Below are 113076 nucleotides of genomic sequence, written 5' to 3'. Positions count from 1 at the left end.
CACCTCCTCCGGCCCCGAGTCGACCGGCCAGGACGTCGAGATGGCCTTCCGCACGGCCGTGGCGCCGCACCGGGGGCCCGTCTTCCTCGACTTCTACATGGACCACCTGTTCTCGCCGTCGCCGGTGCACGAGCCGCAGACGCAGACGCCCTCGCCGCTGGAGCCTGACCCCGACGACCTGCGCGCCATCGCCCGGCTGCTGGCCGAGGCCGAGCGCCCGGTCCTGGTGTACGGGTCCGACGTGTGGATGGACCGGGCCGAGGAGGCCGCCCGCGACTTCGCCGAGGCGTGGCGGCTGCCGGTCATCCCCAACGGCCAGGGCCGCGGCATCCTGCCGGCCGGCCACGAGCTGCTCGTCACCCGCGCCCGCGGCCAGGCGTTCGCCAAGGCCGATCTGGTCGTCGTGATCGGCACCCCGCTCGACTTCCGGCTCGGCTACGGCTGGTTCGGCGGCAAGGACGGCGCGCCGCTGGCCAAGGTGGTGCACATCACCGACGCCCCGTCCCACCTGGTCACCCACATGTCCCCGGCCGCCTCCACCGCCGGCGACCTGTCCGTGGTGCTGTGGAGCCTCGGCGACGCCTGCGGCGAGGCGGGCGTCAAGCCCTCCCGCTACGCCGCCTGGCTGTCCACGCTCGCCGACACCGCCTCCGCGGCCATCGCCGGCGACGCCGAACTGCTGGCCGCCGACACCGACCCGATCCATCCCATGCGCATCTACGGCGAGCTGGGCAAGGTCCTCGCCGACGACGCGGTGGTCATCGGCGACGGCGGCGATTTCGTCTCCTACGCCGGCAAGTACGTCGAGCCCCGGCAGCCGGGCAACTGGCTCGACCCCGGCCCGTACGGCTGCCTCGGCACCGGGCTCGGCTACGCCATCGCCGCCCGCCTGGCCCGCCCGTCCTCCCAGGTGGTGTTGCTGCTCGGCGACGGCGCCGCGGGCTTCTCGCTGATGGACGTCGACACGCTCGTACGGCACCGCCTGCCGGTCGTCATGATCTGCGGCAACAACGGCATCTGGGGCCTGGAGAAGCACCCGATGCAGCTGCTCTACGGCTACGACGTGGCGGCCGAGCTGCAGCCGCAGTGTCGCTACGACCAGGTGGTGACGGCGCTGGGCGGCGGCGGCGAGCTGGTCACCCACCCGTCGGAGATCGGGCCCGCGCTGCGCCGCGCGTTCGACTCCGGCATCCCGTACATGGTGAACATCGCCACCGACCCGGAGATCGCCTACCCGCGCAACACCACGGGGGTGTGAGGGCCTATCAGTTCTTGGGGACCGGCGTGACCGTGGGGCTCGGAGTGGACGAGGCGCAGGGGTCGATCGGGATGAGGACGACCTTGACCACCTTCCCCACGATGAGCTCCTCCCCGCCGTCCGGCCAGCTCTGCGCGACCTTCAGGCACTCCTCCTTGACCTTGCCGCCGGTCTGGTCGTCGGCGAAGATCTTGAACCCGGAGGCGCTGAGCATGGACTTCGCCTGCGGATACGGCAGGTCGACCACGTAGGGCACGGGCTTCTTGGGCTTGGGAGCCGTCGGGGTGGTAGAGGGCGTCTTGGACGGCGTCGCCGTAGGGGTCGCCGTGGGAGTGGGGGACTGCGACGGCTTCGTCTCCTCGGGCGTCGGCGTCGTCTCCGGGCGGACCGGCGTCTCCGTCGTCGGAGTGGGCCTGGGCTTGGGCGGCTTCGTGGTGGTCTTGGCGGGGGTCGGCTCGTCGGTGACCTCGGCCGGCTGGCTCATCGCCACCTTGTCCGGGTCGGGCGGCGGCACCGTCTCGCCGCTCATGTTGGTCAGCGCGACCGCGCCCGCGCCCACCCCGACCACCACGGCCGCGGCCAGTGCGGCCACCAGACCGCCCCGTCGGGGCGCCTTGGCCGCGGCGCGGCGGCTCTGCCGCGGCCCCGCCACCGTGGTCGCCTCGGGGGCCTGCATGGCGCCCGTCTGATAGGACGCCACCGGCGGGGGCATGGTGGCGCCCGTCGACGGCATGGACGGCTGGGCGGGCGGCAGCTGGCCGGCGGCGATCATGCGCGCCGCCTCGCTCATCGCCCGGGCGCTCGGGAAGCGCCGCGCGGGGTCCTTGGACAGCGCCTGCTCCACCAGCGCGCGCACCGGCGGCGGGATGTCGGGAGGCAGCGGCGGAGGCGCCTCCCTGATGTGCTTGAGCGCGATCGTGACAGGGCTGTCGCCGTCGAACGGCCGCTGCCCTGCCAGGCACTCGTAGGCGACCACGCCGAGCGCGTAGATGTCGACCGCGGGTGTGACCGGGGCGCCCTCGGCCTGCTCGGGCGCGCAGTAGGCGGCGGTGCCGAGCACCATGCCGGCGTCGGTGAGCCGGTTGCCCAGGTCGGAGCGGGCGATCCCGAAGTCGGTGAGCACGAGCGTGCCGTCGCGCTGCACGAGCAGGTTGCCCGGCTTCACGTCGCGGTGCACGATGCCCTGGTCGTGGACGGCCTGCAGGGCGGACGCGGCCTGCGCGATCAGCTCCATGGCCGGCTGGGGGGCGATCCGGCCCAGGCGGGTGAGCAGCCGGTCGAGCGGCTCGCCGTCGACGAACTTCATCACCAGGTAGACGGTGTCGCCGCTCACGCCGTAGTCGTAGACGTCGACGACCCCGGAGTGGTTGATCGTGGCCATCGCCCTGGCCTCGGCCTGGAAACGGGCCAGGAACCCGGGGTCTTGCATGCGGCCCGGAAGCAGCACCTTTACGGCGACGGTCCGGGCCAGGACGGTGTCCTCGCCGCGCCAGACCTCGCCCATGCCGCCCGCGCCGATGCGGGTATCCAGACGATACCGCCCGGCCAGCGTCGTCCCTTGGGCCACCATGACTTCCCCCGCTACCCCTCTACCTCTCGAACCTCGCCCACCCCAGGGTTCTCCAACAAAGCGGACTTGTGTCGCGGTGAGGTAACACAGAGGTCACGGAACTTCGAGAGAGTACGACTCACCCTTCTCACACGCCACACAAATGCCATAAGCCGTACAAACCCTATCCTGCGGCCTCGGGGTCATGCTTGTCCCCGTTTTGCACCAGATCTCGATGCCCGTAGTCGACTACTAGGCTTGGACACATGACGCTCGCTCCAGGTCTGCGCGCCCAGCTGATGATCATGGTCGAGGTGGAGGACACCGCGACGAAGATCGGCAGCGGCGACGTGCCCGTGCTCGCCACACCGCGCCTGCTGGCCCTCGCCGAGCAGGCCACCGTGCGGGCCGTCTTCGACCACCTGGAGCCGGGCCAGACCTCCGTGGGCACCCGCGCCGAGCTGGAGCACCTGGCGGCCAGCCCGGTCGGCACCCACGTCGAGATCGAGACCGAGCTGACCGCGGTCGACGGCAGGCGGCTGACCTTCGGCTTCCTCGCCCGCGACAGGCACGCGGTCGTCGCCCGCGGCACGATCGAGCGGGTCGTGGTCGACCGCGACAGGTTCATGAGCCGCGTCACTCGATGACGGCGATCAGGTCGCCTTCCTGGATCACGTCGCCCTCGGCCACCTTCAGCCGGACCACCACGCCGTCGTCCTCGGCGAGCACCGGGATCTCCATCTTCATCGACTCGAGAATGACCAGCGTGTCGCCGTCGGAGACCGCATCGCCCTCCTTGACGACCACCTTCCAGACGTTCGCCACCATCTCCGCACGGACCTCAGCCACCGCGACTCCCTTCGAGGAAATGATCCAACAATGTCACGCGGGCCTGCCGCCGCGCATCCGCGCCACCAGACCCGTGTCGTAGTCACCCTTGACGAACTCGCGGTGCTCCAGCAGCTCCGCGCAGAACGCCAGGTTGTTCTTGGGACCCTCGACGGTGAAGCTCGCCACCGCCTTGCGGGCCCGCTCCAGCGCCTCGGTACGGGTCGGCGCGTGCACGCACAGCTTGGCCATGAGCGGGTCGTAGAACGGGGTCACCGTGTCACCGGCCGCGTAGCCGGAGTCGACCCGCACCCCGTCGCCGGTCGGCTCGTCCCACACGGTGATCGTGCCGGGCCCGGGGAAGAAGCGCTTCGGGTCCTCGGCGTAGACGCGGAACTCGATCGCGTGCCCGGCCGTCGCCGTCGTCACCTCGGGACACTCCCCCGCCGCGACCCGCAGCTGCAGCTCCACCAGGTCGAGCCCGGTGACCAGCTCGGTGACCGGATGCTCCACCTGGAGCCGGGTGTTCATCTCCAGGAAGACGAAGTCCTGCGCGTCGGCGTCGACCAGGCACTCGACGGTGCCTGCGCCGAGGTAGCCGACCGCCTCCCCGGCCCGCACGGCCGCCGCGAGCATGCGCTCGCGCAGCTCGGGGGTGAGCCCGGGTGACGGCGACTCCTCCACCACCTTCTGGTGGCGGCGCTGCACCGAGCAGTCGCGCTCGCCCAGCGCCACGACCTTGCCGCCGGGCAGGCCCAGGATCTGCACCTCGACGTGGCGGGCCCGCTCGATGTAGCGCTCCAGCAGAATGGCCGGCCCGTCCGGCGCGTCGCCCGCCGCGAACCGCGCGGCCGCCCTGGACGCCTGCTCGAACGCCTTGGCCAGCTCGCTCTCGTCGCGCGCCACGCTCATGCCGATCCCGCCGCCGCCCCCGGCGGTCTTGACCATCACCGGGTAGCCGATGCTCCGGGCGGCCTCCAGCGCCAGGTCGAGGTCGGTGGCGGGCTCGCGGGTGCCGGCCGCGACCGGCACGCCGGCCGCCTCCATCAGGTTGCGCGCGTTGATCTTGTCGCCCATCCGGTCGATCGCCTCGGGCGACGGCCCGACCCAGACCAGCCCGGCGTCGATCACGGCCTGCGCGAACCGGGCGTTCTCCGCCAGGAACCCGTAACCGGGGTGGACGGCGCGGGCTCCGGTCGCCCTGGCCGCCTCCAGCACCTTGGCCGTGTCGAGATAGCTCTGCGCGGGCGCGGCCGGGCCGATCAGCACCGCCTCGTCGGCCTCACGCACGAACGGCAACCCCACGTCCGCCTCCGAGTGGACCGCCACCGCCCGCAGCCCCAGCCGCTTGACGGTACGGATGATCCGGCGGGCGATCTCTCCCCGGTTGGCGACCAGAACAGGCCCCAGCGACTCAGTCAGCACGGAGCAACCCTACGGCTCCCGCACCCCTGATCCCTTTCCCTCGACACCACCGATCCGGACAACCGGTTCTGTAGGATTCCTACAATGGTGAGCTCACGGAAACCCGCTAGCGGCCCGGCTCACTGCGCGACCCCTACAGCCGCAGCAGCAGGCGGCCCGCCACGCGGGCCAGCGCCTCGACCGCGTCGGCATCGTACGCGACCCCCGCGCCCAGCCTCAGCCGTTCCAGCGCGGCGCTCGCCCGGTCGCGGTCGGTCGACCCGCCCAGCAGGTCGTCGTAGGCGTTGACGACCTTGATGATGCGGCTGGCCAGCGGAGGGTCCTCGCTCACCGGGTCGCACTGGCGGCTCACCAGGTCGGCCACCCGGTCCAGCACCCCTGTCTGCCTGATCACCTCGGCGCCCAGCTCGGCGATGCGCCGGGCCTGGTCGGGCTCGGCGAGCACAGTGGCGCCGCCGGGGATGGGGTCGCGCAGCGAGAGCTGGCCGATGTCGTGCATCAGCGCGGCGTACTCGAGCTCCAGCAGCTCCGGCTCGGCCATGCCCAGCTCCCTGCCGACGGCCACGGCCAGGCGGCTCACCCTGCGCGAGTGGCCCGGCTCGACGTAGCCGCCGACCTCGGTGACCCTGGACAGGGCGCGCACGGTCTGCAGGTAGGTGGCGCGGATCCCGGCGTACTTGCGGAAGGCCACCTGGGTGACCAGCAGCGGGGCCGCGAACACGAGCAGCGCCACGAGGTCCATGCTGTGCGTGGCGAGCGCCAGCAGCACCCCGGAGGAGGCCACCGCGGCGCCGAGCGGGAAGGCGACGTTGAGCTCGTCGCGCAGCGCCACCCGGAACGCCGTGCGCACCTGCTCCGCCCTGAGCATGGCCGCGATCAGCATGTCGATCAGCAGCATCAGGCCGATCAGCACCACCATCACGCCGAGCGCCGGCCACCAGGTGCCGCCCTCGCCCTGGGTCAGCCAGTAGAGCGGATCGGCGAGCGGTCTGAAGGCGGCGGCCAGCAGCGCGCCGGTGAGCAGGCGGCGGGCCATCGCGTCGAGCCGGGGAGGACGGCCGACCGCCAGGTGGGGCAGCGCGCCCGCGATCATGCCGACCGCGATCACCGCCACGACCTGGAGCGCGGAGTGGTGCAGCTGGACCTGGCTGAGGTCGAGCAGCAGCGTGTAGCCGAGCGCGGCGGCGGCCCCGATCGGGGCGACCTCCCGGTTGCCCGGCATGGTGAGCCTGGCCAGCTCGCCGGCCGCGATCAGCGCGCCGAACCCGACGGCGATCTCCGGCCGGTCGAGCCCTTCGGCCGAGACATGGGCGATGCCCGCCAGAGCCACGGCGCCCGCGGTGCAGATGAGCAGCAGCTGGCCCGTGCGGAGCCGCCGGAGGGCGCGGGTCACTGCCCGGTCACCACTTGGATGGGCATGGTGGGGTCGTCGTGGTCCTTCGTGGGGGTCTCGGCGGCGTCGGGCGGCGGCAGGTCGACGCGGCGCGGCGGCTGCCACGGCTCGCGCTCCAGCGCCCGCACGAACGCCGCCACCATCACCGGGTCGAACTGGGTGCCCGCCCCCTTGCGCAGCTCCTCCACGGCCACGCTGACGGGCCGCGCGCCGCGGTAGGAGCGGACGGAGGTCATCGAGTCGAACGCGTCGGCCACCGCGATGATCCGGGCGAACTCCGGGATCTCGTCGCCGGCCAGCCCCATCGGGTAGCCCTTGCCGTCGTGGCGCTCGTGGTGGTGCATGATCCCGGCGAACGCCTCGTCGAGGAAGTCGATGCCCTGCACGATCTCCAGGCCGCGCATCGGGTGGAGCTGGATCGCGGCGAACTCCTCCTCGGTGAGCGGCCCGTCCTTCTGCAGCACCTTGGTCGGCACGCCGAGCTTGCCCACGTCGTGCAGCATGCCCGCGTAGCGGATGGCGCGCATCCGCTCCACGCCCATGCCGACCTCCTCGGCGATCATGCCGGACGCCAGCGACACCCGGGTGCAGTGGCCTCGGGTGTAGTAGTCCTTGGTCTCCACCGCCTGGCACAGCGCCGCGATCGTCGCGTCGTACGAGCGCTGCTGCGCGTGATACTGGCCGAACGCCCAGCGCGCCACGAACAGCGGCACCAGCACCAGCACCGCCGAGATCGACTGGATGGTCGCCCACAGGCCCGCCACCAGCAACCCGAACGTGCCGTAGCCGAAGTAGGACAGCAGGAACTGGGCCAGCCCGCGCAACGGCATCTCGACCGGCCTGACGCGGGTCGCCAGCCGGACCATGGTGAGCGTGAGCAGGATGTTGAGCGGCACGAACACCGCGGTGGCGCCGACGTACGGGCCGATGAGGTCGTCGAACTCGTGGACCTCCGGCACGCCGATCGCGCCGCCGAGCCAGACGTAGACGAAGCCGGCCGCGTAGCCGCAGATGGCGAACTGCGCCCCGTTGAAGACGCGCTTGATGAGCGGCAGCCCGGGCCGCACGCTCAGCATGGCGGTCAGCCCCACCAGGGCCGCACCCTCGGGCCCGATCAGCACCACGGCGGCCAGCGCCGCCGAGAAGCTGACCGACACCGCGAAATGCTCCACGGTCAGCAACGTCGGCATCGACTCGCACACCAGGAACAGGAGCATGAGCACGAGCAGGACGTCGAGCTTGCCCGCGACGGCCGAGCCCTCGGGCGCGACGGCGCTCCACCCGACGAGCCCGGCCACCGCGCCGATCAGGGCGACCAGGTAGACCCTCGCGGGCCACGGCAGATCACGCATTGCGGCCCCCAACGCACGTTCAGGTCCAGGAAACCCCGGGGGGCGTGGCCATGCCCACCAGGAACGCGGCCACGGGGGTGATGAGCACGACGGCCGTGAACAGCCGGGCGATCAGTGGCTTCAACATGCGCTGGCCTCCACGTCGATTTCTGGGGCTCACGCTACATAAGACGGCGCCCGCAAACCGGCCGAGTCACGAATCGCAAGCAAAGTGTAATCGAACAACTACCTGCGGCGACTTCTGGCCCATTCGACCGTGTTCTTCACGCCTGTGGACAAATCAACGCGCGGCTCCCAGCCGAGGCCCTCATAGGCGGGCACCGGGTCGACGGCCATGGCCGGCAGGTCGCCGGGCCGCGGCGGGGCGAAGCCCGGCTTGTCGGGCGCGCCGGCCGCGTCGGCGATCAGCGAGTGAAGCCTGCGGTCGGTGGTCTGGATGCCGGTGCCGAGGTTGAACCGGCGGCCGTCGCCGGCGGAGCCGCACGCCCGGACGAAGCCCTCCACGACGTCGTCGACGTAGACGTAGTCGCGGGTCTGCGTGCCGTCGCCGTAGACGACCGTGGGAGTGCCGCCGAGCAGCGCGTCGGTGAAGATCGACACCACTCCCGCCTCGCCTTCGGGCGACTGGCGCGGCCCGTAGACGTTGGCCAGCACGAGCGTGGTGTATTCCATGCCGTACAGGCCGCGGAAGGCGGCGAGATAGGTCTCGCCGCTGAGCTTGGATGCGGCGTAAGGAGAGCGCGGGTCGGTGGGGGCGCCGGCCGGCACGGGGATCGTCTGCGGCCTGCCGTAGACCGCGACGGACGAGGCGAACACCACCTTGCGCGCGCCGCCCTCACGCGCGGCGGTGAGCACGGCGGCGGTGCCGGTGACGTTGAGACTGGCGTCGAGCACCGGGTCGGCGACGCTCTTGCGCACGCTGATCTGCGCGGCGAGATGGCAGACGACCTCCGGCCTCAGCTCGGCGGCCAGGGCGACCAGAGCGGGGTCGCGGATGTCGAGCTCATGCAGCCGGAGCCGGCCGGTCCCGGTCGCCTGGGCGAGGTTGTCGCGGCCGCCCGAGGACAGGTCGTCGACGACGGCGACCTCATGCCCTTCGGCGAGCAGACGGTCGACGAGATTGGATCCGATGAACCCGGCACCCCCGGTGACAAGCACGCGCATGGGGAGATCCTAGTCGGACAGCTCGGCCCTCACCCGTGCGATACGCGCCAGCACTTTGTCGCGCAGGTCGTCGGGGACCGGATCGCAGCCGCACTTCTTGGCGACGAGCTGCTTGATCGCCTTGTCGAGGTCGTACTCCTCCAGGCAGGGGCCGCACTCGTCGAGATGCACGCGGATGTCGGCGACATCTCCGGCGGTCAGCTCGCCGTCGAGGTACTCGTAGACCCTGTCGAGCACCTCGCGACAGTCGGTCTCATGCGGCTTGCCACAGCTCATTTCGATCCCTCCGTCGGGACCAGGCCCCGCTCACGAGCGTAATCCTCCAGAAGACCGCGCAACTGTCTGCGCCCGCGATGGAGCCTTGACATCACGGTGCCGATCGGAGTGCCCATGATGTCGGCGATCTCCTTGTAAGGAAAGCCCTCGACGTCGGCGAGGTAGACAGCGATCCGGAAGTCTTCGGGCAGCGCGGCCAAGGCCTCCTTGACGTCGCCGTCGGGGAGGTGCTCGAGCGCCTCGACCTCAGCCGACTTCAGCCCGCTGGAGGTGTGGGAGCCGGCCCGCATGAGCTGCCAGTCTTCGATCTCCTCGGTGCCGGCCTGCTTGGGCTCGCGCTGCTTCTTGCGGTAATTGTTGATGAAAGTATTGGTGAGGATACGGTAGAGCCACGCCTTGAGGTTGGTGCCTTCCTGGAACTGGTGGAAGGACGCGAACGCCTTGGCGAAGGTCTCCTGCAGCAGGTCCTCGGCGTCGGCGGGGTTCCGGGTCATCCGGAGCGCGGCCGAATAGAGCTGCTCGAGGTAAGGCATGACATCACGCTCGAACCGCTCGCCCCGCTGTTCCAGAGTCTCCGCGCCTGTCGCGGGCACCGGACCCACCCCCCTAAGATCACCGGTGACCAGCTGTGGCGGGACACCGTACTCAGGGGAGGATACCCGTTCGCCGGTGACCGGGCGGTCACCGGGGAGGGCGTCGAGCAAAGTGAGCATGCTCCTCGCAACACGCCCGTGTCTTCGTCTGTTCCCGCAAGATAGAAGGTGACGAACAACCCGGTGCGGGGAAAACCATACGTACCGGCTGGTAGCCATTTTCCGGAACCCAGGAGTCGCGCGTGCTGCCCATTCCGGCCGAGGAACTCAACGGCTCAGGAACGCTGGGGCCGTACTGGACCTTTTACCACGCCGTCGTCGCCGAACAGCTCAGCAGATGGCTCCCCGCCCAGCCCTCGGTCGTCCTCGACCTGTCCGGCGGCCGCGGCCGGTGGTCCAGCCAGGCCGCCCGGGCGGGTCACCGGGTGATCGAGGTGCTCGACTTCCGCCGGACCTCCGAGGGCGTCCGGCTGCGGGAGGCGGGGCTGGTCCGCCACGTGCGCGCCGACGACCTGTCCTTCCTGCCCGACGAGAGCGTCGACGCGGTGGTCGCCGAGGAACGCGCGATGTCGATCGAGCTGATGGCCGAGTCGGCGATGAGCGACGTGGCCCGCGTGCTCAAGCCCGGCGGGCGCGCCCTGGTGTGCGTCGACTCGCTGGTGCTGGGCATGGCGATCCTGGCCGAGCAGGGCCAGTGGCAACACCTGCGGCAGACCGGCGAGGTCATGCTGGTGCCGTGGCCCGACGGCAGCATCACGCGCTGCTTCAGCAGCACGCAGCTGCGCGAGCTGCTCATGGGCGCCGGCCTCGACGTCGAGTGGGTGCGTCCGCGCACGGTGCTGTCGCCCTCGACGGTCGACCACGTGCTCGGCTCCGACACGCGCACCCTGTCCTACCTGGTGCGCACCGAGCTCGACGCGCGTCCGGACGAGGACGACACGGTCGGCATCCACCTGGTGGCCAGCGCCCGCAAGATCTGAGCGGTCAGCGCCTGCGCTCGCGCTTGCCCTGGCACTGCACGCACCGCGACGCCTCCGGGCGGGCCTCCAGCCTGCCCTCGGGCACCAGCGCGCCGCAGTCGACGCACCGTCCGTAGGTGCCTTCGTCCAGCCTCTTGATGGCGTCGACCACCGCCCTGCGCTGCGTCGTCGCGACGGTCAGCATCGCCCTGGCGCGATCGGCGTCGGTCAGGTCGGAGCCCGCGTCGGCGGCTGAGTACTCCCGGATCGCCACCGGGTCGCCCTGCAGCACCCCGATCGAACGGTCGAGTTCGGCGAGCATGTCTTCCAGTCGCTCACGAGCGGTCGCGGCGTCCACGGATCCGCACCTCCGGGAAAGTGAGGGCAACCCGCGACGGGAGCTCCCCGGTAATCCCGCGCGGTGCGATTGAGGGGGCATTTGATAAGCAGTGACACCGCGTACACGCATGCCATTGCTTTCCTCACCGGATGCCCGCTTCACACGCTCCTTACACCTTCAGAAAAGCGCGCTTTCCCCCTCCTCCGGAAGCGGCTCGACGAGGCCGGGGCCGTTGTTCCTGACGTTGTTGACGTCGGTGCCGACGGGGTGGGCGGTGAGCCTGCCCGGCTGGGCCGGCACCAGCAGCCGCTGCGCCTGCTCCGTGTCGGTGACCTTCGGGTCGAGCCACTCGCCCCAGCGCTCACGCTCGATCATCATCGGCATGCGGTCGTGGATGCGGCCCAGCTCGTCCTCCGCGTCCGTGGTGATCACCGTGCAGGTGACGAGCCACTTCAGCGGGTCGTCGTCGGCGCGGTTCGGGTCCTTCCAGAACTCGTACAGCCCTGCCATCGCCAGGACCCCGCCGTCGGACGGATGGATGAAGTACGGCTGTTTCTTCTTCTTGTCGCCCTCGACCGGCATCCACTCGTAGTAGCCGTCGGCGGGCAGCAGACAGCGCCGCTTGGCGAACGCCTGCCGGTAGGACGGCTTCTCCGCCAGCGTCTCCGCCCTGGCGTTGATCATCCGCGACCCGACGGACGGGTCCTTGGCCCACGCCGGCACCAGCCCCCACTTGACCACCCGCAGCTGCCGCACCGCCCGCTCGGCGTCCTTCGGCACGCGGCTCAGGACGGCGTAGACGTTCTTGGTCGGCGCCACGTTGTAGTCGGCGCCGAGCTCCTTCTCAGGGTCGGCGTCCTGCTCCACCTGGAACTCCTCGAGGAGCTGGTGCTTGTCGCGCGCCGACGCGTATCTCCCGCACATTCCTCCACACTGCCACGTCCGTCATTCGCTCGCGTGTACGAGTCGCATGCGCAATACTCTGAGTATCGAAGAGAACACGAAGGGATACGGACGATGGTGACGACTTCTCGCAAGACTCACGGATGCCCCGCTCCGTCTCCCGAGCCGGAGGTGTCCGCCACGACCGGCGAAGTCCCGCCCGCCCCCGCGGGCGAAAACGAGCTCACGACCCTTCGCGACGTCTACGACGCCCTGGTCGGCCGCACGAAGATGCGCGCCGAGATCATCGACGGAAGGTTGATAGTGAGCCCCCTAGGCACCTTTGAACATCAGGACATGGCGACCACCCTCGCCGTCGTTCTGCGCCCCCACGCCGTCGCACGCGGCTGGAAAGCCGTCGCCGGCCTCGGGATCTGCACGGACGGGACACGTGACCCGTACGAGCCGGACGTCGCGGTGTACCCACCCGACGCGCCCCGCTGGGGAGCCCGCGAGGTGTACGCGAGCGGGCTCGTCATGGCGGGCGAGGTCGTCTCGGCCAGCAGCGTCGGCGACGACCGCGACCACAAGCCCGGCATTTACGCGACCGCCCGCGTCCCGATCTACCTGCTCATCGACCCCGTCTCGGAGCCCGCCCGGGTCACCGTGTTCAGCGAGCCGAAGGACGGGCGCTACACGATCTCCACCAGCGTCGACCTGGGCAAGGAGATCCACCTCCCCGACCCCGTCGACTTCCTGCTCGACACCGCCGTCTTCCTGTGACGGCGCGGCGGGCCAGTAGGCTTTGAGCATGCCTGACGCCCACTGGTCCGCCCCGCACGCCGACGCTCCCGTCTCGGCGTCCGTCTCGCTGCCCGGCTCGAAGTCGGTGACCAACCGGGCGCTGGTGCTCGCCGCACTCGCCGACGGTCCCTGTGTCGTACGCCGCGCGCTGCGCAGCCGCGACGCCGACCTGATGGCCGGGGCGCTGCGGGCCCTCGGCGCCACGCTCACCGCGTCGGCCGAGACCGCCTCCAGCGTCGACTACACGGTCACGCCGGGGCCGATCCGCGGCGGCGCGCGCATCGACGCCGGGCTGGCCGGCACCGTCATGCGGTTCGTGCCGCCGGTGGCCGCCCTCGCCGACGGCCCGGTGGTGTTCGACGGCGACCCCCACGCGCGCAAGCGCCCGATGGGCCCGATCCTCGACGCGCTGCGGGCGCTCGGCGCGCGGGTCGACGGCGACGCGCTGCCGTTCACCGTCCACGGGCCGCTCACCGGCGGCGAGGTGACGGTCGACGCCTCGGCCTCGTCCCAGTTCGTCTCGGGCCTGCTGCTGGCGGCCGCCCGGTTCGAGAAGGGGGTGGCGGTCCGCCATGTCGGCCCGCCGGTCCCCTCGCAGCCGCACATCCAGATGACCGTCCACATGCTCCGCACCGCAGGCGTCCGGGTCGACGACCACGAGCCCGACGTGTGGCGCGTCGAGCCGGGGCCGATCGCGGCCCGCGAGTGGGTGGTGGAGCCCGACCTGTCCAACGCGGCGCCGTTCCTGGCCGCCGCCCTCGTCACGGGCGGCACGGTGACGGTCCCCGGCTGGCCGCTGGAGACCACCCAGCCGGGCGACACGCTGCGCGACCTGCTCGCCCGGATGGGCGGCGACGTCCGTCTGGAGTCCTCCTCAGGCGACGTCGCCGACCTCGTCGTGAGCGGCACGGGAGAGATCGCCGGGATCGACGCCGACCTGCGCGAGGTGGGCGAGCTGACCCCGACCGTCGCCGCGCTGGCCGCGCTCGCCGGCACGCCGAGCCGCCTGCGCGGGATCGCCCATCTGCGCGGTCACGAGACCAACCGGCTCGCCGCGCTCGTCACCGAGATCAACCGGCTCGGCGGCGACGCCGAGGAGACCGCCGACGGGCTCGTCGTCCGTCCCCGCCCGCTGCGCGGCGGCCTCTTCCACAGCTACGACGACCACCGCATGGCCACGGCCGGCGCGGTGATCGGCCTGGCCGTTCCCGGCGTCGAGGTGGAGAACATCGCGACGACGGGTAAGACCCTTCCGGAGTTCGCCGACATGTGGGCCGCCATGCTGGGCGACCGGTGACCGCCATGCGCGGATACCTCCCCCTTCCCGGGGTATGCGGCCCCTCTGGACGAGCCAGCGAGGTCATAGGAGTGGACCGCTGAGAAGGCGGGAGTACGACGAGGACGACGTACGGGTCAGGCCGGGCAAGGGCTCCAGGCCGCGGACCCGCATCCGCCCTGCCCACGACGACGCGGAGCAGGGCTTCGTGGTGGCGGTCGACCGGGGCCGCTACACGACACTGGTGGAGGCCAGGCGCAAGCAGCAGCGCCGCCTGGTGGTGGCCATGAAGGCGCGCGAGCTGGGCCGCAAGGGCATCGTGGTCGGCGACCGGGTGGCGCTCGTGGGCGACGTCTCCGGCCGGCCCGACACGCTGGCCAGGGTCGTCCGGGTGGAGCCGCGCACGTCCATGCTGCGGCGCTCGGCCGACGACACCGAAGACACCGACGGCATCGAGCGGCCGGTGGTGGCCAACGCCGACCAGCTCGTCATCGTGACGGCGCTGGCCGATCCGCCGCCCCGGCCGCGCATGATCGACCGCATCCTGGTGGCGGCGTTCGACGCGGAGATCGACCCGCTGCTCTGCCTGACCAAGTCCGACCTGGCGCCGCCGGACGACCTGGTGGCCCAGTACGCCCCGCTGGGGGTGCCGCACGTCGTCGTCCACCGGGGCGGCTCGCTGGACGAGCTGCGCGACCACCTCAAGGGGCGCATCAGCGTGCTGGTCGGGCATTCAGGGGTGGGCAAGTCGACGCTGGTCAACGTGCTCGTCCCCGACGCGAACCGAGCCGTGTCGCAGGTGAACGCCGTGACCGGGCGCGGCCGCCACACCTCCACCTCGGCCGTCGCCCTCGAACTGCCCGAAGGCGGGTGGATCATCGACACGCCCGGTGTCCGCAGCTTCGGCCTGGCCCACGTGTCGGTGGAGACGGTCCTGGCCGCCTTCCCCGACCTGGTGGAGGGCACGGTCAAGTGTCCCAAGGGCTGCACCCACCTGACGGAGGGCTGCGCCCTGGACGCCTGGGTGGCCGCCGGTCACGCCGACACGGCCCGCCTGCGCTCCCTCCGCCGCCTCCTGGCCAGCCGGGAAGGCGCGCTCGACGACAGCCCCTGACCCGACCTCAGCGGGAAGGGCGCAGGGTCCAGGAGACGGTGAGGGTGGCCACCACCGTGCCTTCCTCGTTCCGTACCTCGACCTCGACGTCGAACTCCGGCCGCTCACCGGCGTCCAGCCGCCCCACCACCTCCTCGCGCGCGGCCAGCAGCCGCGCCGACGCCACGATCTCGCCCTTGGCCAGCTTGAGGTAGCGGACGGTCGACGCGGTAGCCAGGGGGACCGCCCGATTGAGCTGGTCGCCGAAGGCCGTGAGCATGGCGGCGCCGGACGCCGACTCGGCCAGGGTGAACAAGGCGCCCGCGTGCGGACCGCCGACATGGTTGTGCAGGTCGGACCGGTCCGGCAGGCGGCAGACGGCGCGCCCGTCGGCGGCGGAGTCGAAGGTGATGCCGAGAGTGCGGGCGAAGGGCACGGTCTGGAGCAGCAGATCGCCGACGTCAAGTGACATGCCCGCATGCTACTAGCCGGTAACCGAAAACCGGGCTTATCAGAAAAGCCGCCGCGGGTGACTGCTGTTCGGCACAGGCGGCACGGTAGCGTGACACTTCGTGCAGGGATACCACGATGACCTCCGTCTCGCCCACGTCATGGCCGACGCCGCCGACGACCTGACGATGCGGCGCTTCAAGGCGGTCGACCTCAAGGTCGAGACCAAGCCGGACCTCACCCCGGTCAGCGACGCCGACCGCGCCGTCGAGGAGTCGATCCGCGGCACGCTGCGCCGCGCCAGGCCGCGCGACGCGGTGGTGGGTGAGGAGTTCGGCAAGACCGGCTGGGGGGCCAGGTCGTGGATCGTCGATCCCATCGACGGCACCAAGAACTACGTGCGCGGGGTCCCCGTCTGGGCGACGCTGATCGCGCTCATGGAGTACGGCAAGGTCGTGGTCGGCCTGGTGTCGGCCCCGGCGCTGGGCCGGCGCTGGTGGGCGGCGACCGACGGCGGCGCGTGGACCGGCAGGAGCCTGACGAAGGCGACCCGGATGCGCGTGTCGTCCGTCTCCAGCCTCGGCGACGCGTCCTTCTCCTACTCCAGCTTCAGCGGCTGGGAGAAGACCGGCCGCCTCGACGGCTTCCTCGACCTGGGCCGCTCCTGCTGGCGCACTCGCGCGTACGGTGACTTCTGGTCGCACATGATGGTGGCCGAAGGCTCGGTGGACCTGTCGGCCGAGCCGGAGCTGTCGCCGTGGGACATGGCGGCGCTCACGGTCATCGTCGAGGAGGCGGGCGGTCGCTGGACCGACACGGCGGGCGTGCGCGGCCTGGAGGGCGGCAGCCTGGTGTGCACCAACGGCCTCCTGCACGACGAGGTCATCAGCCGGCTCAACTCCTAGAGCGCCAGCACCTTCGCCACGGCGTCCATCAGGCTGCCGTGGTACGCGCCGCCGAACAGCACCACGTGCACGAGCAGCGGATGCAGCTGGTGCAGCGGGACCCGTTCGCGCCAGCCGTCCCCAAGCGGGGCCTCCTCCTGGTACGCGCCCAGGATCCGGTCCAGGTACGGCGCCCCGAACAGCGCGAGCATGGCCAGGTCGGTCTCCCGGTGGCCGCCGTGGGCCGCGGGGTCGACCAGCACGACCCGGCCGCCCGACCACAGCAGGTTGCCGCTCCACAGGTCGCCGTGGATGCGGGCGGGCGGCTCCGGCTCCCCGGCGACCTCGGCGAACCGCGCCACCGCCCGCTCGACGAGCGCCAGGTCACGGGACGGCAGCCGGGCCGTCATGGCGAACGGCAGCACCCGCCGCTCCGCGTAGAAGGTCGGCCAGTCGCCGGCGGGCGTGTTGTCCATCGGCAGTTCCGCGATGAACCCCGGCCAGGGCGCGCCGAAGGCGTCCGCCCCGGCCCGGTGCATGAGCGCCAGGTCGCGGCCGAAGCGCTCGGCCGCGGCGGCGCTCGGCGGCTCCTCGTCCACCCACGACAGGACCAGCCGATCCGCACCGGCCTCGATCACCTCGGGTACGGCGATGACCTCGCCCAGCCAGCGCAGCCCGGCCGCCTCGGAGGCGAAGACCGGCGAACGGGCTCCCGTCTTGGCGAACACCACGCGGCCGTCGTCGAGCACGCCCCGCTGCAGCCGCCAGCCGTGGGACGTGCCCAGGTCCTCAGTCGATCTCATCGGCGATGTGCTTGGCGATGCCCACGGACGCGGCCTCCACCAGGGTAAGCACCTCGACGAACCCTTCATCGCCGCCGTAGTACGGGTCGGGCACCTCGGCGCCGGCAGGCGCGTCAGGGTCGAAGGAACGGAACAGCCGCACCTCCACGCCGGAGGACGCCATCCGGCTGAGGAACGCCCGGTTGTCGCGATCCATGGCCAGCACCAGGTCGTAGCGGTCGAACCAGTCGGCGGTGAACTGCTGGGCGACGTGCTCGGATCCGTCGTACCCGTGAGCGGCGAGCACCCGCAGCGCCCGCTCGTCCATCGGCCCACCGGCGTGCCAGCCGCCGGTGCCAGCGCTCTCCACGATCACCTGTTCGCCCAGCCCGTGACCGTCCAGCACCTTGCGGAGCACGGTCGCGGCCATCGGGGAGCGGCAGATGTTGCCCATGCAGACCACGCACACGCGGTAAGTCACTGAAGTCATACCTCCATCATGGGGCCGGTCCGGAGTGCCGGTCGTCCGTTCGCCCTCGCGGAGCCGGAACGTACCGGTGTGATCGCGGTGGCCCCGAAAACAAGAAAAGCCCCGAAGCCGTAGCCTCGGGGCCTTTCCCATATGAAAATTGTCCGGCGGTGACCTACTCTCCCACACCCTCCCGAGTGCAGTACCATCGGCGCAGAGAAGCTTAACTTCCGGGTTCGGAATGTAACCGGGTGTTTCCTTCCCGCCATAACCGCCGTAACCCTCCGAAACACACAAACCACAGGGTTTGCTGTCTCAGAATTGCCTAGTGGACGCGAGCAAAACTCAAAAAGAACGCTTTGTGGTCAAGTCCTCGGCCTATTAGTACCGGTCAGCTCCACACGTTACCGCGCTTCCACCTCCGGCCTATCAACCCGGTCGTCTACCGGGAGCCTTACCCCTTCACAGGGTGGGAGACCTCATCTCAAGGCAAGCTTCCCGCTTAGATGCTTTCAGCGGTTATCCCTCCCGAACGTAGCCAACCAGCCATGCACCTGGCGATACAACTGGCACACCAGAGGTTCGTCCGTCCCGGTCCTCTCGTACTAGGGACAGCCCCTTTCAAGTCTCCTGCGCGCGCAGCGGATAGGGACCGAACTGTCTCGCGACGTTCTAAACCCAGCTCGCGTACCGCTTTAATGGGCGAACAGCCCAACCCTTGGGACCTACTCCAGCCCCAGGATGCGACGAGCCGACATCGAGGTGCCAAACCATCCCGTCGATATGGACTCTTGGGGAAGATCAGCCTGTTATCCCCGGGGTACCTTTTAGCCGTTGAGCGACACCGCTTCCACACGCCGATGCCGGATCACTAGTCCCAGCTTTCGCTCCTGCTCGACCCGTCAGTCTCACAGTCAAGCTCCCTTGTGCACTTACACTCAACACCTGATTGCCAACCAGGCTGAGGGAACCTTTGGGCGCCTCCGTTACCCTTTAGGAGGCAACCGCCCCAGTTAAACTACCCACCAGACACTGTCCCCGATCCGGATCACGGACCAGAGTTAGACATTCAAAACGACCAGAGTGGTATTTCACCAATGACTCCACCCGAACTAGCGTCCGAGCTTCCCAGTCTCCCACCTATCCTACACAAGACGCTCCAAACACCAATGTCAAGCTGTAGTGAAGGTCCCGGGGTCTTTCCGTCCTGCTGCGCGAAACGAGCATCTTTACTCGTAGTGCAATTTCGCCGGGTCTGCGGTTGAGACAGCGGGGAAGTCGTTACGCCATTCGTGCAGGTCGGAACTTACCCGACAAGGAATTTCGCTACCTTAGGATGGTTATAGTTACCACCGCCGTTTACCGGCGCTTAAGTTCTCACCTTCGCCAACCCGAAAGTCAGCTAAGCGGTCCCCTTAACGTTCCGGCACCGGGCAGGCGTCAGTCCGTATACATCGTCTTACGACTTCGCACGGACCTGTGTTTTTAGTAAACAGTCGCTTCCCCCTGGCCACTGCGACCCCCACCAGCTCCCACCGCAAGGGCGTTCACCAGCAGAGGTCCCCCTTCTCCCGAAGTTACGGGGGCAATTTGCCGAGTTCCTTAACCACAGTTCACCCGATCGCCTTGGTATTCTCTACCTGACCACCTGAGTCGGTTTAGGGTACGGGCCGCCACAACACTCACTAGAGGCTTTTCTCGGCAGCATAGGATCATCCACTTCGCCACAATCGGCTCGGCATCACATCTCAGACACATGGAACGCGGATTTGCCTACGTCCCGTCCTACATGCTTACCCCAGGACAACCATCGCCTGGGCTGGACTACCTTCCTGCGTCACCCCATCGCTTACCTACTACCACATCAGGTCGAGCGTTCGGCCTAACACCCGCCCCGAAGGGCCGGCTGACTTAAGGACTCTTAGTATCAATGGGTTCAGTATGGGCGCATTGAAGCGGGTACGGGAATATCAACCCGTTGTCCATCGACTACGCCTGTCGGCCTCGCCTTAGGTCCCGACTTACCCTGGGCGGATTAACCTGCCCCAGGAACCCTTGGTCATCCGGCGCGAGGGTTTCTCACCCTCGATTCGCTACTCATGCCTGCATTCTCACTCGCACAGCCTCCACCACTCGATCACTCGGCGGCTTCACCGGCTGCACGACGCTCCCCTACCCACCAACAAGACTCACGTCCCATCAGTGCCACGACTTCGGCGGTGTACTTGAGCCCCGCTACATTGTCGGCGCAGAATCACTTGACCAGTGAGCTATTACGCACTCTTTCAAGGATGGCTGCTTCTAAGCCAACCTCCTGGTTGTCTCTGCGACTCCACATCCTTTCCCACTTAGCACACGCTTAGGGGCCTTAGTCGGTGATCTGGGCTGTTTCCCTCTCGACTACGAACCTTATCGCCCGCAGTCTCACTGCCACGCTCTCACTTACCGGCATTCGGAGTTTGGCTGACGTCAGTAACCTTGTCGGGCCCATCGGCCATCCAGTGCTCTACCTCCGGCAAGAAACACGTGACGCTGCACCTAAATGCATTTCGGGGAGAACCAGCTATCACGAAGTTTGATTGGCCTTTCACCCCTACACACAGATCATCCCCCAGGTTTTCAACCCTGGTGGGTTCGGTCCTCCACCCAGTCTTACCTGAGCTTCAACCTGCCCATGCGTAGATCACTTCGCTTCGGGTCTACAGCATGCGACTCAAACGCCCTCTTCAGACTCGCTTTCGCTACGGCTCCCCCACACGGGTTAACCTCGCCACACACCATAACTCGCAGGCTCATTCTTCAAAAGGCACGCAGTCACATCACACACGTCCGAAGACGTGTAAGCTCCTACGGCTTGTAGGCACACGGTTTCAGGTACTCTTTCACGACCCCTCACCGGGGCACTTTTCACCTTTCCCTCACGGTACTCGTGCACTATCGGTCACCAGGGAGTATTTAGGCTTACCAGGTGGTCCTGGCAGATTCACACAGGATTTCTCGGGCCCCGTGCTACTTGGGATCCCCTCCAGCAGTCGACAAGGTTTCGCCTACCCGGCTCTCACGGTCTACGGCAGCCCTTCCCAGAGCTTTCGACTACCCCATCGATTTCTCACTGCTCGAAATCCCGGCAGAGACTTCAAGAAGGTCCCACAACCCCGGACATGCAACGCCTGCCGGCTATCACACACGCCCGGTTTAGCCTCCTCCGCTTTCGCTCACCACTACTCACGGAATCACTCTTGTTTTCTCTTCCTACGGGTACTGAGATGTTTCACTTCCCCGCGTTACCACCAACCGCCCTATACATTCAGGCGGAGGCAACACCACATGACTGGTGCTAGGTTTCCCCATTCGGACATCCCCGGATCAACGTCTGGTTGGCGACTCCCCGAGGCTTAACGCAGCCTCCCACGTCCTTCATCGGCTCCTGATGCCAAGGCATCCACCGTGTGCCCTTAAAAACTTGGCCACAAAGATGCTCGCGTCCACTATGCAAATCTCAAACAACAAACAGCAACCACGCCCACACCCCGAATACCAGGATGCTTCGATGGTCCTGTGCTGAGGTCCCACAGACAGGCGGGCCCACCCGACGGGCAGGCCCAGCTGGTCCGTTTCCTCAGGACCCAACAGTGTGTCCAACCAGTCTCGATCCTCCGCCACACGCTCCCACTCCCCCGTCGCCGGGGGCGGTACTAGCGCGGTGACAACCGAGACCGGTTGAGTAGCCAGTGCTCCACTAGTGAGCTGCCGTGTGCAAGACGTTCGCTTGCAGGCACAGCGTGGACCAGGGCGGTCAGGCCCCGGCCGGTGCTCCTTAGAAAGGAGGTGATCCAGCCGCACCTTCCGGTACGGCTACCTTGTTACGACTTCGTCCCAATCGCCAGCCCCACCTTCGACCGCTCCCCCCACACAAGGTGGTTGGGCCACGGGCTTCGGGTGTTGCCGACTTTCGTGACGTGACGGGCGGTGTGTACAAGGCCCGGGAACGTATTCACCGCAGCGTTGCTGATCTGCGATTACTAGCGACTCCGACTTCATGGGGTCGAGTTGCAGACCCCAATCCGAACTGAGACCGGCTTTTAGGGATTCGCTCCACCTCGCGGTTTAGCAGCCCTCTGTACCGGCCATTGTAGCATGTTTGCAGCCCAAGACATAAGGGGCATGATGACTTGACGTCATCCCCACCTTCCTCCGAGTTGACCCCGGCAGTCTCCCATGAGTCCCCACCACCCCCGAAGGAGCGTGCTGGCAACATGGAACAAGGGTTGCGCTCGTTGCGGGACTTAACCCAACATCTCACGACACGAGCTGACGACAGCCATGCACCACCTGTCACCCAGTCCGAAGAGGCGCACATCTCTGCACGTTTCCGGGTGATGTCAAACCTTGGTAAGGTTCTTCGCGTTGCGTCGAATTAAGCAACATGCTCCGCCGCTTGTGCGGGCCCCCGTCAATTCCTTTGAGTTTTAGCCTTGCGGCCGTACTCCCCAGGCGGGGCGCTTAATGCGTTAGCTCCGGCACGGAACCCGTGGAAGGGTCCCACACCTAGCGCCCAACGTTTACGGCGTGGACTACCAGGGTATCTAATCCTGTTCGCTCCCCACGCTTTCGCTCCTCAGCGTCAGGTAAGGCCCAGCAAGCCGCCTTCGCCACCGGTGTTCCTCCTGATATCTGCGCATTTCACCGCTACACCAGGAATTCCACTTGCCCCTGCCTACCTCTAGCCGGCCCGTATCCACCGCAGACCCGCAGTTAAGCTGCGGGCTTTCACGGCAGACGCGACCAGCCACCTACGAGCTCTTTACGCCCAATAATTCCGGACAACGCTTGCGCCCTACGTATTACCGCGGCTGCTGGCACGTAGTTAGCCGGCGCTTCTTCTGCAGGTACACGTCAACTTCGTCCCTGCTGAAAGAGGTTTACAACCCGAAGGCCGTCATCCCCCACGCGGCGTCGCTGCGTCAGGCTTCCGCCCATTGCGCAATATTCCCCACTGCTGCCTCCCGTAGGAGTCTGGGCCGTGTCTCAGTCCCAGTGTGGCCGGTCGCCCTCTCAGGCCGGCTACCCGTCGTCGCCTTGGTAGGCCACTACCCCACCAACAAGCTGATAGGCCGCGAGTCCATCCCCAACCAAGAAATCTTTCCACCACCATCAGATGCCTGAAGTGGTCGTATCCGGTATTAGACCCAGTTTCCCGGGCTTATCCCAGAGTCAGGGGCAGGTTACTCACGTGTTACTCACCCGTTCGCCGCTCGAGTACCCCGAAGGGCCTTTCCGCTCGACTTGCATGTGTTAAGCACGCCGCCAGCGTTCGTCCTGAGCCAGGATCAAACTCTCCATAAAATGAATTTGAATCCCAACCAAAAAGGAATCCGTCACAGAAATACATGACGGGGTTGTGCATCATGCACTGGCTTTTAACACACTGTTGAGTTCTCAAGAAACGGACGCGTACACCCCGGCAAGACCCGACCAGCGGCCCCCGCCGAAGAGGCGTTCATTTCGTCTTTGTGTTACCAATCTTCGCAGCCCCCCAAGTTCGTGTCAAATTGACGCGAACCCCATCGAGCTTCAAAAATCGGCAACCGCCCCGTTTCCGAGGCAACCCCTCTACCTTACCGGCCGATCCGGACAGATGCGAACCATCCGGACGATCAGTGTGGAGTGGGACTCGCCGGGCTTCTCCGGGACTCTGGTGAGTCCGTGGCTGCCCGTGCCTGAGCAACTGTAGCAGCCTCCAAGACCATCTCGGGCCCACAGAGGTAGTCATCAGGTCCTTCCCTCCCCAGGGGACACCCAAACCTCACTGGTCCGGGAGGGCCCAGGGCAAGCGAACAGCAAGTGGTCCGCAATGCCCCGGCGGTACGAATTGCCACGAGCAGTCCCGCGCTCTCGGAGGTGTCCGGCATGACCCGCTCGGAATACGACGACATCCGTGCTTTCCTCGCCGACCCGGCGACCCAGGCGGGTGACCTGCTGGACGTGGCGAGGACCCTGGTGGAGGACCTGGAGCAGGCCCGCATGCGCGAGGCGATGCTGCGGACGCACTACCTGCGGCTGCTGACCGCCGCTCGCGCGACCGTGGCCGCCGAGTACGCCGGCGCGCCGGACCCGTTGACGTTCGTCAGGCACGAGCTCGACGAGCGGGGGCAGCTTCCGCAGCCCGGAGAGGCCGTGCAGCGCATCCTGTCGGACGCCCAGGCGGCGGCCGCCCTGCTCGCCTGCCTGGCGGAGCAGCAGACCAAGCCGCGCCCCCGTGACAGCATGCCGCTGCGCCGCTGCGTCGGCCCGGTCCGCAGCCTGCGTCGCTGACTTCCGCCGTGATCCGCACGGCGCGCTCTCAACAGACGAGCTGCTTCCGCCCGTGCCCCCGCGCGGCTTGCTCTCGACAGGCGGGCTGGAACGGCAAACAACGCGGCGGTGACCCAACGCATACCCGGGCTTGGGGTGGTGACTGTAAGACTGCGCATATGTGGCAGAGAGGGATGAATTGGGCGGCCATCGCGCTGGTAGCCATATTCAACCTGATGTGGCTGGGCGTGGTCGTCTACGCGGACGTGACCTCCACTTTCTGGTCGCGCGCCACCCAGGTGGTGGTCGCCCTGTCCCTGCTCGGCTGGGCCGCCAGGAAGACGGTCGAGATGATCGGCAAGGCGTGAGTTCGATGAGTGAGCAACCGTACGAGATCGGCAAGGATCTGGGGGACGACCCGCAGCAGTCGTGGGCCGCGATGTACGAGGACGTGTTCCCCCAGCAGCACCAGATCGTGGAGATCGACGACGAGATCCCGCGTGGCATCTCCAGATGGGTGGACGAGGAGGACCCCCGCGAGTCCGACACCTTCATCGACCCCATGGAGGTCGAGGACCCGCCGCAGCTGGAGTTCTAAGGCTGGTACGGAGGAGCGACGCCCCAGCCCCACCGTGGCACCGGCGCCTGTCGCGGCGGCGTGGCACCGGGCTGCGAGTTGGTGCGGGCGATCCTGGTGCCCCATTCGATGTAGCCGGCGAACGCGGCCCTGAACTCGGGGTCGTCCGGCAGCCCCACCTCGTCGGCGGCGTCCATGAGCAGGCTCACCCACCGGCGCCGCTGCTCCTCGGTGATGCCCCGGTTGAGGTGGTGGGCCAGCATGTGCGAGTATCCCCCGCGTTCGCCGGTGTAGCGGGCGGGCCCGCCGAACACCTCGCCCAGCCACATGGCCACGTACCGGGGATGGCCGGGATCCATGTGCGCGAACAGCGGCCCTAGCAGGTCGTCCTTCACGACCTGGCGGTAGAAGACCTCGGTCAGCCGCTCCAGCGCATCCGTGCCGCCGGCCCATTCGTAAAGCGTCGGTATGCCATTTTCGGTCATGTAATCATGTAATCATCGTGATGGCGGCCCGGCAACACCCTCAATACTCGGATCCATGACCTTCGATCACAACGACCACTACCACCCTTTGCTGCTCCGCCATCTCCCGGCGGGCGCGGCCACCGCACTCGACGTGGGCTGCGGCACTGGGCTGTTCGCGCGCCGGCTGGCCGCCCGTGGTGTGGTCGTGGACGCGATCGATCCGTCGCCGGAGGTCATCGAGGCGGCGCCGCGCGCGGCGGGTGTCCGATACGCGCGCGCCGACGTCACCGCCATGGACCTGCCCGAGGCCCACTACGACTTCATCTCGTGCCTGGCCAGCCTGCATCACGTGCCGTTCGAGACGGTGGTCAGGTTGCGTGCGGCGCTCGTGCCCGGTGGGGTGCTCGCGGTGCTCGGCTGTTACCGGGAGAGCACCGCGGCCGACCACCTGACCAGCCTGGCGGCCGTCCCGGTGAACGCCGTCGCGCGCCTGGCGCTGAGCCGCCGGAGCTCCGCACCGGTGAAGGCGCCGGTCAGGCCGCCGGTGATGACCCTCGGCGAGGTCAGGGAGCACACCGCCCGCCTCCTGCCCGGCGCCCGGGTCAGGCGCCTCCTCTTCTGGCGCTATCTGCTGGTCAGCCGCAGGCCCTAGAAGTCCTCGCACGTCGCGTACCAACTGTCGGAGAGCCGGTCGACGGACGAGAACCGGTAGGTTCTCAGCCGCTCCCCGTGCACGTACGTGAGACCGCAGAACTCCAGCCAGCCTCCCGACCCGATGACGCCCAGGTCGGCCCGGTCGACGTGGCGCACGGCCCGCCCGACCGGGAAGAGCCCGACCCATTCGACGCCGAGCCCGCTCTCGGCGTCGCCCACCGTGACGCTGTCGGGATGCAGCGGCAGGGACCGTACGTAGGCGGTCAGCGCGGGCTCCGACACCGCGAACGCCGCGCGCATCGGCAGGTCGGCCGCGACGGTCGCGCAGGTGAGCGCGGCGACGAGCGGCGCGACCGCGATGCCGGGGCTGCGGCGATAGCGCGGCACGCAGAGCAGGACGATCCACAGGGCCGTCGTCAGGATCCAGAACAGGACCGCGTAAGACAGGACATAAAGGCTGCCGCCGGGAAAGACCATCGCGATGAGGGTGAGAAGGGCCGCGAGTGTGGCCGGCGCCACGAGCCAGAGCCACCGCACCCTGCCGGTGGAACCCGTCACGGGGACACGCACACACGGGACCCTAGCAAGAGCAGGCCGGTTGACCGGCGCGATCGCCGTCAGTCGTAATCCCGCTTGAAAGTTTCAGCCGCTCATCGGCCTCCCGCCTGTGCCTTTGCCTTCCGGCGGCCGATCGCGCTTCTGGCAGGAGGCGAGGGCTCCCTACCATGCGTGGGAGCGCTCCCATATCAGGACGGAGTTTCCATGTCTCGTAGAAGGCCCGTGCTGGCCGCCCTCTTCACCGCGGTCGCGACCGCCGTGGCGGGGGCGGCCGTCTTCACCTCTTCCGCCGTCCAGGCCGCCGACTCGGCGTTCTACGTGGACCCGGAGACGAACGCCGCCAAGTGGGTGGCCGCCAACCCCGGCGACAGCCGCGCCCCGGTGATCAGGGACCGGATCGCCGCGGTCCCGCAGGGCCGCTGGTTCGCCACGTACAACCCGTCCACCGTCCGGGCGCAGGTCGACGCGTACGTGGGCGCGGCGTCGAGGGCGGGCAAGATCCCGATCATGTCCGTGTACGCGATGCCGAACCGCGACTGCGGCGGCCCGAGCGCGGGCGGGGCGCCGGACCACACGGCGTACCGGGCCTGGATCGACCAGATCGCGGCCGGTCTCGGCGGCCGCCCGGCCACGATCGTGCTGGAGCCGGACGCCCTGGCCATCATGTCGAACTGCATGAACTCCACCGAGCAGGCCCAGGTGCAGGCGTCGATGTCGTACGCGGGCCAGCGGTTCAAGGCGACGTCGTCTCAGGTGAAGGTGTACTACGACATCGGGCACGACGCCTGGCTGTCTGCCGGGGAGGCGGCGAACCGGCTGCGCGGCGCCAACGTGTCCAGCAGCGCCGACGGCATCGCGGTCAACACCTCCAACTACCGCTCGTCGCCCGGTCTGGTGTCGTACGCGAAGAGCGTCATAGCGGCGACCGGCGACTCCAGACTGCGCGCGGTGATCGACACCAGCCGCAACGGCAACGGCCCGGCCGGGAGCGAGTGGTGCGACCCCGCGGGCCGCGCCACGGGCACGTGGAGCACCACGGCGACGGGCGACTCGATGATCGACGCGTTCCTGTGGGTGAAGCCGCCGGGCGAGGCCGACGGCTGCATCGCGGCGGCGGGCCAGTTCGTGCCGCAGCGCGCCTACGACCTGGCCATCGCGGCGGGCGAGCCGACCCAGACGCCCACCGTCACCCCGACGGTCACCCCGACCGTGACGCCGACCGGCCAGGGCTGCGCCGCGGCGTTCACGATCGTCAACAGCTGGCAGGGCGGCTTCCAGGCCGAGGTCACCGTGCGCAACACCGGCGCGTCGGCCATCTCCGGCTGGCAGGTCGGCTGGTCCTTCGCCGGCGGCCAGTCGATCTCCCAGCTCTGGAACGGCGACCTGAGCTCCTCCGGTTCGTCCGTGACGGTCGGCAACCTCGGCTGGAACGGCGCGGTCGCCGCGGGCGGCACCACCACGTTCGGCTTCCTGGCCAACGGCTCGGCCGCCACCCCGGCGCCGATCGCCTGCACAGCCCGCTAGCGGACCTCCATCGCATGGGTGACGAGCATGGTCAGGACCTCTTTGACCGAGGACCGGTTACGCGCGTCGCACATGATGACCGGAGTCGTCTCGTCCAGTCCGACGGCCCGCCGCACCTTCCCAGGATCGTGCCGGCGGGCCCCGTCGAAGCAGTTCACCGCGACCACGAAGGGGAGCTTGAGCTGTTCGAAGTAGTCGACGGCCGGGAAACAGTCGGCCAGCCTGCGGGTGTCGGCGAGCACGACGGCGCCCAGCGCGCCGAGCGCGAGTTCGTCCCACATGAACCAGAAACGGTCCTGCCCTGGGGTGCCGAACAGGTACAGCCACAGATCCTGGCGGATGGTGATGCGGCCGAAGTCGAGCGCCACCGTGGTGGCGACCTTCCGCTCGACGCCGGACACGTCGTCCACGCCCACGCCGCGGTCGCTGAGGAGTTCCTCGGTGTGCAGAGGGCGGATCTCACTGATCGTGCCGACCATGGTGGTCTTGCCCACGCCGAAGCCGCCGGCCACCAGGATCTTCAGGGCGGTCGCGGTGAGCGTCCCTCCGGAGGGCCGGGGGCGATCAAAGCCTGCGAATTCCATGCAGTACATCCCTGTAGGTACGTTCATCGATCGACTGGTTGGCGGGCTTCGGCGGGGTGATGCTCACGAGCCCCTCGCGCCGCAGGTCACCGAGCAGCACGCGGGTGACGTTGAGCGGCAGGCCGAGCCCGGCCGCGACATCGGCCACGGGGGTCGGCCTGCGGCAGATGCGCAGGATGGTGTGATGCTCCGGGTTCAGCACGGACGGCTCCTGCGGCAGGTGGACCGTGGCGACGATGGCCACCAGGTCGAACGCCTCGCCCTGGGGCCGCGCCCGGCCGCCCGTGAGACCGTATAACCGGATCAGAGGCCCCGGATCGTCGTCTGTCACGGTGTCATCCCGTTCCACACCGGCGCGGGCGCCGCGCCTCTCGGCAGCGCGGTCAGGTGCTCGCCCACCCGCCGGACGAGCAGGGCCATCTCGTACGTGATCAGGCCCAGCTCGGAGTCGCCCGCGGCCAGGACCGCCAGCCGGGCGCCCTGACCGGCCGCGGTGACGAACAGGAAGCCGCCTTCCAGCTCGATGATCGTCTGGCGGACGCCGCCCATCCCGAAGTGCCGGCCCGCGCCCATCGCCAGGCTGTGGCTGCCTGCCGCGATCGCCGCGAGGTGCTCGGTGTCCTCCCTGGTCAGCCCCTGGGACCCGCCCATGGTGAGGCCGTCGGCGGACAGCAGGATCGCGTGCCGCACTCCCGCGACCCGGTTGGCCAGGTCGTCGAGCAGCCAGCTCAGCTCAGATCTCGCGTCAGCCATGGGAGTCCCTTTCGTCGCGCACGTCGCGGTCGCCGTTCGTCTCCCTGCGCGCCTGCCGCCAGCCCTCCTGCATGGAGGTCATGAGGCTGAACAGTTCCTCGGGGGCGCGGGCGGAGACCTCGGGCTCCTGCTCCGGACGTGTTTTCCTTAGTTGTGGTGCCAGATGTGCCTGGCGTACCCGCACCGGCAGGCCGTCCAGGTCGTCGTCCGGCTCCGTCTGCCGCGGGATCGGCCCGGTGGGCGGGTCGAGCGTCCGCACGGGGCCGGACGCGCGCACCTCCCTGGGCGGCGGGGGCGGGACCTGCCGGACGGGTTCGAACAGCGACTGGCTGAGCTGCGACGGGACCGGCGCGCGCTCCGCGAGCATGCACGTCGGCAGCATCACGATCGCGGTCGTGCCGTCGTACGGGGACGGGCGGAGCGTGACCTTGATGCCGTGCCGCGCGGCCAGCCGGGAGACCACGAAGACGCCCATCCGGTCGCTGCGCGCCAGGTCGAACTCCGGCGGGGTGATGAGCTGGGCGTTCAGCTCCTCCAGGGTGCCGGGGTTCACGCCCAGGCCGCGGTCCTCGATCTCCAGGGCGAAGCCGTTGGCCGCCGTGAGACCGCGTACCTGCACGCTGGTGTTGGGCGGCGAGAAGGCGGTGGCGTTCTCCAGCAGCTCGGCGACCAGGTGGATGACGTCGGTCACCGCTCCGCCGGTGAGCAGCGGGCTGTCCGGCATCGGCTGGATGGTGACGCGCGTGTAGTCCTCCACCTCCAGCGCGGCGCTGCGTACCACGTCGAAGATCGGCACCGGGTCCCGCCAGCGGCGGCCGGGGGCGGCGTCGGACAGGATGATGAGGTTCTCCGCGTGGCGGCGCATGCGGGTGGTGAAGTGGTCGAGCTTGAACAGGCCCTCAAGGGTGTCCGGGTCCTCGGCCTTGCGCTCCATCGCGTCCAGCAGTGAGAGCTGGCGGTGCAGCAGCGCCTGGTTGCGGCGGGCCAGGTTCAGGAAGACCTGGCCGACGCCCTTGCGCAGGGTGGCCTGGCCGACGGCGGCCTCGACGGCGGTGCGCTGCACGGCCGAGAACGCCTGCACCACCCGCTCCACCTCGGCCGTGCGGGCGCTCTCCAGCTCCGGCGCCTCGGCCGGGTCCACGTCCTCGCCCTTGCGCAGCCGCTCCACCAGCCGGGGCAGCCGCACCTCGGCCAGCTCGACGGCCGAGGCCTGCAACTTCTTCAGCTCGTTCACCAGCGACCGGCCGAACCGGTACGACAGCGCGATCGACAGCACCACGGCCAGCAGGCCCAGGCCGACGACCAGCACGATGCGCATGAGGCCGGCGAAGACCAGGTCCTCGCCCTTGGCGGAGGCGCGGGCCAGCTCCTTGGCGTAGTTGTCGCTCAGGATGGTGTGGACGGCGCCGGCGTCCCGCCGCCACGATTCGGCCAGGATCGGCGGCCTGCCGCTCTTGTTCCAGTGGAAGACGGCGTCCTCGGCGGTGGTGAACCGTTGGTAGGCGGGCGCGGCCAGCAGTTGCTCGTGCCAGACCCGCAGCTCGGGGCCCATGTCCCGCTCGGCGTTCACGAGCTGGACGCGGCGGCCGGCCATCGCCGCGACGAACGCCCCGTGCTCGGCCCTGGTCATCTCTCCGCGCTGCAGCGCCGGCGTGAGGATGGCGTTCTCCCTGGCCACGTACTCGTCGACGGCGCCGTAGTAGCCGAGGCCGCGCAGCACCCGGTACGAGGAGACCGCGGTGATCATCTCGGTGCCGGCGAACTGGCGGTTGGCGACGCTGATGACGTTGTTGAACTTCTCGGTGGTGGCGAGCACCGGCACCTGGTCCAGGTCGGCGCCGGCCCGGATGCTGGGCAGCCCGTCGAGCTCGTCGAGCAGGTCGCGCACCGCGTCGGGCGGGGTGCTGACGTCGCTCGTCACCGTGGCGGCCACGTCCCTGATGCGGGCCACGGCCTGGTCGGTGTGCTGGCGCTGGGTGCCGAGCTGGGCGTTGCCTGAGGTGTTCCCGGCGGCCTCGGCGGTCAGCTGCCGTTCGCGTTGCAGCTGGGTGATCAGGTCGCGGGCGGGGACGCCGATGGCGTCCCACTCGCTGCGGCTGCCCGCGAATCCGGAGGTCTCGTCCACCATGGTGTACGCGATGTAGACCCATAAGCCGATCAGCGACACCAGCGGGACGATGAGGATGCGGACCAGCTTGGAGCGGATCGGTGGGGCGGCTCTCATACGCTTCATCCAATCCGCGCGTGCCTGCGCATAGTCGATGCCGTAGAGGCGGCGAGTGCCTGCAGAGCACTCCCGCGACGGATGCGCGCTGTGATTTGCCCCACTATGCCGCTGAGGGTCACGGGCTACAACCCGGCGTCACAAAAGTTGAGAGTTTGATATCCAACTCGCCACATACTCGCGTTTACAACCGTTTGTCATGATGTATCGCGTCGTGGTGCGCGCTCCTGGCCGGGGCTACCGTTCGCGGCCCCGCCGATGTTTGATCGAGGCAACCGACATCTGGAGGCGTCATGGCGTACCAGCTCCTCGCGCTCTACCACCACCCGGAGAGCACGGCCGCGTTCGACAAGCACTATGACGAGGTGCACGCGCCCCTCGCCGCCCGGCTGCCCGGCCTGCGCTCCTACACGGCCACCCGGCCCGGGGGCGCGGAGCCGGCCTACTACCTGGTGGCGGTGCTGACGTTCGACGACGAGGCCGCGTTCAACACCGCCATGGGCAGCGACGTCGGCCAGCAGGCGGTGACGGACCTGGCGAACTTCGCGGGCGCCGGCGTCACGATGCTCACGGGCCCGGCGGACACTGTGGTCTGACGGCGCGCACAGCAAGGATCAACGGCACGGGATGCTCGCGCGGCTCTGCCAGCCGCTCGATCACCAGCCCGGCGTCGATGAACGCGTTGATGAGGTCGGGCAGCGGGACGTGGCTCATGCCGAGCCTGTCCCTGATGCCGCCCTCCCGCCACCACGGCCCCTTGGGATGCCATCCCGTCCTGCGGTAGGTGGGGTGGATGGTCACGGCGCCGTCCTCGCGCTTCTCGATGTGCGGGCCGTTGAAGCAGGGATGCACCCCGTAGAACAGCAGGAGGCCGCCCGGGCGCAGCACCCGGGCGGCCTCCTTCGTCAGCGCGGCGAAGTCGGGGATGTCGGTGGACACCCAGAGGGCGGCGACGGTCCCGAACGCGCCGTCACGGAACGGCAGCGCGTGGCCGTCACCCTGGAACAGCGGCGCCGGATCCCTGCGGCGCGCGAGCCGCAACTGGTCGGCTGACCGATCGAGCCCGACGACGGTCCTGCCGGTCGCGCGGATCGCGTCGAGATACTGGCCGGTGCCGCAACCCAGGTCCAGGCATGGGCCGTCGCCCGGGCCGAGCAGCTCGGCCAGCTCGGGCGCGTTCCCTGCGGCGCCTTCGGCGTTGAACTCGTCGTACCACTCGGCCAGGCCGTCGTAGCGAGCGCTCATGATCCAGTCATACGTCGACGCGCTCGTGGCCGCGCGGGGCGACATCATTTCGGACACCTCCACCTCCGTCAACCGTAGTTGACCGCTTTCCGAGGGGTCAACTATGGTTGACGCGACACCTTGGAGGATTCCCATGACGAAGAACGACAGCGTGCGCACGGCCCTCGCCCTGGCGGTGCGGGCGGATCTGCCCGTCCTGCTGTGGGGAGCGCCGGGCACCGGCAAGACGTCCGCCGTCGTCGCGCTCGGGCGGCAGCTGGACCTGCCGGTGGAGGTGGTCGTCGGATCGGTCCGCGAGCCCGGCGACTTCGCCGGCCTCCCGGTCGTCCGCCAGGAGGGGACGTGGTTCGCGCCGCCGCGCTGGGCGGAACGGCTGGCGTCCGCCGGGTCGGGGCTGCTCTTCCTGGACGAGCTGACCACGGCGCCGCCGGCGGTGCAGGCCGCGATGCTGCGGGTGGTGCTGGAACGTGCCGTGGGCGACCTCGTACTCCCCGAAGGGGTGCGGATCGTGGCCGCCGCGAACCCGCCGGACCTGGCCGCGGACGGCTGGGAGCTGTCGCCGCCGCTCGCGAACCGGCTCGTCCACCTGGACTGGGACGTCTCGCCCGTGGACGTGGCCGACGGCCTGGCCCACGGGTTCCCCGAGCCGGACGCCGTCCGGGTCGTGCCTCCGTCGCGGGCGGGGGTGGCCGCCGCGAAGGCGCGGGTCGGCGCCTTCCTGCGGGTCAGGCCCGAGCTGGTGCTCGCCGTGCCGGGTACGCCGGAGCGCGCGGGCAGGAGCTGGCCGAGCCCGCGCAGCTGGGAGATGGCCGCGATCGCGCTGGCCGCCGGAGAGGCCGACGCGGCCACCGAAGCGGCGGTGGCGGCGCTGGTGATCGGGGCGGTGGGCGAGGCGGCCGGGTTCGAGCTGCTGTCCTGGCTGCGCACGCTGGACCTGCCGGACCCGGAGACCCTGCTGGACGACCCCGATGCGCCGCTGCCGGACCGGGCGGACCGGTTGCACGCGCTGCTGGGCGGGCTGGTCGCGCACGTGGTGGCCGACGGCGGCGCGACGACCTGGGAACGCGCCTGGACGGTGATCGGCCGGGTCTCCCAGACGACGCCCGACGTGGCCGCGGCCTCGGCTCGTACGCTGGCCGCGAACCGGCCGGCCGGGGCGGGCCTGCCGTCCGCGCTCCTCGACCTCGCGCCGATCCTGCGATCCGCGGGCCTCATGCCATGAACCCCGTGGACCGTACCCCCGACGTGCTGCGGCGTTTCGCCGAGGCGCGGGTGTGGGCCGCCGCCCGCGCGCCCTACCTGGCGAGCGCGCTGTTCGCGCTGAGGCCGGTCGTCCTCGAACCGTATCTGGACGACGTGACCGGCGAGCCCGTCGCCGACGCCGAGTTCCGCGCCTTCCCCGCCGACACCCGGTGGCACGTCCACCTCGACCCCGGCACGACCCTGGCCACGCCCGCCGGGGAGATCGGATGGTGGCTGCTGCACCACATCGGCCACCTCGTCCGCCACCACGCCGCCCGCTCCCCCGGGCCGTCACCGCACTGGATCCAGGCCGCCGACGCCGAGGTCAACGACGATCTCGAAGCCGGCGCGCCCGCAGGGGTGATCTCCCCGCGCGCCCTCGGCCTGCCGGAAGGGCGGATGGCGGAGGAGTACCTGTCGCTGATCGAGGTTCTCGACGCCGCGCACCGCCGGGGCGGCCGCCCGCTCGCCGAGCTGATCGACTGCGGCAGCGCGGCGGACGGGGTGGAGCGCCCGTACGAGATCTCCGGCGGAGGGCTGGACGGCGTCGAGCGCGACATCCTCGAACTCGCGATCGCCCGCGAGATCGAGACCAGGGCCGCCGCCCGGTCTCCGGTGGCCGGCGGGTGGCGGCGCTGGGCCGGGGAACGCCTGCGTCCCGCCGTCGACTGGCGGGCCGAGCTCCGCGCGCGCGTCCGGCGCGGCGTAAGGCAGGCCTCGGGACGGGTGGACTTCTCCTACCGCCGTCCCGCGCGGCGCCCGCCCGTGAACGGCGTGGTGCTGCCCGCGATGGTCGCCCCGGCGCCCGAGATCGTGCTGGTCGCCGACACCTCAGGCAGCATCCCGCAGCCCATGCTGGCCCGGTTCCTCGCCGAGATCACCGCTCTCGCCCGGGGTCCCGGACGGCGGCTGCGGGTGATCTGCTGCGACCTGCACGCGCACCCCGTCCAGACCGTACGCAGGACGGAGGACATCGAGCTGACCGGCGGAGGCGGAACGGACCTGCGCGAGGGCATCGCCGCCGCGCTGGCCCTGCGCCCGCGCCCCGACCTGGTCGTCGTCCTCACCGACGGGCAGACCCCGTGGCCGGAGCACCGGCCGCCCGTCCCCGTGCTGGTCGGGCTCGTCGGCACCGGACGACCGCCCGCCTGGGCCCACACCGTCACGATCCGAGACGAAGACCTCGACCGGGAGAGATCATGAGCATCGCCTACGCCGACCGCCCCGAGCCCGAGGATCTGCACGAGTGGACCGCCCGCGGGTTCACCGTCGCCGAGGCGCGGCGCTGGATCGGCGGCGGGTTCCCGCTGGACACCGCCGAACGATGGCGGGCCGGCGGCGTCCACACCCCCGATCAGGCCCTCGCCTGGCGCACCGCGGGCCTCTCCCCGTACACGGTGCAGCCTCTCCTGCGGGCGGGCATGACGCCCCGCGACGCCGTGCGCTGGCACGAACTCGGCTACCCGCACGCGGAAGCGGCCGAGCGGCACCTCGCCGGGGAACGTCCCGGCCCGCGCGGGTGGCTGCGCACCCTGCTGCGTTCCCGCTCGCCCCGGCCCAGCGCGCTCGACGGCGAGCAGCGCGAGACCATGCGGGCGCTCCTGGGAGGCGGTGTGCCCGCCGCGACGGCGCGTGCCTATCTCGACGCGGGATGGACCGGCGCCGTGGCCGTGTCCTGGGCGGAAACCGGCATCGACCCGGCCGGCGCGGCCGTCTACCGCGCCATCGGCTTCACTCCTGCCGAGGCCGCCGGCCTGGCCGGACGCGGCGTCGACGCGCTCGGCCTGATGCGGGACTGGTGGGACGCGGCGATACCGCGTACCGAGGTCGCCGCCTGGGTGGTCGCGGGGTTCTCGGCCGCGGACGCCGCCCGCGCCCGCGAGGCGGGCACGACAGCCGAGCAGGCGGCCGTGCTCCGCGCCCTCCGAGGCGATTGAGCGATGCCAGGGGTGAACTCGACCGCCCGCTCCTCCGTACCTCTCCATGACCGTGGCTTCCCGAGAGACAGAGCCCTGGACAGCCGCAGGAGGTGCTGATGGCGTAAGGACCCCCATGCCCCGACCGGCGCCCTCCGAGGGAGACCCCGGAGGGCGCCGGCTTGTGGACACGGGTGCGGTCTCGCCGCGACCATGCTTCGTATGGCCCGTTTACAGGCAGCAGCCGTCGTCGAGGCGATCCCCCGCGACTGGTTCGAGGAGTACGTACGCGCCCTGCTCGACCGCGCGGAGGACCTGCGCACGGACGAGGAAGGCTGGATCCAGGGCGACGAGGAGCTCGCCGACGTCGCGCTCGTCGAGGGCGATCACCTGACCGCCGGCGCGCGCTACCAGCGTCACACCGACCCGCCGGAGGGCGAGGACGGGAACGGCACCACCAGCGAGCTGCTGATCACCTCGTGGGAGCGTACGGGAGAGGTGAGCGCGGCCGTCACCACCTGGCACCCCGACGACCAGAAGACCACGTGGACGGTGAAGCTGTCCGATCCCGGCGCGCCGCGGTCGCTCGTGGCCGGGGGCGAGCACCACGCCGCCAAGCGCCTCCACCGGCTGTCGTGGGCCGCTCGGCTCGACTTCCGGCAGTGGTGGCGCCAGGTGGAGGGCGGAGGCGGGCAGGCGCCGGTGACCGTGCTGCTCCGTCATCACTACGGGCAGGCGCGCCTGCTGGTCAGGGCGGCGGCCGAGGGCGGCGGGAAGTGGCGGCTCGGCCTCACGCTGGTCGTGCGGGGACGCGGCTGGGTCCGGCCGCTCGCGGCGCTCGGCCTGCTGTTCGTGCGGAGCAAGCTGGAGGCCAAGCTCCGTGAGGCGGTCGCCGAGATCGCCGAAGACTGGAACGCGGACATCCCCGAGCTGCTGAAGCACGACCCTCGCGACGCCGGGGTCTGGGTTCCGGAGCTGCGCCGGGACCGGGAGGAGCTGGACCGCTGGCTGGCGGAGAACGGCTAGCGGCGGGCGCCGGTCAGCGCTGCTCCCGATTGGTGTCGGCGATCAGCGGCTCCAGGGTCAGGCCGGGCTGGTCGCGGGCGATCGTGCGCATCCGCCACTGGTCGGTGAACACCGCCAGCATCGCCTGGTCTCCGGAGCGGGTCAGCACCTCGCAGCCGCGCTCGCGGTCGAGGGCCGGCGCCGAGGCGGCGTCGGTGCGGCGGGCCAGCGTGTAGTCGAGCCGGTCGAGGCTGATCTCGGCGCCGAACTCGGCGGCCATGCGGTGCTGCACCACCTCGAACTGCATCGGCCCGACCGCCGCCAGCACCGGCGCCTGGTCGCCGCGCAGGTCGGAGCGGAGCACCTGGATGACGCCCTCGGCATCGAGCTGGTCGATGCCGCGCCTGAACTGCTTGGACTTGCCGGAGTCGCGTCCCCGGGCGACCGCGAAGTGTTCGGGGGCGAAGCTGGGGATCGGCGGGTAGGTCACCGGCGGCCCGTCGAACAGGGTGTCGCCGGGCCGCAACGCACCGGCGTTGACCAGGCCGACCACGTCACCGGGGTAGGCCTCGTCGAGCGTGGTGCGATCCTGGCCGAACACGCTCTGGGCGTACTTGGTGGCGAACGGCCGCCCGGTGGCGGCGTGGGTGAGCACCATCCCGCGCTCGAACCGCCCGGAGCACACGCGGACGAACGCGATCCGGTCGCGGTGCGCGCGGTCCATGTTGGCCTGCACCTTGAACACCAGCCCGGAGAACGGCGCGTCCAGCGCCCTGGGCGTGTCGTGCACGTCCGGACGCGGCGCCGGCGGCGGGGCCAGCTCGACCATCGTGTCCAGCAGCCGCGCCACCCCGAAGTTGGGCAGCGCCGCGCCGAACAGCACCGGGGTGGACTCGTGGGCCTCGAAGGCCTTCTGGTCGTGGTCGGCGCCGATGGCCGACAGCAGCGCGGTCTCCTCACCGGCGCGCCGCCAGTCTTCGCCCAGCTCGGCCAGGGCCTGCTCGTCGGTCAGCTCGCGGGTCAGCGCCTTGGTGGCGCCGCCGGGAGTCCGCTCGTAGCGGACCGCGCGCCCGGCCGGCCGGTCGATCACGCCGTGGAAGTGGCCGGCGGCGCCGATCGGCCAGGTGACCGGCGTGGGGCGCAGGCGCGTGCGGTCCTCGATCTCGTCGAGCAGTTCGAGGGCGTCGCGGCCGGGACGGTCCCACTTGTTGACGAACGTGATGACCGGGATGCGGCGGTGGCGGCACACCTCGAACAGCTTCATGGTCTGCGGCTCCATGCCCTTGGCCGCGTCTATGAGCATGACCGCGCAGTCGACGGCGGCCAGCACCCGGTAGGTGTCTTCGGAGAAGTCGGCGTGGCCGGGTGTGTCGACGAGGTTGAACACGTGGCCCCGGTAGTCGAAGCGCAGCGCGGCGGAGGTGATCGAGATGCCGCGCGAGCGTTCGATCTCCATCCAGTCGGAGGTGACGCCGCGGCGCCCGGCCTTGCCGTGGACCGCCCCCGCCTGGGTGATCGCCGAGGCGTGCAGGGCGAGCGCCTCGGTCATGGTGGACTTGCCCGCGTCGGGGTGGCTGATGACGGCGAACGTCCGGCGCCGGCCGCCTTCGCCCATGATGTCGATCATCGTCCTACCCCTGCCGTGCTCACCCCGCGGACCGCATCACTCTACCCGCGTGGCCGCCCGGCGACCGCCTGACACCTGCCGGGCCGACTCGGTACCCCTGGCTGTACCGCGGGTTGGGGCGTACGCGGGAGCGACCGGCGGGGCCGCGGCTGGTGTGCTGATCAGCGTCAGCCAAGCCACTCCCCAAGGAGCGATGTCATGTCAGTCGACAGCCCGCCAGGCGTCGATCAGCGGCCGAGCCGGACCGGGATCCGGGGGTTCATCCGCCGCCGTCCGCTGATCAGCTTCTTCGTCCTGGCCAACCTGATGAGCTGGGCCGCCTGGACGCCCTACATCCTCTCGGCGACCGGTCTCGGGGTCCTGGACTTCACCTTCCCCTCGGCGCTCGGCGGCACCCAGATCCTGGGCGTCCTCCCCGGCGCGTATCTCGGCCCCATCCTCGCCGCGTTCATCGTGACCGCGGTCGCGGACGGCAGGGAAGGCGTCCGCCGGTGGATCGGCCGCATGACCAAGTGGCGGGTCAGCTGGGTCTGGTACGTCGCGACGGCCGTCGGCGTGCCCGCCGCCATCATCGTCAGCGGCCTCGCGTTGTCCGGCGGAGACATCCGCCTGCCGTCCGCCGTCATGCTGGTGGCCTACCTGCCGGGCCTGTTCATCCAGATGGTCACGACCGGCCTGGCGGAGGAGCCCGGCTGGCGTGACTTCGCCCTGCCCCGCATGCAGCGCAGGTTCGGCCCGCTGGGCGCGACCCTCGTCCTCGGCCCGCTCTGGGGCATCTGGCACCTGCCGCTGTTCCTGAGCGAGTGGGGCGGGTGGCCGGACGTCACCTGGATGAGGGTCGGCGAGTTCGTCGCCTTCGCCTGCGTCTTCAGCGTGGTCGTCACCTGGGTGTTCAACCGGACCGGTCAGAGCCTGCCGCTGGTCATGCTGCTGCACGTCAGCGTCAACAACTTCATGTCGATCATGTACGCGGACGTGTTCCCTTCGCTCGCCACCGCCGAGCAGGCGTCCCACGTCACTCTGCTCGCCGGCACCACGGCGGCGCTCGTGGTGCTCGTCGCGACGCGCGGCCGGCTCGGGTACCGGCCGGAACCCGCGCCGGAGGCTGTCCATCGGAGCTGAACGCTCCAGCCGGGACTGGGCGTGCGCGGGCCCTGCGGGAACGGGCGGCTCCGCTGCCCGGACATGCGAAACGCCCTCCGGGATGATCCCGGAGGGCGTTTCTTTTCGTAGCGGGGGCAGGATTTGAACCCACGACCTCTGGGTTATGAGCCCAGCGAGCTACCGAACTGCTCCACCCCGCGTCGGTGTGTCTTGACACTATCCCTGAAACGGGAGTTCACGCAAATCGACGGGCGCCCGCGGGAAGATCGACTACCACCGACCGGATCGCCCGGGACGTTCCTCTGCCTGAAGATGGCTGTACATGCGAAATGCCCTCCAGGATGATCCTGGAGGGCATTTCCTCTTGGTAGCGGGGGCAGGATTTGAACCTGCGGCCTCTGGGTTATGAGCCCAGCGAGCTACCGAACTGCTCCACCCCGCGTCGGTGTGTGTCTAAAGACTATCCCCGACGCGGGACTCACGCAAATCGAGAGAGCTAGGACCCTTGCTCCGGTGATTCGGTCGGCGCCGGGGTCGCCGACCCGGTCGGGGACGGCGACGGTGACGGTGAACCGGTCGGCGAGGGGGTCGGGGTGACCGGCGCCTGGACCCCGGCGGTGCGGAGCTTCTCCAGGGCGTCGTCCAGGCGCTGCTGCGCCTTGCCGAACTCCTCCCAGTTGGGCGGGTCGCTCTGCAGGGCCTTAGTGGCGTCGTCGTACGCCTTCTGGGCGTCGCCGATCGCGGTCTGCAGGGCGGACTGCTGCTGTTGCTGGTTTTCCTGCTGCTGGTTCTCCTGAGACTGCTGTTGCTGCTGGTCTCCGGTGGTCTGCTCCTTGCCGAAGACCTGGGCCAGCGCCTCGTCGAGGTTGCGGGCGACGCCGATCTCGCTGCCGAACGACACCAGGACGCGCTGCAGGATCGGGTACGGCTCCTGGCCGCCTCCCGCCGCGACCTGGATGTAGACGGGTTCGATGTAGACGAGCCCGCCCGCGTACGGCAGCGTCAGAAGGTTGCCGTAGCGGACCGAGGAGGCGCCGACGCCCAGCAGGTTGAGCTCACCCGCGAACCGGCTCTGGAAGGCGTTCTGCGCCTGACCGGGGCCCGGGATCGGGGTGTTGGACGGCATGCGCAGGATGCGCAGCTTGCCGTAGCCGTCGCCGGCCGTGGAGTCGACGGCCATGAACGCCGCCAGGTTGGGACCCTGCCGTGGCACGAACGTGGTGGTCAGCGAGAACTTCGGCTGGTCACCCGGCATCGTGGTGGTCAGGTAGTAGGGCGGCTGCTTGACGTTCTGCTCGCCCTGCGACGGGTCGTTGGGGACGTTCCAGAAGTCCTGGCCGCTGTAGAAGGCCGCGGCGTCGGTGATGTGGTAGCGCGACAGGGTGTAGCGCTGCACCTTGAACAGGTCTTCGGGGTAGCGGACGTGCGCGAGCAGGCTCTCGCTCATCTCGGTCTTCGGCTGGATGATGCCGGGGAACGCGCTGCTCCAGGTCTTGAGCACCGGGTCGTCCGGGTCCCAGGCGTAGAGCGTGACGGTGCCGTCGTAGGCGTCGACCGTGGCCTTGACGGAGTTGCGCATGTAGTTGATCTTGTCCTGCGGCTGCTGGGCGATCACCCGGGACCGGTCGGTGGCCGTGTCGCGGGTCATCTCCTGCAGGCTCTCGCTCTGCGAGTAGGGGTAGGAGTTGGACGTGGTGTAGGCGTCCACGATCCAGGTGACCCGGCCGTCGATGATCGCGGGGTACGGGTCGGAGTCGAGCGTCAGGAACGGGGCGACCTTGGCGATGCGGTCACGCGGGCTGCGCTCGTACAGGATCTTGGAGTTGTCGTTGACGTCGCCGGACAGAAGGATGTTGACCTCGCTGTACTTGGCGGCGTAGAAGAGCCGGTTGATGAACGAGCCGACCGGGACTCCGCCCTTGCCCGTGTAGGTGGTGTTCTTCTGGCCGGTGCCGCCGGTCTCCGGGTAGTCGAGCTCCTGCGGGCGCTCGGGGTTGCCGCCGGCGATGACGTAGTCGGCGCCGGTGGTCTCGCCGAAGTAGATGCGCGACTCCTTGAGGCCGGTGCGCTCCGCCAGGGGGCCGGTGACCGGCATGTCCTTGGCGTCGTAGGCGGGCAGGCCGCTGGAGTCGACCTGGTTGCCGGGGGCGGCCACGAAGCCGTAGCCGTGGGTGTAGACCAGGTGGCGGTTGATCCAGTTGTTCTGGCCCTCGGGCGGGCCGGTCAGCTCGCGCACGGCCACGATGTGGTCGGTGAGCTTGCCGTTGGCGTCGGGGTAGCGGTCGACGTCGAGCTGGTCGGCGAAGTTGTAGAAGCCCCGGATGCGCTGGGTCTGCTCGTAGGTGGCGGACACGAGCGCGGGGTCGAGCAGGCGGACGCCGGTCACGGACGTGTCGCCGGCGGCGTTCTCCCGCACCTGGCTCGGGTCGGCCACGGCGCTGTAGGGCTCCACTTTGGCGTCGTCGACGTTGTAGGCGTCTCGGGTCGCCTCGATGTTGCGGGCGATGTAGGGGGACTCCTTGGCCTGCTGGTTGGGCCTGACCTGGAACTGCTCGACGAGCATCGGGTAGACGCCGCCGATCAGCACCGCCGAGAGCGCGAGCAGGCCGAACGAGACCCCGGGAAGCATGCCGCCCGGCCGGAAGATGCCGGCGAAGAACATCAGGGCGCAGATCAGGGCGATGATCGCGAGGATGTTCTTGGCCGGAAGCACCGCGTTGATGTCGGTGTAGGAGGCGCCGTGGACGAAGCCGCGGTCGGAGAAGACCAGGTCGAACTGGTCGTACCAGTAGGCGATGGCCTTGAGCAGGACGAACACGCCGAGCAGGACCGACAGGTGGATGCGCGCGGCCTTGGAGGCGTGCACGCCGGGCGACTGCAGCCGGAACCCGCCGTACAGGTAATGGGTGATCGCCGCCAGGATGGCCGAGAGGATCACGGCGGTGAACAGGAAGTTGAGCACCAGCCTGATGAACGGGAGCTCGAACATGAAGAACGAGATGTCGCGCTTGAACTCGGCGTCGGTCGTGCCGAACGGCTGGGCGTTGGCGAACTCGATCCAGGTATGCCACTGGCCGGCGAGAGAGGAGCCCGCGAAGAGCGCGAGCAGGGCCAGGCCGACGATGAAGATCAGCTTGCGGTGCGGGTCGAGCGCGGCGCGGTAGCGGTCGGCGCCGCTGCCCCCGCCGAAGACCGCCGGGCCGAACGTCGGCCGCGTGCGGTAGGCGAGCAGCATGTTGCCGCCGACGATGCCGACCATGAGCACCGCTCCGATGAGGAACAGCACCACCTGGGTCAGCAGCACGCTGGAGAAGACCCGCGTGTAGTCGACAGCGCTAAACCATAGATAGTCGGTATAAATCCCGGAAAATAGGAAGAAGAGCGCCACAATCGCCACGAGTGCGATCGCGACGGGCAGAAGCAGTCGCGGTCGGCGGGGCAAGCGCATCGCCCTGCCGCCGGCTCCTGGGGTCCGGAAGCTCAAGGCCAACCCCTCGTCGTGATGAAGAAACGGTCCGTGTCTGGCAACCTACACCGCAGTGTCACCACTACGGCTAACGCGCGGCGAATGAGGGAAGTTTCATCCAGAGCAAGACGGGACCTTGCCTTTACCTGAGACCAAGGCTTCGATCGCCAGCCTCGCACTGTTGAGAGTCTCGGCTTTGACCAGCCGAAGCCCGTCAGGCACGGCCTTCATGGCCTCGGCGCAGTTTCCCGCGGGCGTGAGGAAGATCGTGGCGCCGGCGTCGCGGGCGCCGACCAGCTTCTGGGGGATGCCGCCGATCGGGCCCACCGTGCCGTCGGGCTTGATGGTGCCGGTGCCGGCGATCTGCTTGCCGCCCGTCATCGGCCCCTCGGTGAGCTTGTCCACGATGCCGAGCGAGAACATCAGCCCCGCGCTCGGCCCGCCGACCTCGCCCACGTTGATGTCGACCTCGAAGGGGAACTTGTAGGTCGCCCGCATGCTCACCCCGACGACCGGCTCGCCGTCGGCGGCGACGGTCGGCACGGTGATCTTGAGATCCTCGTCACCCCTGGTGATGCCGAACGTCACCTCCTCGCCCGCCCGGCGCGCCCGCACCGCCTCGCCGACCTCCTCGGTCTTGGTGACCGGCTCGCCGTCGACGGAGGTGATCTCGTCGCCCTTCTCGATCTTGCCCGCGGCGGGCTTGTCCTTGGCGACGGAGACGACCGAGATGACGGTCCTGTACGGGATCTTCAGCTCGTTCAGGGCGGCGGCCGTGGCGTCGTCCTGGGAGTTGGTCATCTCGACGGTGTTCTCCTCCTCGACCTCCTTCTGGCTGCGGTCGGGAGCGAAGATGGTCTCCTGCGGCACGACGGCGACGGTGGGGTCGATCCAGCCGCGCAGCGCGGTGAGCAGGTCGATCTGGGAGGTCGGCCCGCCCTGGTAGGCGACGGTGACGAGCCGGAGCGAACCGCTGGTCGGATAGGTCTCACGCCCGGTTATCTTGATCACCGGCTGCTTGTCGATCTGCCCGAGGGTGTTCTCCGTGGGCCCTGGGCTGAGCACGACGTACGGAACGTCCACGAGCGCGCCGCCGATGCCGAGCGCGAGCACGAGGAAGCCCGAAACCAGCAGGGTCAAGGCACGTCGTGACATGGATCCGAGCTTATTCGCAGGCGCCGACCCACTCGGTCGATCCGTCGGCGAACTCCTGGTGTTTCCAGATCGGCACCTGGGACTTGAGATCGTCGATCAGCCTGCGCGCCGCCTTGAACGCCTCGTCGCGGTGGGCGCAGGCCACGGCCACGATCACCGCGGTGTCGCCGAGCGCCAGGTCTCCGACCCGGTGGACGGCGGCGAGCGCGGTCACGGGGAAGTCGGAGGCCACCTTCTCGGCCACCGAGCGCAGCTCCTGCTCGGCGGACGGGTGGGCGGAGTAGGACAGCTTCGTCACCGGCTTGCCGTGATCCTGCTCACGCACGGTGCCCACGAACAGGGTCGTGCCGCCCGCCGCGTGGTCGGCCACCGCGGCCGTCACCTCGTCGACGGACAGCGGGGTGTCACGAATGCCGAGCAACCGGATGACGTCCACGCGAAGAGCCTACATATTTCTCACAGGCGGCGCTTCTTGCGCACCTGACGGACGATCGCGGCGGTGCCGATGACGGCGACGGTGGCGCCGGCCGCGGTGAGGGTGGCCTCCTTGACGGGCAGCCGCCTGCCGACCACGGTGGTGCGGTTCTCGCGCAGCTCCAGGAGCTGGTTGAAGGCCGTCTCGTTGGTCCACGACGGCTTCCAGCCGGCCTCGCGCAGGGCGGCGCAGTCGACCACCCACGGATAGACGACGTAGTGGAGGTCGGTGGCAGGCGCGGGCGTGATGCCCAGCCGGTGGAGGCGCTGGGCGGTGCCGAAGGTCAGCCCGGCCGGCAGCTCGAACCGCCGGATCCCGGACAGTTCCTCGATCTGCTCCTGTTCGAGCCAGCCGTCGCAGCCGACGGCCGCCACCCCGGTGACGGCGCCCTTGGCGGCCAGTTCGAGGGCGGAGACCAGGTCGTCGATGTGGCAGAACTGCCAGCGCTGCGCGCATCCCTTGACCGTCAGCAGCCGCGGCGACTCGAAGTGGCGGGTGATCACGGTGTCGATGCCGGGCCCGACGACCGCGGCCGGGCGCAGCACCGTGACCTCCAGGCCGGGGTGGCTGCGCAGCGACGTGCGCACCAGCGCCTCGATCTCCAGGTAGTCGCCGACCACGCCCGTGTCGGGCTCGGCCGCCACCGGGGCGTCCTCGGCGAGGGGCACGTCGTTGTCGGCCGCGGCGCCGTACACCATCGCGCTCGTGACGACCACCACGCGCCGGACGCGCGCGGCCGCGCTGGCGGTGAGGACGGTCTGGGCGGCTCTCAGGTTGTACGCGCGGCGCTCGCCGGGATCGGAGTCGAGGGCGTAGTCGCCGGCCACGTGGACCACGACGTCGATGTCGGAGATCCGGTTCGCCAAGAGCGGATCCCGTACGTCGATCACCCGCCAGGTGGCTTCCTGCACGTCACCGCGCTCCTCGTCGATGGCCACGACTCTGCGGAAATCCGCGGAGGTGACGAGCCTGACGAGCAGCTCGCGGCCCAGGCCGGATGCGGCGCCGGTGACGGCTACGACTGGTCGGCGCGAGCGTTTCGAGGTAGGCACCAGGTCCTCACTTTGCACTGATCCGCCACAGGACGACTAACGTGGCGGATGTGGACTCCTCCATCCTGCACGAGGTAACGCGGTGACTGACCTGCCAGGTCGTGAAAACGACCCCAACGAAAACCCGTTCGCCATGTTCGGTGACCCTGAGCAGATGGCTCAGGCGATGCGCCAGTTCGCCGACATGCTGTCGGCGCCCCAGGGTTCAGGCCCTGTCAACTGGGACATGGCCAAGAACATCGCCCGCCACGCCGTCGTCGCGCAAGGCGACCCGAGCGTGATGGAGGGCGAGCGCCGCCAGATCGTCGAGGCGCTCAGCCTGGCCGACCTGTGGCTCAACGAGGCGACCACGCTGCCCAGCGGCGTGTCCAACCCGCAGGCGTGGAGCCGGTCCGAGTGGATCGAGAACACGATCCCGGTGTGGCGCAAGCTGGCCGAGCCGATCGCCGAGCGCATGGTCGAGACCATGGGCGGCGCCATCGGCGGCTCCGGGCTGCCACCCGAGGCCCAGCAGATGGCCGGGCCGCTGATGGGCATGCTCAAGCAGATGGGCGGCATGATGGTCGGCCAGCAGATCGGCCAGGCCATCGGCTCGCTGGCGCGTGAGGTGATCGGCACCACCGACATCGGCCTGCCGCTGTCCGGCACGGCCGCGCTGCTGCCCGGCGGCGTCGCCTCCTTCAGCTCCGGCCTCGAACACCCCGCCGACGAGATCAGGCTCTACCTGGCGCTGCGCGAGGCGGCGCACCACCGGCTGTTCCAGCACGTGCCGTGGCTCCGCGGCCACCTGCTCGGCGCCGTCGAGGAGTACGCCAAGGGCATCACGGTCGACACCTCGGCCCTTGAGGAGCAGATCCGCGGGCTCGACATCAACAACCCGCAGGCTCTCCAGGAGGCGCTGAGCGGCGGCGGGCTGCTCAAGCCCGAGGAGACCGAGCGCCAGAAGGCCGCCCTGGTCCGCCTGGAGACGATGCTGGCCCTGGTCGAGGGCTGGGTCGCGACGGTGGTCGACGACGCCGCCGCCGGCAAGCTGCCCTCCGCGGTCGCCCTGGCGGAGACCGTACGACGACGCCGCGCGACCGGCGGGCCGGCCGAGCTGACCTTCGGCACGCTCGTCGGGCTGGAGCTGCGCCCGCGCAGGCTGCGCGAGGCCGCCAAGCTGTGGCAGGCCGTCAAGGAGGCGCGCGGCGTCGACGGCCGCGACGCGCTGTGGTCGCACCCCGACCTCATCCCGACGGCCGACGACCTCGACGATCCCGAGGCATTCGTCCGGGGCGAGACCACGTGGGACATCTCCCAACTGGAGGAGAAGCCCCGCGACGAGGGCGACCAGAGTTGAGCCTGCACGACGACGCGGTGGCCGTGCTCACCGCGTGGACCGCGCCGACGGCCGGGGAGGAGTCGCTGCGCGCGGAGTTCCTCGACCACCTGGCGGCTCACGAGGACGCGATGCTGCGCGAGTGCGTGCCCGGCCATCTCACGGCGACCACGGCCGTGCTGTCGCACGACGGCGCGCGGGTGCTGCTCACCCTGCATCCGAAGGCCGGAATGTGGCTGCCGATGGGCGGCCACTGCGAGCCTTCCGACACCACGCTGGCCGGGGTGGCGCTGCGCGAGGCCGAGGAGGAGTCCGGCATCGCGGACCTGGAGCCGCTGCCCGGCCCGCTCGCGCTGGACCGCCACCGGGTGTGGTGCCATCCGCCGCACAGCTGGCATCTCGACGTCGAGTACGCCGCCGTCGCCCCGGAGGGCGCCGAGGCGGTGATCAGCGAGGAGTCCCTGGACCTGCGCTGGTTCCCGGTGGAGGAGATCCCCGAGCTGTCCGACGAGGCCACCCGCCGCCTCGCGGCCAGGGGACGCGCCGCGCTGGCGGAGAGGGTCGCCGCCGGTCGGGGGACGGCGGGCTGACCGGCGGTCCGGCCGTCAGCGGAGGCCGCTGAGGTTTCGTAACGTTCCAGAGAGGTTTTGGCAGTGGGCGTGTCCTCGGAGAGTCCTGTCGGGGGGACGATCGTCACGCCCGCGCGCCGGAGGCGCACCGGGCGCGCCGGGGCCGTGCTGACGTGGCTGGCCGTGACGCCGTTCGCGGCGTGGGCGGTGACGAGGCTGGCGGGGCTGGAGCGGGGGGCGATCCCCACCCAGATCATGACCGCGACCCCGTACGCGGCCGCCGGTTCGCTGGTCCCCCTGATGATCGCCGCGCTGGGGCGCAGGCGGGCCGCCACCGCGGTCGCGCTGCTGGCCAGCACGGTGCTGGGGTTCAGCGTGCTGCCCAGGACCCTCGGCGTGGCGGAGGCGACGGCGGGCCGGCCGTTCCGGGTGCTGACCGTCAACCTGCTGTTCGGCAGGGCCGACACGCAGACGATCATGAACATGGTGCGGGAGCTGCGGCCCGACGTGCTGAACACGCAGGAGCTGACGCCCGGCGCGGTCGACGGGCTCGACGCGGCCGGTTTGACGGAGGTCATGCCGCACCGCGTGCTGCAGGCGGAGTGGAGCGCGGGCGGCAGCGGCATCTTCTCCCGCTTCCCGCTGGAGCCGCTGGATGACGCGCTGCCCCCGCTGGAGGGCCACAACATGCCGGTGGCCAGGCTGTCGCTGCCCGGCGGGGCGCCGGTCGAGCTCTTCGACGTGCATCCGGTGCCGCCGATCGGGCCGCATGCGGCCGCCTGGCAGAAGGCGCTGGAGTCACTGCCCGGCCCGTCCGGCGGCACGGTGCGCATCCTGGCAGGCGACTTCAACGCCTCGCTCGACCACGTGCCGATGCGCCGACTGCTGGCCCGCGGCTACAAGGACGCCGCCGACCAGGTGGGCGCCGGGCTGATCCCGACCTGGCCGGCCAACAGGCGGATCCCGCCGATCATCACGATCGACCACGTGCTGGTGGACGAGCGGGTGGGGGTGAAGGCGGTCAGCGTGCACGACGTGCCCGGCACCGACCATCGGGCGGTGTTCGCGGAGCTCAGCGTGCCGTGAGCAGGGCGCGGGTGCTCTCCCAGCCTTCGAGGCCGGGGTCGAGACGCTCGGCGTCGCCGGGGGCGCGCAGCCGGTGCCAGCCGGGCGTGGCCGCCACCATGCGGCGTCCGGGCGCCTGCGCGCGCAGCGCCGCCACCGGATCGGGGTCATCCAGGTCGGGATCCGCCCAGGCGGGCGGCGGCAGGCTGCAGGCGAGCGCGACGGCACCGCCCCCTTCGGCGGGGCTGACGGTGATCAGCGCGCGTCCGAGCTCGCGGAAGAGCTTGCCGATCAGCAGCGGCGGCAGGTCGGGCGCGTCGGCGGCGACGATCGCGGCCTGATCGCCCTTGAGCAACTGCAGAACGTCCTTTACCGGGTCGTCCTCGCCTATTTCGAGGATCTCGGTGCCGGGCCAGACGAGGTCGTCGAGACCGGGGACGCTCGTCGCCAGGACGGGGGTGACCAGCTCCAGGCCGGCGACCATCTCGTAGGTGTCTTCCGCGATCGCCTCCAGCCAGCGGGCGGGGTCGACCCCTGGCGGCGCGGATCGGGCCATGCGCTCCCGTACGAGAACCGCGACGGTACGCGTCAACACTCCTCCGGGGCGTTCTGGGCGGCGGCGGAGAATCCCTCCAGGAAGCCGCGGGCGCGTTCCGCCTTCGGGTAGCGCTCCACCAGGGTCCAGAACCGGGGGCCGTGGCTGGGCACGAGCAGGTGGACGAGTTCGTGGACGATGACGTAGTTGATGACCCACTCGGGCAGGCCCTTGAGCCTGGTCGAGATGCGGATCGTGCCTGTCTCCGGGGTGCAGGAGCCCCATCGGTGGTGCTGGTTGTCGACCCACCGCACGCTCGCGGGCCGGGCTTTGCCGTCGAGGTATTTCGCCGAAAGGTCCTTCGCCCGCTCCAGCAGCGCCTCGTCCGTCGGCCGTCGCTTGCGCTCCTTGGCCGCGAGCCGATCGAGCATCCGGCTCACCCATTCGTCCTCGTCCTCGCCGCTGAGCCAGGCGGGCAGGAGCACGATCGTCTTGTCGCCGTCGCGGTAAGCGGAGACCGTACGCCGGCGACGAGAACTGCGACGGACCTCGACTGTCTCGGGGGGCACATATGCACGGTAGCCGACACTCGCGGAATTCCCCAGAGGGCGAGTCATGTTTCTGCTGGTCAGATGATTAAGAGCCGGTGAATTTGGGCAAGCGCGGTTTCCCGATCCTGATCACCGCGGCACGCCGGAAGTGTCGTTCTGAGCGTGGATTCAAGAGCTGGGTGACATCCGGTCAAGGACTCGCGGCGCGATCGTTCTGCGGTTTCGACTTTACCAAGAATTTAATGTCAGTGGTTGTCCACAGGGTTTCGGGGGCTTGGCCGGTTATCCACAGCGGCGGGCGTTCCGGAGCGGGATCTTGAATTCACGTGCAAATCTTCGGGCCATGAGGCCACGTGTACATCCCGCCCTCCCCCGTGTCGACCGTGACGAGCGGACGCTCCAGCTCGGTGCGCATCCCGGGCGGGCCGTCGTCCTGACCGGGCTCAGCAGGGCCGCCCGGCGGTGGCTCGACAGGCTCGACGGCGTCCGCGACCTGGCCGGGGCGTTGCGCGAGGCGCGGTCGGCCGGGCTGCCGGAGGTTGCCGCCCGTGACCTGCTCGACCAGCTCGGCCGGTCCGGCGTGCTCGACGACGCGGGCGGGCCCGCCCTTCCGCTGCCGCTGGCCGAGCTCGACCGGATGCGGCCCGATCTGGACGCGATGGATCTGGCCGGGGCCGCGCCCGGCGGCGGGCGGGAGTCGCTGCTGCGCAGGGCGCGGTCGCGGGTGCGGGTCTACGGCGCGGGCCGGGTGGGGGCGCAGGTGGTCGCCTTGCTGGCGGCGGGCGGCGTGGGCGGGATCCGGGTGTTCGACCCTGAGCCCACGCGGCCCCGCGACCTGGTGCCCGGCGGGCTGACGTGGGCGGAGGTCGGGATGCCGCGGCAGGACGGCGCGGTCGCGGTGGCCGCGAGACTGGCCCATCCCGGCGAAGGCGGGGAAGACACGGGGGTGGCTCGTGGCGGCGAGGGCCGGGATGGCCCAAGGCCGGCTCGTTCCGGCGGCGGGAAGCGGTCTCGTGCCGGTGATGGAGAGGGACGACCCGCTGGTGCCGGCGATGGTGGGGGGCGGGCCGCTCGTGCCGGTGCGGGTCGCGTTGCCGCAGGGCAGCGACGGGCGGTCAGCGGCTTGGGTGAGCGTGCGGTGGTGGAGGTGCGGGCGGGCGGGCCGTATCTGGGTGACGGGACCGAGCGTCCCGATCTCGTGATCCTCACTCCGGTCCGGCCGCTGGACATGGTGCTGGTCAACGAGTTGACGGCGCTGGGCATCCCGCATCTGCTCGGATCCGCCTTTGAAGGGCATGGATCCGCGGGTCCGCTCGTTGTACCTGGACAGACCGCCTGTTTGCACTGCCTAGACTTGACCAGACGGGATCATGATCCGGCCTGGCCGGTCGTCACCGCCGGGCTCGGTGGCTATCCCCCCGGGGAGATCGCCTGCGACGCCTCCCTGGCGGCCTCCGTCGCCGCCGCGGTGGCCGGTCATGCCCTGAACTTCCTCGATGGTCACGCCTCGGCTGTGACGAACGGCACAACCGACATATCGCCTGATCGACATTGGAAGCACCGATCGTGGACAATCCACCCGCAATGTCGTTGTATACGAACCTATCCATATCCGCTAACAATGGTCATGTCAGCTACCTGCGATTCACAAGCCCAGGTAACGACCGACGAAGGGGGGAAGCGGCATCTCGGCTGAGATTCCGCACATCAGGATGAGCGATCTTCCTCGCCGCGCCGTCACGCGCTCCGCCAAGCTGGCCACCCTGCCCCTCAGTTTCGCCGGACGCACCGCCCTCGGGCTGGGCAAGCGCATCGGCGGCAAGTCCGCCGAAATGGTCGCCGAGGAGATCCAGCAGCGCACCGCCGAGCAGATCTTCAAGGTGCTGGGCGAGCTCAAGGGCGGCGCGATGAAGCTCGGCCAGGCGCTGTCCATCTTCGAGGCCGCCCTGCCGCCCGAGATCGTCGCCCCCTACCGCGCCACGCTCACCAAGCTCCAGGACGCGGCGCCCCCGCTCCCGGTCGCCACCGTCCACAAGGTGCTGACCGAGCAGCTCGGTGACGACTGGCGCGACCATTTCCAGTCCTTCGACGACGAGCCGACCGCCGCCGCCTCCATCGGCCAGGTCCACCGGGCCGTCTGGCATGACGGCAGGGAGGCAGCGGTCAAGATCCAGTACCCCGGCGCCGGCAAGGCCCTGCTCGGCGACTTCGCCCAGCTCGCCCGGCTCGGCAAGCTGTTCGGGGTGCTCATGCCCGGCCTCGACATCAAGTCCGTCCTCGCCGAGCTGCGTGAGCGGGTCGCCGAGGAGCTCGACTACCTCCGCGAGGCCGAGGCCCAGCACGCCTTCGCGCTCGAGTTCCACGACGACCCCGACTTCCACGTGCCCGACGTCATCGCCGCCAACGAGACCGTGCTGGTCACCGAGTGGATGGACGGCGTCCCGCTGTCGCGTGTCATCACCGAGGGCACGAAGGAGGAGCGCGACCGGGCCGGGCTGCTGTTCGTCCGCTTCCTGTTCTGCTCCCCCGCCAGGGTCGGCATGCTCCACGCCGACCCCCACCCGGGCAACTTCCGCATGCTGCCCAACGGCAAGCTGGGCGTCCTCGACTTCGGCGCCGTCAGCCGGGGCGGCTACCCGCTGGCGTTCGGGCAGCTCACCCGCATCTTCAACCAGGGCGACATGGACACCGTGATCGCCGGGCTGCGGGCGGAGGGCTTCATCCGGCCCGACATCGAGATCGACCCCGACGCGCTGCGCGCCTTCCTGTCGCCCTACGTGGAGCCGACGGCGGTGGAGGAGTTCACGTTCAGCCGCGCCTGGCTGCAGACACAGGCCGCCTCGGCGACCGACCTGCGGCCCGGCAACGTGGTCCGCCAGCTCAACCTGCCGGCCTCGTACGTGCTCATCCACCGGGTTCACATGGCGGGGATCGGGGTCCTGTGCCAGCTGGGCACCACGGCACGTTTTCGCGACGAGGTGATCCGCTGGGTTCCGGGCTTCTCCGACGACACCATCGACCCCGACGACATGGCCCTCGTCACCACCTGATCTCCGCACCCGCGCCTTCATGACCAGGTTCGAACGGGCGTATCACCGCGGATTGGTGGAACACGCGTAAGTCGGGGTATGAATGCCCGCTCCTCCTCCGTGGGGGAACGGGCTCCCTTCCCGCCGACATACCGGGGTTGAGATCCGAGCATGAGTACGCGCCGCAACCATCCGCACACTCCAGGACCGGACACACCCGGCCATCAGGCCGATCACGACGGTCATGGCATCCATGGCGCTCACGAAGGCCACGGCGGCCGTGGTGATCAGGGCGACCGTGGTGATCAAGGGGGTCACGGCGGTCAGAACGGTCGCGGCGCTCACGAAGGCCAGGATGGCCATGCCGGTCAGGACGGGCACGGCGGGCACGGCAGGCATAACGCTCACGGCGGGCATGGTGATCATGTTGGGCAGTTCCGGCGGCTGTTCTGGATCATGCTGGTCCTGGCGGTCCCCGTGGTGGGGTTCAACGAGATGTTCGCCCACATCATCGGCTACCGCCTGCCTGATTCCGCGTGGGTGCCGTGGGTCTCACCGGTGCTGGGCACCGTCGTCTATTTCTGGGGCGGACGGCCGTTCCTGACCGGGGCGGTCTCGGAGATCCGCTCCCGCCGGCCCGGCATGATGCTGCTCGTCGGCCTCGCTATCACGGTGGCGTTCGTCGCCTCCTGGGGTGCCAGCCTGCACGTGCTCGACGAGGAGCTGAACTTCTGGTGGGAGCTGGCCCTGCTGGTCGTCATCATGCTCCTGGGCCACTGGATCGAGATGCGCTCCCTGGCGCAGACCACCTCGGCTCTGGATTCCCTGGCGGCCCTGCTGCCCGACGAGGCCGAGAAGGTCGACGGCGACGACGTGGTCAAGGTCGCCCCGGCCGACCTGGTGGTCGGTGACGTCGTCATCGTCCGTCCCGGCGCCTCGGTCCCCGCCGACGGGAAGATCATCGACGGTTCCGCGAGCATGGACGAGTCCATGGTCACCGGAGAGTCCAAGCCGGTGCGCCGCGAGGCCGGCGAACAGGTGGTCGCCGGCACCGTCGCCACCGACTCCGGCCTCCGCGTCGAGGTCACCGCCATCGGCGACGACACCGCCCTGGCGGGCATCCAGCGACTCGTCGCCGACGCCCAGGCCTCGTCCTCGCGTGCCCAGCGCGTCGCCGACACCGCGGCGGCGTGGCTGTTCTGGTTCGCCCTGGGTGCCGCCGCGATCGCCGCCGTCGTCTGGGCCCTCGTCGGGCTGCCCGACAGCGGGATCGTGCGGACCATCACCGTGCTCGTCATCGCCTGCCCGCACGCTCTGGGCCTGGCGATCCCGCTGGTGGTGTCCATCGCCACCGAGCGCGCCGCCCGGGGAGGCGTGCTGGTCAAGGACCGTCTCGCGCTGGAGTCGATGCGCACCGTCGATGCCGTCCTGTTCGACAAGACCGGCACCCTGACCAAGGGCGAACCCACCGTGACCGGGATCGAGCCGGTCGGCGGTCGCGGCGCGGACGAGGTGCTGGCCCTGGCCGCGGCGGCGGAGAGCGACAGCGAGCATCCGCTGGCCAAGGCCATCGTCGGCGCGGCCCGTACGCGTGGGCTGGACGTGCCCCAGGCCAGCGAGTTCTCCTCCTCCCCCGCGGTCGGCGTGAAGGCGACCGCGAACGGCACCGTGATCGAGGTCGGCGGCCCGTACCTCCTCGACGAGCACGGCCTGGACGAGCTTCCCGTCGCCGGTGAGTGGCGGACGGAGGGGGCGATCATCCTGCACGTCCTCGCCGGCGGCCAGGTGATCGGCGCGCTCCGGCTGGCCGACGAGATCCGGCCCGAGTCCCGCGACGCCGTCGACGCCCTGCACGCCGTGGGCGTCCAGGTCGTGATGATCACCGGTGACGCCCGGGCCGTCGCCGACACCGTGGCCGCCGAGCTCGGCATCGACCGGGTGTTCGCCGGGGTGCGGCCGGAGGACAAGGCGGCCAAGGTCGCGGAGCTGCAGTCGGAGGGCAGGAAGGTCGCCATGGTCGGCGACGGCGTCAACGACGCCCCCGCGCTGGCCCAGGCCGACGTCGGCATCGCGATCGGGGCCGGCACCGATGTGGCGATCGGCTCGGCCGGGGTGATCCTCGTCTCCTCGGATCCGCGCTCGGTGCTCTCCGTCATCGATCTGTCGCGGGCGAGCTTCCGGAAGATGAAGCAGAACCTGTGGTGGGCCGCCGGCTACAACCTGATCTCGGTGCCCCTGGCCGCCGGGGTGCTCGCGCCGATCGGGTTCGTGCTGCCGATGAGCGTCGGGGCGATCCTCATGTCGGCCTCGACCGTCGTGGTCGCGCTGAACGCCCAGCTGCTGCGCCGGCTCGACCTCACGCCGGCACACAGCACGAAAACGTTCCTCGACCACGCGACACCCGCCCGGACACCCTGAACGCCCGGCGGCGGGTGCGGCCGGGCACGCAGAGGGCCGACACCTGGACGACCGGCGGCGGATGCGGCCGAGCGCGCACGGGCCGATACCTGAACGACCGGCGACGGATGCGGCCGGGCGTATGGGCCGGCACTTGGACGACCGGCGGAGGATGCCGCCGGGCGCGCACGGGCCGGTACCTGGACGACCGGCGGCGGGTGCGGTCGGCGGCTGTTCGCGGTGCGAGGTGGTGAAGGCGTCGACGACCAGCGCGTTCCGTGGGTGGCCGCCGTCGGTTCGGACGTCCCCGTGGCCTCTTTCGGGGTTCTTACGGATGGCGGCGGGCCATCGGCCCGGCCGGAAAGCACGCCTGATGATGGCGGCAACCATCGTCGAGTGAAAGGCGGGATCCGGGATGGGTCTCTTCCGCATGGCCGGGTCAGCCGGCTATGTCTGCGCCGTGCTGCTCGTCTTCAACGTGTTCCGGCGGGCCGGGGTGGTCCCCGAGACGCCGGTCACGCACGCGGTGGCGCCGTTCGCGGCGCTGTCCGGGCTGTTCGCGATCACCGGGCTCTACCTGCTCATCCGGAGCGGGACCGGCGGGCTCGGGCTGGCCGGGTACGTGCTCAACGGCGCCGGGCTGGCCGGGGCGTTCGCCGTCGAGTACACGCTGCACTTCGTCTTCCCGTCGCTCCCCGGCGCGACGGTGAGCGGGCTGCTGGCCGGAGGGACGGGGACGGCGTTCCTGGTGACCTCGGCGGTGCTGCTGTCGGGGGTGCTGCTGTTCGGCGTGGCGGCGATCCGGTCGGGGACGCTGCCGGTCGCCGCCTTGCTGCTCTACGCGGCGGGGATGGTGCCCGGGTCGCTGCGCGGGGTCGTGCCGGAGTGGGCCTACCTCGGCGGGCTGGTCGTCGCGGCGGCGGGCATCGCGTGGATGTCGGCCCGCCTCTTCGCCGCCGCCGGGACGGCCGATCCCGTGAGGAGACCGGCCGGCCAGCACGCGTAGAACCGAACGCGGAAGACCCGCGCGGAACCGTCGTTCCGCGCGGGTCTGATTCTCGGCGGGGAGGTCCTTCGCCGGCGGCAGGACCTCCCCTGTCATAGCACCAGTCGCAACGCCCGGTTCAGGCGCTCGTTGGCGCGCTGGACACCACGCTGCGCCCTGCGGACGCGGCTGATGCGGGAGGCCAAGCGCTGCTCCTCCGCCTCGCGGTGGAGGGTCCGTATTCGGTCGTTGACCAGTTCATGGTAGAGATACGGGGCCGAGAACTCGCCGCTCGTCGGGATGAGGCTCATCAGATCGTCTTCTTTCTGCTGGTGTTGCTGGATCGGTGGGTCAGGCCGCGACCGGGTGCTTACGCGGACGGCCACGCGGACGCTTGCGGGGCACGATGGTCCCGCGGAGGATGAGCTCGCCGCCCCAGACGCCCCACGGCTCCTCGCGCTCGAGCGCGCGCTCGAGGCAGGCCTTCTGGATCGGGCACCCGGTGCAGAGCGCCTTGGCGAACTCGACGTCCTCCGGCGACTCGGCGAACCACAGGTCAGGGTCGGTACGACAGGGGATCTCGGCTTCGTCGATCAGGTCCATGATCGTCTTCGCCCCCATCAGGATTCTCCTTTGATCGAACACGTTGTTCTTGGTCGGGACACACCTCGTGGGTGATCGGGATCACGGACAAACAAAGAGGCCGCGGATCCTGTCTGCGGATCCGCGGCCTGGGGGCTGCTGTGTGCCGGTCAGGTTATGACCGGAGCATCCCTCCAGGGTTGCGGACCCACTCCACGCTTGGCGATCGGCTGGGTCGGCACTTCGGCGCCTGCGGTGCCCGCAGGGACGCCCAGAGCGACGGCTGCGGCGAAGACGGGAGCACCGGAGGTGACGGCGCCGGCGTGGGCGCGCGCATACATCAGGGACTCCTGGCGACGGGCAGACTCGTCCTGCCGCAGCTTGGCCGGCCCACTGACGAGCCTCACCGAGTCACGGCACGCGGAAAGCAGCCACTGCGTGGCCGGCGTGTTGTTGATGCTGATCACTGTGACTCACCTCCGCTCTGGGATCGTCGGGCAGGGACGCCCGACTCGCTTGACCATGACCCTAAACCCGGATCTCGGGGTTGGGCAACGTATTTTCTACCTGCGATTTCGTGACAAATTCGTGCGGATCATGGCCTCCTGGACCACGGACACCACGAGTTCACCCGAGGCGTTGAACATCTCCCCCCGCGCGAGCCCTCTGGCGCCTCCGGCGGAGGGCGACTGCTGCGCGTAGAGCAGCCACTCGTCGGCCCTGAACGGCCGGTGGAACCAGATGGCGTGATCCAGCGAGGCGCCCATGATGTCGGAGGCGCCCCAGGCCAAGCCGTGCGCGAGCAGGATCGTGTCGACCAGGGTGTAGTCGGAGGCGTAGGCGGCCAGCACGACGTGCAGCAGCGGGTCGTCGGGCAGGTCGGCGTCGAAGCGGAACCACACGTTGGTCTCGGTGCTGCGCAGGTCGGGGTCGAGATGCGCCTCCCAGACCAGCGGGGAGACGTAGCGGGCGTCGACCGGGCGCGGCCGGGCCAGCCACTCACGCTGCTCGTGGTCCTCCCCGACCAGCGCGGTCATCTGCTCCTGGAAGGTCGGCAGCGTCTCGGGGGCGGGCACCACCGGCATCGCCGAGGCCTGGTGCTCGATGCCCGGCTCCTCGACGTGGAACGAGGCCGACATCGTGAAGATCGCCTTGCCGTGCTGGATCGCCACCACCCGCCGGGTGGAGAACGACCGGCCGTCGCGGACCCGCTCGACGTCGTAGACGATCGGGATGGCCGGGTCGCCGGGGCGGATGAAGTAGGCGTGCAGGGAGTGGACGTTCTTGCCGGCCGGGACGGTGCGCCCGGCGGCGACGAGAGCCTGCGCGGCGACCTGCCCGCCGAAGACGCGCTGGACGCGCTCCTCCGGGCTCCGGCCGCGGAACATGTCCTGCTCGATCTGCTCCAGGTCGAGCAGGTCGAGCACTTCCTTCAGGGCCTCGTTCACTCATCCCCCTTCACGCGGCACGCGCGAGCAACCCCCCGGGCTCGCCCCCTTATGGTGGCATCCCGTGGTTTCGCGGTGGTTACGACGGTGTCGTCCTGAGCCGGAGACGACAGGACAGGATACGCGGGGTCAGGGTCAGGAGCCGCGGCACAGGCCGAGCACCGCCTCCCCGTAGCGGTCGAGCTTGACCCGGCCGACGCCCGCGATCGACAGCAGCTCCTGCTCGGTCGTCGGCGCCCGCTCGGCGATGGCCTGCAGCGTCACGTCCGTGAACACGACGTACGGCGGGATCTTGGCCTCCTTGGCCGTGGCCGTGCGCCAGGCCTTCAGGCTCTCCAGCAGCGCCTCGTCGTAGTCTGCCGGGCAGGTCGCGCACCGTCCGAGCTTCTGCTCGGCCGCGGCCACCAGGGTCTTGGCGCAGACCCGGCAGCTGACCGGGGCCGCCACCTCCCTGCGGTCGCGGGCGGGCGCGGCGGGCCGCGACGGCGCGGACGGGCGGCCCGTCAGCCCGTCGAGGAACCGGGACGGGCGGCGGCTCCTGCGCCCGCCCGGCGCGCGGGCCAGCGCCCACGACAGCGAAAGGTGCAGCCGAGCACGGGTGACGCCGACGTACAGCAGCCGGCGCTCCTCCTCGATCTGCTCCGGCGTCTCCGCGTAGATGATCGGCACCATGCCGTCGGTGAGGCCGACCAGGAAGACGGCGTCCCACTCCAGGCCCTTGGCGGCGTGCAGGGAGGCGAGCGTGACGCCCTCGACGGGCGGCGCGTGCTGCTCGGCGGCGCGGCGCTCCAGCTCGGCCACGAACGCCGGCAGGTCGGCGCCCTCGGCCGCCAGGTCCTCCGCCAGGTCGGCCAGGGCCTTGAGCGACTCCCACTTCTCACGCGCCTTGCCGCCGCCGGGCGGCGAGGGGGTCAGCCCGACGCCGGTCAGGATGTCGTGGACCTCGGAGGCCAGCGGCTCGCCGCTGTGGGAGCGGGCCGCGCCGCGCAGCAGCACGACGGCCTGCCGCACCTCGGGCCGCTCGAAGAAGCGCTCCGCGCCGCGCACCACGTACGGGATCTCCGCCTTCGACAGCGCCTCCTCGTAAGACTCGGACTGCGAGTTGGTACGGAAGAGGATCGCGATCTCGCGGGACGGGACGCCCTGGTCGATCAGCTTGCGGATGCCGCGCGCGACGCCGGCGGCCTCGGCGGGCTCGTCGTCGTAGTCGGCGAACACCGGCCTGGGGCCGTCGGGGCGCTGCGCGACGAGCTCCAGACGGTGAGGCGACTTGCTCTTGGCGATGACGAGGTTGGCCAAGTTGACCACCTGGGGGGTGGAGCGGTAGTCGCGCACCAGCTTGATGACCGCGGCGTCCGGGAACTCGACCGCGAAGCCGGTCAGGTAGCGCGGGGTGGCGCCGGTGAAGCTGTAGATCGTCTGGTTGGGGTCGCCGACCACGCACAGGTCGTCGCGGCCGCCGAGCCAGGTGTCGAGCAGCAGCTTCTGCAGCGGGTTGACGTCCTGGTACTCGTCGACGACGAAGTAGCGGTACTGCTGGCGGATCTGGGCGGCGACCTCGGCGTGCTCGGTCATCACCGCCGCGGTCAGCTCCAGGATCGTCTCGAAGTCGACGAGGTGGCGCTCGCGCCGGATCCGCTCGTACGCCTCGTACAGGCGCACCACCTCCTCGGCGGGAACCGGAGGGGTGCGGTGGTGCTTGGCGGCGGCGGCGACGTAGTCGTCGGGGCCGATCTGGGTGACCTTGGCCCACTCGACCTCGGCGGCGATGTCTCGCAGCTCGGACCGTTCGGGATTTTTCCGGATCTGGCGGCAGGCTTCGACCAGCACCGGAAGCTTGGACTCGATCACCGACGGCGCCTCGCCGCCGATCACCCGCGGCCAGAAGTAGGTGAGCTGCCGCAGCGCGGCGGCGTGGAACGTGCGCGCCTGCACCGCCGGCGCGCCCAGCTCGCGCAGCCGCTGGCGCAGCTCGCCCGCGGCACGTGTGGTGAACGTCACTGCCAGCACGCTCCGCGCGTCGGCCGCCCCGCTGCGCACCGCGTGCGCGATCCTGTGGGTGATGGCCCTGGTCTTGCCCGTGCCGGCTCCGGCCAGCACGCACACCGGGCCGCGCACGGTCTCGGCCACCTCGCGCTGCTCGGGGTCGAGCCCGGACAACACGTCGTCCACGCTGCTCACCTGTCCATCCTCCCAGCCGGTGGCGGTCCGGGAGCCATTCTGGCAACAGGTGGCCGCACCCGTTTCACAGGCAACGAGATGCAAACAACCGGTCTCTTCCACCACAATGGGGCCCGACCATCTGGCGGGGAGGAAGGAAAGCCGTGCGTACAGCGGTTTCCCTGAGCGCGATCGCGCTCGCTTGTGTCGCGCTCACCCCGGTGGGCGCGCAGGCGGCGCAGGATCCGACGCCGGGTCCCGCGGTGACCATGCCGACCGACCCTGACGGCATCGGCGGGCATGCCACGGAGACCATCTCCTACGGCAAGCACCGCCGCCAGCAGATGGACGTGTGGTGGACCCCCGACGGCATGCAACGGCCCGGAGTCTTCATCGTCCACGGCGGCTGGTGGTCCAGCGGCGACAAGCGGGGCATGACCCAGATCGCCCGCTCGTACGCCGACATGGGCTACACGGTCTTCAATATCAACTACCGGCTGTCGACCCAGGCGGCCTGGCCCGCGCAGCGCACCGACGCGCTGGCCGCGATCGCCGCCGCCCGCCGCCACGCCGACCGGTGGGCGTTCGACGCGAACAACTACGTGGTGGTCGGCTTCTCCGCCGGCGGCCACATCGCCGCCGCCGTCGGCACCTTCGGCAACGGCACGCAGGGGCTGAAGGGCGTGGTCGGGCTGTCGCCGATCATCTCCCCGCTGCGCGCCTACACCGACGGCGCCGCGGCCACCCAGCCCAACAAGGTACGACTGCGCAAGGCGGCGGTCCGGCTGGCCGGCGGCTGCCATCCCAAGGGCAAGTGCTCGCGGGTGTGGGCCAGCATGGAGGTCGCCTGGCACGCCAGCCGCAAGGACGCGCCGATGCTCACCGTGCACGCCCAGGACGAGTTCGTGCCGCCGCAGCAGAGCGAGCTGGTCAAGGACGCTCTCGGCAAGCTCGGCGTGCCCGTGAAGATCATCACCGTCCCCGGTCAGTCCCACAGCACCACCCTCTACCGCGAGATGGGCGTGGCCGAGCGCGTCCAGGCGTGGATCGCCGGCCGCATCGGGTGAGGGATTAACCAGGCCACTCGCGTTGTTGCACCGAACGCCTTCGTTTCCCCTGACCTTGGAGGGATTCCCCAGCGATGACGCTCACGGTCTACAGCACCACGTGGTGCGGCCCCTGCAAGCGGCTCAAGTCCCAGCTGACCCGGGAGGGCATCAGCTTCACCGAGGTCGACATCGAGCGCGACCCGGACGCGGCCACCTTCGTCATGAGCGTCAACGGCGGCAACCAGGTGGTGCCCACGGTGGTCATCGAAACCCCGAACGGGCGCATCGTCCGCACGAACCCGTCCGCCCGCGAGGTCAAGGCCCTCCTCGAACCGGCCTGAGACGAACTACTCCGAAGACCTGGGTGCGTGGATCACCCAGGTCTTCTACCAGTCACCCGTCAGAGCGCTGCCGTACCACGTCTCTATGAGCCGGCGGGCGATCGAGACCGGCGGCGGGAGGCGGACCTCGCCGGTTTCGAGCGCGCGGGCCAGGTCCTCGCGGGAGAACCAGCGGGCCTCGGCGATCTCCTCGGCGTCCGGGGTGAGGTCGGTGGAGAGCGCCTGGGCGAAGAAGCCGAGCATGAGACTGCGCGGGAAGGGCCACGGCTGGCTGCCGAGGTAGCGCGGGTTGGTGACGAGGATGCCGACCTCCTCCGCCACCTCGCGGACGACGGCGGCCTCCAGCGACTCGCCGGGCTCGACGAACCCGGCCAGGATCGACAGGCGTCCCTCCGGCCACTGAGGACCGCGGGCCAGGAGGCAGCGGTCGTCGGGGTCGCGGATCAGCATGATGACCGCCGGGTCGACCCGGGGGAAGTGCTGGCTGCCGTCGTGAGGGCAGACCCGGATGTGGCCGCCCGCCTCGACGGCCGTGCGCGCGCCGCAGCGCGGGCAGAACTGGTGGGTGCTGTGCCAGGCCTCCAGCGCCACGGCGTAGACCAGGAGGCCGGCGTCGCGGTCGCCGAGCAGACCGCCCGCCTGGCGCAGCCCCGCCGGCATCGGGTGACCCTCGGGGGCGTCGTGCGGGCTCATCGGTACGGTGACGCGCCCGTTGACGTCGCCCGGCGGGGAACCGGGCAGCGGGGCGGCCACGGCGAAGTAGGCGACACCGTCGGCGACGCCGAGCAGGAAGCGCTCGCCGGCCGGGGCGTCGGCCGTGGTGTAGAGCACCGCCCGCACCTCGTCGCCGGCGCGTTCGACGAGGGTGCGGCCGTTGTCGATGACGAGCACCCGGGTGGAGGGGGCGTTCCAGGCACGTTCCAGCCACGCGCTGTCGGATCTCAGTGCGGCCGATCTGTCGATGGTGCCCCGGGCCAGGAGCAGCGGTCCGATGAGTTGCTCTTCCGCTTGCGTTTCCACAGGGTCCACCCTTCCAAACTCTCTGTCATCCTATGGCGGCTTCGGGAAGATCTTCGAAGGGGTTAGGATCTTGGGTAGTTAGGCAGACCTTACTTGCAGGGCCCGGGGGTGCCGCGTGCGGGAGTCTCACCTGGCCGCCCGGGTGCTGGACGCGCTGCTGCGCGAAGACTACGGCGGCCTGTCGTCCCAGGTCGTCAGGGGCCGGGGCGGCGTCGGGCTGACACTGGCCGACGGGAGGCTGGTGCGGCTGGCGCCGGGTGCGCCCTTCCAGGACTTCGTGGTGGCGGCCGGGGAGTTGCTGGGCCTGGAGCAGGTGCTGGACACGCTGGCGGAGATCGCTCCCGAGGAGGACGCCGACGGGGTCAAGGCGTTCTTCGACGAGTGCGTGGCGGCGCTGGCCGCGCTGGAGCTGCACGACGCGCGGCCTCCCGGGGTGCGGTCGTACGAGACGCTGGCGGCCCTCGCCGACCATCCCTGCTATCCGACCGCGCGGGCACGGCCCGGGGTGCCGGACGGGGAGCTGGCCGCGTACGCGCCGGAGTTCGGGCCCGTGTTCGAGCTGCGCTGGGCGGCGGTGCCGCGTCGCATGCTGGAGCCGGGCTCGGCGCCACGGCTGCCGCCGGACGTCCTGGCGTCCCAGGGTGCCGGTGCGTTCTCCCGGGAGCCGCTCGGGCCGGACGAGGTGCTGTTCCCCGTCCATCCGCTGACGGTCGACGAGGCGCGGCGGGCCGGGGCGCGGGTGCTCGACGTACGGCGCGGCACCGTACGGCCTACCGCGTCGATGCGCGCCGTCGAGGCCGGGCCGCGCACGCACCTGGTGCTGCCGCTGCCGGTCAGCGTCCTCGGCACGCGCGACCACCTCGGCATCGAACCGGGCAGCCTGAGCGCCGCGGCCCGCGTGGAGCCGCTCCTGCGCGCGCTGGCCGGCCCTGAGGTGCTGGTGGCGGGCGAGCAGGAGTACGCGCGTGCCGGGCACGAACACCTCGCCTGGCTGGTGCGCCGACTGCCGGAGGGCCGTCGCGTCCCGGTAGCGGCGCTGACCCTGCCTGACACCCCGGACAAGCCCGGCACACAGGACCAGCCTGACGCTCAACATCGACCGGGTCCCCGCGCCCGGACCAGCTTGAGTGCTGAGGTCGAGCTGCAAGGCGAGGTGCCTGAGGGAGTGCCGGACGGGGTGCCTGGCCAGCGGGGCGAGCTGCCAGGCGGGGTGCGGGGCGGACCTGGCGGGGTGCGGGGCGAGCTCCAAGCTGAGCTGCAAGGCGGGGTGCCTGGCGAGGTGGTGGATGTGCCGGTCGCCTATGTGCGTGCGCTGTTGCGGTGGAGCGTGCGGCTGCTGGTGGAGTACGGGGTGGTGCCGGAGGTCCGGTGGCACGACGCGGCGCTGGTGCTGGTGGATGGCGCGATGAAAGTGCTCGTGCAGGGGCATGACGGGGTGTTGGTCTCGCCCGCGAGGCTGGCGGCGGCGGGGATCGTGGCGCCGGGGCTGCCCGAGCGGATGCTGACCGACGACCCGCACGCGCTGGCGGACGCGTTCGTGACGGGCGCGCTGCATCTGGGCGCGGCGGCGGTCGCGTTCGCGGTGCTGCCTCCGGCCGACGCGGCCGCGCTGCTGCGCCGCTCGCTGGAGGAGGCGTTGCGACCGTACGACGCCCATCCGACGGCCAGGCTGCTACGGGCCAGAACGCTCGACGCGGCCAGGCTCACCGGCAGGCCGTGGCTGACGGCCGGCACGCTGGCGTCAGCGGAGCGGCTGTCCACCAAGCCGCCACGCATGAGCGGCCCGAACTACCTGCGCCTACGCTGACGCCCTCAACCCAGACGCGCCACCGCGACCCAGCGGTACGACGCTGACGCTTTCCGGCCGGACATACCACCGGACCGAACAGTACGGCGCTGACGCCCTTGGTCCCGACGCGCCGCCGCAGCGTAGCGGCGCGGTGCTGACGTCCCCAGAGGACGGACACACCACCGCGACGCAGCGGTACGGCGCTGACACCCTCGGGCCGGACCCACCGCCGTGGTACGGCGCTCACGTCCTCGGGCCGGGCGCGCCGCCGTGGCGTAACGGTGTGGTGCTGACCTTCCGGAGGGCGGATGCGCGGCGGTGGGGTGTGGGGTCAGGTTGTGGGGACCGATTCGATGAGTGCTACCAGGCCGTCGGCGTCGAGCAGGTTGACGGGGCGGACGGTGAGGTTGGCGCGGACGTAGTGGAAGGCCGCGCCGACGCGGTCCAGGGGCACGCCGACCAGGTGGGACCAGGCCAGGCGGTACGCGGCGAGTTGCACGGACGCGGCGCGGGCCGCCTTGCCCTTGGGCGGGCGCCCGGTCTTCCAGTCGACGACCTCGTAGCGGCCGTCGGGCAGCTCGAAGACGGCGTCCATGCGGCCGCGCACCAGCCGGTCGGCGATCATGGTCTCGAACGGCACTTCCATGTCGACCGGCCGCCGATCCGCCCACTCGCTCTGCTCGAACCGCTCCTGCAGCTCAGCCAGCCGAACGTCGGCCTCCTCCGGCTCGACGTCCAGGCCGAGCTCGAAGTCGTCGATGAGCCGCTGCTGGTCCCAGCGGGTCTCCAGCCACCTGTGGAAGGAGGTGCCGCGCCGGGCCAGCGGGGCGGGCTTGATCGGGACCGGGCGGCGGATCCTGCGAGCCAGCTCGCGCGGGTCGTCCGCCAGGGTGACGAGGGACGAGACGGTCAGCCTGGCGGGCAGCTCGACAGTGGTGGAGTCGGGCCGCCGGTGCAGCTCGCGCTCGCGCAGCAGCAGGTCGGTGTCGCGCTCCCATGCCTGGACGCGTTCCTCCTCGAAGGCGCGCAACGCCTCGTCCTCGTCGCCGTCCAGGCCGCCCGCGAGCGCGTCCTCCACCAGCCGGGCGCCGTCGAGAACGGATTCGTACCGCAGACCGGCAGGCTCGACCGGCCAGATGGCCTGGGGCGGCTCGGCCAGCAGCGGGTTGGTGGCGCCGGGTTCGAGGTCCGGGGCCCAGACCGCGACCCGGTCGGCGGTGTCGCGGATCTCCAGCAGGAACTCCGACGGCGCGAGCGGCTTGGAGGCGGTGCCCCACCGGTAGCCGGAGGCGATCAGGTGGTAGTGGGCACGGGTGACGGCCACGTACGCCAGCCGCCGCTCCTCCATGAGGTCCCTGGCGCGGCAGTGCTCGTCGAAGGCGGCCAGCTCCTCCTTGCCGAGGCCGGTGAGCCGGGGCAGGTCGGCGGCGTCGCCACGGAGCGGGTAGGGCAGCTTGCGCGGGTTCTCCGTCCAGCGGCCGTTCACGACGGGGGTGGCGGGGAACACGCTGCCCGTGGTGATCGTGCCCATGGAGCTGAGGAGCTGCGACAGTCCGGGCACGACCACGACGGGCCACTCAAGGCCCTTGGAGGCGTGCACGGTCATCAGCTTGACGCTGTTGCTCTCGCCGACCCGGCCGCCCTCCAGCCCGAACTCCTCGCTCTCAGCCGCCTCCAGGTAGGCGAGGAACGCGCCCAGCGTCGGGTCCTCGGCGTCGCCCGCGAACCGGGAGGCCGCGTCCAGGAACGCGTCCAGGTCGGCCCTGGCGGCGAACGCGCTCGCCGTGCCGCTGCGGGCGGCCACCTCGATGTCCAGGCCGAGCCGCCGCTCCACCTCGCTGATCAGGTCGGGCAGCGGCTGCGCGGTGTGCGCGCGGAGCTGGCGCAGCTCGTGCGCGAGCGCGACCAGCCGGGTGGCGGCCAGCGGCGAGAACGACGCCAGCCACTCCTCCCTGTCGGGCAGCTCGTCCAGCGCGTCGACCAGGCTGCCCTGCTCGTCGGCCAGGTCGGCGACGGCCTGCTCCAGCGGGTCGTCCTCGTGGCGGCTCTCGCGGGACTGGCGGACCAGCTCGCGGGCGTGGTCGCCGAGCACCCGCAGGTCGGCGGGGCCGATCCGCCAGCGTGGCCCGGCCAGCAGCCGGGCCAGCGCGTCGCCGGCGGTCGCGTCGTAGAGCACGCGCAGCGTGGCCACGATGTCGCTCACCTCGGGCACGGTGAGCAGGCCGCCGAGACCGACCACCTCGACCGGGATGTCCCGGTCCTCCAGCGCCCTGCGCAGGGCGGGGAACTGCGAGCGCTTGCGGGCCAGGATGGCGACGTCCTGCGGCTGGATGGCTAGGGTCTTCTTGCGCTCCTTGTCGCCCCAGGGCAGCCCGTCGGGCGCGACCTCCTGGCCGATCAGCTTGGCGACCATGCCGGCGATCCACGCGGCCTCGTCCTCGGCGGTCTCGTGGAAGGCGCAGGTGACCCGGCCCCGGTCGACCCGGTTGGCGCCGGGGACCAGCACCGGCACCTCGCGGGCCTCCATGCGCAGCGGGAGCTGGACCCGGGCGGCGACGTCGAGCACCCGGTCGCCGTTGCGGAAGCTGACGCTGAGCTGCCGCACCGGCGCCGGGTCTCCTGAGGCGGCGCGGAAGTCGGCCGGGAAGCGGCGCAGGTTGCCGGCCGAGGCGCCGCGCCAGCCGTAGATGGACTGGCAGGGGTCGCCGACGGCGGTGACGGGGTGCCCGCCGCCGAACAGCGAGCGCAGCAGCACGAGCTGGGCGTGGCTGGTGTCCTGGTACTCGTCGAGCAGCACCACAGCGAAGCGGGAGCGCTCGATCTCGCCGACCTCCTTGTGCCCGGCGGCGATCCGCGCCGCCAGCGCCATCTGGTCGCCGTAGTCGATGACCTCCCGCCTGCGCTTGAGTCTCTCGTACGCTTCCACGAGCGGCAGCAGCTGCTCCCTGGCCTCGTGCACGACGACCGGCCGGCCCTGCGCCTTGGTGACGCGGCCGGGCAGCTCGGCGTGCCGGTCGCGGAGCCATTCGCCGATCCTGCGCACGTCGCCGGGGCCGCGCAGGTGCTCCGACAGCTCGCCGGCGAGCTCCAGGACGGCGGCGGTGACCGAGGCGGGGCCCAGCTCGATCCTGTCCATCGGCCCGTCGTACATGGCGACGACGCGCGAGGCGAGCTGCCAGGAGACGGCCGGGGTGACCAGCCGCATGGTGGGCTCCAGCGCCTCGCGCAGCGCGTGGTCGGTGACGAGGCGCGAGGCGTAGGCGTGGTAGGTGGAGACGGTCGGCTCGTCGTGCAGCAGCTCGGGCTCGACCAGGCCGGCCTCGGCGAGCCCGGCGAGCCGTTCCCTGACGCGGGTGGCCAGCTCGGCGGCGGCCTTGCGGGTGAACGTCAGGCCGAGCACGTTCGCGGGCTTGACCAGGCCGTTGGCGACCAGCCAGACCACGCGGCCGGCCATGGTCTCGCTCTTGCCCGAGCCCGCGCCGGCCATGACGACCATCGGCTCCAGCGGGGCCTCGATGACGGTGGCCTGTTCGGCGGTGGGCGGCAGGATGCCGAGCTTGTCGGCCAGTTCGACCGGGTTCAGCACACCTGTCCCCCGCTGTCGTTCACGGGGCAGCTCGCCCTGGCCGCGCAGGTGCGGCAGCCGTCGTTCGTCCTGGCCTGGAAGAGCGGGCCGGACATGCCTATCGCCACGGTGTCGACCAGGTCCTTGGCCCAGCCGGGGTTCTGGTCGTCGGCGAGCGCGTCCTGCTTCTGCTCGATCGCGTCGTGCTTGCCCGCCGCCTTGCCGAGCTGGACGAGCGCGGCGCCGCCCGGCTCGTCCATGCCGTGCCTGGCGAACGCGCCCAGCAGCGCGGCGAGCTGGTAGACGCCGAGCTGGGGGTGGCGGTCGAGGTCGCCGGGCCTGGGTTTGGAGCCGCCGGTCTTGAGGTCGATGATCACCGCGCGGCCGTCCTCGTCGCGCTCCAGCCGGTCGACCCGGCCCTTGATCTGGACGCCTTCGGCGATGGTGGCCACGAACGACTCCTCCAGGGCGATCAGGTCGCGGCCGTTGTCCTCCTGCCAGCGCAGGAACTTGCCGATCATCTGCTCGGCCACCTGCCGCTGCTTGCGGTTGAACCAGACGCCGCCGAAGTCGAGCTCCTTCCAGACGTCGTCGAGGCGTTTGCCGAGCATGTCCTCGTCGGGCAGGCCGGTGGCGGCGATCACGGCGAGCGCGTGGATGACGTTGCCGAGGCCCTGCGCGGTGCTGGTGCCGGCGGCGCCGACGGCCGTCTCCAGCAGCCAGCGCAGGCCGCACTTGGTGAAGCTCTCCACGGCGGACGGGGAGATGGTGACCACGTTGTCGGGCCAGCTCAGCGGCCGGTCGTCGGAGATCGGCGTGAGCGCGTACCAGTCGTTGGGGTGGGCGCCGGGCACGCCGGCGGCTGCGAGCCTGGCGAGCTGTCTGGCCGCGTTCCTGCGCATCTTCGCCGGTTTGGTGGGGTCGGTGACGGCGCTGCGCAGGTCGGCCACGAGCGCGGGCATGCTGAGCCAGCGCGACCGGTCGCCGACGCCGGCCTCCTCGACCGCGCCCGGCATCAGCTCGGACAGGAACCTGGACGGCCGCTCGTCGGTGTCCTCGCCGCCGACCGCGGTGACGACGAGCCGGTGACGGGCGCGGGTGGCGGCCACGTAGAACAGCCGCCGCTCCTCGGCCAGCAGCTTGGAGGCGAGCGAGGCCGCGTTCGGGCGGCCGCCCTCGACCACCTCGACGAGGTCCTCCACGCCGAGCATGGTGCCGCGCAGCCGCAGGTCGGGCCAGACCGCCTCCTGCACGCCCGTCACCACCACGATGTCCCACTCCAGGCCCTTGGCCCGGTGGGCGGTCAGCACGCGCACCGCGTCGCCGTCGGGGGCCCGCTCGGCCAGCGTGTCGCCGGGGATCTCCTGGGACGCCAGGTCGTCCAGGAACACCTCGGGCCCGGCCTTGGGCATCCGGTCGACGAACCGGGCGGCCTGGTCGAACAGCGCCACCACCGCGTCGAGGTCGCGGTCGGCCTGGGCGCCCCTGGTGCCGCCGGACAGGCTGGTGTCGGTCCACTTCCCGGCCAGTCCGGCGGCCTGCCAGACGGCCCACAGCACCTCTTCGGCGCTGCCCTGCTCCTCCACCGCCGTGCGGGCGGTGGCCAGCAGCTTGGCGACGCGCTCGGCGGGCACCGCGACGTGCGGCTCGATCCGTACGAGCTCGCGGGGGTCCCTGATCGCGGCGACCAGCAGCTCGCCGGACGAGCGCGGCACGTACGGGAGCTCAGGGGGGTCGGCGGCCAGCTCGTTCTCGGCGATCTTGAGCGCGCGGCGGAGGCGGCGCACGCCGATCATGTCGGTGCCGCCCAGCGGGCCGGTCAGCAACTCCTCGGCGACGTTCTCGTCCAGCTCGGCCGGGTCGACCGCGACCTTGAGCATCGTCAGCAGGGGGCGGACGCCGGGCTCCTGGGCGATCGGCACCTCGTCGCCGGCGATCATCGTGGGCACGCCGGCGTTGACCAGCGCCCGGCGCAGCAGGGGCACCTGGCGCTTGGCCGAGCGCACCAGCACCGCCATCCGGTGCCAGGGCACGCCCTCGATCAGGTGGGCGCGGCGCAGCGTGTCGGCCACCACCGCGGCCTCCTGGCTGGTGCTGTCGGCCAGCAGCACCCGCACCTCACCCGGCGGCGCGTCGGGCGACGGCACCAGGTCACGGTGCCCGCGCCCGCCGAAGGCCCGCCCGGCGGGCTCCGGCGCGGCGGGGTTCGGCGCGGGCTCCGGCGCGCCGGGGTTCGGCGCGGGGTCCGTGGTCGGCAGGGGGGCGGCGGGGAGGCGGGCGGCCACGCGCCGGGTCGCGGCCAGCAGGTCGGCGCCGCTGCGGCGGCACACGCGCAGCGCCACGATCGGCGCGTCGCGGCCGTCGAGGGTACGGAAGCGCTGCGGGAAGCCCAGGATGCCGTGCACGTCCGCGCCGCGGAACCCGTAGATCGACTGGTCGGGGTCGCCCACCGCGACCAGGTCGCGCCCGTCGCCGGCCAGTTGCTGGAGCAGGAACTCCTGGGCCGGGTCGGTGTCCTGGTACTCGTCCACGAACACGGCGTCGAGCGCGGCCCGCTCGCGCGCCCGCACGCCGGGGTCCGCCAGCAGCCTGCCCGCCTCGGCGATCAGCTCGGCGTAGTCGAGCGTCCGTTCAGGGTCGAGGTCGAAGCGGGTCTCGTAGCGGTCGGCGAAGCGGCCCACGGCCACCCAGTCGCCGCGCCCGTGCCGCCTGCCGAGTTCCCTGAGCCGCTCGCCGTCCAGCCCGCGCTCGGCGGCGCGGGACAGGAAGTCGCGCAGCTCCTCGGCGAACCCGCGGGTCCTGAGCGGCTCGCGCAGGTCTTCCGGCCAGTCGAGCGCGCCGTCCTCCAGCTCGCCGTGGAGCAGCCGCCGCACCTCCAGCAGTTGCTCGGGGCCGGTCAGCAGCCGGGGTGGCGGCTCGCCCGCCAGCACCGCCGCGCGGCGGAGCAGCGCGTAGGCGTAGGAGTGGAAGGTCATGGCCACCGGCGTGCGGGTGGTGCGGCGCAACCGCCCGGTGACGCGGCGGCGCAGCTCCTCGGCCGCCTTGCGGCTGAAGGTGAGGATCAGCACGCGCTCGGGGTCGGCGCCCCGGCGCTCGATCCGGTCGACCACGCTCTCGACGATCGTGGTGGTCTTGCCGGTGCCGGGCCCGGCCAGCACGAGCAGCGGGCCGCCGGGATGGCCGACCACCGCGCGCTGATGTTCGTCCAGCACAGGAGGCTCAGCAGGCCCCCCACTGCCACGGCGCACCAGCCGCCAGGTCTGACCACTCACAACCCTAGATTCCACCAGACCACAGGGGTAGATCGTGCCGGATTGACCGGTCTCCCGAGCGATCGTCCAGGGTAGCGGGGCAAATCTGAGTTTTCCCGCCCGACACGCCGGGCGGGAAACGGGCGTCAGGAGAAGATGTGGTCCACGACGCGGGCGGTGGCCTTGCCGTCGTCGCGGGGCGCGAACGTGGCGCGGAAGGCGTCGTAGCGGTCGGCGTGGGCCGCCGCCACCTCGTCGATCGACCGCAGCGCGTCGATCACCTCGGCCGACGTCGGCAGCACCGGGCCCGGCGCGATCTCCGGCAGGTCCAGGTAGAGGCCGCGCTTGGCCGAGTACTTGGGCAGGTCGTAGCCGTACAGGACGATCGGCCTGCCGGTCACGACGAAGTCGGCCAGGACGGACGAGTAGTCGGTCACCAGGACGTCCGTCACGAGCAGCAAATCCGCCATATCCGGATAAGTCGTGACGTCGTGAGCGATGTCGGGAACGGCGGGCGCGGCCTGCATCGGGTGCGCGCGCACCAGCAGCTCGTGGTCCGCCCCCAGCGCCTCCCTGGCCTTCGCCAGGTCGAGCTTGACCATGGCGTTCTTGCGGTCGTAGTCACGCCACGTGGGCGCGTACAGGACGACCCGCTTGCCCTCGGCCAGCCCGAGGCGCTCGCGTACCTTCGCCGCGAGCTGCTCGCGGTCGGGCGAGGTCAGCACGTCGTTGCGGGGCAGCCCGCTCTCCAGCACCTCGCCCTGGTAGCCGAACGCCTTGCGCAGCACGGGCGTGGCCCACGGCGACTGCGACAGCAGCACGTCCCAGCCGCGCACGTCGGCGGCCTGCCGGTGCCAGACCGGCGGTCTGGGGTCGCGGCGCATGTGCGGCTGGTCGTTGCCGATGTGCTTGACCGGGGTGCCGTGCCAGGTCTGCAGCACCACCTGGCCCTCGCGGGAGCGGAACCAGACGGGCAGGAACGAGTTCGTCACGATGTAGCGGGACCTGGCCAGCGCCGCCTTGTGCTCGCGGCTGCCGGCCCGCACGACGGTGGCGGGGCCGGGAGGGGTGAACGCGCCGTCCTTGACGATCCAGATGTGCTCGCGGTCGTCGCCGCGGCGCAGCCGCTCCTCGTAGATGGCGCGGACGCTGTCGGCGTACAGGCGGCCCTCGTTGACCACGTAGACGGTGGCGTCGTCCAGCGGCTCGGTGCGCTGCTGCGGGTAGAAGACCTTGCGCAGCACATGGGTGCCGGCCAGGCCCTTCTCGTTCGCGGGCCGGTCCTCCTCCGACAGCACCACCGGCACGTCGAAGCGGGTCGACACGATGCGGAAGCAGTGGCCGCCGGCCGTGCGCGGGCTCTCGTCGAGGCCCTCCAGCGCGGCGTGGTCCATGCGCACCGGGACGATCTCGCCGGACGGGTGCCGCATGGACATGTTCCAGGTGCCGGAGGCCAGCGGCACGGGCTCGCCGAAGCGGTCCATCGCGCCGGGCTCGAACCGCACCTCGAAGTCCTCGCCGGTACGCGTCATCGGCAGCTGGTAGGACAGCCCGGAGCGGTGGCGCAGCGAGACGGCGCGCGGGCCCGCGGCGTCGGGGTAGCGGCCGCGCAGCACGAGCGTGGTGCCCTCCCACACGGCCGAGACGATGACGGGCCGGATGCGGTGGGCGGAGATGATCACGCGGTCACGCCGGTCGCCCAGCACGGTGATCTCGCGGTCGCCGCTGGTGAACCTGGTCTCCCCCAGGTCGCCGAGCATGACGGTGGCGGCCGGGTCGCCCTTGGGCTCGACCCACAGGCGGCGGCCGTCCTTCTCCTGCAGCAGGGCGGGCACGGCGAGGTCGAGCGTCACCTCGGTGGCGGCGCCCTTGGGGGTGAAGTCCGCGGCCATGCGGTGGCCGCCGACCCGGGCGTGGCCCTTGGTCACGACCCGGCCGGCCAGGGTGATCTTCAACTGCAGGTGCTCGTCGTCCACGCGGACGCCGGTGAGCTCGGCCCGGTTGGGCTGGAACGCCACCTGGAGCGCGCGGTCGGAGGTCCACACCGGCCTGACCCACCAGCCGGGGCTGAGCTGGCGGCCGGCGGGGCGCTCGCTGCGCCCGACGCCGTAGCCGCGCAGCAGGCCGGTGGCCCGGGCGCCGCGGCTCCAGAACACGATCTCGGCCCGCCACGTCGTGGTGTCGGCCACGGCCGGGCGGCGGCGCAGCCGGCGGCGCACCGCGGAGACCATGCCCCTGGCCGCGCCGCGCCAGCGCAGCGCCCACGGGTTCAGCTCGGCGGTGAAGCCGGACCAGTCGTAGTTGCAGCCGACCTCGCGGGCGCCGTGGGTGGCCTCGGGGGCCAGCACGCGCCGGGTGCGCAGGCGCACCGGCGGCAGCCAGCGCGGGCCGCGCAGGACCACCGTCGCCCAGTTGGCCCGGCGGCTGCGGACCGAGAGCCCGGCCAGGTAGGCGTAGCCGGAGATGCGCAGCTTGCGGCCGTCCCACACGATGTCGTCGATGTGCGTGACGGGCACCAGGTCGGCCTTGCGCAGCCGGTACAGGTCGGCCGGCAGTTCGTCCTTGAGGGGCAGGTCGGCGTACCAGCGCAGGCCCTTGCGGATGCGCTTGGACGGCTCGGCCGCGGCCGCCACGACCTGGGCGAGCGTCTCTCCCTCGACCAGTTCCTCGTCGGCGCGGGTCTCGATGAGGTGGCACATGAGGCGGCGCGCGACCGGCAGCTCGCGCTTGACCTTCGGGTCCACCCCGGAGAGGTACGGGCGCACGAGGGTGAGGAGCTCGCGCCGCGTGTCGGGGCCGCGCTTGACCGCCAGGTCCATCCGCGCGCCCAGCGGCCCGCTGAGCACCTCGGTGTCGAACTCCGCGCTGCGCCCGCCGGTCCCGACCAGGGCCATGATCTCGTCGAGCGGCTCGCCGCGGTCGCAAAGGTCCTGGACAGCCTTCAGGCGGTCGGGGATCGCTTCGCCGCCGGGGCTCTGGGCTGTCAGGCCGTTAGCCATCGCGGTAGGCACCGCCTTTCAGGCCGCCGTTATGTTCAGCCCATGGTAATAGGAGTCACAAGATGTGAATTCGCACAGTTCGCGAAGAGGCAGGTCAACGGGCTTCCTGTGAATCCGCTGAACGCCCGTCCCAGCGCGCCCGGCGCATGTCGACCCGTTCGCCGCGCAGCGGGGTGCCCTCCTCGCGCCAGTGGGACAGGCATCGTGCCTGGTGTCCGGGGGCGCCCGTGCCGTCGGCGTGTACCACGCGCCACCAGGGCACGCCGCCTCCCCAGGTGGACATGACCCGCCCGACCTGACGCGGGCCGCCCTCGCCGAGATACTCGGCGACGTCGCCGTAGGACATGACCTTGCCGGGAGGGATGCGGTCGACGACGTCGAGCACCCGCTCGGCGTACGGGTTCAGGGGGTCCACGCCGCCGGGCCCGCTCGGAGCATCTCGTCGAGCCTGCCGAGCTCCGTCGCCAGTCCTTCGGCCAGCACCTCGACCGCGCCGTCGCGCAGCGCGTAGACCTCGCCGTCCTCGCCCACGAGCCGGGCGCCGAGCGCCGCCGAGAGCCTCACGAGCTGCGCCACCTGCCAGTCGGAGCCGGGTTCGCCGACCACCTGGCCGCGCCACGCCCCCACCGCGTGGGCGCCGTCGCCGTGCCTGGCGACGATCTCTTCGGAACCGCGCAGCTCGAACCCCGCCGGCTCGATCGCCTTCGCGAGGTCCGCGAGGGCGATCGGCGACTCACGAACCACGCGCAGTTCGTATCCCATGGGGCGCGACCTTAGCGGATCTTCACTCCCTGCGTTGGTTGAGAACCACGATTCCACCGCAGAACATGACAAGGGCCACTAGAACCCCAATCCCGTACAGCCAGAGCCGCCACGCGTCCGGCCCCGGCGCCGTCGGCGGCGGGGAGTCCTCCCCCTGCCCGAAGTGCTGATCGTCGGGTACGGGGACGCTGCGGCGCTGCCCGCCGAGCGTGGCCGCGGCGTCCAGCGCGGCGCCCGCGTCGACCACGCCGAAGCCGACCTCCTCGTCATAGCCGTCGGCCGGCCTGCCCTTCGCGCCCGCGGCCAGCGCCTGCGCCACCTGGTCGGGCCGCAGGCCGGGGTAACGCGCCTTGATCAGGGCGGCGACCCCCGACACCAGAGCCGCCGCCGAGCTGGTGCCCTCCGACAGCTCGTAGCCGCTGCCGCGCCTGACCACGGGGACCCCCGAGCCCGGCGCCGCGACCAGCACCGACAGGTTGTCACTGCTGTACGAAGCCACCCTGCGCTGTTTGTCGACGGCCGCGACGCCGATGACGCCCGGGTATCCGGCCGGGAAGCTCCAGTAGGAGGTGCCGTTCTCCCTGGCGTACTCCGTCTTCCCGTCGTTGCCGACGGCCGCGACCAGCACCACGCCCTTGCCGAGCGCGTACGAGACCGCCTCGCGCTCGGACCTGTGGGCCCCGTACGTGCCGATGGACATGCTGACGACCTGCGCGCCCTGGTTGACCGCGTACCGCAGGGCCCGCGCGAGCGGGCTCTCGATCACCGCGCGGTCGTCGGCCAGCGGCGGGTCCACCCGGTCCGGGTCCTCCGCCACCGCCAGCGGCAGGGACAGCACGCGGACCTCGGGCGCGACGCCGACGTAGCCGTCGTCGGCGCCGGAGGCGGCGATGAGCCCCGCCATCGCGGTGCCGTGGCGGCCCGGGGTCACCTCGCGGCGCACCGCGCCCGAGCTCATGTCGGGGCCGACGGTGACCCGGCCGCGCAGCTCCTTGACGTCGGGGTCGACCGCGCTGTCGATGACGGCCACGGTGACGCCGGCGCCCTTGGTGGTCCGCCACGCCTGCTCGACGTTGAGCGCGTCGAGCACCCACTGCTGCCGGTCGCGGATGGGCGCGGCGTGCGCCGGGGTCTGCAACAGGAGAAGGGCGGCGACCAGGGCGCGCACGACGGTCAGCACACGTTCCCCTGGGTGCACGGCGGGACCTTGGGCGGATCCGCCAGGAAGTAGGCGATCTGGTTGCCGATCGACCGGGCGGCCGGCCAGAGCTCGCTGTGCAGCTCCTCCTCCGGCGGGATCGCGGCCCTGGTGCGGCCGTCGGCGTAGCCGCCGGTGGTGAAGACGAGGTAGGGCCCGGCGCCGGCCCAGCCGGTGCGCTGGCGCTGCTCGGCGCCGAACCGCTCGGCCACGGTGCCGGGGAAGGCGACGGGCAGCACGCCCACCCGGTCGTCCTGGGTGAGGTCCCCACCGGCCGAGACCCTGGCCTCCTGGTCCTTGAGCACGGCCACGCCGATGGTGAAGACGAAGGTGGAGCTCTGGTCGACGTACGTGGCGCGCAGCAGGCTCACGCAGCCGTGCTCGGCCAGGATCGCGCCGACCGCGGGGTCCACGGCGTCGCGGCACCTGGCCTCGGGGGCGATGCCGACCCGCCTGGCGTACTGCTGGGTGCGGTCGAGGCCGAGGTACTTCAGCTCCTCGGGGAAGATGCCGGTGGTGGGCCACGACTGCCAGCGCCGGGCGATCTCCTCCTGCTTGTAGCGGTTCTGCTCCTCGGCGGTCAGCGGGCGCGAGCGCGTCTCCTTGAACAGGCCCACGGTGCCGAGCAGCACGACGACGGCCGAGAGTGCCACGATGACGCCCACCAGTGCCACGAACGCCCGCCGGTAGCGGACGCCCTGCTGCAACTGGTCGGTCTCGGCCCGTTGCCTGGCACGCTGCCTGGACATGGACCGGCCGGTCGCCGGCGACCAGTCGCGCACCCGCGACCTGCGGCCGGTACCGGCGCCGAGCGGGTTCTTCCGTCCCGGCGTGGCGTCCCCCGCGGCGCGCGGCAGCCCTGTGGTGGACCTACGTGCCTTCACCACCGCCTCGTTCCCAAGCTCGGCTTTCTGTGTCATTCGTCCCCGTAACAGGGCGGATCATGCGTCTTGGTCATTGTGCGCTCGTCGCACCCTCCTCACCAAGGCGAGGATGACCGCCACCGAGCCGACCGCGCCTCCGGCCGACGCCACCGCGATCGACGCGTGCAGCACGACGCGCCGCTCGTCCCTGTGGACGACCTTGACCGGGCCCGCGGCGCCGCCGCCGAGCGGCCGGTCGGGGTCGTGCGCCAGCGCGGCGGGCGCGGCCTCGGTGTGCCCGGCGAGCTTGGCCGCCTCGGCCAGCGCCCTGGCGGCGTTGACGACGCCGAAGCCGGTGCCGGTGTCGTAGCCGGTGGGCGGGCTGTCGACGGCCCCGGCGGCGAGGGCGCGGGCCACGAGCGGCGGCGACATCTTCGGATATTTCGCCCTGACGAGAGCCGCGACGCCGGAGACCAGGGCGGTCGCCTGCGAGGTGCCCCGGCCCGTCCAGTACTCGTCGCCGGGACCCGCGCCCATGATGTCGACGCCGGGCGCGGCCACCAGCACCGAGGCGTTCCCGTTGGAGAAGGCCGCCCGCCGCAGGCCCGCGTCGGCCGCGCCGACCGCCACCACGCCCGGGAAGGCCGCCGGGTAGGAGTACGGTGCCGCCCCCGCCACCTTGCGGGTGCCCTCGTTGCCGGCCGCGGCGACCAGCACGACGCCCTTGCCGATGGCGTAGCGGACCGCGGCCCGGTCGGCCTTGCTGGCCAGCTCCTTCGAGATGGACAGGTTGATGACGTCGGCGCCCTGGTCGACCGCGTAGCGGATGCCCCTGGCCACCACGTCCTCGAACCTCGGGTCGACGTTGAACGTCCGGAACCCCGGCTCCTCGTCCTCCAGGATCACCCGTACCGACAGCACCTCGGACTCCGGGGCCACGCCGATGATCCCGTCGGCGCCGCCGGGGCCGTGACCGTGGCCGGCGATCAGTGACGCCATGTACGTGCCGTGCAGGCGACGCGGCGCCACCCCCGGCGCGTTGGCGCCCTCGGTGAAGTCCTCGCCCACGGTCACGGAGCCGGCCAGGTCGCGGTGGCCGGGGTCGACGCCGGAGTCGAGCACGGCCACGGTGACGCCCGCGCCCCGGCTGACCTCCCAGGCGGCGGGCAGGTCGAGTGTCTTGATGACCCGCTCCTGACTGGCCCGCACCTCGTCGGCCACCGCGGGCGCCGCGTCGAGCAACAGCACCCCGGCCACCGCCAGCGTCCCGGTCAGCGCGGCCTGCCCGCGCCCGCCTCTGCCGGGGCGCGAGGTACGCGGGCGACGGGTCAGCACTGCCAGTCCTCGGAGGCGCAGTCGGGCATCCGCGGCATGGTCAGCTCGGCGAGGACGCGCTCGGAGATCTCGGTGGCGAAGGCGAAGACGGCCGGCCGCTGCTCGGCCGCGCCACCGGGCCGTCCGTCCACCTGACCGGCCGTGGTCAGCACCAGGTACGGGCCGGACTGGCGTACCGAGCCCCGCTGGCGCACCGCCGGCGCGAACCGGTCGGCCACCGTGCCGCGGAAGGCCAGCGGGAGCAGGCCGGGAACCGGCTCGCCGCCGGCGGGGAACGCGGACTTGGCCCGGGCGGCGCGCGCCGCGTCGGGCAGGGCGACGACGCCGATGGTGACGAGCACACCGCGCAGGGCGTCGATGTACGTGGCGCGCAGCACGGCGCGGCACCCCGACTCCGTCAGCGCGGGGACGGCCACGGCGTCGACCGCGCCGGCGCAGCCGGTCGTCGGTGAGATGCCCAGCCTGCGGGCCCGCTCCTTGCCGCCCTGCTCGGCGGAGTAGGACAGCGTGGCGGGGAAGATGCGGCCGGCGTCCCAGGTGCGCCAGCGCTCGGCGACCTCGCGCTGGGAGGCCGCCCTGAGCTCGGCGGCCGTCGGGCCGCGGGTGAGCTCCGAGCTCACCGAGCTCGCCGCGACCCCGGCGGCCACCGCGCAGACCGAGGTCAGCGCGGAGGCCACCACCAGGATGGGCCAGAGGCGAGCGTTGTCCACAGGATCGACCTTAATGCGGCCGACCCTCCGCCATCCGCAGAAACCGGACCGCCGGTCTAGTACTCCGGCAGGCTCGGGTCGACGGTCTTGATCCAGCTCAGCACGCCGCCGCCGACGTGGACGGCGTCGGAGAACCCGGCGTCCTTGACGACCGCCAGGGCCTCGGCGGAGCGGGCGCCCGACTTGCAGTGGAGCACGATGCGCTTGTCCTGCGGCAGCTTCTCCAGGGCGGAGCCGTTGAGGAACTCACCCTTGGGGATCAGCGTGGCGCCGGGGATGCTCACGATCTCGTACTCGTTGGGCTCGCGGACGTCGACGAGGAAGATCCCGTCGCCGTTGTCCTGCATGGCCTTGAGCTCACGGGCGGTGATGGTGGAGCCGGAGACCGCCTCGGCGGCCTCGTCGGACAGCGCGCCGCAGAACGCCTCGTAGTCTTCGAGCAGCTCGGTGACCGTCGGGTTCTTGCCGCACAGGACGCACTCGGGGTCCTTGCGGACCTTGACGTCGCGGTACTTCATCTCCAGGGCGTCGTAGATCATCAGCCGGCCCACCAGCGGCTCGCCGATGCCGGTGATCAGCTTGATGGCCTCGTTGACCTGGATGGAGCCGACCGACGCGCACAGCACGCCGAGCACGCCGCCCTCGGCGCAGGACGGGACCATGCCGGGAGGCGGGGGCTCCGGGTAGAGGCAGCGGTAGCAGGGGCCCTGCTCGGCCCAGAAGACGCTGGCCTGACCGTCGAAGCGGTAGATCGAGCCCCACACGTACGGCTTGCCCAGCAGCACCGCGGCGTCGTTCACCATGTAGCGGGTGGCGAAGTTGTCGGTGCCGTCGAGGATGAGATCGTACTGGGAGAAGATCTCCATGACGTTCTCGGTGGTGAGCGTGGTGTTGTGGATCACCACGTCGATCAGCGGGTTGATGGCGCGCACGGAGTCGGCGGCGCTCTCGGCCTTGGGCCGGCCGACGTCGGCCTGGCCGTGGATGACCTGGCGCTGCAGGTTGGAATCGTCGACGACGTCGAAGTCGATGATGCCGAGCGTGCCGACGCCCGCCGCGGCGAGATACAGCAGCGCGGGCGAACCGAGGCCGCCGGCGCCCACACACAGCACCTTGGCGTTCTTCAGCCGCTTCTGCCCGGCCATCCCCACGTCGGGGATGATCAGGTGGCGCGAGTAGCGGCGCACTTCGTCAACGGTCAGCTCGTCAGCCGGCTCGACCAGCGGTGGCAACGACACTTTCTACGCTCCCGTTCCAGGGGTCTTATCTCCCTTTGAAACCTAGCCGAGCAGTGGGGCATTCCCCAATCGCGTCTCACCGATCAGACGACGCGTCTCCAGCGCGACGAGACGGGGCTGCTCCATCATCGCCACGTGCCCGGATCCGGGCAGCAGAACCAGCCTCACCTGCCGGAACGTGCGCGCCGCCCGGGCGGCCATGGCGGGCCTGACGAGCCGGTCGTGCCTGCCGTGGATGATCAGCGTGGGCGCCTCGACCCTGGCGGCCAGCCGCCACAGCGACTGCGGGCCGCGGCGCAGGTACTCGGCCACGATGCCGCGGGCCGAGCCGAGCATGGCGGCGATGGTGTGCGGCAGGTCGTCGCGGCGGCGCAGCTCCTCGACCGCCTCACTCAGCCGTACCGGATGGATCGCCCGCGCGTTCGCCCAGACCATGGCGAACGTGGCCTCGACCCGCCGCTCCGCCGGGAGCAGCTTGAGCCTGCCCGCCAGCCACTCCCCCACCCAGGGCGTGGCGGCCGCCGCGACCCGGACCGGGCCGTACCTGGGGATCAGGTCGGGCAGCGCGGGCGAGACGAGTGTGAGGGAGCGCACCAGGTCGGGGCGGGTGGCGGCGACCCGCACGGAGACCGCGCCGCCGAGCGAGTTGCCGAACAGGTGGGCCGGGCCGGTGTGCTCCAGCAGGCCGATGACCGCGCGGGCGTGCGCGGGGACGCCGTAGTCGCCGTCGGAGGCGGCGGGCGAGCATCCGGACCCGGGCAGATCGACGGCGTGACCGGTGACGACGTCCTTCAGCTCGTCCATCAGGTCGGTCCAGTTGGTCGCGGAGCCGGCCAGGCCGTGCACGAACACCGCCTGCTCGGGGGCGCCCTGCGGGGTCGATCTGACGTGCACGGGCCCGATCATCCGTCCCGGCCAGTGCGGGACCGGCTCTGCCATGGCTCCTCCTCATAACCATCCTGCTTAGGGGCGGTCTGCATTCCGTACAGACGCGTTTTCACCTCGCGCCGCAGGACATCAGCCGCGTACGTCCAACGATACGGACAGGGGAAATGTGATGAGGTTCAGCCGTGTCGCGGTGGTGCTCGCGGTCGCGGTCGTGGCGGGCGGCGGGTTCGCGACCGGCACGGCGGGGGCCGCCCGGGGGCCGGCCCCGACGGTGGCCGCCGCCGTCGGAGGAGCGCGGGACGGGGACGGGCGGGCGCCGAAGCGGTGCAGGTACGCGGTGCGCCGGATCGAGACGAGACTCAACGTGCGCGGGGGGCCGGGGACCCGGTACCGGATCGTGGACAAGCTCTACCCGGGCGACTACGCGTGGGGGAGCTGCCGGAAGTTCGGCAGGTGGCGGAAGGTGCGGGGGGTGGACGCGGACCGGCTCGGGTTCAGCCACGCGTACTACCTGAGGCGGATCGACACCCGCTGACCGGACAGATCCGGATTTTTCGTGTTTAGGGATCTAATCGATCTTTTGATACGCCGAGAACATGGCAAAAGCCACCACATGCCGTTTATGGCGGCCATCGCCGGAAAACATGAGAGCAGCGGCACCCAGCGTGATGTCAACGGCACTCATCGTGACGAACGGTCAGGGTCGACGACGCGGCACATGGCGCCACATCCACGGCATGCGCCGGAGGAGCCCGTCACACGCCTCCTCCGGTTGACGCCGGTCATGGAAGCGCCCCCGCGATAATTCGCTCGCTGGGTGCCGCCGTTTCAGCGCGAACATGGCACGGCTCTCGCGTTCTCGCTTTTCCGGAGCAGTATTTACGGGGCGCTCCGGCCTGCCCTTCTCCGCAGAGAATTCATTGGGGGAGAACAGACCGGAAAGGCGGTGTTCCACCCTGTGGAGCCGCCCACATTTCCGCCCGAATCGGACATATCGTGCCATTTTGCGAGATAGATCTACAAGCCGAGCAATAAGATTGTTATTGCATAGCAAAATAGGGCGAACTCCGTTTCATAGGCCACAGGCCGGAAATGACATTCAGCAGGATGACTCATTAGTAGCCGTCCAGATCGTCGAGAACGGGGCAATCCGTCCTTTAGGGGGAAAACGCAATGCCCAAGCTCAAGAGTGTTATCGCGGGCCTCGCCGTCAGCACCGCGCTTACCGGCGGCCTGGTTGCCGGAGGTGCGACCGCCGCCGCCGCCATGCCGACCACCGCGCCCGTCGTCACCGACGACGGCTTCGGTGACGGCTTCAACGACGGCTTCGGCTTCAACAACGGCCTCGGCTTCGGCTTCTTCGGGGGCCACACCTTCGGCAACCGCCACAGGTGCGGCCACCACCACGGCGGCGGCTGGGGCCGTCGCAGCAAGAACAAGCACATCTGCGTCGTGGTCCGGAACTTCAACTTCAACGAGAACAAGCTGCGCCGCCACGACCGTCACCACCACCGCCGTCACCACAGCAACCTCATCAACTAGGGCGAGCCACCTCGCCGACCGCCGGGTGCGGATGGGATGAGCGCTCGTTTTCATTGATGGTCGTCCGGTCCCTTTCCAGGGATGTGGTTTCCCGGCTCGTAGTGAATTCCGGGCTCTCGGGACAGGCCGTGTGCGATGGCGCGGCCTGTTCTGAGATTTCCTTTCTCGTCTCCGCGGCAACTTCGAGGGCTCCGCCGGCAATGGCGCCGGCGGGGCCCTCATTGCGTCGTCTCATGGACGGCCGGGGCTTCCGAGCTCTCAGGATCCGCTCCTGGAGTCCGCCCAGGCGCCGAGCTCCCGCGCACCGCCCAACGCCCGTATCCATCGGTGCGGCCCTTCTCACGAAAGGCCGCACCGATGGATACGGGCTCTTTCATGTCCCCTGCGCACCCCCCTCAGCCAGGTTCGCGTCGGGCGTCACAAAGGCTCTCAGCGCTCCCGTAAGACCGCCCGGCAAGGGACATGCCGAAATCCCCGCCTCCGGGAATACGCCCGTGCACGACAAAAGGAGAGGGCTCCCCCGGCGCCAGTGCCGGCGGAGCCCTCGAAGTTGCCGTGGAGACGAGAAAGGAAAACTCAGGACGGGCCGCGCCATAGAACGCGACCCGCCCCCGAGAGAGCCCGGAATTCACCACAGAGCGGAAACCGTATCCCCAGAAAAGGGGCCCCGAACCGATCCTCAATGAGAACGAGCACTCATTCCTGCGCCGTCAACGACGATTGATCACTAGCCGACGTGTCATCCACTGGCTGCGCCATGCGACGGCCGGCGAGGTTGTCGATGTCAGTCGAGGTCGTCCCAGCCCCAGTTCCGGTGGTGGCGCCGGTGCTCGTTCGGGTTCCGGTTGATGTTGAAGTTCTCGACGATGACCCGGACTTGCTTGCGGTGGTGCTTGCGCCACCAGCAGCGGTGGCCGCAGTGCCCGCCGGTCAGGACCGACGTGCCCGCGCTGACCTGAGTGGCGGCAGCTGCGCTGGTGGTGGTCATGGTCGCGCCCGCGACCACGACGCCACCTGTCACGGCGGTGCTGAGGGCGAGGCCCGCGAGAACACTCTTGAGCTTGGGCATTGCGTTTTCCCCCTAAAGGTTCGATTGCCCCGTACTCGGGACCTTTCTTAAGGTCCAAGAAAGGTCCCCGGATGATGCTGAAGACTCATCCGGTAAGTGATATTCCCGTCACTCTGGGTGAGCAAACAGTCATCCTTCCATTTTGCTATGCATTAGCGTTGCTATTGCTTAAATTAAGCGTTTATAGAATGTAACTGCACGAATTGTCCGATATGTCCGCTAATGCAAGGCAAGCGCCGGCAGGATCATCCGGGTACACGGCCGCATGGCCGCGCGTGAGAACGGACAGCGGGGGTGAGTCCAGGGGCAGGAGGCGTCAGGCCGACTTGCGGGCCTTCCGCTTGGCGGGGGCCTTCTCTTCCTGGCCCTTCTCTTCCTTGGCCTTCTCTTCCTTGGCGCTGTCGTCCTTGGCCCTGTCGTCCTTGGCCTTCGCCTTGCCCGAGGCGGCCCGCTTCGGCTTGGCGGGAGCGCCCTCGCGCTCGCGCTTGGCGGCCTCGACGCTGGCCCGCAGCGCCGCCATGAGGTCGACGGCGGGGCCGCCCTCCTCCTCGGCCTCCGGAGGCGTGACGACCTCCTTGCCCGCCACCTTCGCCTCGATGACCTCCTGCAGCGCCTCGCGGTAGGTGTCGTGGTACTCGGCCGGGTCGAAGTCGGCCTCCATCGTGGAGATCAGCGACTCGGCCATCTTGAGCTCCTGCGTCCGCACGTCGATGTCCTCGTCCAGGAACTCGAAGTCCGGCTTGCGGATCTCGTCCGGCCACAGCATGGTCTCCAGCACGAACACCCCGTCGCGCACCCGCAGCGTCGCCAGCGACTCGCGCTGGCGCAGCGCCACCTTGACCACCGCCACCTGGCCGGAGCTCTCCAGCGCGTCGCGCAGCAGCACGTACGGCTTGGCCCCCTGCGCGTCGGGCTCCAGGTAATAGGACTTGGCGAAGTAGATGGGGTCGATCTGCTCGGCGGGGGCGAACTGCAGCACGTCGATCCGGCGGGAGGTGCTCAGCGGCAGCCCTTCGAAGTCCTCGTCGGTGAGCACGACCATCTCGCCCGTGGCCAGCTCGTAACCCTTGGCGATGTCCGCGTACGCGATCTCCTCGCCGTCGAGCGTGCACACCCTCTTGTAGCGGATGCGGCCGCCGTCCTCGCGGTGCACCTGGTGGAAGCTGACGTCCTTCTGCTCGGTGGCCGAGTAGAGCTTCACCGGGATCGTGACCAGCCCGAAGGAGATCGCACCTTTCCAGATGCTGCGCATGGGCAACTCCTCAGTAGTGTCGGGCGGTTCGCCAACGGGGACATACCCGTCCCCGTGCGACCAATGCCATAGCTCGTCGAACCCATGCCGGGCCGGTCCTGTGGCGTTATCGATGGGTTAGACCCGATCTCGTCGGGGAGGTGGCGTACACGAAGGCCGCGCCGTCCCGTGTGGCGCGGGCCCGGAGAAGCTGCCCCCGGAGGTGACGGCCCGATGAGCCCGGCGAGCAAGGTCCCGGTGCGGGTGGACGGGCGGGAACTCGTCCTGAGCAACCTGGACAAGGTGCTCTATCCCGAGTCCGGCTTCACCAAGGCCGAGGTCATCGACTACTACAGCCGGATCGCCCCGGTGCTCCTGCCGCACCTGGAAGGCCGGCCGCTGACGGTCAAGCGCTTCCCGAACGGCGTCGAGGGCATGTCGTTCTTCGAGAAGAACGCCCCCGAGCACACCCCCGGCTGGGTGCGCAGGGCACGGCTGCCGGCGCCCGGCAGCACCAAGGACCGCGACGCCATCGACTTCGCCCTGATCGACGACCTGCCGGGGCTGGTCTACTACGCGAACCTGGCCGCGCTGGAGCTGCACGTGCCCCAGTGGCGGGTGGACGGGGAAGGACGCGCGCTGCCGCCGGACACGCTGGTGTTCGACCTGGACCCCGGGCCCCCCGCGACGATCGTGGAGTGCTGCGAGGTCGCCCTGATGCTGCGCGAGGTGCTGTCGGCCGACGGCCTGGAGGCCAGGCCGAAGACCAGCGGGAGCAAGGGCATGCAACTGTACGCCGCGTGGGACGGCCGCGAGGAGCCGTCGGCGTACGCCAAGCGGCTGGCCCAGGCGCTGGCGAAGCGGCACCCCGAGCGGATCGTCAGCGTGATGGCGAAGAAGCAGCGGCCGGGCAAGGTCTTCATCGACTGGAGCCAGAACAACCCCGCCAAGACCACGGTCGCGCCATACTCGCTGCGGGCCAGGACGCGTCCGACGGTTTCCACGCCACTGCTGTGGAAGGAGGTCGAACGCTGCGAGAGCCCGGAAGACCTGGTGTTCACGTCGTCCGACGTGCTGGCCAGGATGGAGAAGCACGGCGACCTTTTCAGCCGGGCGTAATCTGGTTCAGTCCACACGAAGAGGGGGACCGACATGTCGGAGATGGACGTACGCGGGGACGACGACAACTTCGCCGATGACCAGGAGCTGCCGATCGAGGCGACGCCGGCCGACGCCGCCGAGCAACAGCGTCCGCTGCGGGAGGACGACGAGCAGTGGCGCCTCGAGCTTCCCCTTGAGGTCAACCCGGCCGACGCGATCGAGCAGGACCGCGTGGTCGGGTACGACGACGACGACTATCGCTGAGGTGATGACTACCCGCCCGTAGGATGTCGGCAGACCCGGCACGAAACCCGTTGGAGACCCGTGTGACCGCTACCCCGGACGCCAAGCCCCGGGGCACCCGGCTGCCCCGACTCGCCCGCCGCAGGCAGCTGCTGAGCGCGGCGCAGGAAGTGTTCGTGGAGAACGGCTACCACGCGGCCGCCATGGACGAGATCGCCGACCGCGCGGGGGTCAGCAAGCCGGTGCTCTACCAGCACTTCCCGGGCAAGCTGGAGCTCTACCTCGCGCTGCTCGACCTGCACGTCGACGACATGGTCACCCGGTGCAGGGAGGCGCTCGCCTCCACGACCGAGAACAAACTGCGGGTGCAGGCGACGTTCAGCGCGTTCTTCGACTTCGTCTCCACCCAGGGCGAGGCGTTCCGGCTGGTCTTCGAGTCCGACCTGCGCAACGTGGCGCCGGTGCGGCAGCGCGTGGAGCGCTCGCTCAACGAGTGCGCCGAGATGGTCAGCGCGGTGATCCAGGAAGACACCGGCTGCACCAGCGACGAGGCCCACCTGCTGGGCGTCGGGCTGGTCGGCATGGCGGAGGTGAGTGCCCGCTACTGGGTCAGCGAGCACGGCTCCATCCCCAAGGACGCGGCCGAGCAGCTCATGGCCCGGCTCGCCTGGCGGGGCATCAGCGGTTTTCCGCGTACGGCTTAACCCGTTCGCTGGGCGCGATCAGCTGCGCTTTTCCGGCGTCGAACGGCCACGATGAGGGAAGCCCCGCCCCGTGGAAAGGGAGCATGATGGAAATCAAGATCGGCGTGCGTTCGGTGCACCGTGAGCTCGTTGTGGAGACCGACCTGTCGTCCGAGCAGGTCGAGGAGGAAATCCGGAAGGCCCTTGCCGCCGATCGCGGCGTGTTCGCCATCACCGACGTGAAGGGCAGGCGTGTGGTGGTGCCGGTGGCGTCGCTGGGCTTCATCGAGATCGGCGAGGACGAGTCGCGTCCCGTGGGCTTCGGCGGCACCCTCTAGGCGCCGCCGCCCGGGAGCCGCCTTGAGGCGCGGCTCCCGGGCGTGACGCCTCAGATGCCGAGCGCCGCCATGCGCTTGCCGTGCTGCTCCGTCAGTTTGGCGAACAGGCGGGAGATCTCCGCCTGGTCGTTCGCGCCCGACTCCACCAGCATGAGCGCCAGCTCCGGGCGTTCCGCCGCCACCCGCTGGCCCTGGCTGAGCGCCTCGCCGACGAGCCGCCTGGCCCACAGCGCCAGCCGCCCGCTCACCGCCGGGTCCGCCGCGACGCCGGCCCGTACGCGCTCGACGGCGAACTCCGCCCGCCCCTCGTCCGTCAGCACCTCGTCGACCAGCTCCACGATCGACGGGTCCAGCCTCCGGGCCGCCTCACGATAGAAGTCGAGCGCGATGCCCACCCCCACATAGGCCTTGACCAGGGCCTGCAACCAGTCGGCCGGGCTGGTCTGGGTGTGCCAGGCGTCCAGCGCCCCGGCGAACGGCTGCATCGCCCGCTCCGGGTCCGCCCCCAGCTCCCGCAGCCGGTCGTAGAGCAGCCGGAAGTGCTGATACTCGGCGACGGCCAGCTCGCACAGCGCCGTCCGGTCGGCGAGCGTGGGCGCCAGCGTGGCGGCGTCCTCGGTCATCCTCGTGAATGCGCTCAGCTCGGCATAGGCCAGGACGCCGAGCAGGTCGGCGACCCCAGGAGACTCGTTCATGGAAGGCAGCGTACTTCCGGGAATCTTCGGGAACATCCGTAAGCCTGGTCAGCGTTGTGGTATCGAGTACACTGCTCTGAGAAAGTGCGACCGCACTGTGTACATTCGGGGGTCTCTCCTCCGAATCCCCCGATCCCCGGGTGCGCGGTCGTAATGACGCGAGAGGGCTGGCTCTACCGCGAGGACCCAGATACGAGGTCGGATTTCCGCCCGTAGGTCCCGGCAGGCCCGCCTTCATTTGAGACTGAGGCAGGCCACGCTGACGACTTTCCGAGACCTCGGAGTCACACCAGAAATCGCCGATGCCCTCGAGACCGAGGGCATCACGACACCGTTCCCGATCCAGGAAATGGCGCTTCCGCTGGCGCTGAACGGCCAGGACCTGATCGGCCAGGCCCGCACGGGCACCGGCAAGACCTACGCGTTCGGCATCGCGATGCTGCAGAGCATCGGCAAGCCGCGCAAGAACCGCAAGAAGCCACGCGGGCTGGTCGTCGTGCCGACCCGCGAGCTCGCCACCCAGGTGAGCGAGGACCTGGTCACCGCCGCCGGCAAGCTCGGCTCGCGGGTGCTCACCGTCTACGGCGGGCGCGCGTACGAGCCGCAGATCGAGGCGCTCAAGGCGGGGGTCGACGTCATCGTCGGCACCCCCGGCCGGCTGCTCGACCTGGTCAAGCAGAAGCATCTCGACCTCGGCCAGGTCAACACGCTGGTCCTCGACGAGGCCGACCGGATGCTCGACCTGGGCTTCCTGCCGGACATCGAGCGGATCTTCAAGCTGATCCCGGCGGAGCGGCAGACGATGCTGTTCTCCGCCACCATGCCGGGCGAGATCGTCACCCTTTCCCGCAAGTACCTCAGCCGCCCCACCCACGTGCGCGCCGAGAACGAGAGCGGCGAGGCAGAGACCACCCCGCAGGTGCGCCAGATCGTGTGGCGCGCCCACCGGATGGACAAGATCGAGATCGTGTCCCGGCTGCTGCAGGCCGAGGGCCGCGGGCTCACGATGATCTTCTGCGAGACCAAGCGCGCCTGCGACATGGTCTCCGAGCAGCTCGACACCCGCGGGTTCGCGGTCGCGGCCGTCCACGGCGACCTCGGCCAGGGCCAGCGTGAGCAGGCGCTGCGGGCGTTCCGCAACGGCAAGGTCGACGTGCTGGTCGCCACCGACGTGGCGGCTCGCGGCATCGACATCGACGACGTCACCCACGTGGTCAACTACGACTGCCCCACCGACGACAAGACCTACGTGCACCGCATCGGCCGCACCGGCCGGGCCGGGCGCACGGGCATCTCGGTCACGTTCGTGGAGTGGGAGGAGCTGACCCGCTGGAAGATGATCAACCAGATGCTGGGCCTCGACTTCCCGGAGCCCGAGGAGACCTACTCCACCTCTCCTCACCTTTACACCGAGCTCGACATCCCCGAGGGCACCAAGGGCGTGCTGCCGCACGCCAGCCGCTCCCGGGCGGGCCTTTCCGCGGAGCGCATCGAGGACCTCGGCGAGACGGGCCGGCCACGCGCGCGCGGCCGTCGCCGCGACGAGCGTGAGGAGCGAGAGCGGGAGCGGGAGCGTCCGGCCCGCACGCGCCAGCGCCGCCGCACCCGCGGCGGCAGGTCCGCGGAGGAGAGCCCCGGGGGCAGCCCTGCCGTCGAGACGCCGGAGGTCGAGCTCGTGACCGGTCGCTCCAGCCAGCACCAGGAGGAGACGCCCGCGATCATCACCGCCGAGGAGGTGGCGACGGCCGCCGAGCCGCGCCGCCGCACCCGGCGGTCCGCCGTCCAGGAGGAGCAGGTCGCGGACGTCACCGCCCGCCAGGAGCGGTCCGTCACGGCCCCGCCGAGCGACCACACGGCCGCGCCCAGGCGCGACCAGATCGCGGCCCCGCCGCGTGACGAGATCGCGACGCCGTCGCGTGACCGGGTCGCGGCCTCCCAGCGGGACGAGATCGCGACGCCGTCGCGTGACCGGGTCGCGGCCTCCCAGCGGGACGAGGTCGCCACGCCGGCACGCCAGGAGACCGAGTCCTCGTCGCGTGACGAGGCCACGGCGCCGGGCGAGCCGGAGTTCGCCGCACCGCGGCGGGAGCCGGAGCGGATCATCCCGGCCAGCCCGTTCACGGTGATCTTCCAGTCACCTGACCTGGCGACGGACGACGACGACATCGCGCCGTCGGCGGCCACGGAGCGCAAGCAGCAGCGCCGCGGCGGCAACCGCGGCAACCGCCGCCGCACCGGCTGACACGTTCGGCGAAAGGCGCGCATCCCGACGGGGTGCGCGCCTTTCCGCATGTCACGGGCTTTCTCACGGACATGGGCACGACTCGCCCCAGATCGCACCGGCGTACCGTGTTCACCGGTGTCGAGGTGGTGGGCTCTGGGTATTGTTGCCCCACGTGAGTACGCCGCGATTCCTGCACCTGCCTCCTGGCGTCACCCCACGCAAGATCGAGACCGACCGCGGCATGTTCGCGGCCCTCGAGGCGCTGCCGGCGACCGGCGTGGTGGAGCGATGGCCCGCGATCCTTCTCCCGGGCCTGACGGGCAGCAAGGAAGACTTCATCGCGGTCCTGCAGACGCTCGCCCTGTCGGGCCGCCGCGTGCTGGCCGTCGACCTGCGCGGCCAGTACGAGACGCCGGGCCTCGACGACCCCGCCGCCTACACCTGCGCGGCGCTGGGCGCCGACGTCGACGCGCTCGCCCAGCGGTTCGGCGACGGCGAGCCGGTCCACCTGGTGGGCCACTCCTTCGGCGGGCTGGTGGCGCGCGAGGCGGCGATCGACGGGCGCACCAAGTTCGCCTCGTTCACGCTGATGGGCTCCGGCCCCGCGGGCATCACCGGCAAGCGCGCCGGACACGCCCGATGGCTGACGCGCACGATCCCCCTGTCGGGGCTGGAACACGTGTGGCATGCCGGCTTCGAGCCGGAGGCGCTGGCCGCGGGCGTGCCCGACGACATCATGGCCTTCCTGCGCCAACGGCTGCTGTCCAACTCGCCGACGGGTCTGGCGCGCATGGCCGACGAGGTGGTGTCCGTGCGCGACCGCACCGAGGAGCTGCGCCAGATCGAGGTGCCCACGCTCGTTCTGTACGGGGAACACGACGACGGCTGGCCTGCCGAGACGCAGCAGGAGATGGCGGCGGCCCTGGGCGCCGACTGCGTGGTGGTGCCGGGCGCGGCCCACTCACCCGCGGTGGAGGCCCCGGAGACCACGGCGGCGGCGCTCGTCAGGTTCTGGAACGAGGCCGAGAGCCACACCCTCGACACCCGCGCCACCTGACAGCGTCACTCCGCCAGGCCGTCCCAGGGGCGGTGCTCGGGGGCGGCGGTCAGGCCTTCGGGGCAGTGGCGGCGGAAGTCGCACCAGCCGCAGATCGGGCCGGGGCTGGGGGCGAACACCTCGTCCAGCTCCGTGGGCACGCGTGGCGGGCTCACCAGGGGCCGGTCACGCCGCTCGGGGGCCGGCGCGTCGTCACGGGCCGCCGGTGAACGGCCCGCGTCGCGGGGCCGAGGGCGCTTGGCCTGGGCCGGCTCGCCCATCACCGTCCGGTAGCGCTCGTCCGCCTCCGCCGCCTCCAGCGCGATCTCCTCGGCGCGCCGCAGATGGCGGTCGAGCGACTCGTCCGTGTGACGCCACTGCACGATCTCGCCCGTCGGCAGGTGGTGCAGCTCGACGGCGTGGGCCGGGGTGCGCATCATGCGGGACGCCGCCACCGCGTAGATCGCCAGCGCCAGCGAGGAGCGCGCGTCGTCCTGCGTGAGCGGCCGGCGCCCGGTCTTGTAGTCGACCACCACCAGCTCGTCGCCGCGCCGGTCGAGCCGGTCGATGCGGCCGGAGACCGCGATGACCGAGGTCCGGGTGGCCACGGTGCGTTCGACGCCGACCGGGTCGTCGGACGGGTCGAGCGTGGCCACATAGCCGGAGACCAGGTCGCGGCCGCGGCCGAGCCACTGCGCCGACTGGGCCTCGTCCCTGAACCCCTCGGTGATCCAGCCCTTGGTGAGTAAGACGGCCGCCGTCAACGGCGTGCGCCGCTCGTACGGCTCCCGCCACCACGCCGCCAGCGCGTTGTGGACGCTCGCCCCGACGCTGTTGTGCGCCCAGCCCGGGCCCTTCGACGGCTGCGGCCGGTCCAGGTAGGTGAACCGGTAGCGGCGCCGGCAGTCGAGCCAGGCGTTCAGCCGCGACGGCGTGCACGAGTAGAGCCGCCGCGGCATCCCATCCAGCGGAAGCTGGTCGTACACCCTAGTCGTCGCCGGAGTCGAGCCTGATGCGGGCGGCCCTGGTGCCGTCGACGAGCGGGCCCTCCTCCTCGGGCTCGGTCTCGACCCGCGTCAGCGAACCGCCGATCCAGTCGTCGAAGTGCGGCTCCAGGTCGCCGATGGTGACCTCCTCGCCGTGGGCGGGCAGCACCCGCGTGTCGCCGGGCAGCGTGAACAGCCGCCCGCCGATGGCGGTGAGCTGGTCGGCCAGGCGGGGGTACTCGCCGCCGAGCTTGCCGGGCCCGTCGGCCTGGAGCGTCTTGCCGGAGAAGACCGCGCCGAGGCCCTCGCAGTAGAGCGAGACCCCGCCGGGCGTGATGCCGGGCGTCTCCATGACGTCGAGCTGGACGTCGGCGACCTGGAAGATGCCGTCGTCCTCCATGTCGATGTCGGGCCAGGTCTCGGTCCAGGTCTCCCGCCAGAGCGGCTTGTCCTTGGGGTGGAGTGCGACGACCGCCTCGTCCCTGGCCGCCACCTCGATGGCGGCGCCGACGTGGTCGGGCAGGCCGTGGGTGCAGATGACCGCGAGCACCTCGCGCTCACCCACCTGCTCAAGGATCTTCTCGGCGTCCCTGGCGGGGTCGATGACGATGGCCTCCTCGTCGTCGCCGATGATCCAGGTGTTGTTCTCGACCTTGTGCTCGGTGCCGTCGATGTCGACGAGGCCCTCGGTCACCACTCGCTCGATACGCGCTGTCACGCCTCCGAACTCTAGCCCGTCCGCACCGGTGAGCGAATCCCGTTGGGCATCAGTCTTCGAGCCGGGGGGAGAACGCGCCGAAGGGGATGTCGAGGTCGTGGTCGCGCAGGTCGATCAGGCTCAGCTCGGCGAGCACGATGAGGCAGCCGGCCTCGGCGGGCCAGGCGATGACCCACAGCCAGTTGCCGAGCGCCTCACCGGCGTAGACGGCCCGGTCGGCGGCGCCGTTCACGCACCACAGCGGGGCCGGATGCCCGAGGACCTCGATCTTGGCGTTGGGCGGGCCCGAGTCGAACCCCTCGCCGGGGTCGGCCCCGTCCAGACCGGCGAACGCGGCCCCGAGGCCGACGCCCGGCTCCTCGGCGATGACGAGGATGTCCGCGGGCCCCTGCGTCAAGGACGGCCCGGACAGCGCGACCAGGCTCGCCCGTATGCCCTTGCGCTCGTCGCCGACCTCGCCGAATCCCGTCACCAGCCATCCGGACGGCAGCGGCCAGGGCAGCCAGACCGGCACCAGCGAGGTCTTGCGCATCGCCTCCGCGGCCGTCTGCGACGGCGGCCAGGGCGGCTGGTACGGCAGGACGTCGCCGTGCGCATCGCAACGCCAGGCACTGGACCACACGCTCGGCGCGTGCAGCGGGCCGAAGCACCGTGGGCAGGTTGGAGCCGCTCTCACAGCTACCCACGGTGCTTCGTCGGGCACCGCCCCGTCAAGACCGCAGTCCGTTATCACGTCGTAATCTTGACCATGTGCGCGTAAATTGTGTCGGCGCGATCGTCCTGGACGACGCGCGCCGCCTTCTGCTCATCCGGCGCGGGCACCCTCCGGACGTGGGTCGCTGGTCGCTGCCGGGCGGCCGGGTGGAGCCCGGCGAGTCCGACGCCGTGGCGGTGCGGCGCGAGGTGCTGGAGGAGACCGGGCTGGAGGTGGCTGTGGGCCCGCTCGCGGGCACGGTGGACCTGCCCGCTCCCGGCGGCGACACGTACGCGGTCCGCGACTACCGCGCCACCGTGGTCGGCGGCACCCTCACGCCGGGCGACGACGCCGCCGACGCCCGCTGGTGCACGCGGGAGGAGCTCGCCCGGCTGCCGCTCACCACCGGCCTGCTGGACACCCTGCGCGCCTGGCGGGTCCTGCCCACGTGACGCCGCGGACCCTGGCGGGGCTCAGCGGCCGGCGGTGAGGGTGGACGTCCAGAGGATGAGGTGGTCGTCGCTGTAGGTGGTGGACCGGCCCAGCGCCACCACTTCCTCGCCGGAGATCGTCACCGCGGCCAGCCACTGGGCGCCCGGCCCGGCCAGGCGGTCCTCCTTCAGGTCCAGCCGGCTCCACGAGAGGCCGTCCTGGGAGATCCAGGCGGCGCTGTCGCCCTCGCCCTGCTCGCCGTGCCAGCCGACCGCGACCAGGCCCTGCCCGGCCGCCGCCAGGTCGTACACGCCGGCCGCCCGTTCCGCGGGAAGCCATGACGTCTCCCAGGTCACGCCGTCGTCCTCGGAGATCGCCGAGAAGGCCCGGGACGCGCCCGAGGCGGTCGAGGCGGTCCCGATGGCCACCAGCCTGTCCTGGTACACCGCCACCTGGCGCAGCCCGGCCGAGGACGCGTCCGGCGGGGAGAGCCGCTCGCGGGCCGTCCAGTTCAGCCCGTCCGGCGACACCCAGACGATGCCGCTCTCGTTCCCGCCCGCGCCCGCGCCGCCGACCGCCACGTACCCGCCGGGGGTGGCCGCCACGTCGTGCAGGCGCACGCCCGAGCCGCCCTGCGGCAGCCGCTCCGAGCGGGTGTACGAGCGCAGGTCGGGGGTGAACCAGACGGCCGCCGCCGTGCCCGCCGGGCCGCGGTCCTCGCCCGCGAGCAGGTAGCCGTCGGGGCCCGCCGCGACCGTCCGCACGTCCAGGTACGGGTGGTCGCCCGGCCTGGCCAGATCGCCCGAGAGCGGCACCTTCTTCCAGGCGCGCCCGTCGCCGGAACTGACCAGCAGCGGCTCCGTCTCCTGGAGGCCGGCCTGGGTGCCGCCTACGGCCAGCCAGCCGCGGCGGCCGAACGCCACGTCGTTCAGCTGCTGCCGTCGCGGGCCGCCGAGCCCGATGGACCTCCAGTCCTTCCAGTCCTGGCTGGTCCAGACGCCCGCCTCGCCCCCGGCCGAGCCGACGGCCACGTAGCGGCCGTCGTGGCTGGCCAGGCCGCTGGTCTCGCGGGCCATCCTGGTCAGGCCACGGACCTGGTCGAGCGGTACGCGCACGGGCTCGCCGCGCCGGGGCACCGCCATGAGGACCGGCTCGTTGTCCACGTCCGAGACCGCGCGGTCGCCGCCCGCGTACAGGGTGCCGCCCGCGGCGATCGCGAACCCGCGCAGCGTCGCCCCCCGGAGCTCCCCGATGCCCGCCCGCCCGCTCCACGAGCGGCCGTCCGTGCTGGTCAGCACCGCGTACGAGCCGATCCCCGCCTGGCTCACCGCGGCCACGCCGTCCTCGTACGAGACGAGCCGCTCGACGCCGGGGCTGGCCGCGGGCAGGCCGTCGATCGTGCCGCACTGCGACCACTCGGCGCCGGTGGGCGAGCAGTAGGCGCGCACGTCGCCGGTGATCGTGCGCTGCCTGGTGGCCACCAGCACGAACCGCTTCGACGCGACCGCCAGCGAACCCGCCTTGGGCGTCGCCTCCGGCAGCTGGAAGCCGGTCGCCTGCCACGTGCGGCCGCCGTCGGCCGACCTGAGGACGCGGGAGCCGTCGCCCTGCGCGGGCCTGGCCATGGCCACCACCGTGTCGCCTCTGGCGACCACGGCGCGGATCTCGCCCGCCTCCAGGCCCCGGGTCTCCACCCGCTCCCAGGCGTGGCCGTCCGCGGAGTGCCAGGCGGCCGGGCCCGCGCCGCCGTCGCGCAGCGCCGCCTCGCCCACCGCGACGAACCCGGAGCCCGTCCTGGCGATGTCGTGGATCAGGTCGCCGTCCCTGAAGGCCTCTCCCCCGCCGACCGCCTGCCAGTTCAGGCCGTCGGCGCTGGTCCACAGACCTCGCTCGCGCACCCCGTCGCCGCCGGTGGCCAGCCAGCGGCCGTCGCCGCCGGCCACCCGCTGCACGATGGGCGTGCTCGCGCCGGTGACGCGGCCGAGCTGCCACTTCTCGCCGTCGGCGGAGTAGAGGAACAGGGGCCTCGGCGTCGGGCCGGTGGTGTCGCTGCCCACGACCACCACGGCGCGGCCGACGGCGGCCACGTCGTTGAGCTTCTGGTCGGTGCCCTGGGCCGCCGCCGGGACCGTGAACAGGTTGTCGCCTGACCTGCCGGTGCCGGTGGCGAGCCTGAGCCGGGCCTCGTCGTCGGCGCGCCACTGCCACACCAGCACGCCGGCGGCCACCAGCAGCGCGACCGCCAGCGCCACGGCCATCGGCGCGGCCGGGCTGCGCCCCCGCCGCACGGGACTCGCCCGCCGCATCGCCGCCGGGGCCGGGCCCCTCTGATGCCTTCCCCCGGGTCGTTCGGGACCCGACGCGACCAGCAGATCAGGCCGCGCCGGCCTGCCGCCCGGCGGCCTCCCGACCCGCCGCACCGGCTCGTCCCCATCAGCGTTCTCGTCCTGCCCGTCCCCCGCGCCCCCGGCTCCGACGGAAGCGACCCCCCGTGACGGCTCACCGCTGGTCTCCTCCCCTCGGCCGGGCTGATGCGCGATCCCGTACGGAGCCGTACGAACTTCCTCTCCAGCCTGAGCCGAGGTGCCGGTGACCTCGCCGCTCCCGGGAGCCCGTGTGCCGAGGGCTTCCCCACCCCTCGGAGCGTCGTCTCCTCGGTCTGGCGCCGGAGGCTGGTGGGCGATTCCGTACGGGGCCGTGCGGGCGTCTCGCCTGGTCCGGGTTTCGGGGGCGGGCTCCGCTTCCGTGGGGGGGTTGTTCTCGGCGGCGACGCCATCGGGATGGGTGCCGATGGTGTCGTGGGGGGAGCCGAGGTCCTTCCCCGCCCCCTCGCCGGGCGGGGAAGGCTCGGGCTCTCGTGGCGGGTCGTGGGGTGGTGGGACGGGGCGTGGCGGGCCGCTGGCCACGAGCTTGTCGGGGCGGTCGACCGTGCGGCGGCGACGCCTGGGTTCCGTGTCCGGCTCCGCGGTGGGGGAGCTGTACGGGCGGCGGCCCTTGGGGAGCTCCTGGGGCTCGTCCTCCGGGGTGGGCGCGGCGAACGGCGGCATCCCCCAGGGCGAGGTCAGCGGTAATCCGCGCGCCCGGTCGTCCGTCGGCCCCGGCGGGCTGTGCCGGATGCGGGGCTCCCGCGCATGCGCACCGCCCGGGGCTGAGGACTCGGCCGGCGGGACGGGCTCGCCGCGGCCGAAGGCTTCCAGCCCGGCGGGGTCGGACGGGGCGCCGCCCAGGCCCTGCGCGACCACGTCGTCGAGGGCTCCCGGGCCGGGCGCGAGCACGTCGCCGGGGGCTCCCGGGCCGGGGGAGGCGGGTTCGTCGGCGGGGGGTGAGTCCGGGGCTGTGGCGTCGCCGGGACGAGGGTCGTCTGGCGGCTGCCGATGCTGGTCACTGGCGCCGGAGGCCACGCGCCGTACCTCCTAGTCGGACGGGTCGAGCGGGACGGGGCCCGGAGCGGGCGGGCCGGTCGGCTCGAAGGGTCGGGTTCGAGTCTGCTCGGCGGAACCGGCAGGAACAGGGGGACCGTTCCAAGGATGACTTATCCGAACATATGCGCTACATGGACTGAATTCGACCATCGCGTCCCCTCCTCCGGCATCGCGCCACAGGATCGCTCGCACAACGACTACTCCTACCCCGCCGCCCGAAACGATCACCCCTCATCTCGTACGCCCGAGTCCACAAGAACCAGACCAGCACGCCGGAGCCGGAATGGCGAGACCTCTCTAGCGAGATTCCCGGCACCCACCGGTTGATTTATCCAGAAGTAGTGCTGATTGACCGCTTTTTAGCGAAATAGAGCACCAGGAGGATGAACACTCCCAGCTGCACGACGGTCCCCACGAGCGACTGCCACGGCACCGGCACCGACGCCTGATCCAGCGCCTGGTCCAGCTGCCCCGCCGCCGCGCTGATGCCGAACGCCACCGTGTTGTTCAGCACGTGCAGCGCGATGGCCGCCTCCAGACCGCCGGTCCACACCGTCAGGACCGCCATGGCCAGGCCGAAGGCGAACACGTCGAGCAGCCCCGCCCACTGGTATCCGTGCAACGACGCGAACAGCACCGAGCTGATCACGATCCCCCACCACGGGTTGCGCAGGTGAGCCCCGAACGCCTGCAGCAGCCACCCCCGGAACAGGTACTCCTCGGTGGCCGCCTGGAAAGGCACGAGCAGCACGATGACGACGAGCGCCGGCAGGAACCGCTCCCACCCGGTCCACCCGAAGATGCCCTCGGTCCGCTCCCCCGTGGCGACCAGCAGGACCACCTGGGCGATCTGGGCCAGCACCATCGACAGCACCGCCGCGCCCACGCAGATCAGCAGCCACGACCAGCGCACCCGCCCGGCCACGGACGAGAGCGTCCCCGGCCGCCGCCGCTGCACCAAGGCGGCCACGCCGAACACCACCGGGAGCACGGCCGCGATCGACAACAGCAGCAGGATCATCCCGTACACCGGATCGCCGGAGATCTGCTCGGGCCGCTCGGGCTGCGGGATGCCCAGGACGGCCCCGATGATCACCCCCGCCAGCAGCACGATCGCGCCGATGACGAAGAACGCGGCCGCGACCGCGAGGGTGCCCACGACCTGCCGCCACACCCGGCTGACCGGGGTCCTGGCGAGCTGGTCGTACCGCGCGTCACGCGGCACGGGCGCGTACCAGGACGGCCGTGGCGGCGGGTACGGGTAATAGCCCGCCGGCGGACCGCCGTAAGGGCCTGGTGAAGGCTCGGGATTATCCTGCATCTCCATATTCTGTCCATCCGGTGCGCAATAGTTCACAGACGGCGCGGCCTTTTCGGCGGATGCTCGGGACGTACGCATGTCGACCCTGGGAGCAAGCCATGTCAAGGCTGGGACCTATCGTCACCCTGGCGGCGGGCGCGGTGCTCGCCGCGGGGCTGGGTGTCGCCAGCATCACCGCGGCGCCGGCGGCGGAGCAGGCCGTCGCCACCGCCGATGAGGCGACGCGATCACCGGAAACCGGCGAGGAGACGGCCGCGGCCGAGCCCTCGCCCAGTGAGACGCCGACGTTCGAGGAGCCGGAGCCGGTCGTGCCGGAGAAGGCCGACTACGCGGGCCGGGTGAAGGACAACGGCGGCCTCATCGCGATCTCGATCCGCGACGGCAAGGCCGTCGGATACTTCTGCGACGGCAAAACCGAGGCCTGGTTCAAGGGGAACGCGACCAGCGACCGGCTGACCCTGAAGGGCTCGGGGAAGGCCACGGTCAAGGCCGAGCTCGGTGACGGCGGGGCCGAGGGGCAGGTCGCCGTCGGCGGCAGGAAGTGGAGCTTCGTCGCCGGCACCGCCAAGAAGCCCTCAGGCCTGTACCGGGCCAGCGCCGTCGTCAGGGGCGCCCAGGTCCGCGCGGGCTGGATCGTGGTGAGGAACCCGTCGGGCGGCTACACGCAGGTCGGCGCCGCCTCCCAGGACGGCGAGCCGGTGGACATCCCGCGGCTCGACGGCGACGACCCGACCAGTCCCGTCTCCGTCAACGGGGCCACCGTCACCCCCGAGGACGTCGACGGCTTCATCGAGGAGATGTCATGACCGCCCTCCACCACCGCCCTGCCCGCGGCGCCGTCTCGCTGCTGGTGCCGCTGCTGGCCGGCGGCGTCCTCATGGTCGCGCTCGGCGTGTACGGGCGCGTGCACGCCCCCACCGGCTTCGCCGTCGGCGTCGCGGGCTTCTCGGCCGCGCTGCCGATGAAGGTCTGGCTGACCACGGCCTCGGCGGCGCTGGCCGTGGTGCAGGTCGTCTCGGCCCTGTCGATGTGGGGCAAGCTCGGGGTGGACATCCCCGCCGGGGTCCACCGGTGGTCGGGCAGGCTGGCGTTCCTGCTCACGATCCCGGTGGCCTTCCACTGCCTGTACGCGCTCGGCCTGCAGTACGACGTGCCGAGGGTGATGGTCCACTCGCTGCTCGGCTGCTTCTTCTACGGGGTGTTCACCACGAAGATGCTGGCCCTGCGCAAGGAGGACGCCCCCGGCTGGACCCTGCCGGTGATCGGCGGGCTGGTGTTCGCCGCGCTCGTCGGTCTCTGGCTGACCTCGTCGTTCTGGTTCTTCACCGCGGTCGGGCTGAAGGTCTAGCCCTCCGGGCTGAAGCGCGTGGTGCGCTTCAGCCCGGCGGCCCGTCCCTTGGCCGCGACGACGAGCGCCATCTTCCTGGACGCCTCGTCGATCATCTCGTCGCCGAGCATGGCCGCGCCGCGCTTCTCGACCGTCGTGTAGTGCTCGTACGCGTCGAGGATGAGCTCCGCGCGGTCGTAGTCGTCCTGCGGCGGCGAGAACACCTCGTTGGCCGCGTCGACCTGCAGCGGGTGGAGCACCCACTTGCCGTCGTAGCCGAGCGCGGCCGAGCGGCGGGCGGCCCTGCGGAACCCGTCGACGTCCTTGATCTGCAGGTAGGGGCCGTCGATGACCTGGAGGTCATGCGTACGGGCGGCCATGAGCAGTCGCATGAGGATGTAGTGGTAGGCGTCGCCCTCCTCGTAGCCGGGCGGCTGCTCGCCCACGACGAGGGTGCGCATGTTGATCGAGGCCATGAAGTCGGCCGGCCCGAAGACCAGCGTCTCCAGCCGCCCGGACGAGCCCGCGATGGCGTCGGCGTTCACCAGCCCGCGCGCGTTCTCGATCTGCGCCTCGATGCCGATCCGGCCGGGTTCGTAACCCATGGCCTTCTCGATCTGCGTGAGCAGGGTGTCGAGCCACACGACCTCGGTCGGGTCCTGCACCTTGGGCAGGATCAGGCAGTCGAGCCGGTCGCCGGCGCCCTCGACGACCTCGATCACGTCCTTGTACGCCCACTGCGTCGCCAGGTCGTTGACCCGCACCGCGACGGTCTTGCCGTCCCAGCCGCCCTCGCGCAGCGCGGCCACCACGTTGCGCCGCGCCTCCTCCTTGGCCAGCGGCGCGACCGCGTCCTCCAGGTCCAGGAACACCTCGTCGACGGGCAGGCCGCGGGCCTTCTCCACGAACCGGGGGTTGCTACCGGGCACGGCCAGGACGGATCTACGCGAACGCAACATGAGCCACACCGTAACGGCACCCGGGCCGGTTACATTCAAGCTGTGACCGACAACACCCTGGCAATCGAGGAGGGCGCCAAGAAGTCCGGCATCCTCTGGCTCGATCTCGACCGGCCGCGACTGGCCTGGCACGCGTGGCACGACGGCGCGATCTATCTGGTGACCGGCGGCGAGGAGCAGGAGCTGCCGGGGCTGACCAGCCGTGAGCGCGTACGGGTCACGCTGCGCAGCAAGGACAATGGGGCCCGGCTGGTGGAGTTCGACGCCGCCGTGGCGGTCGTCGATCAGGCGGCGGCGCCCGAGGTGGTGGCCGTGCTGGCCAAGGAGCGGCTCAACGCCCGCGACAGCGAGGGCCTGCCCGGGCGCTGGGCTCAGGAGTCGACGGTGCTGCGGCTCACGCCCGCGTCCACGGGCGCGACCGGCTCGGCGAGCGCGGGCGCCTGACGGCTGACGGTCGCGGTCTGCGCGAGGAGCGCGCCCGTCAGCACGATGGCCCCGCCCAGGATCTGGTACGCGCCGAGCGCCTGGCCGAGCAGCAGCCAGGCCACGACCGCGCCGGCGATGACCTCCAGCGAGGCGACGGTCGCGCCCACGGCCGCCGAGAGCCTGCGCACCGCGTTCACCCCGAGGATGTAGGCGACGACGGTGGCGGCCAGCACCATCCACAGGTACGCGCCGAGCACCGGGAGCGTGGCGCCGCCGGCCGGCGCGACGGTGAGTGTGAAGGCGTCCCAGGGGATGTTCCAGGGCTGGGAGATGGGGGCGAGCACGACGGCGGCGCCGGTCATGCCCCAGGCGATCAGACCGAGCGGGTCGACGTCGTCCCCGAAGCTATCGCTCATCAGGAAATATCCGGCGCAGCACGCCCCGGCCATCAGCGCCAGCACCAGCCCGATCGCATCCAGCCGGATGCCCTCCCATGCCTCGACCACGATGGCCAGCCCGGCCACGGCCATCACCGCGCCGATATAGGCGGCCCTGGCCAGCCGGATCTTGCGCACGATCCGCACCCACGCCACCACCATCACCGGCGCCATGAACTCCAGCAGCAGGGCGATCCCCACGGGCAGCCGGGTGATGGCCGCGAAGTACAGTGACTGCACACCGGCGACGGCGACGATCGCGTACACCGCGAAGAACGGGAGCCGCGAGCGGGCGATCCGCAGCGCGGACGGCTTCACCACGGCCAGCACGGCGAGCAGCAGCAGCCCGGCGCCGGCCATCCGCACCCAGACCGCCTCCAGCGGCGCCAGGCCGGCCTCGTTGAGATACTTGGCCATGGGCCCGGAGAAGGCGAAGCAGAGCGAGGACGCGAACGCCATCGCGAGTCCCGCGTAGCGCACGCGAACCCCCGTGAGAGTAATCACTGTTTAGCGGGTTTGATACTGACACGCCGGGGGTCCGCGGCGCAACGCCATAGCACTGTTAGCCTGCTGACGTGCAGATCTTTGTCGCCCGCCTGGCAGGCACGCCGGTCTTCGACCCGGCGGGCGACCAGATCGGGCGCATCAGAGACGTGGTGGTCGGGCTGCGCGGCACGCGCCCGCCCCGGGTGCACGGCATGGTGGTCGAGGTCCGCCCGCGCCGCCGGGTGTTCCTGCCCATCACCCGCGTACGGGGCATCCAGGCGGGCGCGGTGATCTTCACCGGCAGGCTCAACGTCCGCCGGTTCGAGCAGCGGCCCACCGAGACCCTGGTGATCGGCGAGATGCTCGACCTGACCGTGCGGGTCGACGGCGAGCCGATGACCGTCTACGACGTGGCCGTCGCCGAGGTCAAGCGGTCCGAGTGGCAGGTGACCCGGATCGCGGTCCACCGGGGCAGGCGGCGTGACGCGCGGGTGGTCGACTGGAGCGAGGTGTCGGGCTTCGACATCCTGCAGAAGGACCAGGGCGCCGCCGGGCTGATCGCCTCGTTCGAGTCGCTGCGCGCCGCCGACCTGGCCAGCGCGCTGCACGAGCTGTCCGGCAAGCGGCGCGAGGAGGTGGCCCGCGCGCTCGACGACAACCGGCTGGCCGACGTGCTGGAGGAGCTGCCGCCCGGCGACCAGGTCGGCATCCTGCGCACGCTCGAACCGGAGCGGGCCGCCGCCGTGCTGGAGGAGATGGGCCCCGACGACGCCGCCGACCTGCTCCACGACCTGCCCCCGGAGCAGGCGGCCGCGCTGCTGGCTCTGATGGAGCCGGAGGAGGCCGCCCCGGTGCGGCGGCTGCTCACCTACCCGCACGACACCGCCGGCGGCCTGATGACCACCGATCCGGTCATCCTGCCCCCGACCAGCACGGTCGCCGAGGCGCTCGCGCACGTCCGGCAGAAGGAGCTGACTCCCTCGGTGGCGGCCCAGGTGTTCATCACCCGGCCGCCCAACGAGACCCCGACCGGCCGCTACCTCGGCATGAGCCACTTCCAGCGGCTGCTCCGCGACCCGCCCTCCACTCTCCTCGGCAGCGTCATCGACCCGTCGATCGACCCGATCAAACCGGACTTGCCGCTCCACGACGTGGCCGCCTATCTGGCGGTCTACAACCTCGTCGCGGCCCCGGTCGTCGACGAGCACACCCGGCTCGTCGGCGCGGTGACCGTCGACGACGTCCTCGACCATCTGCTGCCCGAAGACTGGCGCGAGAGGCTCTGACGTGACCACCGAACGCCTGGACCAGCCCCGCGAACTGCGCCGCTCGCTGCGCCCGCACTACGACCCCGAGGTGTTCGGGCGGCTGGCGGAGCGCATCGCCCGCTTCCTCGGCACCGCGCGCTTCCTGGTCTACATGACCGTGTTCGTGGCGGTCTGGGTGAGCTGGAACGTCGCCGCCCCGGCCCGGTTCCAGTTCGACCCGTACCCGTTCATCTTCCTCACGCTCATGCTGTCGCTGCAGGCCTCGTACGCGGCCCCGCTGATCCTGCTCGCGCAGAACCGGCAGGACGACCGCGACCGCGTCCAGTACGAGCAGGACCGGGAGACGGGCGAGCGCAACCGCGCCGACGTCGAGTACCTCACCCGCGAGATCGCCGGGCTGCGGCTGGCGCTCGGCGAGGTGACGACCCGCGACTACCTGCGCTCCGAACTGCAGCGGCTGGGCGAGGAGCTCAAGGAGCGGCGCTGACGCCGTGGGAGCCAGGGAGTAACCTTGGAGGGCTGCCCGGAAAACCGACGGATCCGACTGGATTAACGGGACCGGCTTCCAGGTTCATACCATGGAGGGGCATCCTCAACTGGCGTCCAGCGCCTGTCACACATATACCGGCAAAGGAGGGACGGCACCCCCTCATCCGGGCGTGCCGAGACTTCGATGGCACCAACCCAGGACCAGGTGACGGCCGCCCTCGCCACCGTCATCGACCCCGAGATCCGCCGCCCGATCACCGACCTCGGCATGGTCAAGGGCGTCGACATCGCCGCAGACGGCAAGGTGCGCGTCGGCGTCTACCTCACGGTCGCCGGCTGCCCGATGAAGGACACCATCCGGCGCGACGTCACCGCCGCGGTCGCCAAGGTCGACGGCGTCAGCGCCGTCGAGCTCGAACTCGACGTGATGAGCCAGGAGCAGCGCAAGGAGCTGCAGACCAAGCTCCGCGGTGACCGGGGTCCCGAGAAGGAGATCCCGTTCAACAAGCCCGGCTCGCTGACCCGCGTCTTCGCGGTGGCCAGCGGCAAGGGCGGCGTCGGCAAGTCGTCCGTGACGGTCAACCTCGCCGCCGCCATGGCCGCGAGCGGGATGAAGGTCGGCATCGTCGACGCCGACATCTACGGCCACAGCGTCCCCCGCATGCTGGGCGCGGCCGAACGGCCCACCAAGGTCGAAGACATGATCATGCCGCCGATGGCCCATGACATCAAGGTCATCTCGGTCGGCATGTTCAAGCCCGAGGGCAACACCCCCGTCGTGTGGCGCGGGCCGATGCTCGACCGGGCGCTCCACCAGTTCCTCGCCGACGTCTACTGGGGCGACCTGGACGTCCTGCTGCTCGACCTGCCGCCCGGCACCGGCGACATCGCGATCTCGGTGGCCCAGCGGCTGCCCGGGGCCGAGATCCTGGTCGTCACCACCCCGCAGATGGCCGCCGCCGAGGTGGCCGAGCGGGCCGGCTCCATCGCGGCGCAGACCCACCAGCAGATCGCCGGCGTCATCGAGAACATGGCCTGGCTGCCCTGCCCCCACTGTGACGAGCGCATCGCCGTCTTCGGCGAGGGCGGCGGCCAGACGGTCGCCGACGCGCTGACCCGCATCCTCGGCGCGCGCGTGCCGCTGCTCGGCCAGGTCCCGATCGACCTGCGGCTGCGCGAGGGCGGCGACGAAGGCAAGCCGCTGGTGCTCACCGACCCCGACTCCCCCGCCGCGACGCAGCTCCGCTCGATCGCGGCCACTCTCGGCAAGCGCTCGTCGAGCCTCAAGGGCATGCAGCTCGGGCTCTCGCCCAACCGGGGCTGACCCCGCGACGGGCGTGGGTCAGGTCGCCTCGTTGTCGTACGGGGGGATCTCGCCCACGCCCAGCTCGCCGCCCACCGGGACGGTGTCGGCGGGCTCCAGCTCGGCCGCGGCCGGCTTCTTCCAGTCGTCCTCGTCGTCCTCCAGCAGATGCTTGCGGACGAAGTTGCGCGGGTTGAGGTCGGCCGGGTCGAAATTGGAGAACTCGGGCCCCAGGCCGGCCCGCAGGTCGTCACGCGCGTTGTTGGCCATGCGGCGCAGGTTGCGCAGGGTCTTCCCGGCCTGGGAAGCCGCCTGGGGCAGCTTATCCGGGCCGAAGACCAGCAGCGCGATAATGATCAGCGCGCCGACTTCCAGCCAGCCAAGTCCGAACACCGTCAGCTCCAAGCAGTCAACCGCCCCGGGGACAACCCCGGCTATCCCACAGACTAAGGGCTCTAACGGGTAGCTCGGTCTCCTCCTCGCGGACGAATCCCGCCTCCGAAGAGGCTCCAGGACCTTCCCTGGCTTTTCAGCCGAGCGGGCCGGAGGCACGCGTCACGGCGCCACACCCGAGGGGTCCCTTCGGGTTGCCCCCCGAGGCACGCGTCACGGCGCCACACCCGAGGGGGTTCCCTTCGGCGGGAGCGCGCGAGATCAGGACGGAGTAGGTGTGGGAGCATCGGCGCTGACCACGAGGGTGGCCGTGCGTTCCTCGTTGTCGCGCTCGTACTTGATGTTGATCTTCGCGCCCGGCGCCTTGCTGCGGATCAGCGCGATGAGCTCGTTGCCGTCCTGGAGGCGCAGGCCGTCGACCTCAAGGATGATGTCGCCGGGCTTGAGCCCGGCCTTCTCCGCCGGGCCGCCCTCGTCGATCGGCGGGCGGCCGTTCTGGATGCCGGAGGCGATGCGTACGCCCTCGCCGCGGTATTCGGTGTCGAGCACGATGCCGATCTTGGGACGCTTGGCCTTGCCGGTGGTGATGAGCTCCTCGGCGACGCGGCGCGTCTGGTTGACCGGGATGGCGAAGCCGAGGCCGATGCTGCCGCTCTGGCTCGTCATGGACCGGCTGAGGGTGGCGATCGCCGAGTTGACGCCGACGACCTCGCCGCGGCCGTTGACGAGCGGGCCGCCCGAGTTGCCGGGGTTGATGGCGGCGTCGGTCTGGATGGCGCTGATGTACGCGGTCTCCTCGCCGCCCCCGCCGCTCTCGTCGCCGGCGATGACCGGCCGGTTGAGCGAGCTGACGATGCCGGTGGTGACGGTGCCGGTCAGGCCCAGCGGCGAGCCGATCGCGATGACCGGGTCGCCCACGACCACCTGGTCGGAGTTGCCGAGCGTGATCTCGGGAGTGCCGAACGTCTCCTCGGGCTTGAGCACCGCGAGGTCGGAGCCGGGGTCGCGGCCGACGATGCGGGCCGTCGTGGTCTTGCGGTTGTTGAACATGATCTTGATGTCGCCGCCGCCGGCGGCCAGGGCGACCACGTGGTTGTTCGTCACCACGTACCCGTTCTTGATCAGGAACCCGGAGCCGGAGGCGCCCTCGGTGTTGCTGCCGTTGCCGACCTCCAGCGAGACCACGCTGGGCAGCACCCGCGCGGCCACGCCGGCGACGGAGGTGGGGGCGCGGTCGACGTTGCCGGTGGGGATGGGGCCGAGGCTGTAGGAGGGGTCGGTGCTGCCGCTCGGGCGGGTCAGCAGGTAGGTGCCGACACTGCCGAGGCCGGACGCGACCAGGGCGACGACCAGGGCCAGCACGAGCAGCATCGGGGTGCTGGGGCCGCGGCGGGGTGCCGCGACCCTGGTGGCGCCGGGCGGCGGCGCCCAGTTGGCGCCCATGGGCAGGGCGTTCGGCGGCGGTGGCGGGCCGCTCCCGCCGAACGGGCCCTCGCCGCTGGGGTTGGTGAAGGAGCCGGGGCGCTTCTCGCCGCTGCCGAAGAACGGCCACTCGCCGGTCGCGTACGCGTTCTCGCCGGCCGGGCCACCGAAGCGCGGTCCTTCGCCACCGGGATGCCCGAAGGACGAACCTTCGCCACCAGGGTTGCCGAAAGCCGGTCCTTCCCCACCCGGATGCCCGAAGGTCGGACGCTCGCCGCCGGGGTTGCCGAAACCGGGGCCTTCACCACCGGGGTGCCCGAAAGAGGGACGCTCACCACTCGGATGCCCGAAGGGCGGGCCCTCGCCCGAGTCGCCGAAGCGGGGTGACTCGCCGTAGGGCGAGCCTTCGCCGCCCGGATGACCGAAGGACGGGCCCTCGCCGCTCGGGTTGCCGAAGGTCGGACGCTCGCCGCCCGGATGACCGAAGGACGGGCCCTCGCCGCTCGGGTTGCCGAAGGTCGGACGCTCGCCGCCCGGATGGCCGAAGGGCGGGCCTTCGCCGCCGGGGTGTCCGAAAGAGGGGCGTTCGCCGCCCGGATGACCGAAGGACGAGCTCTCGCCGCTGGGGTGGCCGAAGGCGGGGGGCGGGCCGGGGGGCTCGTACGCGCGGGTGTCGCCCGGGCGGGCCGGCTCGTCGTAGGGGTGGGAGGTGCCGAAGACGGAGGTCTCGCCGGCGTCGTCACCGCCGGGGGTGGGCGGCCGCCCGTCCTGCCGGTCTCCGGCGGGGAGGAACTCCGGCCGGCCCTGTGGCTCAGGGTGTCCCGACGGCGTGCGTCCTTCGGGGCGCGTCTCGTCGGTCATCTAATCCACCACTCCTTGCTCACGACACCGCAACCATGGTCTGTACGGCATACGGGTGCTGTAAAGCAATTGTCAGCCCGATTCTCCTGACATATCCCGATCTCAGATCGTATGCCCCTCACGCCATGGACTACGCCATCACGAGTATCCCAGCCGGGATCGGTCTCAAGGAGTGGCGGTGGACGGCGCGCCCGTGGGCGTCGGCTGCACGCGCTTGACGAGCTCGACCGGCGGGGTCTGGGTGTTCTGCCCGACGCCGGATACGGCGAAGAACGTGCCGAGCGCCACGGCCGCCGACACGACGCTGACCGCGACGTACGTGCCGCGCCTAGTCGCGCGGCCAGGGCCCGAGGAGGCGCCACCAGTGCCGTTCCTTCGGGGCCGGTTGTCCAAAGGGGCGATGCTGTGCGGCCCCGGGATGGGCACCCCTCCGAACGTACGCGTAGGGAAAGGCCGCTCCCTGGGCGGCAGCGGACCGCCGGGCTCGGCCATGCGCAGCAGCGACATGGTGAGGTCCGCGGGCAGCGCGGGGGTCTCCAGCGAGCGCAGGCGGGACTTGAGCGCCCGCACCGACTCCACTTCTCTCCTGCAGTCGGCGCAGAACGTCAGGTGGGCCAGCGCGCGCTCTCGCTCGGCGTGATTGAGTTCGCCGTCGACGAGCGCGGATATGCGTTCTTCAAGGTGAGCCATGTCAGACTTCCTCCCCACGGGTTACGGTCGGGGGGAGTTGGGAATTACGGGGTGCCCGATGTTCGAGCGCCTCGCGCAACTGTGCCCGGCCACGGTGAATCCGGCTTCTGACCGTTCCCAGCTTGACGCCGAGCGTGGCCGCGATCTCTTCGTAGGACAATCCCTCGATGTCACACAGCACGATCGCCGCCCGGAACTCGGGTGCGAGCGCGTCGAGAGCGGCCTGGATGTCAGGCTCCAGGTGAGCGTCGTGCAGGGCCTGCGCCGGCGACGGCTCCCGGCCGCGAAGCCGCTCGGCCGCGTCGTCGGCCAGTCCCTCGAACCTGATGCGCTGCTTGCGCCGCGCCATGTCGAGGAACAGGTTGGTCGTGATCCGGTGCAGCCAGCCCTCGAACGTGCCGGGGGTGTAACTGGACAAAGATCGGAAGACCCGGACGAAGACCTCCTGGGTGAGATCCTCCGCGTCGTGGACGTTGCCGGTGAGACGGTACGCCAGCCGGTAGACACGCGCGGAGTGGGTCCGCACCACTTCCTCCCAGGTGGGAGGGGTCCATTCCGGTTCGGGGACCATGCCGGGGACATCGGACAACGGAGTATCGGCCTGGTGGTCACTTTCGTCCACCAGCACTCCTCTCTCTGGGACCACCGCTACCGTCATAGTGCCTGGTTTTGTCCCTTCGTGCGCACTCACTGCCATCCGGACCGGCAAAGCCCGTTTAAACCTGCAACGCCTCGAGGCCCTCCTGAGTTCCCGTCCCGGCACTACTCCCCTAGGCTGCGATCGGTGACCAATCGCACGAAAGTGGGGGGAGGAGGCCGATGACCAGTCCGTTGGAGGCCACTCTGGCCTATGCGGAGCAGTTCCATCACGAGGATGAGATCCTGCACGCGGCGCGGCAGCGCGGGCTGGAGATGGGTGCCCCGCCCATCCTTCCCGGCGGCGGCGCGGCGCTCTGCTTCCTCGCCACCGCGATCAACGCCAAGTCGGTGGTCGAGGTCGGCACCGGCTGCGGAGTCTCGGGGCTGTGGCTGCTGCGGGGCATGCGCGCCGACGGCACGCTCACGAGCGTCGACGTCGAGCCCGAGCACCAGCGGCTCGCCCGGCAGGCGTTCGCGGAGGCGGGCTTCTCGGGCGGCCGGGTGCGGCTGATCACCGGACGGGCGCTCGACGTGCTGCCGCGGCTCTCCGACGGCGGCTACGACCTGGTCTTCGCCGACGCGGCCAAGCAGGAGTACGCCGACTATCTCTCCGAGGCGGTCCGCCTGCTCCGCGTCGGCGGCATCGTGGCCTTCGACAACGTGCTCTGGCACCACCGGGTGGCCGACCCCGCCCAGCGCGACCCCGACACCGTGTCGCTGCGCGAGCTGGGCAAGCTCGTGCAGGCCGACGACCGGCTGCGGTCGCTGCTCATACCGCTCGGCGACGGCCTGCTGGCCGCGGTCAAGGTCTCCGGCTGAGGCGCGTCACAGCCCGGACAGCCACTCCAGCAGCACGCGCACGCCGAACCCGGTGGCGCCCTTGGTCAGGAGCCCTTCGTCGACCGTGCTCCGCCCCACCCCGGCGATGTCGAGGTGGGCCCACGGCCGGTCGCCGGCGAACTCGCGCAGGAACAGCGCGGCCGTGATCGAACCGGCGCCGTAACGGGAGCCGATCTCGACGTTGGCCAGGTCGGCCACCGGCGACTCCAGCGCCCCGGCGTAGTCGTCGATCAGCGGCAGCCGCCACAGCCGGTCGCCGCTGGCCTCCCCGGCCTCCAGCAGCCGCTTGGCCAGCTCGTCGTCGGAGGCGTAGAGGCCGCCGCGGTGGCGGCCGAGCGCGACGGTGACGGCGCCGGTGAGCGTGGCGACGTCGACGACCACGTCGGGGTCGAGCCGGGCGTCGGCGTAGGCGAGCGCGTCGGCCAGCACCAGGCGCCCCTCGGCGTCGGTGTTGAGCACCTCGACGGTGCGCCCGCCGTACGGTCTGATCACGTCGCCGGGGCGCTGGGCCGTGCCGGACGGCATGTTCTCGGCGGCGGCCACCAGGCCCGTCACCCGGATCGGGAGGCCGAGCCGGGCCAGCGCGCCCATCACGGCGATCACCACGGCGCCGCCGGCCATGTCGGTCTTCTGCGTCTTCATGTTTTCGGTGGGCTTGAGCGACAGCCCGCCCGAGTCGAAGGTGATGCCCTTGCCGACCAGCACCACGTGGCGCTCGGCGGGCTCGTCGGGAGTGTAGGAGAGCTGGATGAGCCGCGGCGGCCGGGCCGAGCCGCGGCCGACGGCCAGGAGGCCGCCGAAGCCCTCGGCCTGGAGCTGCTCCTCGTCCCAGACGCGGATCGGGACGCCCTGCTCGGCGGCCCGCTCGGCCAGCCACGACGGGCCCTTGACCGACGACGGCATGTTGGCCAGGTCGCGGGCCAGCGCGACGGCCCGCGCCACGCTCTCGCCCCTGCGGACCTGCTCCTCGTCGGCGCCGACGAAGGTGATCGCGCCCACCGGCCGCTTCCCCGCCGAACCGATCTTGAACGAGTAGGCGGCCAGCAGCGCGGCCTCGGCGAAGGCCCGCGGGTCGCCCTCGGGCGTGACCACGGCCAGCGACTCCTTGCCGCGGGCGCGGCGGGTCAGCGTGGCCGCGGCCTTGCGCAGGGCTCGCGGAGAGCCGTCGCCCACCCCGTAGAGCAGGACGCGGCCGACGCCGTCGCCCCTGGCCACCGGGACCTCGACGACCTCGCCCGCTTCTCCCTCGGCCTCGTAGTGCGCGAGCAGCCCGGCGACCGGCACGTGCAGGTCGAGCCGGAGCGCCGGGGCGAGCGCGGAGTCGTAAGGGACGGCCAGCAGCGGGGCGTCGTCGGGAACCTGGGCGACCACCGAGGCAGCGGTCTCGATCGGCACGTTCTCTCCTCATACGTCGGCGACCCTGGCACGCGGGTGCACGCCAGGGCCGTGGGGTGAAGATCGGTCGGAAGCTCTAGCCGACGACGTTCTTCAATGCTTCGCCGAGAGCCTTGGCCTCGTCCGCGGAGATCTCCACGACGAGCCGTCCGCCCCCCTCCAGGGGGACCCGCATGACAATGCCGCGCCCTTCCTTGGTGACCTCGAGCGGACCATCGCCGGTCCGCGGCTTCATCGCCGCCATGCGTGCATCCCTTCCTGCCTTGGGCTCCCGCGGCCCGCGATCTCCGACCTCCGACCTCCCGAAACGGGTGGTCGGCGTATTCACGTCTTCTGTGATGTCCTATTCTCCCGCATCGAGAGCCCTCATGGGTAACGATCTCCTCCCAGAATGCGTTGTCGAGCGGGGCGAAGCCATCCAAACTGGACTTCGTGCACGCACGCGCCGCCCTGTTCGACCTGTATGGAGACCACCTGCGCTCTCGCGGTGGGCAGGCGTCCGTGGCCGCTCTCGTCCGATTGATGAAACCCCTGGAAATCGCCGCACCGGCCGTGCGTACAGCCGTTTCCCGCATGGTCAGGCAGGGCTGGCTGCGGCCGGTCCGGCTGCCGCGCGGGCCCGGCTACGGTCTCACCCCGAAGTGCGTCAGACGGCTGGATGAGGCGGCGCTGAGAATTTACCGAGCCGGAACCTTGAGCTGGAACAGCCGCTGGCACCTGATCGTGTTCCCGCCCGTCAAGGAACGGCCGCGCCGCGAGCGGATCAGGATCACGCTGGCCTTCCTCGGCTACGCGGCGCTTTCCGAGAGCACCTGGATCGGCCCGCGTTCCTCCGCCGAGCTGGACCACCTGCTGGAGAGCGAGGGAGTGCGGGCCGATAGGTTCGAGGCGGCACTGGAGGGCGACCCGCGCGAGCTGGTGGCGCGGGCCTGGGATCTGGACGCCATCGGCGAGGCCTACGAGCAGTGGCACGCCGAGGCCGACACACTGATCACCGCCCTGCCCGCCCAGGCCAGGCCCGACCTAGTCTTCGCGACAAGGAGCAAGCTCGTGCACGGAT

General features: G+C 70.9%; 106 protein-coding genes, 2 tRNA genes and 3 rRNA genes (2 of these 111 cut by a window edge). 45 read left to right on the top strand and 66 right to left on the bottom strand.

Annotation, left to right across the window (positions count from 1 at the left end; genetic code table 11):
• On the top strand, positions 1 to 1258 hold the 3' portion of the coding sequence (locus FR742_RS02125; RefSeq protein WP_148029336.1) for an acetolactate synthase. The gene continues 389 nt to the left of window position 1, outside the view; the window shows 1258 of its 1647 coding nt (coding positions 390–1647); its start codon lies off the left edge, out of view; it ends in the stop codon at positions 1256 to 1258.
• Between the two features lie 7 nt (positions 1259 to 1265).
• On the opposite strand, the gene FR742_RS02120 is transcribed toward FR742_RS02125, so the two are convergent.
• Positions 1266 to 2828, bottom strand: coding sequence for a serine/threonine-protein kinase (locus FR742_RS02120; RefSeq protein WP_148029335.1), 1563 nt, complete (start codon positions 2826 to 2828; stop codon positions 1266 to 1268).
• 245 nt (positions 2829 to 3073) lie between these two features.
• On the opposite strand from FR742_RS02120, the gene FR742_RS02115 reads away from it, so the two are divergent.
• A complete protein-coding gene (locus FR742_RS02115; RefSeq protein ID WP_187280954.1) occupies positions 3074 to 3454 on the top strand; it encodes a thioesterase family protein in 381 nt (126 codons plus the stop codon).
• Here FR742_RS02115 and FR742_RS02110 read toward each other — a convergent pair.
• The 7 genes from FR742_RS02110 to FR742_RS02080 form a co-directional block, all read right to left on the bottom strand.
• The gene (locus FR742_RS02110; protein ID WP_148029334.1) at positions 3444 to 3656 is read right to left on the bottom strand and encodes a biotin/lipoyl-binding carrier protein; all 213 of its coding nucleotides are present in this window, start codon (positions 3654 to 3656) and stop codon (positions 3444 to 3446) included. The two genes, FR742_RS02115 and FR742_RS02110, sit on opposite strands and share 11 nt — an antisense overlap.
• A 33-nt stretch (positions 3657 to 3689) precedes the next feature.
• On the bottom strand, positions 3690 to 5060 hold the full coding sequence (locus tag FR742_RS02105) for an acetyl/propionyl/methylcrotonyl-CoA carboxylase subunit alpha (protein ID WP_222708816.1): 1371 nt from the start codon (positions 5058 to 5060) through the stop codon (positions 3690 to 3692).
• A gap of 133 nt (positions 5061 to 5193) precedes the next feature.
• Positions 5194 to 6453, bottom strand: coding sequence for an HD-GYP domain-containing protein (locus FR742_RS02100; protein WP_148029333.1), 1260 nt, complete (start codon positions 6451 to 6453; stop codon positions 5194 to 5196).
• Entirely contained in the window at positions 6450 to 7805 is a 1356-nt protein-coding gene (locus FR742_RS02095) for an HD-GYP domain-containing protein (RefSeq protein ID WP_148029332.1), read from the bottom strand. The genes FR742_RS02100 and FR742_RS02095 overlap by 4 nt, the downstream gene beginning before the upstream one ends.
• Positions 7806 to 8030: 225 nt before the next feature.
• Positions 8031 to 8969 carry an NAD-dependent epimerase/dehydratase family protein gene (locus tag FR742_RS02090; RefSeq protein ID WP_148029331.1) on the bottom strand — a complete coding sequence of 313 codons (939 nt, stop codon included), beginning with the start codon at positions 8967 to 8969 and terminating at the stop codon, positions 8031 to 8033.
• A gap of 9 nt (positions 8970 to 8978) precedes the next feature.
• Entirely contained in the window at positions 8979 to 9245 is a 267-nt protein-coding gene (gene rsrA, locus FR742_RS02085) for a mycothiol system anti-sigma-R factor (protein WP_148029330.1), read from the bottom strand.
• Entirely contained in the window at positions 9242 to 9847 is a 606-nt protein-coding gene (locus FR742_RS02080) for a sigma-70 family RNA polymerase sigma factor (RefSeq protein WP_261808837.1), read from the bottom strand. The genes rsrA and FR742_RS02080 overlap by 4 nt, the downstream gene beginning before the upstream one ends.
• A gap of 233 nt (positions 9848 to 10080) precedes the next feature.
• On the opposite strand from FR742_RS02080, the gene FR742_RS02075 reads away from it, so the two are divergent.
• A complete protein-coding gene (locus FR742_RS02075; RefSeq protein ID WP_148029329.1) occupies positions 10081 to 10818 on the top strand; it encodes a class I SAM-dependent methyltransferase in 738 nt (245 codons plus the stop codon).
• A gap of 4 nt (positions 10819 to 10822) precedes the next feature.
• Here FR742_RS02075 and FR742_RS02070 read toward each other — a convergent pair whose 3' ends face one another.
• Together FR742_RS02070 and FR742_RS02065 are read right to left on the bottom strand one after the other, a co-directional pair.
• Positions 10823 to 11155, bottom strand: a complete 333-nt coding sequence (locus FR742_RS02070; protein WP_148029328.1) for a TraR/DksA C4-type zinc finger protein — start codon at positions 11153 to 11155, stop codon at positions 10823 to 10825.
• A gap of 159 nt (positions 11156 to 11314) precedes the next feature.
• Positions 11315 to 12061, bottom strand: coding sequence for an SOS response-associated peptidase (locus FR742_RS02065; protein ID WP_148029327.1), 747 nt, complete (start codon positions 12059 to 12061; stop codon positions 11315 to 11317).
• A gap of 93 nt (positions 12062 to 12154) precedes the next feature.
• Between FR742_RS02065 and FR742_RS02060 the strand changes: the two genes are divergently transcribed.
• The 3 genes from FR742_RS02060 to rsgA are packed head-to-tail and all read left to right on the top strand — an operon-like array spanning position 12155 to position 15213.
• Positions 12155 to 12802 (top strand): Uma2 family endonuclease, encoded by a 648-nt coding sequence (locus FR742_RS02060; protein WP_148029326.1) that lies wholly within the window; start codon positions 12155 to 12157, stop codon positions 12800 to 12802.
• Between the two features lie 28 nt (positions 12803 to 12830).
• Positions 12831 to 14120, top strand: a complete 1290-nt coding sequence (gene aroA, locus FR742_RS02055) for a 3-phosphoshikimate 1-carboxyvinyltransferase (protein ID WP_148029325.1) — start codon at positions 12831 to 12833, stop codon at positions 14118 to 14120.
• Positions 14121 to 14154: 34 nt separating this feature from the next.
• Positions 14155 to 15213, top strand: a complete 1059-nt coding sequence (gene rsgA, locus FR742_RS02050) for a ribosome small subunit-dependent GTPase A (protein ID WP_261808317.1) — start codon at positions 14155 to 14157, stop codon at positions 15211 to 15213.
• A 7-nt stretch (positions 15214 to 15220) separates the two neighbouring features.
• On the opposite strand, the gene FR742_RS02045 is transcribed toward rsgA, so the two are convergent.
• On the bottom strand, positions 15221 to 15664 hold the full coding sequence (locus FR742_RS02045) for a DUF4442 domain-containing protein (RefSeq protein WP_148029324.1): 444 nt from the start codon (positions 15662 to 15664) through the stop codon (positions 15221 to 15223).
• A gap of 100 nt (positions 15665 to 15764) precedes the next feature.
• On the opposite strand from FR742_RS02045, the gene hisN reads away from it, so the two are divergent.
• Positions 15765 to 16547 carry a histidinol-phosphatase gene (gene hisN / locus FR742_RS02040; RefSeq protein WP_148029323.1) on the top strand — a complete coding sequence of 261 codons (783 nt, stop codon included), beginning with the start codon at positions 15765 to 15767 and terminating at the stop codon, positions 16545 to 16547.
• Here hisN and FR742_RS02035 read toward each other — a convergent pair.
• The 5 genes from FR742_RS02035 to FR742_RS02015 form a co-directional block, all read right to left on the bottom strand.
• On the bottom strand, positions 16544 to 17329 hold the full coding sequence (locus FR742_RS02035) for a fructosamine kinase family protein (protein ID WP_148029322.1): 786 nt from the start codon (positions 17327 to 17329) through the stop codon (positions 16544 to 16546). The genes hisN and FR742_RS02035 overlap by 4 nt on opposite strands.
• Entirely contained in the window at positions 17316 to 17798 is a 483-nt protein-coding gene (locus FR742_RS02030; protein ID WP_261808316.1) for a low molecular weight protein-tyrosine-phosphatase, read from the bottom strand. The genes FR742_RS02035 and FR742_RS02030 overlap by 14 nt, the downstream gene beginning before the upstream one ends.
• Positions 17799 to 17939: 141 nt before the next feature.
• Positions 17940 to 18056 (bottom strand): 5S ribosomal RNA (gene rrf, locus FR742_RS02025).
• Between the two features lie 82 nt (positions 18057 to 18138).
• Positions 18139 to 21246: ribosomal RNA gene (locus FR742_RS02020) — 23S ribosomal RNA — on the bottom strand.
• 352 nt (positions 21247 to 21598) lie between these two features.
• Positions 21599 to 23123 (bottom strand): 16S ribosomal RNA (locus FR742_RS02015).
• Together the 16S, 23S and 5S rRNA genes form the textbook arrangement of a ribosomal RNA operon.
• A 564-nt stretch (positions 23124 to 23687) precedes the next feature.
• Between FR742_RS02015 and FR742_RS02010 the strand changes: the two genes are divergently transcribed.
• From FR742_RS02010 to FR742_RS02000, 3 genes are all read left to right on the top strand, one after another.
• Positions 23688 to 24092, top strand: a complete 405-nt coding sequence (locus FR742_RS02010; protein ID WP_148029321.1) for a hypothetical protein — start codon at positions 23688 to 23690, stop codon at positions 24090 to 24092.
• Between the two features lie 173 nt (positions 24093 to 24265).
• Positions 24266 to 24439 carry a hypothetical protein gene (locus FR742_RS02005; RefSeq protein ID WP_246639496.1) on the top strand — a complete coding sequence of 58 codons (174 nt, stop codon included), beginning with the start codon at positions 24266 to 24268 and terminating at the stop codon, positions 24437 to 24439.
• A 5-nt stretch (positions 24440 to 24444) separates the two neighbouring features.
• Entirely contained in the window at positions 24445 to 24669 is a 225-nt protein-coding gene (locus tag FR742_RS02000) for a hypothetical protein (RefSeq protein WP_148029319.1), read from the top strand.
• Here FR742_RS02000 and FR742_RS01995 read toward each other — a convergent pair.
• Entirely contained in the window at positions 24666 to 25133 is a 468-nt protein-coding gene (locus FR742_RS01995; protein ID WP_148029318.1) for a group II truncated hemoglobin, read from the bottom strand. The two genes, FR742_RS02000 and FR742_RS01995, sit on opposite strands and share 4 nt — an antisense overlap.
• A 55-nt stretch (positions 25134 to 25188) precedes the next feature.
• Between FR742_RS01995 and FR742_RS01990 the strand changes: the two genes are divergently transcribed.
• Entirely contained in the window at positions 25189 to 25767 is a 579-nt protein-coding gene (locus FR742_RS01990) for a bifunctional 2-polyprenyl-6-hydroxyphenol methylase/3-demethylubiquinol 3-O-methyltransferase UbiG (protein ID WP_148029317.1), read from the top strand.
• On the opposite strand, the gene FR742_RS01985 is transcribed toward FR742_RS01990, so the two are convergent.
• Positions 25764 to 26339, bottom strand: coding sequence for a hypothetical protein (locus tag FR742_RS01985; RefSeq protein WP_148029316.1), 576 nt, complete (start codon positions 26337 to 26339; stop codon positions 25764 to 25766). The genes FR742_RS01990 and FR742_RS01985 overlap by 4 nt on opposite strands.
• Before the next feature lie 192 nt (positions 26340 to 26531).
• Here FR742_RS01985 and FR742_RS01980 point away from each other — a divergent pair, with 192 nt between their 5' ends.
• Positions 26532 to 27851, top strand: coding sequence for a glycoside hydrolase family 6 protein (locus FR742_RS01980; RefSeq protein WP_148029315.1), 1320 nt, complete (start codon positions 26532 to 26534; stop codon positions 27849 to 27851).
• On the opposite strand, the gene FR742_RS01975 is transcribed toward FR742_RS01980, so the two are convergent.
• The 4 genes from FR742_RS01975 to FR742_RS01960 are packed head-to-tail and all read right to left on the bottom strand — an operon-like array spanning position 27848 to position 31412.
• On the bottom strand, positions 27848 to 28435 hold the full coding sequence (locus tag FR742_RS01975) for an ATP/GTP-binding protein (protein WP_148029314.1): 588 nt from the start codon (positions 28433 to 28435) through the stop codon (positions 27848 to 27850). The genes FR742_RS01980 and FR742_RS01975 overlap by 4 nt on opposite strands.
• The gene (locus FR742_RS01970) at positions 28416 to 28766 is read right to left on the bottom strand and encodes a DUF742 domain-containing protein (protein ID WP_219543950.1); all 351 of its coding nucleotides are present in this window, start codon (positions 28764 to 28766) and stop codon (positions 28416 to 28418) included. The genes FR742_RS01975 and FR742_RS01970 overlap by 20 nt, the downstream gene beginning before the upstream one ends.
• The gene (locus FR742_RS01965) at positions 28763 to 29188 is read right to left on the bottom strand and encodes a roadblock/LC7 domain-containing protein (protein ID WP_148029312.1); all 426 of its coding nucleotides are present in this window, start codon (positions 29186 to 29188) and stop codon (positions 28763 to 28765) included. The genes FR742_RS01970 and FR742_RS01965 overlap by 4 nt, the downstream gene beginning before the upstream one ends.
• Positions 29181 to 31412: a nitrate- and nitrite sensing domain-containing protein gene (locus tag FR742_RS01960; protein WP_187280952.1), complete on the bottom strand. Its 2232-nt coding sequence runs from the start codon at positions 31410 to 31412 to the stop codon at positions 29181 to 29183. The genes FR742_RS01965 and FR742_RS01960 overlap by 8 nt, the downstream gene beginning before the upstream one ends.
• Positions 31413 to 31705: 293 nt before the next feature.
• On the opposite strand from FR742_RS01960, the gene FR742_RS01955 reads away from it, so the two are divergent.
• On the top strand, positions 31706 to 32008 hold the full coding sequence (locus FR742_RS01955) for an EthD family reductase (protein WP_148029310.1): 303 nt from the start codon (positions 31706 to 31708) through the stop codon (positions 32006 to 32008).
• On the opposite strand, the gene FR742_RS01950 is transcribed toward FR742_RS01955, so the two are convergent.
• Positions 31980 to 32657, bottom strand: coding sequence for a class I SAM-dependent methyltransferase (locus FR742_RS01950; RefSeq protein ID WP_148029309.1), 678 nt, complete (start codon positions 32655 to 32657; stop codon positions 31980 to 31982). The genes FR742_RS01955 and FR742_RS01950 overlap by 29 nt on opposite strands.
• Before the next feature lie 133 nt (positions 32658 to 32790).
• Between FR742_RS01950 and FR742_RS01945 the strand changes: the two genes are divergently transcribed.
• The 4 genes from FR742_RS01945 (at position 32791) to FR742_RS01930 (ending at position 36841) form a co-directional block, all read left to right on the top strand.
• Complete coding sequence (locus FR742_RS01945) at positions 32791 to 33879, top strand: AAA family ATPase (RefSeq protein WP_148029308.1); 1089 nt, start codon at positions 32791 to 32793, stop codon at positions 33877 to 33879.
• Positions 33876 to 35102, top strand: a complete 1227-nt coding sequence (locus FR742_RS01940; RefSeq protein ID WP_148029307.1) for a VWA-like domain-containing protein — start codon at positions 33876 to 33878, stop codon at positions 35100 to 35102. The genes FR742_RS01945 and FR742_RS01940 overlap by 4 nt, the downstream gene beginning before the upstream one ends.
• Positions 35099 to 35836, top strand: coding sequence for a hypothetical protein (locus FR742_RS01935; protein ID WP_148029306.1), 738 nt, complete (start codon positions 35099 to 35101; stop codon positions 35834 to 35836). Before FR742_RS01940 ends, FR742_RS01935 begins: the two co-directional genes overlap by 4 nt.
• Before the next feature lie 201 nt (positions 35837 to 36037).
• Positions 36038 to 36841 carry a hypothetical protein gene (locus tag FR742_RS01930; RefSeq protein ID WP_148029305.1) on the top strand — a complete coding sequence of 268 codons (804 nt, stop codon included), beginning with the start codon at positions 36038 to 36040 and terminating at the stop codon, positions 36839 to 36841.
• Positions 36842 to 36854: 13 nt separating this feature from the next.
• On the opposite strand, the gene FR742_RS01925 is transcribed toward FR742_RS01930, so the two are convergent.
• Positions 36855 to 38447, bottom strand: coding sequence for a peptide chain release factor 3 (locus FR742_RS01925; RefSeq protein ID WP_148029304.1), 1593 nt, complete (start codon positions 38445 to 38447; stop codon positions 36855 to 36857).
• Positions 38448 to 38645: 198 nt separating this feature from the next.
• On the opposite strand from FR742_RS01925, the gene FR742_RS01920 reads away from it, so the two are divergent.
• Positions 38646 to 39569 carry a CPBP family intramembrane glutamic endopeptidase gene (locus FR742_RS01920; protein ID WP_148029303.1) on the top strand — a complete coding sequence of 308 codons (924 nt, stop codon included), beginning with the start codon at positions 38646 to 38648 and terminating at the stop codon, positions 39567 to 39569.
• Between the two features lie 108 nt (positions 39570 to 39677).
• On the opposite strand, the gene FR742_RS01915 is transcribed toward FR742_RS01920, so the two are convergent.
• The 6 genes from FR742_RS01915 to FR742_RS01890 all read right to left on the bottom strand — a co-directional run bounded on the left by FR742_RS01915 (position 39678) and on the right by FR742_RS01890 (position 45702).
• A tRNA-Met gene (locus FR742_RS01915) sits at positions 39678 to 39751 on the bottom strand.
• A gap of 165 nt (positions 39752 to 39916) precedes the next feature.
• A tRNA-Met gene (locus FR742_RS01910) sits at positions 39917 to 39993 on the bottom strand.
• A 54-nt stretch (positions 39994 to 40047) separates the two neighbouring features.
• Entirely contained in the window at positions 40048 to 42999 is a 2952-nt protein-coding gene (locus tag FR742_RS01905; protein WP_148029302.1) for a UPF0182 family protein, read from the bottom strand.
• Positions 43000 to 43131: 132 nt separating this feature from the next.
• Positions 43132 to 44172: a PDZ domain-containing protein gene (locus FR742_RS01900; protein ID WP_148029301.1), complete on the bottom strand. Its 1041-nt coding sequence runs from the start codon at positions 44170 to 44172 to the stop codon at positions 43132 to 43134.
• Between the two features lie 10 nt (positions 44173 to 44182).
• Positions 44183 to 44608 (bottom strand): molybdenum cofactor biosynthesis protein MoaE, encoded by a 426-nt coding sequence (locus FR742_RS01895; RefSeq protein ID WP_148029300.1) that lies wholly within the window; start codon positions 44606 to 44608, stop codon positions 44183 to 44185.
• 20 nt (positions 44609 to 44628) lie between these two features.
• Positions 44629 to 45702: an NAD-dependent epimerase/dehydratase family protein gene (locus tag FR742_RS01890; RefSeq protein ID WP_187281383.1), complete on the bottom strand. Its 1074-nt coding sequence runs from the start codon at positions 45700 to 45702 to the stop codon at positions 44629 to 44631.
• A 130-nt stretch (positions 45703 to 45832) separates the two neighbouring features.
• Between FR742_RS01890 and FR742_RS01885 the strand changes: the two genes are divergently transcribed.
• The 3 genes from FR742_RS01885 (at position 45833) to FR742_RS01875 (ending at position 48672) form a co-directional block, all read left to right on the top strand.
• On the top strand, positions 45833 to 47038 hold the full coding sequence (locus FR742_RS01885; protein ID WP_148034288.1) for a zinc-dependent metalloprotease: 1206 nt from the start codon (positions 45833 to 45835) through the stop codon (positions 47036 to 47038).
• Positions 47035 to 47607, top strand: coding sequence for an NUDIX hydrolase (locus FR742_RS01880; RefSeq protein ID WP_148029298.1), 573 nt, complete (start codon positions 47035 to 47037; stop codon positions 47605 to 47607). Before FR742_RS01885 ends, FR742_RS01880 begins: the two co-directional genes overlap by 4 nt.
• A 63-nt stretch (positions 47608 to 47670) precedes the next feature.
• On the top strand, positions 47671 to 48672 hold the full coding sequence (locus FR742_RS01875; protein WP_261808314.1) for an endonuclease/exonuclease/phosphatase family protein: 1002 nt from the start codon (positions 47671 to 47673) through the stop codon (positions 48670 to 48672).
• Here the strand turns inward: FR742_RS01875 and FR742_RS01870 are convergent.
• Both FR742_RS01870 and FR742_RS01865 read right to left on the bottom strand, forming a co-directional pair.
• Positions 48659 to 49243 carry a hypothetical protein gene (locus FR742_RS01870; RefSeq protein WP_187280951.1) on the bottom strand — a complete coding sequence of 195 codons (585 nt, stop codon included), beginning with the start codon at positions 49241 to 49243 and terminating at the stop codon, positions 48659 to 48661. The genes FR742_RS01875 and FR742_RS01870 overlap by 14 nt on opposite strands.
• Positions 49240 to 49755 (bottom strand): M48 family metallopeptidase, encoded by a 516-nt coding sequence (locus FR742_RS01865; RefSeq protein ID WP_261808313.1) that lies wholly within the window; start codon positions 49753 to 49755, stop codon positions 49240 to 49242. Before FR742_RS01865 ends, FR742_RS01870 begins: the two co-directional genes overlap by 4 nt.
• A gap of 325 nt (positions 49756 to 50080) precedes the next feature.
• Between FR742_RS01865 and FR742_RS44245 the strand changes: the two genes are divergently transcribed.
• Together FR742_RS44245 and FR742_RS01855 are read left to right on the top strand one after the other, a co-directional pair.
• The gene (locus FR742_RS44245) at positions 50081 to 51433 is read left to right on the top strand and encodes a thiamine biosynthesis protein ThiF (RefSeq protein WP_187280950.1); all 1353 of its coding nucleotides are present in this window, start codon (positions 50081 to 50083) and stop codon (positions 51431 to 51433) included.
• 16 nt (positions 51434 to 51449) lie between these two features.
• Positions 51450 to 52787 (top strand): AarF/ABC1/UbiB kinase family protein, encoded by a 1338-nt coding sequence (locus FR742_RS01855; RefSeq protein ID WP_148029295.1) that lies wholly within the window; start codon positions 51450 to 51452, stop codon positions 52785 to 52787.
• A gap of 42 nt (positions 52788 to 52829) precedes the next feature.
• Here the strand turns inward: FR742_RS01855 and FR742_RS45545 are convergent, their stop codons facing one another.
• Positions 52830 to 53192 (bottom strand): hypothetical protein, encoded by a 363-nt coding sequence (locus FR742_RS45545; RefSeq protein ID WP_148029294.1) that lies wholly within the window; start codon positions 53190 to 53192, stop codon positions 52830 to 52832.
• A 30-nt stretch (positions 53193 to 53222) separates the two neighbouring features.
• Between FR742_RS45545 and FR742_RS01845 the strand changes: the two genes are divergently transcribed.
• Both FR742_RS01845 and FR742_RS01840 read left to right on the top strand, forming a co-directional pair.
• Positions 53223 to 55184 (top strand): heavy metal translocating P-type ATPase, encoded by a 1962-nt coding sequence (locus tag FR742_RS01845; RefSeq protein ID WP_148029293.1) that lies wholly within the window; start codon positions 53223 to 53225, stop codon positions 55182 to 55184.
• A 394-nt stretch (positions 55185 to 55578) separates the two neighbouring features.
• On the top strand, positions 55579 to 56169 hold the full coding sequence (locus FR742_RS01840) for a hypothetical protein (protein WP_148029292.1): 591 nt from the start codon (positions 55579 to 55581) through the stop codon (positions 56167 to 56169).
• Between the two features lie 92 nt (positions 56170 to 56261).
• Here the strand turns inward: FR742_RS01840 and FR742_RS01835 are convergent, their stop codons facing one another.
• The 5 genes from FR742_RS01835 to FR742_RS01815 all read right to left on the bottom strand — a co-directional run bounded on the left by FR742_RS01835 (position 56262) and on the right by FR742_RS01815 (position 60350).
• Complete coding sequence (locus tag FR742_RS01835; protein WP_148029291.1) at positions 56262 to 56459, bottom strand: hypothetical protein; 198 nt, start codon at positions 56457 to 56459, stop codon at positions 56262 to 56264.
• A gap of 40 nt (positions 56460 to 56499) precedes the next feature.
• Positions 56500 to 56769 (bottom strand): WhiB family transcriptional regulator, encoded by a 270-nt coding sequence (locus FR742_RS01830; RefSeq protein WP_148029290.1) that lies wholly within the window; start codon positions 56767 to 56769, stop codon positions 56500 to 56502.
• Positions 56770 to 56900: 131 nt separating this feature from the next.
• A complete protein-coding gene (locus tag FR742_RS01825) occupies positions 56901 to 57197 on the bottom strand; it encodes a hypothetical protein (RefSeq protein WP_148029289.1) in 297 nt (98 codons plus the stop codon).
• Between the two features lie 96 nt (positions 57198 to 57293).
• Complete coding sequence (gene tesB / locus FR742_RS01820; RefSeq protein ID WP_148029288.1) at positions 57294 to 58178, bottom strand: acyl-CoA thioesterase II; 885 nt, start codon at positions 58176 to 58178, stop codon at positions 57294 to 57296.
• A 135-nt stretch (positions 58179 to 58313) separates the two neighbouring features.
• The gene (locus tag FR742_RS01815; RefSeq protein WP_148034286.1) at positions 58314 to 60350 is read right to left on the bottom strand and encodes an ATP-dependent DNA helicase UvrD2; all 2037 of its coding nucleotides are present in this window, start codon (positions 60348 to 60350) and stop codon (positions 58314 to 58316) included.
• 152 nt (positions 60351 to 60502) lie between these two features.
• Between FR742_RS01815 and FR742_RS01810 the strand changes: the two genes are divergently transcribed.
• Together FR742_RS01810 and FR742_RS01805 are read left to right on the top strand one after the other, a co-directional pair.
• Positions 60503 to 61405 carry an alpha/beta hydrolase gene (locus FR742_RS01810; protein ID WP_261808311.1) on the top strand — a complete coding sequence of 301 codons (903 nt, stop codon included), beginning with the start codon at positions 60503 to 60505 and terminating at the stop codon, positions 61403 to 61405.
• Positions 61406 to 61479: 74 nt separating this feature from the next.
• Entirely contained in the window at positions 61480 to 61728 is a 249-nt protein-coding gene (locus FR742_RS01805) for a glutaredoxin domain-containing protein (RefSeq protein WP_148029287.1), read from the top strand.
• A 45-nt stretch (positions 61729 to 61773) separates the two neighbouring features.
• On the opposite strand, the gene nudC is transcribed toward FR742_RS01805, so the two are convergent.
• Positions 61774 to 62748: an NAD(+) diphosphatase gene (nudC, locus tag FR742_RS01800; RefSeq protein WP_148029286.1), complete on the bottom strand. Its 975-nt coding sequence runs from the start codon at positions 62746 to 62748 to the stop codon at positions 61774 to 61776.
• A gap of 115 nt (positions 62749 to 62863) precedes the next feature.
• Here nudC and FR742_RS01795 point away from each other — a divergent pair, with 115 nt between their 5' ends.
• Positions 62864 to 64555: an IucA/IucC family protein gene (locus FR742_RS01795; RefSeq protein ID WP_148029285.1), complete on the top strand. Its 1692-nt coding sequence runs from the start codon at positions 62864 to 62866 to the stop codon at positions 64553 to 64555.
• A 313-nt stretch (positions 64556 to 64868) separates the two neighbouring features.
• On the opposite strand, the gene FR742_RS01790 is transcribed toward FR742_RS01795, so the two are convergent.
• The 11 genes from FR742_RS01790 to FR742_RS01740 form a co-directional block, all read right to left on the bottom strand.
• Positions 64869 to 68123, bottom strand: coding sequence for an ATP-dependent DNA helicase (locus tag FR742_RS01790; RefSeq protein ID WP_148029284.1), 3255 nt, complete (start codon positions 68121 to 68123; stop codon positions 64869 to 64871).
• Positions 68117 to 71314, bottom strand: a complete 3198-nt coding sequence (locus FR742_RS01785; protein ID WP_222708814.1) for an ATP-dependent DNA helicase — start codon at positions 71312 to 71314, stop codon at positions 68117 to 68119. The genes FR742_RS01790 and FR742_RS01785 overlap by 7 nt, the downstream gene beginning before the upstream one ends.
• A gap of 185 nt (positions 71315 to 71499) precedes the next feature.
• Positions 71500 to 74352 carry a CDP-glycerol glycerophosphotransferase family protein gene (locus tag FR742_RS01780; protein ID WP_261808310.1) on the bottom strand — a complete coding sequence of 951 codons (2853 nt, stop codon included), beginning with the start codon at positions 74350 to 74352 and terminating at the stop codon, positions 71500 to 71502.
• Between the two features lie 94 nt (positions 74353 to 74446).
• Entirely contained in the window at positions 74447 to 74767 is a 321-nt protein-coding gene (locus tag FR742_RS01775; RefSeq protein WP_148029282.1) for an MGMT family protein, read from the bottom strand.
• Entirely contained in the window at positions 74755 to 75114 is a 360-nt protein-coding gene (locus tag FR742_RS01770; protein ID WP_148029281.1) for a hypothetical protein, read from the bottom strand. Before FR742_RS01770 ends, FR742_RS01775 begins: the two co-directional genes overlap by 13 nt.
• Before the next feature lie 22 nt (positions 75115 to 75136).
• Positions 75137 to 76294: a S8 family serine peptidase gene (locus FR742_RS01765; RefSeq protein WP_148029280.1), complete on the bottom strand. Its 1158-nt coding sequence runs from the start codon at positions 76292 to 76294 to the stop codon at positions 75137 to 75139.
• A complete protein-coding gene (locus FR742_RS01760; RefSeq protein WP_261808309.1) occupies positions 76288 to 77196 on the bottom strand; it encodes a hypothetical protein in 909 nt (302 codons plus the stop codon). Before FR742_RS01760 ends, FR742_RS01765 begins: the two co-directional genes overlap by 7 nt.
• A 57-nt stretch (positions 77197 to 77253) precedes the next feature.
• Positions 77254 to 78510, bottom strand: coding sequence for a S8 family serine peptidase (locus FR742_RS01755; RefSeq protein WP_261808308.1), 1257 nt, complete (start codon positions 78508 to 78510; stop codon positions 77254 to 77256).
• Positions 78504 to 79220: a hypothetical protein gene (locus FR742_RS01750; RefSeq protein WP_261808307.1), complete on the bottom strand. Its 717-nt coding sequence runs from the start codon at positions 79218 to 79220 to the stop codon at positions 78504 to 78506. Before FR742_RS01750 ends, FR742_RS01755 begins: the two co-directional genes overlap by 7 nt.
• A 56-nt stretch (positions 79221 to 79276) precedes the next feature.
• Positions 79277 to 80458 (bottom strand): adenylyltransferase/sulfurtransferase MoeZ, encoded by a 1182-nt coding sequence (moeZ, locus tag FR742_RS01745; protein WP_148029279.1) that lies wholly within the window; start codon positions 80456 to 80458, stop codon positions 79277 to 79279.
• A 42-nt stretch (positions 80459 to 80500) separates the two neighbouring features.
• Complete coding sequence (locus FR742_RS01740) at positions 80501 to 81397, bottom strand: alpha/beta fold hydrolase (protein ID WP_148029278.1); 897 nt, start codon at positions 81395 to 81397, stop codon at positions 80501 to 80503.
• A gap of 118 nt (positions 81398 to 81515) precedes the next feature.
• On the opposite strand from FR742_RS01740, the gene FR742_RS01735 reads away from it, so the two are divergent.
• A complete protein-coding gene (locus FR742_RS01735) occupies positions 81516 to 81881 on the top strand; it encodes a hypothetical protein (protein WP_148029277.1) in 366 nt (121 codons plus the stop codon).
• Between the two features lie 638 nt (positions 81882 to 82519).
• On the top strand, positions 82520 to 82888 hold the full coding sequence (locus FR742_RS01730) for a hypothetical protein (protein ID WP_148029276.1): 369 nt from the start codon (positions 82520 to 82522) through the stop codon (positions 82886 to 82888).
• A gap of 784 nt (positions 82889 to 83672) precedes the next feature.
• Here the strand turns inward: FR742_RS01730 and FR742_RS01725 are convergent.
• On the bottom strand, positions 83673 to 83957 hold the full coding sequence (locus tag FR742_RS01725) for a hypothetical protein (protein WP_148029275.1): 285 nt from the start codon (positions 83955 to 83957) through the stop codon (positions 83673 to 83675).
• A gap of 316 nt (positions 83958 to 84273) precedes the next feature.
• Complete coding sequence (locus FR742_RS01720) at positions 84274 to 85209, bottom strand: Ku protein (RefSeq protein WP_148029274.1); 936 nt, start codon at positions 85207 to 85209, stop codon at positions 84274 to 84276.
• A 213-nt stretch (positions 85210 to 85422) separates the two neighbouring features.
• On the opposite strand from FR742_RS01720, the gene ligD reads away from it, so the two are divergent.
• From ligD to FR742_RS01700, 4 genes are all read left to right on the top strand, one after another.
• On the top strand, positions 85423 to 86307 hold the full coding sequence (gene ligD / locus FR742_RS01715) for a non-homologous end-joining DNA ligase (RefSeq protein ID WP_148029273.1): 885 nt from the start codon (positions 85423 to 85425) through the stop codon (positions 86305 to 86307).
• 33 nt (positions 86308 to 86340) lie between these two features.
• The gene (locus tag FR742_RS01710) at positions 86341 to 86553 is read left to right on the top strand and encodes a hypothetical protein (RefSeq protein ID WP_246639498.1); all 213 of its coding nucleotides are present in this window, start codon (positions 86341 to 86343) and stop codon (positions 86551 to 86553) included.
• Positions 86554 to 86615: 62 nt separating this feature from the next.
• The gene (locus tag FR742_RS01705) at positions 86616 to 87236 is read left to right on the top strand and encodes a TetR/AcrR family transcriptional regulator (RefSeq protein ID WP_148029272.1); all 621 of its coding nucleotides are present in this window, start codon (positions 86616 to 86618) and stop codon (positions 87234 to 87236) included.
• An 83-nt stretch (positions 87237 to 87319) separates the two neighbouring features.
• Complete coding sequence (locus FR742_RS01700) at positions 87320 to 87553, top strand: DUF3107 domain-containing protein (protein WP_246639500.1); 234 nt, start codon at positions 87320 to 87322, stop codon at positions 87551 to 87553.
• A gap of 50 nt (positions 87554 to 87603) precedes the next feature.
• Here FR742_RS01700 and FR742_RS01695 read toward each other — a convergent pair whose 3' ends face one another.
• Positions 87604 to 88248: a ferritin-like fold-containing protein gene (locus tag FR742_RS01695; RefSeq protein WP_148029271.1), complete on the bottom strand. Its 645-nt coding sequence runs from the start codon at positions 88246 to 88248 to the stop codon at positions 87604 to 87606.
• Positions 88249 to 88597: 349 nt separating this feature from the next.
• Here FR742_RS01695 and FR742_RS01690 point away from each other — a divergent pair, with 349 nt between their 5' ends.
• Positions 88598 to 90490 carry a DEAD/DEAH box helicase gene (locus tag FR742_RS01690; protein ID WP_222708813.1) on the top strand — a complete coding sequence of 631 codons (1893 nt, stop codon included), beginning with the start codon at positions 88598 to 88600 and terminating at the stop codon, positions 90488 to 90490.
• Between the two features lie 154 nt (positions 90491 to 90644).
• Positions 90645 to 91529 (top strand): alpha/beta fold hydrolase, encoded by an 885-nt coding sequence (locus tag FR742_RS01685; protein ID WP_148029270.1) that lies wholly within the window; start codon positions 90645 to 90647, stop codon positions 91527 to 91529.
• A gap of 5 nt (positions 91530 to 91534) precedes the next feature.
• On the opposite strand, the gene FR742_RS01680 is transcribed toward FR742_RS01685, so the two are convergent.
• Genes FR742_RS01680 through FR742_RS01670 form a run of 3 tightly spaced genes read right to left on the bottom strand, consistent with a single transcriptional unit; the run spans position 91535 to position 93888 of the window.
• Positions 91535 to 92467, bottom strand: coding sequence for a PD-(D/E)XK nuclease family protein (locus FR742_RS01680; protein WP_148029269.1), 933 nt, complete (start codon positions 92465 to 92467; stop codon positions 91535 to 91537).
• Positions 92468 to 92495: 28 nt separating this feature from the next.
• Positions 92496 to 93212 carry an MBL fold metallo-hydrolase gene (locus FR742_RS01675; protein WP_148029268.1) on the bottom strand — a complete coding sequence of 239 codons (717 nt, stop codon included), beginning with the start codon at positions 93210 to 93212 and terminating at the stop codon, positions 92496 to 92498.
• Between the two features lie 49 nt (positions 93213 to 93261).
• Positions 93262 to 93888: a DUF6758 family protein gene (locus FR742_RS01670; protein ID WP_148029267.1), complete on the bottom strand. Its 627-nt coding sequence runs from the start codon at positions 93886 to 93888 to the stop codon at positions 93262 to 93264.
• Between the two features lie 74 nt (positions 93889 to 93962).
• Between FR742_RS01670 and FR742_RS01665 the strand changes: the two genes are divergently transcribed.
• Positions 93963 to 94358, top strand: a complete 396-nt coding sequence (locus tag FR742_RS01665) for an NUDIX hydrolase (RefSeq protein ID WP_148029266.1) — start codon at positions 93963 to 93965, stop codon at positions 94356 to 94358.
• Positions 94359 to 94379: 21 nt separating this feature from the next.
• On the opposite strand, the gene FR742_RS01660 is transcribed toward FR742_RS01665, so the two are convergent.
• Together FR742_RS01660 and FR742_RS01655 are read right to left on the bottom strand one after the other, a co-directional pair.
• Positions 94380 to 97739, bottom strand: coding sequence for a hypothetical protein (locus FR742_RS01660; RefSeq protein ID WP_148029265.1), 3360 nt, complete (start codon positions 97737 to 97739; stop codon positions 94380 to 94382).
• A 349-nt stretch (positions 97740 to 98088) separates the two neighbouring features.
• Positions 98089 to 99081, bottom strand: a complete 993-nt coding sequence (locus FR742_RS01655; protein WP_187280949.1) for a CPBP family intramembrane glutamic endopeptidase — start codon at positions 99079 to 99081, stop codon at positions 98089 to 98091.
• A gap of 98 nt (positions 99082 to 99179) precedes the next feature.
• Between FR742_RS01655 and FR742_RS01650 the strand changes: the two genes are divergently transcribed.
• Positions 99180 to 99887, top strand: coding sequence for a hypothetical protein (locus FR742_RS01650; protein WP_148029263.1), 708 nt, complete (start codon positions 99180 to 99182; stop codon positions 99885 to 99887).
• The gene (locus FR742_RS01645; RefSeq protein WP_148029262.1) at positions 99884 to 100429 is read left to right on the top strand and encodes a DUF6529 family protein; all 546 of its coding nucleotides are present in this window, start codon (positions 99884 to 99886) and stop codon (positions 100427 to 100429) included. The genes FR742_RS01650 and FR742_RS01645 overlap by 4 nt, the downstream gene beginning before the upstream one ends.
• Here the strand turns inward: FR742_RS01645 and FR742_RS01640 are convergent.
• The gene (locus FR742_RS01640) at positions 100426 to 101367 is read right to left on the bottom strand and encodes a CoA ester lyase (RefSeq protein ID WP_148029261.1); all 942 of its coding nucleotides are present in this window, start codon (positions 101365 to 101367) and stop codon (positions 100426 to 100428) included. The two genes, FR742_RS01645 and FR742_RS01640, sit on opposite strands and share 4 nt — an antisense overlap.
• Before the next feature lie 42 nt (positions 101368 to 101409).
• Between FR742_RS01640 and FR742_RS01635 the strand changes: the two genes are divergently transcribed.
• Complete coding sequence (locus FR742_RS01635; protein ID WP_261808306.1) at positions 101410 to 101811, top strand: hypothetical protein; 402 nt, start codon at positions 101410 to 101412, stop codon at positions 101809 to 101811.
• Here the strand turns inward: FR742_RS01635 and FR742_RS01630 are convergent.
• Positions 101739 to 102710: a DMT family transporter gene (locus tag FR742_RS01630; protein ID WP_148029260.1), complete on the bottom strand. Its 972-nt coding sequence runs from the start codon at positions 102708 to 102710 to the stop codon at positions 101739 to 101741. The two genes, FR742_RS01635 and FR742_RS01630, sit on opposite strands and share 73 nt — an antisense overlap.
• A gap of 95 nt (positions 102711 to 102805) precedes the next feature.
• Here FR742_RS01630 and FR742_RS01625 point away from each other — a divergent pair, with 95 nt between their 5' ends.
• The 3 genes from FR742_RS01625 to FR742_RS01615 all read left to right on the top strand — a co-directional run bounded on the left by FR742_RS01625 (position 102806) and on the right by FR742_RS01615 (position 105797).
• Positions 102806 to 104002: a magnesium transporter MgtE N-terminal domain-containing protein gene (locus FR742_RS01625; protein ID WP_315970586.1), complete on the top strand. Its 1197-nt coding sequence runs from the start codon at positions 102806 to 102808 to the stop codon at positions 104000 to 104002.
• Position 104003: 1 nt separating this feature from the next.
• A complete protein-coding gene (locus tag FR742_RS01620) occupies positions 104004 to 104471 on the top strand; it encodes a DUF1003 domain-containing protein (protein WP_148029259.1) in 468 nt (155 codons plus the stop codon).
• A gap of 186 nt (positions 104472 to 104657) precedes the next feature.
• Positions 104658 to 105797 carry an Mrp/NBP35 family ATP-binding protein gene (locus FR742_RS01615; protein WP_148029258.1) on the top strand — a complete coding sequence of 380 codons (1140 nt, stop codon included), beginning with the start codon at positions 104658 to 104660 and terminating at the stop codon, positions 105795 to 105797.
• Positions 105798 to 105815: 18 nt separating this feature from the next.
• On the opposite strand, the gene FR742_RS01610 is transcribed toward FR742_RS01615, so the two are convergent.
• The 4 genes from FR742_RS01610 to sigE form a co-directional block, all read right to left on the bottom strand.
• Positions 105816 to 106169: a sec-independent translocase gene (locus tag FR742_RS01610; protein ID WP_148029257.1), complete on the bottom strand. Its 354-nt coding sequence runs from the start codon at positions 106167 to 106169 to the stop codon at positions 105816 to 105818.
• A gap of 261 nt (positions 106170 to 106430) precedes the next feature.
• A complete protein-coding gene (locus FR742_RS45540; RefSeq protein ID WP_148029256.1) occupies positions 106431 to 108452 on the bottom strand; it encodes a S1C family serine protease in 2022 nt (673 codons plus the stop codon).
• Positions 108453 to 108617: 165 nt separating this feature from the next.
• On the bottom strand, positions 108618 to 109142 hold the full coding sequence (locus FR742_RS01600) for an anti-sigma factor (protein WP_148029255.1): 525 nt from the start codon (positions 109140 to 109142) through the stop codon (positions 108618 to 108620).
• Between the two features lies 1 nt (position 109143).
• Positions 109144 to 109713: an RNA polymerase sigma factor SigE gene (gene sigE / locus FR742_RS01595; protein ID WP_372452411.1), complete on the bottom strand. Its 570-nt coding sequence runs from the start codon at positions 109711 to 109713 to the stop codon at positions 109144 to 109146.
• 248 nt (positions 109714 to 109961) lie between these two features.
• Here sigE and FR742_RS01590 point away from each other — a divergent pair, with 248 nt between their 5' ends.
• Positions 109962 to 110600 carry an O-methyltransferase gene (locus FR742_RS01590; RefSeq protein ID WP_148029253.1) on the top strand — a complete coding sequence of 213 codons (639 nt, stop codon included), beginning with the start codon at positions 109962 to 109964 and terminating at the stop codon, positions 110598 to 110600.
• 6 nt (positions 110601 to 110606) lie between these two features.
• On the opposite strand, the gene FR742_RS01585 is transcribed toward FR742_RS01590, so the two are convergent.
• Both FR742_RS01585 and FR742_RS01580 read right to left on the bottom strand, forming a co-directional pair.
• Complete coding sequence (locus FR742_RS01585; protein ID WP_148029252.1) at positions 110607 to 112016, bottom strand: leucyl aminopeptidase; 1410 nt, start codon at positions 112014 to 112016, stop codon at positions 110607 to 110609.
• A 76-nt stretch (positions 112017 to 112092) separates the two neighbouring features.
• On the bottom strand, positions 112093 to 112260 hold the full coding sequence (locus FR742_RS01580; protein ID WP_020545024.1) for a DUF3117 domain-containing protein: 168 nt from the start codon (positions 112258 to 112260) through the stop codon (positions 112093 to 112095).
• A 188-nt stretch (positions 112261 to 112448) separates the two neighbouring features.
• Between FR742_RS01580 and FR742_RS01575 the strand changes: the two genes are divergently transcribed.
• Positions 112449 to 113076, top strand: partial view of a PaaX family transcriptional regulator C-terminal domain-containing protein gene (locus tag FR742_RS01575; protein WP_148029251.1) — the 5' portion only. It continues 149 nt past the right edge of the window; 628 of the gene's 777 nt are visible here — the first part of the coding sequence; its start codon is at positions 112449 to 112451; the stop codon falls past the right edge of the window.

Source organism: Nonomuraea sp. C10, from assembly GCF_008017515.1.
Taxonomy (GTDB): domain Bacteria; phylum Actinomycetota; class Actinomycetes; order Streptosporangiales; family Streptosporangiaceae; genus Nonomuraea; species Nonomuraea ferruginea.
This window is presented reverse-complemented; position numbering and strand designations above follow the sequence as displayed.

Excerpts from the sequence above, each read along its gene's own strand:
- FR742_RS02120 (WP_148029335.1), bottom strand. The coding sequence starts at position 2,828 with ATGGTGGCCCAAGGGACGACGCTGGCCGGGCGGTATCGTCTGGATACC.
- FR742_RS02115 (WP_187280954.1), top strand. The coding sequence starts at position 3,074 with ATGACGCTCGCTCCAGGTCTGCGCGCCCAGCTGATGATCATGGTCGAG.
- FR742_RS02095 (WP_148029332.1), bottom strand. The coding sequence starts at position 7,805 with ATGCGTGATCTGCCGTGGCCCGCGAGGGTCTACCTGGTCGCCCTGATC.
- FR742_RS02090 (WP_148029331.1), bottom strand. The coding sequence starts at position 8,969 with ATGCGCGTGCTTGTCACCGGGGGTGCCGGGTTCATCGGATCCAATCTC.
- rsrA (WP_148029330.1), bottom strand. The coding sequence starts at position 9,245 with ATGAGCTGTGGCAAGCCGCATGAGACCGACTGTCGCGAGGTGCTCGAC.
- FR742_RS02065 (WP_148029327.1), bottom strand. The coding sequence starts at position 12,061 with ATGTGCGGGAGATACGCGTCGGCGCGCGACAAGCACCAGCTCCTCGAG.
- FR742_RS02060 (WP_148029326.1), top strand. The coding sequence starts at position 12,155 with ATGGTGACGACTTCTCGCAAGACTCACGGATGCCCCGCTCCGTCTCCC.
- aroA (WP_148029325.1), top strand. The coding sequence starts at position 12,831 with ATGCCTGACGCCCACTGGTCCGCCCCGCACGCCGACGCTCCCGTCTCG.
- rsgA (WP_261808317.1), top strand. The coding sequence starts at position 14,155 with ATGCGGCCCCTCTGGACGAGCCAGCGAGGTCATAGGAGTGGACCGCTG.
- FR742_RS02045 (WP_148029324.1), bottom strand. The coding sequence starts at position 15,664 with ATGTCACTTGACGTCGGCGATCTGCTGCTCCAGACCGTGCCCTTCGCC.
- FR742_RS02035 (WP_148029322.1), bottom strand. The coding sequence starts at position 17,329 with ATGAGATCGACTGAGGACCTGGGCACGTCCCACGGCTGGCGGCTGCAG.
- FR742_RS02030 (WP_261808316.1), bottom strand. The coding sequence starts at position 17,798 with ATGACTTCAGTGACTTACCGCGTGTGCGTGGTCTGCATGGGCAACATC.
- FR742_RS02010 (WP_148029321.1), top strand. The coding sequence starts at position 23,688 with ATGACCCGCTCGGAATACGACGACATCCGTGCTTTCCTCGCCGACCCG.
- FR742_RS02005 (WP_246639496.1), top strand. The coding sequence starts at position 24,266 with ATGAATTGGGCGGCCATCGCGCTGGTAGCCATATTCAACCTGATGTGG.
- FR742_RS02000 (WP_148029319.1), top strand. The coding sequence starts at position 24,445 with ATGAGTGAGCAACCGTACGAGATCGGCAAGGATCTGGGGGACGACCCG.
- FR742_RS01995 (WP_148029318.1), bottom strand. The coding sequence starts at position 25,133 with ATGACCGAAAATGGCATACCGACGCTTTACGAATGGGCCGGCGGCACG.
- FR742_RS01990 (WP_148029317.1), top strand. The coding sequence starts at position 25,189 with ATGACCTTCGATCACAACGACCACTACCACCCTTTGCTGCTCCGCCAT.
- FR742_RS01980 (WP_148029315.1), top strand. The coding sequence starts at position 26,532 with ATGTCTCGTAGAAGGCCCGTGCTGGCCGCCCTCTTCACCGCGGTCGCG.
- FR742_RS01975 (WP_148029314.1), bottom strand. The coding sequence starts at position 28,435 with ATGGAATTCGCAGGCTTTGATCGCCCCCGGCCCTCCGGAGGGACGCTC.
- FR742_RS01965 (WP_148029312.1), bottom strand. The coding sequence starts at position 29,188 with ATGGCTGACGCGAGATCTGAGCTGAGCTGGCTGCTCGACGACCTGGCC.
- FR742_RS01960 (WP_187280952.1), bottom strand. The coding sequence starts at position 31,412 with ATGAGAGCCGCCCCACCGATCCGCTCCAAGCTGGTCCGCATCCTCATC.
- FR742_RS01955 (WP_148029310.1), top strand. The coding sequence starts at position 31,706 with ATGGCGTACCAGCTCCTCGCGCTCTACCACCACCCGGAGAGCACGGCC.
- FR742_RS01950 (WP_148029309.1), bottom strand. The coding sequence starts at position 32,657 with ATGAGCGCTCGCTACGACGGCCTGGCCGAGTGGTACGACGAGTTCAAC.
- FR742_RS01945 (WP_148029308.1), top strand. The coding sequence starts at position 32,791 with ATGACGAAGAACGACAGCGTGCGCACGGCCCTCGCCCTGGCGGTGCGG.
- FR742_RS01940 (WP_148029307.1), top strand. The coding sequence starts at position 33,876 with ATGAACCCCGTGGACCGTACCCCCGACGTGCTGCGGCGTTTCGCCGAG.
- FR742_RS01935 (WP_148029306.1), top strand. The coding sequence starts at position 35,099 with ATGAGCATCGCCTACGCCGACCGCCCCGAGCCCGAGGATCTGCACGAG.
- FR742_RS01930 (WP_148029305.1), top strand. The coding sequence starts at position 36,038 with ATGGCCCGTTTACAGGCAGCAGCCGTCGTCGAGGCGATCCCCCGCGAC.
- FR742_RS01925 (WP_148029304.1), bottom strand. The coding sequence starts at position 38,447 with ATGATCGACATCATGGGCGAAGGCGGCCGGCGCCGGACGTTCGCCGTC.
- FR742_RS01920 (WP_148029303.1), top strand. The coding sequence starts at position 38,646 with ATGTCAGTCGACAGCCCGCCAGGCGTCGATCAGCGGCCGAGCCGGACC.
- FR742_RS01905 (WP_148029302.1), bottom strand. The coding sequence starts at position 42,999 with ATGCGCTTGCCCCGCCGACCGCGACTGCTTCTGCCCGTCGCGATCGCA.
- FR742_RS01900 (WP_148029301.1), bottom strand. The coding sequence starts at position 44,172 with ATGTCACGACGTGCCTTGACCCTGCTGGTTTCGGGCTTCCTCGTGCTC.
- FR742_RS01885 (WP_148034288.1), top strand. The coding sequence starts at position 45,833 with ATGTTCGGTGACCCTGAGCAGATGGCTCAGGCGATGCGCCAGTTCGCC.
- FR742_RS44245 (WP_187280950.1), top strand. The coding sequence starts at position 50,081 with ATGAGGCCACGTGTACATCCCGCCCTCCCCCGTGTCGACCGTGACGAG.
- FR742_RS01855 (WP_148029295.1), top strand. The coding sequence starts at position 51,450 with ATGAGCGATCTTCCTCGCCGCGCCGTCACGCGCTCCGCCAAGCTGGCC.
- FR742_RS45545 (WP_148029294.1), bottom strand. The coding sequence starts at position 53,192 with ATGATCACCATGCCCGCCGTGAGCGTTATGCCTGCCGTGCCCGCCGTG.
- FR742_RS01845 (WP_148029293.1), top strand. The coding sequence starts at position 53,223 with ATGCTGGTCCTGGCGGTCCCCGTGGTGGGGTTCAACGAGATGTTCGCC.
- FR742_RS01840 (WP_148029292.1), top strand. The coding sequence starts at position 55,579 with ATGGGTCTCTTCCGCATGGCCGGGTCAGCCGGCTATGTCTGCGCCGTG.
- FR742_RS01835 (WP_148029291.1), bottom strand. The coding sequence starts at position 56,459 with ATGAGCCTCATCCCGACGAGCGGCGAGTTCTCGGCCCCGTATCTCTAC.
- FR742_RS01830 (WP_148029290.1), bottom strand. The coding sequence starts at position 56,769 with ATGGGGGCGAAGACGATCATGGACCTGATCGACGAAGCCGAGATCCCC.
- FR742_RS01805 (WP_148029287.1), top strand. The coding sequence starts at position 61,480 with ATGACGCTCACGGTCTACAGCACCACGTGGTGCGGCCCCTGCAAGCGG.
- FR742_RS01780 (WP_261808310.1), bottom strand. The coding sequence starts at position 74,352 with ATGGCTAACGGCCTGACAGCCCAGAGCCCCGGCGGCGAAGCGATCCCC.
- FR742_RS01770 (WP_148029281.1), bottom strand. The coding sequence starts at position 75,114 with ATGGGATACGAACTGCGCGTGGTTCGTGAGTCGCCGATCGCCCTCGCG.
- FR742_RS01740 (WP_148029278.1), bottom strand. The coding sequence starts at position 81,397 with ATGGCAGAGCCGGTCCCGCACTGGCCGGGACGGATGATCGGGCCCGTG.
- FR742_RS01735 (WP_148029277.1), top strand. The coding sequence starts at position 81,516 with ATGAGGTTCAGCCGTGTCGCGGTGGTGCTCGCGGTCGCGGTCGTGGCG.
- FR742_RS01730 (WP_148029276.1), top strand. The coding sequence starts at position 82,520 with ATGCCCAAGCTCAAGAGTGTTATCGCGGGCCTCGCCGTCAGCACCGCG.
- FR742_RS01725 (WP_148029275.1), bottom strand. The coding sequence starts at position 83,957 with ATGCCCAAGCTCAAGAGTGTTCTCGCGGGCCTCGCCCTCAGCACCGCC.
- FR742_RS01720 (WP_148029274.1), bottom strand. The coding sequence starts at position 85,209 with ATGCGCAGCATCTGGAAAGGTGCGATCTCCTTCGGGCTGGTCACGATC.
- ligD (WP_148029273.1), top strand. The coding sequence starts at position 85,423 with ATGAGCCCGGCGAGCAAGGTCCCGGTGCGGGTGGACGGGCGGGAACTC.
- FR742_RS01710 (WP_246639498.1), top strand. The coding sequence starts at position 86,341 with ATGTCGGAGATGGACGTACGCGGGGACGACGACAACTTCGCCGATGAC.
- FR742_RS01700 (WP_246639500.1), top strand. The coding sequence starts at position 87,320 with ATGATGGAAATCAAGATCGGCGTGCGTTCGGTGCACCGTGAGCTCGTT.
- FR742_RS01695 (WP_148029271.1), bottom strand. The coding sequence starts at position 88,248 with ATGAACGAGTCTCCTGGGGTCGCCGACCTGCTCGGCGTCCTGGCCTAT.
- FR742_RS01690 (WP_222708813.1), top strand. The coding sequence starts at position 88,598 with ATGGCGCTTCCGCTGGCGCTGAACGGCCAGGACCTGATCGGCCAGGCC.
- FR742_RS01680 (WP_148029269.1), bottom strand. The coding sequence starts at position 92,467 with ATGCCGCGGCGGCTCTACTCGTGCACGCCGTCGCGGCTGAACGCCTGG.
- FR742_RS01655 (WP_187280949.1), bottom strand. The coding sequence starts at position 99,081 with ATGCAGGATAATCCCGAGCCTTCACCAGGCCCTTACGGCGGTCCGCCG.
- FR742_RS01650 (WP_148029263.1), top strand. The coding sequence starts at position 99,180 with ATGTCAAGGCTGGGACCTATCGTCACCCTGGCGGCGGGCGCGGTGCTC.
- FR742_RS01645 (WP_148029262.1), top strand. The coding sequence starts at position 99,884 with ATGACCGCCCTCCACCACCGCCCTGCCCGCGGCGCCGTCTCGCTGCTG.
- FR742_RS01640 (WP_148029261.1), bottom strand. The coding sequence starts at position 101,367 with ATGTTGCGTTCGCGTAGATCCGTCCTGGCCGTGCCCGGTAGCAACCCC.
- FR742_RS01615 (WP_148029258.1), top strand. The coding sequence starts at position 104,658 with ATGGCACCAACCCAGGACCAGGTGACGGCCGCCCTCGCCACCGTCATC.
- FR742_RS45540 (WP_148029256.1), bottom strand. The coding sequence starts at position 108,452 with ATGACCGACGAGACGCGCCCCGAAGGACGCACGCCGTCGGGACACCCT.
- FR742_RS01600 (WP_148029255.1), bottom strand. The coding sequence starts at position 109,142 with ATGGCTCACCTTGAAGAACGCATATCCGCGCTCGTCGACGGCGAACTC.
- sigE (WP_372452411.1), bottom strand. The coding sequence starts at position 109,713 with ATGGTCCCCGAACCGGAATGGACCCCTCCCACCTGGGAGGAAGTGGTG.
- FR742_RS01590 (WP_148029253.1), top strand. The coding sequence starts at position 109,962 with ATGACCAGTCCGTTGGAGGCCACTCTGGCCTATGCGGAGCAGTTCCAT.
- FR742_RS01580 (WP_020545024.1), bottom strand. The coding sequence starts at position 112,260 with ATGGCGGCGATGAAGCCGCGGACCGGCGATGGTCCGCTCGAGGTCACC.